At 69.9% G+C, this 87,721-nt stretch carries 92 protein-coding genes, 2 tRNA genes, 1 pseudogene and 1 riboswitch (1 of these 96 cut by a window edge); of the genes and pseudogenes, 58 read left to right on the forward strand and 37 right to left on the reverse strand.

Going from position 1 to position 87,721, the window contains the following annotated elements:
- The 3 genes from ACWGDB_RS12080 to ACWGDB_RS12090 form a co-directional block, all read left to right on the forward strand.
- Positions 1-187, forward strand: the final stretch of a protein-coding gene (locus ACWGDB_RS12080; RefSeq protein WP_453822330.1) for a HelD family protein. 2,210 nt of this gene lie to the left of the window's left edge; the window shows 187 of its 2,397 coding nt (coding positions 2,211-2,397); its start codon lies beyond the left edge, outside the window; it ends in the stop codon at positions 185-187.
- Between the two features lie 339 nt (positions 188-526).
- On the forward strand, positions 527-1,951 hold the full coding sequence (locus ACWGDB_RS12085) for a malic enzyme-like NAD(P)-binding protein (RefSeq protein ID WP_451173850.1): 1,425 nt from the start codon (positions 527-529) through the stop codon (positions 1,949-1,951).
- A 374-nt stretch (positions 1,952-2,325) separates the two neighbouring features.
- On the forward strand, positions 2,326-2,607 hold the full coding sequence (locus ACWGDB_RS12090; RefSeq protein WP_007498188.1) for an HU family DNA-binding protein: 282 nt from the start codon (positions 2,326-2,328) through the stop codon (positions 2,605-2,607).
- A gap of 328 nt (positions 2,608-2,935) precedes the next feature.
- Here the strand turns inward: ACWGDB_RS12090 and murA are convergent, their stop codons facing one another.
- The gene (gene murA, locus ACWGDB_RS12095) at positions 2,936-4,276 is read right to left on the reverse strand and encodes a UDP-N-acetylglucosamine 1-carboxyvinyltransferase (RefSeq protein WP_453822331.1); all 1,341 of its coding nucleotides are present in this window, start codon (positions 4,274-4,276) and stop codon (positions 2,936-2,938) included.
- Between the two features lie 253 nt (positions 4,277-4,529).
- Between murA and ACWGDB_RS12100 the strand changes: the two genes are divergently transcribed.
- The 11 genes from ACWGDB_RS12100 (at position 4,530) to ACWGDB_RS12150 (ending at position 17,511) form a co-directional block, all read left to right on the forward strand.
- Positions 4,530-5,102 carry a YqgE/AlgH family protein gene (locus ACWGDB_RS12100; RefSeq protein WP_030054423.1) on the forward strand — a complete coding sequence of 191 codons (573 nt, stop codon included), beginning with the start codon at positions 4,530-4,532 and terminating at the stop codon, positions 5,100-5,102.
- 29 nt (positions 5,103-5,131) lie between these two features.
- On the forward strand, positions 5,132-5,416 hold the full coding sequence (locus tag ACWGDB_RS12105) for a DUF3039 domain-containing protein (protein ID WP_328427332.1): 285 nt from the start codon (positions 5,132-5,134) through the stop codon (positions 5,414-5,416).
- Between the two features lie 215 nt (positions 5,417-5,631).
- On the forward strand, positions 5,632-6,945 hold the full coding sequence (locus tag ACWGDB_RS12110) for an extracellular solute-binding protein (protein WP_453822332.1): 1,314 nt from the start codon (positions 5,632-5,634) through the stop codon (positions 6,943-6,945).
- A 41-nt stretch (positions 6,946-6,986) separates the two neighbouring features.
- Positions 6,987-7,952 carry a carbohydrate ABC transporter permease gene (locus ACWGDB_RS12115; protein ID WP_453822402.1) on the forward strand — a complete coding sequence of 322 codons (966 nt, stop codon included), beginning with the start codon at positions 6,987-6,989 and terminating at the stop codon, positions 7,950-7,952.
- Between the two features lie 14 nt (positions 7,953-7,966).
- The gene (locus ACWGDB_RS12120; protein ID WP_453822403.1) at positions 7,967-8,809 is read left to right on the forward strand and encodes a carbohydrate ABC transporter permease; all 843 of its coding nucleotides are present in this window, start codon (positions 7,967-7,969) and stop codon (positions 8,807-8,809) included.
- A gap of 1 nt (position 8,810) precedes the next feature.
- The gene (locus ACWGDB_RS12125; RefSeq protein WP_453822333.1) at positions 8,811-10,439 is read left to right on the forward strand and encodes a beta-N-acetylhexosaminidase; all 1,629 of its coding nucleotides are present in this window, start codon (positions 8,811-8,813) and stop codon (positions 10,437-10,439) included.
- A gap of 226 nt (positions 10,440-10,665) precedes the next feature.
- Complete coding sequence (locus ACWGDB_RS12130; protein ID WP_453822334.1) at positions 10,666-11,559, forward strand: FAD binding domain-containing protein; 894 nt, start codon at positions 10,666-10,668, stop codon at positions 11,557-11,559.
- The gene (locus ACWGDB_RS12135) at positions 11,556-13,145 is read left to right on the forward strand and encodes a 2Fe-2S iron-sulfur cluster-binding protein (protein ID WP_453822335.1); all 1,590 of its coding nucleotides are present in this window, start codon (positions 11,556-11,558) and stop codon (positions 13,143-13,145) included. Before ACWGDB_RS12130 ends, ACWGDB_RS12135 begins: the two co-directional genes overlap by 4 nt.
- Positions 13,142-15,451, forward strand: coding sequence for a xanthine dehydrogenase family protein molybdopterin-binding subunit (locus ACWGDB_RS12140; protein WP_453822336.1), 2,310 nt, complete (start codon positions 13,142-13,144; stop codon positions 15,449-15,451). Before ACWGDB_RS12135 ends, ACWGDB_RS12140 begins: the two co-directional genes overlap by 4 nt.
- 339 nt (positions 15,452-15,790) lie before the next feature.
- A complete protein-coding gene (locus ACWGDB_RS12145) occupies positions 15,791-16,990 on the forward strand; it encodes an SUKH-4 family immunity protein (RefSeq protein WP_453822337.1) in 1,200 nt (399 codons plus the stop codon).
- Entirely contained in the window at positions 16,987-17,511 is a 525-nt protein-coding gene (locus tag ACWGDB_RS12150; RefSeq protein ID WP_453822338.1) for a GNAT family N-acetyltransferase, read from the forward strand. Before ACWGDB_RS12145 ends, ACWGDB_RS12150 begins: the two co-directional genes overlap by 4 nt.
- A gap of 7 nt (positions 17,512-17,518) precedes the next feature.
- Here the strand turns inward: ACWGDB_RS12150 and ACWGDB_RS12155 are convergent, their stop codons facing one another.
- Complete coding sequence (locus ACWGDB_RS12155; protein WP_453822339.1) at positions 17,519-18,760, reverse strand: hypothetical protein; 1,242 nt, start codon at positions 18,758-18,760, stop codon at positions 17,519-17,521.
- A 236-nt stretch (positions 18,761-18,996) separates the two neighbouring features.
- Between ACWGDB_RS12155 and ACWGDB_RS12160 the strand changes: the two genes are divergently transcribed.
- Together ACWGDB_RS12160 and ACWGDB_RS12165 are read left to right on the forward strand one after the other, a co-directional pair.
- On the forward strand, positions 18,997-19,401 hold the full coding sequence (locus ACWGDB_RS12160; protein WP_453822340.1) for a hypothetical protein: 405 nt from the start codon (positions 18,997-18,999) through the stop codon (positions 19,399-19,401).
- A gap of 301 nt (positions 19,402-19,702) precedes the next feature.
- Positions 19,703-20,302 (forward strand): GNAT family N-acetyltransferase, encoded by a 600-nt coding sequence (locus ACWGDB_RS12165; protein ID WP_453822341.1) that lies wholly within the window; start codon positions 19,703-19,705, stop codon positions 20,300-20,302.
- 191 nt (positions 20,303-20,493) lie between these two features.
- Here the strand turns inward: ACWGDB_RS12165 and ACWGDB_RS12170 are convergent.
- Positions 20,494-20,565: transfer RNA gene (locus ACWGDB_RS12170), tRNA-Cys, on the reverse strand.
- A 203-nt stretch (positions 20,566-20,768) separates the two neighbouring features.
- Here ACWGDB_RS12170 and ACWGDB_RS12175 point away from each other — a divergent pair.
- The 8 genes from ACWGDB_RS12175 to ACWGDB_RS12210 all read left to right on the forward strand — a co-directional run bounded on the left by ACWGDB_RS12175 (position 20,769) and on the right by ACWGDB_RS12210 (position 28,680).
- Entirely contained in the window at positions 20,769-22,223 is a 1,455-nt protein-coding gene (locus ACWGDB_RS12175) for an MFS transporter (RefSeq protein ID WP_453822342.1), read from the forward strand.
- A gap of 84 nt (positions 22,224-22,307) precedes the next feature.
- Positions 22,308-22,508, forward strand: a complete 201-nt coding sequence (locus ACWGDB_RS12180) for a CopG family ribbon-helix-helix protein (RefSeq protein ID WP_453822343.1) — start codon at positions 22,308-22,310, stop codon at positions 22,506-22,508.
- A complete protein-coding gene (locus ACWGDB_RS12185; RefSeq protein WP_453822344.1) occupies positions 22,505-22,879 on the forward strand; it encodes a type II toxin-antitoxin system death-on-curing family toxin in 375 nt (124 codons plus the stop codon). Before ACWGDB_RS12180 ends, ACWGDB_RS12185 begins: the two co-directional genes overlap by 4 nt.
- A gap of 116 nt (positions 22,880-22,995) precedes the next feature.
- Positions 22,996-24,789, forward strand: coding sequence for a DEAD/DEAH box helicase (locus ACWGDB_RS12190; protein ID WP_453822345.1), 1,794 nt, complete (start codon positions 22,996-22,998; stop codon positions 24,787-24,789).
- Positions 24,790-25,178: 389 nt separating this feature from the next.
- Positions 25,179-25,820: an IclR family transcriptional regulator gene (locus ACWGDB_RS12195; protein ID WP_383608708.1), complete on the forward strand. Its 642-nt coding sequence runs from the start codon at positions 25,179-25,181 to the stop codon at positions 25,818-25,820.
- 113 nt (positions 25,821-25,933) lie between these two features.
- Entirely contained in the window at positions 25,934-26,716 is a 783-nt protein-coding gene (locus tag ACWGDB_RS12200) for a chorismate synthase (protein ID WP_453822346.1), read from the forward strand.
- Positions 26,713-27,822: an o-succinylbenzoate synthase gene (menC, locus tag ACWGDB_RS12205; protein WP_383608714.1), complete on the forward strand. Its 1,110-nt coding sequence runs from the start codon at positions 26,713-26,715 to the stop codon at positions 27,820-27,822. Before ACWGDB_RS12200 ends, menC begins: the two co-directional genes overlap by 4 nt.
- Positions 27,823-27,888: 66 nt before the next feature.
- On the forward strand, positions 27,889-28,680 hold the full coding sequence (locus ACWGDB_RS12210; protein WP_453822347.1) for a S16 family serine protease: 792 nt from the start codon (positions 27,889-27,891) through the stop codon (positions 28,678-28,680).
- Here ACWGDB_RS12210 and ACWGDB_RS12215 read toward each other — a convergent pair.
- The 7 genes from ACWGDB_RS12215 to ACWGDB_RS12245 all read right to left on the reverse strand — a co-directional run bounded on the left by ACWGDB_RS12215 (position 28,677) and on the right by ACWGDB_RS12245 (position 33,749).
- Complete coding sequence (locus ACWGDB_RS12215) at positions 28,677-28,868, reverse strand: hypothetical protein (RefSeq protein WP_453822348.1); 192 nt, start codon at positions 28,866-28,868, stop codon at positions 28,677-28,679. The genes ACWGDB_RS12210 and ACWGDB_RS12215 overlap by 4 nt on opposite strands.
- Positions 28,865-29,461, reverse strand: coding sequence for an ArsR/SmtB family transcription factor (locus ACWGDB_RS12220; protein ID WP_453822349.1), 597 nt, complete (start codon positions 29,459-29,461; stop codon positions 28,865-28,867). Before ACWGDB_RS12220 ends, ACWGDB_RS12215 begins: the two co-directional genes overlap by 4 nt.
- 78 nt (positions 29,462-29,539) lie before the next feature.
- Positions 29,540-30,499 carry a glycine betaine ABC transporter substrate-binding protein gene (locus ACWGDB_RS12225; protein ID WP_453822350.1) on the reverse strand — a complete coding sequence of 320 codons (960 nt, stop codon included), beginning with the start codon at positions 30,497-30,499 and terminating at the stop codon, positions 29,540-29,542.
- A complete protein-coding gene (locus tag ACWGDB_RS12230) occupies positions 30,496-31,356 on the reverse strand; it encodes an ABC transporter permease (RefSeq protein WP_453822351.1) in 861 nt (286 codons plus the stop codon). Before ACWGDB_RS12230 ends, ACWGDB_RS12225 begins: the two co-directional genes overlap by 4 nt.
- The gene (locus ACWGDB_RS12235) at positions 31,353-32,603 is read right to left on the reverse strand and encodes a betaine/proline/choline family ABC transporter ATP-binding protein (protein ID WP_383632837.1); all 1,251 of its coding nucleotides are present in this window, start codon (positions 32,601-32,603) and stop codon (positions 31,353-31,355) included. Before ACWGDB_RS12235 ends, ACWGDB_RS12230 begins: the two co-directional genes overlap by 4 nt.
- Entirely contained in the window at positions 32,596-33,243 is a 648-nt protein-coding gene (locus ACWGDB_RS12240; protein WP_328427358.1) for an ABC transporter permease, read from the reverse strand. The genes ACWGDB_RS12235 and ACWGDB_RS12240 overlap by 8 nt, the downstream gene beginning before the upstream one ends.
- A gap of 26 nt (positions 33,244-33,269) precedes the next feature.
- Entirely contained in the window at positions 33,270-33,749 is a 480-nt protein-coding gene (locus ACWGDB_RS12245) for an Lrp/AsnC family transcriptional regulator (RefSeq protein ID WP_328427359.1), read from the reverse strand.
- A gap of 137 nt (positions 33,750-33,886) precedes the next feature.
- Between ACWGDB_RS12245 and hppD the strand changes: the two genes are divergently transcribed.
- The 4 genes from hppD to nthA all read left to right on the forward strand — a co-directional run bounded on the left by hppD (position 33,887) and on the right by nthA (position 36,295).
- Entirely contained in the window at positions 33,887-35,032 is a 1,146-nt protein-coding gene (gene hppD / locus ACWGDB_RS12250) for a 4-hydroxyphenylpyruvate dioxygenase (RefSeq protein ID WP_453822352.1), read from the forward strand.
- A 115-nt stretch (positions 35,033-35,147) separates the two neighbouring features.
- Positions 35,148-35,444 carry a hypothetical protein gene (locus ACWGDB_RS12255; RefSeq protein ID WP_383608736.1) on the forward strand — a complete coding sequence of 99 codons (297 nt, stop codon included), beginning with the start codon at positions 35,148-35,150 and terminating at the stop codon, positions 35,442-35,444.
- On the forward strand, positions 35,437-35,724 hold the full coding sequence (locus tag ACWGDB_RS12260) for an SH3-like domain-containing protein (RefSeq protein WP_369271339.1): 288 nt from the start codon (positions 35,437-35,439) through the stop codon (positions 35,722-35,724). The genes ACWGDB_RS12255 and ACWGDB_RS12260 overlap by 8 nt, the downstream gene beginning before the upstream one ends.
- On the forward strand, positions 35,714-36,295 hold the full coding sequence (gene nthA / locus ACWGDB_RS12265) for a nitrile hydratase subunit alpha (RefSeq protein ID WP_453822353.1): 582 nt from the start codon (positions 35,714-35,716) through the stop codon (positions 36,293-36,295). Before ACWGDB_RS12260 ends, nthA begins: the two co-directional genes overlap by 11 nt.
- Positions 36,296-36,301: 6 nt before the next feature.
- On the opposite strand, the gene ACWGDB_RS12270 is transcribed toward nthA, so the two are convergent.
- A complete protein-coding gene (locus ACWGDB_RS12270; protein ID WP_453822354.1) occupies positions 36,302-37,807 on the reverse strand; it encodes a tetratricopeptide repeat protein in 1,506 nt (501 codons plus the stop codon).
- A 103-nt stretch (positions 37,808-37,910) separates the two neighbouring features.
- On the opposite strand from ACWGDB_RS12270, the gene ACWGDB_RS12275 reads away from it, so the two are divergent.
- On the forward strand, positions 37,911-39,317 hold the full coding sequence (locus ACWGDB_RS12275) for an FAD-binding oxidoreductase (protein ID WP_453822404.1): 1,407 nt from the start codon (positions 37,911-37,913) through the stop codon (positions 39,315-39,317).
- A gap of 19 nt (positions 39,318-39,336) precedes the next feature.
- Here the strand turns inward: ACWGDB_RS12275 and ACWGDB_RS12280 are convergent, their stop codons facing one another.
- Positions 39,337-39,750: an SsgA family sporulation/cell division regulator gene (locus tag ACWGDB_RS12280; protein ID WP_453822355.1), complete on the reverse strand. Its 414-nt coding sequence runs from the start codon at positions 39,748-39,750 to the stop codon at positions 39,337-39,339.
- 308 nt (positions 39,751-40,058) lie between these two features.
- Here ACWGDB_RS12280 and ACWGDB_RS12285 point away from each other — a divergent pair, with 308 nt between their 5' ends.
- On the forward strand, positions 40,059-41,579 hold the full coding sequence (locus ACWGDB_RS12285) for an RDD family protein (RefSeq protein ID WP_453822356.1): 1,521 nt from the start codon (positions 40,059-40,061) through the stop codon (positions 41,577-41,579).
- Positions 41,580-41,668: 89 nt separating this feature from the next.
- Positions 41,669-42,349 carry an RDD family protein gene (locus ACWGDB_RS12290; RefSeq protein WP_453822357.1) on the forward strand — a complete coding sequence of 227 codons (681 nt, stop codon included), beginning with the start codon at positions 41,669-41,671 and terminating at the stop codon, positions 42,347-42,349.
- 44 nt (positions 42,350-42,393) lie between these two features.
- Here ACWGDB_RS12290 and ACWGDB_RS12295 read toward each other — a convergent pair whose 3' ends face one another.
- Positions 42,394-42,645: a hypothetical protein gene (locus ACWGDB_RS12295; protein WP_453822358.1), complete on the reverse strand. Its 252-nt coding sequence runs from the start codon at positions 42,643-42,645 to the stop codon at positions 42,394-42,396.
- A gap of 398 nt (positions 42,646-43,043) precedes the next feature.
- Between ACWGDB_RS12295 and ACWGDB_RS12300 the strand changes: the two genes are divergently transcribed.
- Both ACWGDB_RS12300 and ACWGDB_RS12305 read left to right on the forward strand, forming a co-directional pair.
- Positions 43,044-45,392 (forward strand): immune inhibitor A domain-containing protein, encoded by a 2,349-nt coding sequence (locus ACWGDB_RS12300; protein WP_453822359.1) that lies wholly within the window; start codon positions 43,044-43,046, stop codon positions 45,390-45,392.
- A 145-nt stretch (positions 45,393-45,537) separates the two neighbouring features.
- Positions 45,538-45,882: a hypothetical protein gene (locus tag ACWGDB_RS12305; protein ID WP_383608758.1), complete on the forward strand. Its 345-nt coding sequence runs from the start codon at positions 45,538-45,540 to the stop codon at positions 45,880-45,882.
- A gap of 228 nt (positions 45,883-46,110) precedes the next feature.
- Here the strand turns inward: ACWGDB_RS12305 and ACWGDB_RS12310 are convergent, their stop codons facing one another.
- A complete protein-coding gene (locus ACWGDB_RS12310) occupies positions 46,111-46,701 on the reverse strand; it encodes an isochorismatase family protein (RefSeq protein WP_328881359.1) in 591 nt (196 codons plus the stop codon).
- A 137-nt stretch (positions 46,702-46,838) separates the two neighbouring features.
- Entirely contained in the window at positions 46,839-48,197 is a 1,359-nt protein-coding gene (locus ACWGDB_RS12315; protein WP_453822360.1) for a nicotinate phosphoribosyltransferase, read from the reverse strand.
- A gap of 110 nt (positions 48,198-48,307) precedes the next feature.
- On the opposite strand from ACWGDB_RS12315, the gene clpS reads away from it, so the two are divergent.
- From clpS to ACWGDB_RS12350, 7 genes are all read left to right on the forward strand, one after another.
- On the forward strand, positions 48,308-48,625 hold the full coding sequence (gene clpS, locus ACWGDB_RS12320) for an ATP-dependent Clp protease adapter ClpS (RefSeq protein ID WP_328427371.1): 318 nt from the start codon (positions 48,308-48,310) through the stop codon (positions 48,623-48,625).
- Positions 48,626-48,681: 56 nt separating this feature from the next.
- A complete protein-coding gene (locus tag ACWGDB_RS12325) occupies positions 48,682-49,290 on the forward strand; it encodes a DUF2017 domain-containing protein (RefSeq protein ID WP_453822361.1) in 609 nt (202 codons plus the stop codon).
- A 339-nt stretch (positions 49,291-49,629) separates the two neighbouring features.
- Positions 49,630-51,069, forward strand: a complete 1,440-nt coding sequence (locus tag ACWGDB_RS12330; protein ID WP_453822362.1) for an amino acid permease — start codon at positions 49,630-49,632, stop codon at positions 51,067-51,069.
- Positions 51,070-51,314: 245 nt separating this feature from the next.
- Positions 51,315-51,737 carry a Mov34/MPN/PAD-1 family protein gene (locus ACWGDB_RS12335; RefSeq protein ID WP_453822363.1) on the forward strand — a complete coding sequence of 141 codons (423 nt, stop codon included), beginning with the start codon at positions 51,315-51,317 and terminating at the stop codon, positions 51,735-51,737.
- Positions 51,738-51,860: 123 nt separating this feature from the next.
- Positions 51,861-51,956, forward strand: a complete 96-nt coding sequence (locus ACWGDB_RS12340) for a putative leader peptide (RefSeq protein ID WP_316959376.1) — start codon at positions 51,861-51,863, stop codon at positions 51,954-51,956.
- A gap of 114 nt (positions 51,957-52,070) precedes the next feature.
- On the forward strand, positions 52,071-52,349 hold the full coding sequence (locus tag ACWGDB_RS12345) for a MoaD/ThiS family protein (RefSeq protein WP_383608780.1): 279 nt from the start codon (positions 52,071-52,073) through the stop codon (positions 52,347-52,349).
- Positions 52,350-52,354: 5 nt separating this feature from the next.
- On the forward strand, positions 52,355-53,305 hold the full coding sequence (locus ACWGDB_RS12350) for a PLP-dependent cysteine synthase family protein (protein ID WP_383632846.1): 951 nt from the start codon (positions 52,355-52,357) through the stop codon (positions 53,303-53,305).
- Between the two features lie 63 nt (positions 53,306-53,368).
- On the opposite strand, the gene ACWGDB_RS12355 is transcribed toward ACWGDB_RS12350, so the two are convergent.
- Positions 53,369-53,830: a type II toxin-antitoxin system PemK/MazF family toxin gene (locus ACWGDB_RS12355; protein ID WP_453822364.1), complete on the reverse strand. Its 462-nt coding sequence runs from the start codon at positions 53,828-53,830 to the stop codon at positions 53,369-53,371.
- A gap of 222 nt (positions 53,831-54,052) precedes the next feature.
- On the opposite strand from ACWGDB_RS12355, the gene ACWGDB_RS12360 reads away from it, so the two are divergent.
- Entirely contained in the window at positions 54,053-54,805 is a 753-nt protein-coding gene (locus tag ACWGDB_RS12360) for an MBL fold metallo-hydrolase (protein WP_453822365.1), read from the forward strand.
- Between the two features lie 117 nt (positions 54,806-54,922).
- On the opposite strand, the gene ACWGDB_RS12365 is transcribed toward ACWGDB_RS12360, so the two are convergent.
- Positions 54,923-56,188 (reverse strand): PTS transporter subunit EIIC, encoded by a 1,266-nt coding sequence (locus tag ACWGDB_RS12365; protein WP_453822366.1) that lies wholly within the window; start codon positions 56,186-56,188, stop codon positions 54,923-54,925.
- A gap of 164 nt (positions 56,189-56,352) precedes the next feature.
- Positions 56,353-57,645 (reverse strand): PTS transporter subunit EIIC, encoded by a 1,293-nt coding sequence (locus tag ACWGDB_RS12370; RefSeq protein WP_453822367.1) that lies wholly within the window; start codon positions 57,643-57,645, stop codon positions 56,353-56,355.
- A gap of 150 nt (positions 57,646-57,795) precedes the next feature.
- Between ACWGDB_RS12370 and ACWGDB_RS12375 the strand changes: the two genes are divergently transcribed.
- From ACWGDB_RS12375 to rdgB, 4 genes are all read left to right on the forward strand, one after another.
- The gene (locus ACWGDB_RS12375; protein ID WP_328427381.1) at positions 57,796-58,029 is read left to right on the forward strand and encodes a PTS glucose/sucrose transporter subunit IIB; all 234 of its coding nucleotides are present in this window, start codon (positions 57,796-57,798) and stop codon (positions 58,027-58,029) included.
- A 112-nt stretch (positions 58,030-58,141) separates the two neighbouring features.
- The gene (gene rph / locus ACWGDB_RS12380; RefSeq protein ID WP_453822368.1) at positions 58,142-58,897 is read left to right on the forward strand and encodes a ribonuclease PH; all 756 of its coding nucleotides are present in this window, start codon (positions 58,142-58,144) and stop codon (positions 58,895-58,897) included.
- Positions 58,898-59,044: 147 nt separating this feature from the next.
- Positions 59,045-59,449: a hypothetical protein gene (locus ACWGDB_RS12385; protein WP_453822369.1), complete on the forward strand. Its 405-nt coding sequence runs from the start codon at positions 59,045-59,047 to the stop codon at positions 59,447-59,449.
- 105 nt (positions 59,450-59,554) lie between these two features.
- Positions 59,555-60,157, forward strand: a complete 603-nt coding sequence (rdgB, locus tag ACWGDB_RS12390; protein ID WP_453822370.1) for an RdgB/HAM1 family non-canonical purine NTP pyrophosphatase — start codon at positions 59,555-59,557, stop codon at positions 60,155-60,157.
- 39 nt (positions 60,158-60,196) lie between these two features.
- Here rdgB and ACWGDB_RS12395 read toward each other — a convergent pair.
- The 3 genes and pseudogenes from ACWGDB_RS12395 to ACWGDB_RS12405 form a co-directional block, all read right to left on the reverse strand.
- Positions 60,197-60,279: transfer RNA gene (locus ACWGDB_RS12395), tRNA-Leu, on the reverse strand.
- A 15-nt stretch (positions 60,280-60,294) separates the two neighbouring features.
- A pseudogene (locus ACWGDB_RS12400) lies at positions 60,295-60,956 on the reverse strand (HNH endonuclease).
- Positions 60,953-61,603, reverse strand: coding sequence for an HNH endonuclease signature motif containing protein (locus tag ACWGDB_RS12405; protein WP_453822371.1), 651 nt, complete (start codon positions 61,601-61,603; stop codon positions 60,953-60,955). The pseudogene ACWGDB_RS12400 and the gene ACWGDB_RS12405 overlap by 4 nt, the downstream one beginning before the upstream one ends.
- A gap of 147 nt (positions 61,604-61,750) precedes the next feature.
- Here ACWGDB_RS12405 and ACWGDB_RS12410 point away from each other — a divergent pair, with 147 nt between their 5' ends.
- Positions 61,751-62,293 (forward strand): GNAT family N-acetyltransferase, encoded by a 543-nt coding sequence (locus ACWGDB_RS12410; RefSeq protein ID WP_453822372.1) that lies wholly within the window; start codon positions 61,751-61,753, stop codon positions 62,291-62,293.
- On the opposite strand, the gene bcp is transcribed toward ACWGDB_RS12410, so the two are convergent.
- A complete protein-coding gene (gene bcp, locus ACWGDB_RS12415) occupies positions 62,274-62,741 on the reverse strand; it encodes a thioredoxin-dependent thiol peroxidase (protein WP_453822373.1) in 468 nt (155 codons plus the stop codon). The genes ACWGDB_RS12410 and bcp overlap by 20 nt on opposite strands.
- A 95-nt stretch (positions 62,742-62,836) precedes the next feature.
- Between bcp and ACWGDB_RS12420 the strand changes: the two genes are divergently transcribed.
- The 3 genes from ACWGDB_RS12420 (at position 62,837) to ACWGDB_RS12430 (ending at position 64,070) form a co-directional block, all read left to right on the forward strand.
- Complete coding sequence (locus ACWGDB_RS12420) at positions 62,837-63,166, forward strand: DUF3618 domain-containing protein (protein WP_328427386.1); 330 nt, start codon at positions 62,837-62,839, stop codon at positions 63,164-63,166.
- A 55-nt stretch (positions 63,167-63,221) separates the two neighbouring features.
- The gene (locus tag ACWGDB_RS12425) at positions 63,222-63,578 is read left to right on the forward strand and encodes a GroES family chaperonin (RefSeq protein ID WP_383630918.1); all 357 of its coding nucleotides are present in this window, start codon (positions 63,222-63,224) and stop codon (positions 63,576-63,578) included.
- Between the two features lie 73 nt (positions 63,579-63,651).
- A riboswitch (guanidine-III (ykkC-III) riboswitch) is annotated at positions 63,652-63,713 on the forward strand.
- 36 nt (positions 63,714-63,749) lie between these two features.
- Positions 63,750-64,070 carry a DMT family transporter gene (locus ACWGDB_RS12430; RefSeq protein ID WP_453822374.1) on the forward strand — a complete coding sequence of 107 codons (321 nt, stop codon included), beginning with the start codon at positions 63,750-63,752 and terminating at the stop codon, positions 64,068-64,070.
- Here the strand turns inward: ACWGDB_RS12430 and ACWGDB_RS12435 are convergent.
- Positions 64,064-66,454 carry a transglycosylase domain-containing protein gene (locus ACWGDB_RS12435; protein WP_453822375.1) on the reverse strand — a complete coding sequence of 797 codons (2,391 nt, stop codon included), beginning with the start codon at positions 66,452-66,454 and terminating at the stop codon, positions 64,064-64,066. The genes ACWGDB_RS12430 and ACWGDB_RS12435 overlap by 7 nt on opposite strands.
- 238 nt (positions 66,455-66,692) lie before the next feature.
- On the opposite strand from ACWGDB_RS12435, the gene ACWGDB_RS12440 reads away from it, so the two are divergent.
- The 4 genes from ACWGDB_RS12440 (at position 66,693) to ACWGDB_RS12455 (ending at position 70,229) form a co-directional block, all read left to right on the forward strand.
- Positions 66,693-67,493 (forward strand): ABC transporter permease, encoded by an 801-nt coding sequence (locus ACWGDB_RS12440; RefSeq protein WP_453822405.1) that lies wholly within the window; start codon positions 66,693-66,695, stop codon positions 67,491-67,493.
- A gap of 67 nt (positions 67,494-67,560) precedes the next feature.
- Complete coding sequence (locus tag ACWGDB_RS12445) at positions 67,561-68,325, forward strand: ABC transporter permease (protein WP_453822406.1); 765 nt, start codon at positions 67,561-67,563, stop codon at positions 68,323-68,325.
- A gap of 17 nt (positions 68,326-68,342) precedes the next feature.
- Positions 68,343-69,374 (forward strand): ABC transporter ATP-binding protein, encoded by a 1,032-nt coding sequence (locus ACWGDB_RS12450; RefSeq protein WP_453822376.1) that lies wholly within the window; start codon positions 68,343-68,345, stop codon positions 69,372-69,374.
- A 33-nt stretch (positions 69,375-69,407) separates the two neighbouring features.
- Positions 69,408-70,229 carry a DUF1707 SHOCT-like domain-containing protein gene (locus ACWGDB_RS12455; RefSeq protein ID WP_453822377.1) on the forward strand — a complete coding sequence of 274 codons (822 nt, stop codon included), beginning with the start codon at positions 69,408-69,410 and terminating at the stop codon, positions 70,227-70,229.
- A 348-nt stretch (positions 70,230-70,577) separates the two neighbouring features.
- Here ACWGDB_RS12455 and ACWGDB_RS12460 read toward each other — a convergent pair whose 3' ends face one another.
- On the reverse strand, positions 70,578-71,915 hold the full coding sequence (locus tag ACWGDB_RS12460) for an SGNH/GDSL hydrolase family protein (protein ID WP_453822378.1): 1,338 nt from the start codon (positions 71,913-71,915) through the stop codon (positions 70,578-70,580).
- 231 nt (positions 71,916-72,146) lie between these two features.
- Here ACWGDB_RS12460 and ACWGDB_RS12465 point away from each other — a divergent pair, with 231 nt between their 5' ends.
- Entirely contained in the window at positions 72,147-73,514 is a 1,368-nt protein-coding gene (locus tag ACWGDB_RS12465; protein WP_453822379.1) for a DUF445 domain-containing protein, read from the forward strand.
- A gap of 54 nt (positions 73,515-73,568) precedes the next feature.
- Positions 73,569-75,062 carry an MFS transporter gene (locus ACWGDB_RS12470; RefSeq protein WP_453822380.1) on the forward strand — a complete coding sequence of 498 codons (1,494 nt, stop codon included), beginning with the start codon at positions 73,569-73,571 and terminating at the stop codon, positions 75,060-75,062.
- A gap of 2 nt (positions 75,063-75,064) precedes the next feature.
- Here ACWGDB_RS12470 and ACWGDB_RS12475 read toward each other — a convergent pair whose 3' ends face one another.
- On the reverse strand, positions 75,065-76,576 hold the full coding sequence (locus ACWGDB_RS12475) for an alginate lyase family protein (protein ID WP_453822381.1): 1,512 nt from the start codon (positions 76,574-76,576) through the stop codon (positions 75,065-75,067).
- Positions 76,577-76,670: 94 nt separating this feature from the next.
- On the opposite strand from ACWGDB_RS12475, the gene ACWGDB_RS12480 reads away from it, so the two are divergent.
- Positions 76,671-77,030: a VOC family protein gene (locus tag ACWGDB_RS12480; protein WP_453822382.1), complete on the forward strand. Its 360-nt coding sequence runs from the start codon at positions 76,671-76,673 to the stop codon at positions 77,028-77,030.
- Between the two features lie 42 nt (positions 77,031-77,072).
- On the opposite strand, the gene ACWGDB_RS12485 is transcribed toward ACWGDB_RS12480, so the two are convergent.
- From ACWGDB_RS12485 to ACWGDB_RS12495, 3 genes are all read right to left on the reverse strand, one after another.
- The gene (locus ACWGDB_RS12485) at positions 77,073-77,375 is read right to left on the reverse strand and encodes a hypothetical protein (RefSeq protein WP_362382965.1); all 303 of its coding nucleotides are present in this window, start codon (positions 77,373-77,375) and stop codon (positions 77,073-77,075) included.
- A gap of 54 nt (positions 77,376-77,429) precedes the next feature.
- The gene (locus ACWGDB_RS12490) at positions 77,430-77,927 is read right to left on the reverse strand and encodes a hypothetical protein (protein ID WP_453822383.1); all 498 of its coding nucleotides are present in this window, start codon (positions 77,925-77,927) and stop codon (positions 77,430-77,432) included.
- A gap of 66 nt (positions 77,928-77,993) precedes the next feature.
- Positions 77,994-78,851, reverse strand: coding sequence for an LLM class flavin-dependent oxidoreductase (locus ACWGDB_RS12495; RefSeq protein WP_453822384.1), 858 nt, complete (start codon positions 78,849-78,851; stop codon positions 77,994-77,996).
- Between the two features lie 563 nt (positions 78,852-79,414).
- Between ACWGDB_RS12495 and ACWGDB_RS12500 the strand changes: the two genes are divergently transcribed.
- The gene (locus tag ACWGDB_RS12500) at positions 79,415-80,932 is read left to right on the forward strand and encodes a hypothetical protein (RefSeq protein ID WP_453822385.1); all 1,518 of its coding nucleotides are present in this window, start codon (positions 79,415-79,417) and stop codon (positions 80,930-80,932) included.
- Positions 80,933-81,007: 75 nt separating this feature from the next.
- Here the strand turns inward: ACWGDB_RS12500 and ACWGDB_RS12505 are convergent, their stop codons facing one another.
- From ACWGDB_RS12505 to ACWGDB_RS12525, 5 genes are all read right to left on the reverse strand, one after another.
- Positions 81,008-81,205 (reverse strand): hypothetical protein, encoded by a 198-nt coding sequence (locus tag ACWGDB_RS12505; RefSeq protein WP_406415866.1) that lies wholly within the window; start codon positions 81,203-81,205, stop codon positions 81,008-81,010.
- A gap of 86 nt (positions 81,206-81,291) precedes the next feature.
- Positions 81,292-82,056, reverse strand: a complete 765-nt coding sequence (locus ACWGDB_RS12510; protein ID WP_453822386.1) for a YqeB family protein — start codon at positions 82,054-82,056, stop codon at positions 81,292-81,294.
- A 244-nt stretch (positions 82,057-82,300) separates the two neighbouring features.
- Complete coding sequence (locus ACWGDB_RS12515) at positions 82,301-82,543, reverse strand: hypothetical protein (RefSeq protein ID WP_453822387.1); 243 nt, start codon at positions 82,541-82,543, stop codon at positions 82,301-82,303.
- Between the two features lie 435 nt (positions 82,544-82,978).
- A complete protein-coding gene (locus ACWGDB_RS12520; RefSeq protein WP_453822388.1) occupies positions 82,979-83,395 on the reverse strand; it encodes a hypothetical protein in 417 nt (138 codons plus the stop codon).
- A gap of 99 nt (positions 83,396-83,494) precedes the next feature.
- Complete coding sequence (locus tag ACWGDB_RS12525; protein WP_453822389.1) at positions 83,495-83,932, reverse strand: hypothetical protein; 438 nt, start codon at positions 83,930-83,932, stop codon at positions 83,495-83,497.
- A 32-nt stretch (positions 83,933-83,964) separates the two neighbouring features.
- Between ACWGDB_RS12525 and ACWGDB_RS12530 the strand changes: the two genes are divergently transcribed.
- Positions 83,965-84,615 carry a hypothetical protein gene (locus ACWGDB_RS12530; protein WP_453822390.1) on the forward strand — a complete coding sequence of 217 codons (651 nt, stop codon included), beginning with the start codon at positions 83,965-83,967 and terminating at the stop codon, positions 84,613-84,615.
- 35 nt (positions 84,616-84,650) lie between these two features.
- Here the strand turns inward: ACWGDB_RS12530 and ACWGDB_RS12535 are convergent, their stop codons facing one another.
- The 4 genes from ACWGDB_RS12535 to ACWGDB_RS12550 form a co-directional block, all read right to left on the reverse strand.
- A complete protein-coding gene (locus ACWGDB_RS12535; RefSeq protein ID WP_453822391.1) occupies positions 84,651-85,499 on the reverse strand; it encodes a helix-turn-helix domain-containing protein in 849 nt (282 codons plus the stop codon).
- Entirely contained in the window at positions 85,496-86,236 is a 741-nt protein-coding gene (locus ACWGDB_RS12540) for a DUF6879 family protein (RefSeq protein WP_453822407.1), read from the reverse strand. Before ACWGDB_RS12540 ends, ACWGDB_RS12535 begins: the two co-directional genes overlap by 4 nt.
- A gap of 172 nt (positions 86,237-86,408) precedes the next feature.
- The gene (locus tag ACWGDB_RS12545; RefSeq protein WP_453822392.1) at positions 86,409-86,597 is read right to left on the reverse strand and encodes a DUF397 domain-containing protein; all 189 of its coding nucleotides are present in this window, start codon (positions 86,595-86,597) and stop codon (positions 86,409-86,411) included.
- Positions 86,597-87,442: a helix-turn-helix domain-containing protein gene (locus tag ACWGDB_RS12550; protein WP_453822393.1), complete on the reverse strand. Its 846-nt coding sequence runs from the start codon at positions 87,440-87,442 to the stop codon at positions 86,597-86,599. The genes ACWGDB_RS12545 and ACWGDB_RS12550 overlap by 1 nt, the downstream gene beginning before the upstream one ends.
- Positions 87,443-87,721 lie beyond the last annotated feature (279 nt).

Below are 87,721 nucleotides of genomic sequence, written 5' to 3' on the forward strand. Positions count from 1 at the left end.
GGAGGCGAAGGGGCTGGAGTACGACGCGACGGTCGTCGTCTCCCCGGCGGAGATCGCCGACGAGTCCCCGGCCGGCCTGCGGGTGCTGTACGTCGCGCTGACCCGGGCCACCCAGCAGCTGACGGTGGTGTCGGGCGAGCGCGACGAGCCGGACGCCGGCGGGGTACCGGACCTGCTCAGAGATTGATCCGGATGAACCACCGGTACGAACCACCGGTACGAACCACCGGTACGGGAATGGCCTTACGGGATCGGTTTGTTAGCCTGGGTGTGGCACCGGCTCGATCCAAGCCCCCGGGCCCAACCTTCGTCGCTACGAGCGACCACTTGCCGCGAGGCGAGCATGGCGGGTCGGTGTCATGAACGTTGAAGAGACCCACGTCACGAATGTGACGTGGGTCTCTTTTCATGGGAAGGCGTGGCGAACAATACGTTCGCAATTCAAGCCCGGCTAACTCCTACTCGGCGGTAGGTGCGACGATCGGACGGCATCCAGCGTCACAGGTGAAAGCAGAGGAAGTCGGCCATGGCAACGGCGCCCAGCGTCTCCTACTCGATGACGGTCCGGCTGGAGGTGCCCGCGAGCGGAACCGCGGTCTCCCAGCTCACCGGGGCCGTCGAGTCCCACGGAGGCTCGGTCACCGGCCTCGACGTCACCGCCTCCGGGCACGAGAAGCTCCGGATCGACGTCACCATCGCCGCCACCTCCACCGCGCACGCCGACGAGATCGTCGAGCAGCTGCGCGGCATCGAGGGCGTCACCCTGGGCAAGGTCTCCGACCGTACGTTCCTGATGCACCTCGGCGGCAAGATCGAGATGCAGTCCAAGCACCCCATCCGCAACCGTGACGACCTGTCGATGGTCTACACGCCGGGTGTGGCCCGGGTCTGCATGGCGATCGCCGAGAACCCCGAGGACGCGCGGCGCCTGACGATCAAGCGCAACTCCGTTGCGGTTGTGACGGACGGCTCGGCGGTGCTGGGCCTGGGCAACATCGGCCCGAAGGCCGCACTGCCCGTCATGGAGGGCAAGGCGGCCCTCTTCAAGCGGTTCGCCGGCATCGACGCCTGGCCGCTGTGCCTCGACACCCAGGACACCGACGCGATCGTCGAGATCGTCAAGGCGATCGCCCCCGGGTTCGCCGGCATCAACCTGGAGGACATCTCCGCGCCCCGCTGCTTCGAGATCGAGGCGCGGCTGCGTGAGGCCCTCGACATCCCCGTCTTCCACGACGACCAGCACGGCACGGCGATCGTCGTCCTGGCCGCCCTCACCAACGCACTTCGGGTCGCGGGCAAGGCGATTGAGAACATTCGCGTCGTCATGTCCGGTGCCGGCGCGGCCGGTACGGCCATCCTGAAGCTGCTGCTCGCGGCGGGCGTGAAGAACGCCGTCGTCGCCGACATCCACGGCGTCGTGCACGCCGGGCGCGAGGACCTGCGTCAGGCCCCCGCCGACTCCCCGCTGCGCTGGATCGCCGACAACACCAACCCCGAGGGCCTGACGGGCACGCTGAAGGAGGCCGTGCGCGGCGCGGACGTCTTCATCGGCGTCTCGGCCCCGAACGTGCTCGACGGCGACGACGTGGCCGCCATGGCCGACGACGCCATCGTGTTCGCGCTCGCGAACCCGGACCCCGAGGTGGACCCGGCAATCGCCCGCCAGACGGCCGCAGTTGTGGCCACGGGCCGCTCCGACTTCCCGAACCAGATCAACAACGTGCTGGTCTTCCCGGGTGTCTTCCGCGGTCTGCTGGACGCCCAGTCCCGCACGGTCAACACGGACATGATGCTCGCGGCCGCGAAGGCGCTGGCGGACGTGGTGACCGAGGACGAGCTGAACCCGAACTACATCATCCCGAGCGTGTTCAACGACAAGGTCGCGGGCGCGGTCGCGGGAGCGGTGCGGGAGGCGGCGAAGTCCGCCACCGCGGCGGGTTCGGTCGAGTAATCGTCGAGAAAACACCGGGTGTCGCTGCCTCACAGCCCCGAAATTTGTGTGTGGGCTGTGAGGATCGCCACGGCAAGCCCTTGTAACGGCGCGTCGTGGAACCTGGGGCCTATTGCTGCCGTTTATCGTGACGCGAAAAGCTCAGGCCCTCTCTTCGTGTGACTCCCAAGGGTGTTCTCACGACTCCTCCGGGTGCCGGATTGGCTTTCCCGCCGCAGGTAGGGGCAGGATGCGTCTCTGGGCGCGAGGGTCCGAGGACGGACCCGGGTCCGGGGACTGTCCGAGGACCCTGGCAGCATCGGCTTCGCTGTGCCCAATATGCGGCTCCGCCGCGTGGCACGCCTCAACAGCAAGAAGAACACGGGAGTAACAACATGAACCGCAGTGAGCTGGTGGCCGCGCTGGCCGACCGCGCCGAGGTGACCCGCAAGGACGCCGACGCCGTGCTGGCCGCGTTCGCCGAGACCGTCGGCGAGGTTGTCGCCAAGGGCGACGAGAAGGTCACCATCCCTGGCTTCCTGACCTTCGAGCGCACCCACCGTGCCGCTCGCACCGCGCGCAACCCGCAGACCGGTGACCCGATCCAGATCCCGGCCGGCTACAGCGTGAAGGTCTCCGCGGGCTCGAAGCTCAAGGAAGCCGCGAAGGGCAAGTGACCTTGCCGTCTGTACGCCACGGGACGGCGTGCGGCTTGTAGAAACGCCGATGGGGCGGCACCCGGTTCCGGGTGCCGCCCCATCGTGGTTCGCGCCTACAGACAGCCCCCAGGGCCGCCAGAGCCGTGAGGCGTCGTCAGCCGAGGGCCTTCCCGGCGATTCCACCCTCGCGCCGAGCTCGGCCAACTTCGCCATGCTGTGCCTGCCCGGGGTGCGCCCCCGGACTTCCGGCCGGGGGCGGCACTGCGTGGGCCGTAGCGGACAAGTGTGAGCGGCCGGGGCCCTCACCCGGGTGCGGCGCCGGGCCGCCCCGAGCTGTGAGGCGTCGTCAGCCGAGGGCCTTGCCCGGCAGTTCCACCTTCGCGCCGAGCTCGACCAACTTCTCCATGAAGTTCTCGTAGCCGCGGTTGATGAGGTCGATGCCGTGGACCCGGGACGTGCCCTGGGCCGCCAGGGCCGCGATGAGGTAGGAGAAGCCACCGCGCAGGTCGGGGATGACCAGGTCGGCGCCCTGGAGCTTGGTGGGGCCGGAGACGACCGCGGAGTGCAGGAAGTTGCGCTGGCCGAAGCGGCAGTCGGAGCTGCCGAGGCACTCGCGGTAGAGCTGGATGTGGGCGCCCATCTGGTTCAGCGCGGAGGTGAAGCCGAGCCGGGACTCGTAGACCGTCTCGTGGATGATGGACAGGCCGGTCGCCTGCGTCAGGGCCACCACCAGCGGCTGCTGCCAGTCCGTCTGGAAGCCGGGGTGCACGTCCGTCTCGAGGGCGATGGACTTCAACTGGCCGCCGGGGTGCCAGAACCGGATGCCCTCGTCGTCGATCTCGAAGGCACCGCCCACCTTCCGGTAGGTGTTGAGGAACGTCATCATCGAGCGCTGCAGGGCGCCACGGACGTAGATGTTGCCCTCGGTCGCGAGCGCCGCGGACGCCCAGGAGGCCGCCTCCAGGCGGTCCGGGAGGGCGCGGTGGGTGTAGCCGCCGAGCGTGTCCACACCGGTGATGCGGATCGTGCGGTCGGTGTCCATCGCGATGATGGCGCCCATCTTCTGCAGAACGCAGATGAGGTCCTCGATCTCGGGCTCCACGGCCGCGTTGGACAGCTCCGTGACGCCCTCCGCGAGCACCGCCGTCAGCAGCACCTGCTCGGTCGCACCCACGGACGGGTACGGCAGCCGGATCTTCGTGCCGCGCAGCCGCTGCGGAGCCTCCAGGTACTGCCCGTCCGCCCGCTTCTCGATGGTCGCGCCGAACTGCCGCAGCACCTCGAAGTGGAAGTCGATGGGCCGGCCGCCGATGTCGCAGCCGCCGAGGCCGGGGATGAACGCGTGCCCGATGCGGTGCAGCAGGGGGCCGCAGAGGAGGATCGGGATGCGGCTCGAACCCGCGTGGGCATCGATGTCAGCGACGTTCGCGCTCTCCACGTGGGAGGGGTCCATCACCAACTCGCCGGGTTCCTCACCCGGACGGACCGTGACCCCGTGCAGTTGGAGCAGACCGCGTACGACCCGGACGTCACGGATGTCGGGTACGTTGCGCAGTCGGCTTGGTGCGCTGCCCAGCAGGGCGGCGACCATGGCCTTCGGTACGAGGTTCTTCGCACCGCGGACACGGATCTCGCCCTCCAGCGGGGTTCCGCCGTGGACAAGCAGGACATCGTCGTTGACGGTCATGTATCTCGCGTTCCGATGAGTTGGGCAGGGGCCAGGAGGGAAAGGGTAATCGCCGCAGACCCCCCTTCTGTAAGCCCAAGTACGGCTCAGGAACGTCATAGCTCTGTCACAACACGAACCGTTCCGCCCCGGGTACGAGCGGTCACCGTCCCGGCCGTGCGCCGGGGGACGCTCCTTTCCGCCCTGAGCTGCATTCACTGACGAACCGGCATTGCCTCCCCACGCGAAGGGAAGATGCGGGATCATGTCTGGCATGACCGAGGTGTCCTCGCTCACAGGGCGGCTGCTCGTGGCCACGCCCGCCCTGGCGGACCCGAACTTCGACCGCGCGGTGGTGCTCCTTCTCGACCACGACGAGGAGGGCTCCCTCGGTGTCGTGCTCAACCGTCCGACGCCGGTGGACGTGGGCGACATCCTGGAGGGCTGGGCGGACCTCGCCGGCGAACCCGGTGTCGTCTTCCAGGGCGGCCCGGTGTCCCTGGACTCCGCGCTCGGCGTCGCCGTCATCCCCGGCGACGCGAACGGCGAGAGCGCCCCGCTGGGCTGGCGCCGGGTGCACGGCGCCATCGGGCTCGTGGACCTGGAGGCGCCGCCGGAGCTGCTCGCCTCGGCCGTGGGCAGCCTGAGGATCTTCGCCGGGTACGCCGGCTGGGGGCCCGGCCAGCTGGAGGACGAGCTGGTGGAGGGCGCCTGGTACGTCGTCGAGTCCGAGCCCGGGGACGTCTCCTCGCCGTCGCCGGAAAGACTCTGGCGCGAGGTCCTGCGCAGGCAGCGCAACGAGCTCGCGATGGTGGCCACGTATCCGGACGACCCGTCGCTCAACTGATGCCTGTGAGCTTCAGTACCCTTGGCGATATGAGCACTCTCGAGCCCGAGCGCGGGACTGGTACGGGAACCCTCGTAGAGCCGACGCCGCAGACGTCCCACGGCGACGGCGACCACGAGCGCTTCGCCCATTACGTCCAGAAGGACAAGATCATGGCGAGCGCCCTCGACGGGACCCCCGTCGTGGCGCTCTGCGGCAAGGTCTGGGTCCCCGGCCGCGACCCGAAGAAGTACCCGGTATGTCCCATGTGCAAGGAGATCTACGAGTCCATGGGCGCCGGCGGCGACAAGGGCAAGGACGGCGACAAGAAGTAGCGGTCCCTTCCGTCCGGCAGACGTAAGGCCCTCAGGTGCGTTTTGCGCGCCCTGAGGGCCTTTGTGCTGTCCGGGCGTTGCATGGAGTGCGTTCGCCGGTCACAGAGTGGTTGAGACCTCTTGTGATCGTGTTCATGAAGTCCCTAGCCTCCGAGTGTTGTGCACAGCGAAACCGTCATTGCGCATGTTGCAACACTCCATCGGAGGAGCACTCCATGAACGCCAGGAAGCCGTCCGTCCGTTTCCTTGGGGCCACCGCTCTCGCGGCCGCCACCCTGATCGTCTCCGCCTGCGCCCCGCAGACGTCCACCAACTCCTCCTCCGACAAGGACGAGAAGACCGGCACCCTGCGGGTCTGGCTCTTCCAGGAAGTCGGCAACAAGCCGAAGGAGAAGGTCGTCGACTCCGTCGTCACCGCCTTCGAGAAGGCCCACGAGGGCACGAAGGTCGACGTCGAGTACATCCCGATCGAGACCCGCGCCCAGCGCGTCAAGGCCGCCTTCAACGACCCGAAGTCCGCGCCCGACGTCATGGAGTACGGCAACACCGACACCGCCGGCTATGTGAAGGACGGCGGACTCCTCGACGTCACCGAGGAGTTCGGCGACTGGACCGAGGCGAAGGACACCGACCCCACGGCCAAGCAGTCCGTCACCGTGGACGGCAAGATCTACGGCGCGCCCTTCTACGTCGGTGTCCGCGCCCTGTACTACCGCACGGACGTCTTCGAGGAGCTCGGCCTCGAAGCGCCGAAGACCATGGACGAGTTGGCCGAGACGGCCCGCAAGATCCGCGCCGCGAAGCCCGAGCTGTACGGGCTCGTGGTGGGCGGGGCGTACACGTACGGCGCGATGCCGTTCGTGTGGGCCAACGGCGGCGAACTCGCCACCGGCAAGGGTGGCTCGTACGCCTCCGCCATCGACGGCGCGGCCGCCCAGAAGGGCATCAAGGCGTACACATCCCTGTTCGGCGACGACAACTGTCCCGCCGCCAAGTGCGCCGGCATGGGCGGCAACGACACGATCACCGCGTTCGCGGCGGGCAAGGCGGGCATGGCGATCGGCGGCGACTTCAGCCACACGGCCGTGGAGGCCGGGAAGGCGAAGGGCAAGTACGCGGTCGTGCCGCTGCCCGGCGTGAAGGCCGGTTCCATCGCGCCGGCGTTCGCGGGCGGCAACAACATCGGCGTCCTGAAGAGCACCTCGCACCGCACCCTGGCCGTCGACCTCATGGAGCAGCTGGCCTCGAAGAAGACGCAGACCTCGATGTTCGAGGCGATGGGCTTCCTGCCCACCTTCTCGGACGTACGGCAGCAGGTCGCCGCCGAGGAGCCGTACGTCAAGCCCTTCGCGCAGACCCTCTCCGCCGGCACCAAGTTCGTCCCCGCGTCGCCCGCGTGGGCGCAGATCGACTCCTCGCTGGTGCTGCCGACCATGCTCCAGGAGGTCATCAGCGGCAAGAAGGACGTGGCGGAGGCTGCGGGGGAGGCGGCCACGAAGATGGACGCCGCGTTCGGCTCCGCCGGGTGACGCCGGTGCCCAGTAAGTCGCGGGTTGTGGAGCGCCGGCGGGTGCGGGTGGATCGTGGATACTCGCGCCCACGCGGCGGCAGCCGCACATTCAACACCGCCCCGCGCCCCTCGGGGGGTTCGGGCGCACGGCGTCGAAAGAGCCGGACCCCGTGGTTGTACCTCGCTCCCGCCCTCGTCGTCCTCGGCGGGCTGCTCGTCTATCCCATCTACCAGCTCGGGCTGATCTCGTTCTTCGAGTACACGCAGGCGCAGGTCAGCGGCGGGGAGCCCACCACCTTCCAGGGGTTCGGCAACTACTCGGAGCTGTTCTCGGACTCCCAGTTCTGGCAGGTGCTGCTGGCCACGGTCGTGTTCGCCGCGGCGTGTGTCGTGTCGACCCTCGCCGTCGGGTGTGCGCTCGCCGTGCTGCTCACGCGCGTGCGTGCCGTGCCGCGGCTCGCGTTGATGCTGGCGGCGCTGGGTGCGTGGGCGACGCCGGCGATCACGGGGTCGACGGTGTGGCTGCTCCTGTTCGACGCGGACTTCGGGCCGATGAACCGCATCCTGGGGCTCGGCGACCACTCGTGGACGTACGGGCGTTTCAGCGCCTTCTTCCTCGTCCTGCTCGAAGTGGTCTGGTGCTCCTTCCCGTTCGTGATGGTGACGGTGTACGCCGGTATCCGCTCCGTACCCGCCGAGGTGCTGGAGGCCGCCGCGCTGGACGGTGCCTCGCAGTGGCGGATCTGGCGGTCGGTGCTGGCGCCGATGCTGCGGCCGATCCTCGTGGTGGTGACCATCCAGTCGGTCATCTGGGACTTCAAGGTCTTCACCCAGATCTACGTCATGACGAACGGCGGCGGCATCGCGGGCCAGAACCTCGTGCTGAACGTGTACGCCTACCAGAAGGCCTTCGCGTCCTCGCAGTACAGCCTCGGCTCGGCGATCGGCATCGTGATGCTGCTGATCCTGCTGGCGGTGACGCTGGTGTATCTGCGGCTGCTGCGCAGGCAGGGGGAGGAACTGTGAGGTCCGTGAAGTCCGTGGGTTCCCGGCCCTTCGTACGGCGGCCCTGGCGGCTGCTCGCGGAGGTGTCCGCGCTGCTGGTCGCCGTCGTGGTGGCCTTCCCGCTGTACTGGATGGTGCTCAGCGCCTTCAAACCGGCCGGGGAGATCGAGTCCAGCGAGCCGCGGCCCTGGACGCTGGCCCCTTCCCTGGATTCCTTCCGGCGGGTGTTCGAGCAGAACGAATTCGGCCGCTACTTCCTCAACAGCCTTGTCGTGGCGTGCACGGTCGTGATCGTCTCGGCGCTGATCGCGTTTCTCGCCGCGACCGCGGTGACACGATTCCGGTTCCGCTTCCGGACCACCCTGCTGATCATGTTTCTGGTGGCCCAGATGGTGCCGGTGGAGGCCCTGACGATCCCCTTGTTCTTCCTCATGCGGGACTTCGGCCAGCTGAACACACTCGGCTCGCTGATCCTGCCGCACATCGCCTTCTCGCTGCCGTTCGCGATCTGGATGCTGCGGGGGTTTGTGAAGGCGGTTCCCGAGGCGCTGGAGGAGGCCGCGTACATCGACGGGGCGAGCCGGTCGCGATTCCTGTGGCAGATCCTTTTCCCGCTGGTCTTCCCGGGGCTCGTGGCCACGAGCGTGTTTTCCTTCATCTCGGCCTGGAACGACTTCCTGTTCGCCAAGTCCTTCATCATCAGCGACACTTCGCAGTCGACCCTCCCGATGGCCCTGCTCGTCTTCTACAAGCCGGACGAGCCGGACTGGGGCGGCGTCATGGCGGCGTCGACGGTGATGACGATTCCGGTGCTGATCTTCTTCGTGCTCGTGCAGCGACGGCTGGTGTCGGGGCTGGGCGGAGCGGTAAAGGACTGACGTGACTGAACTGATTCCAGCGCCGGGCCATGTGACGGGCCGCGGTGCGCGCTTCTTCGAACTGGGTCCGGCGACAAGGGTGGCCGCGGGAGAAGGCACCGAGCGGACGGAACGCTGGCTGCGCGCCACGCTGGGCGCGGCCACCGGCCTGCCGCTGGCGCCCGCGCAGCCGAACGAGGGCGACGTCATCCGCCTGTCCATCGACCCGGTGGTCACCAAGGACCTGGGCGAAGAGGGCTACCGCCTCGCCGTCACGCCCGAAGCCGTCCAGCTCGCGGGCGGCGGCCCCGCCGGCGTCTTCTGGGGCGCCCAGACGCTACGGCAACTGCTCGGCCCCGACGCCCACCGCCGGGCCCCGCTGCCCGGCCGGCAGTGGCAGCTGCCGGAGATCCGTGTGCAGGACGCCCCCCGATTCCGCTGGCGCGGCCTCATGCTCGACGTCGCCCGGCACTTCATGCCCAAGGACGGCGTCCTGCGTTACCTCGACCTGATGGCCGCCCACAAACTCAACGTCTTCCACTTCCATCTGACGGACGACCAGGGCTGGCGCGTCGAGATCAGGAAGTACCCCCGGCTCACCGAGGTCGGCTCCTGGCGGGCGCGTACCAAATTCGGCCATCGGGCCTCCCCGCTGTGGGACGACAAGCCGCACGGTGGTCACTACACCCAGGACGACATCCGCGAGATCGTCGCGTACGCCGCCGAGCGGCATATCACCGTCGTCCCCGAAATCGACGTGCCCGGCCACTCGCAGGCCGCGATCGCTGCGTACCCGGAACTCGGCAACACCGACGTCATCGACACCTCCGCACTCACCGTCTGGGACACCTGGGGGATCAATCCGAACGTACTCGCCCCCACTGACAACACCCTGCGCTTCTACGAGGGAGTGTTCGAGGAACTCCTGGAGCTGTTCCCCTCGGAGTTCATTCATGTCGGGGGTGACGAATGCCTCAAGGACCAGTGGCGGCAGTCGCCGACCGCGCAGGAGCGCATCAGGGAACTCGGGCTGAAGGACGAGGACGAGCTCCAGGCGTGGTTCATCGGCCACTTCGACAAGTGGCTGGCCGCGCGCGGGCGCAGGCTGATCGGCTGGGACGAGATCCTGGAGGGCGGGCTCGCGGAGGGCGCGGCCGTGTCGTCCTGGCGCGGCTACGCGGGCGGCATCGCGGCGGCCCGCGCGGGCCACGACGTCGTCATGTGCCCCGAGCAGCAGGTGTATCTGGACCACCGTCAGCACGGCGGCGACGCCGAGCCGGTGCCCATCGGGTACGTGCGCACCCTGGAGGACGTCTATCGGTTCGAGCCCGTTCCCGCGGAGTTGACGCCGGACGAGGCCCGGCACGTGCTCGGCACGCAGGCCAACGTGTGGACCGAGGTGATGGAGGACCACGCGCGCGTGGACTACCAGACGTTCCCGCGCCTCGCCGCCTTCGCCGAGGTCGCCTGGAGCAGCCTTCCGGCCCCGGCGGAACGGGACTTCGCCGACTTCGAGCGGCGGATGGCCGCCCACTACGGGCGACTTGACGCCCTGGGAGTCGCCTACCGGCCGCCGACCGGACCGCGGCCGTGGCAGCGGCGCCCGGGGGTCCTCGGCCGCCCGATCGACGGCCCGCCCCCGAACAGGTAATTGAAAAAAACCGGCAAGGTGTCACCGAAGAGTGTCAATCGGTACTCACTGGTGATGCCGTACGAAAACGGACCATCTCCCCGATGAGGTGGGCGAATGCCTCCTAGCGGACCCGTGTCCTCGGGTCCTGCGAAGATGTGCCAGAGTTGCCACGTCCGCCCTGTCAGCACGTACCGTACGGCAGCACAGGTGGGACCAGGTGGGGCAGCGGGAAGGGGCAGCCGGTTTGACCACGCACGCACCGCAGGCGGCGCAGTCCGTCACGCTGCCCACGACGCTGGACGAGGCCGTGGCGGCACTGGCCGCCATGCCCGCCGCCGTGCCCGTCGCGGGCGGCACCGACCTCATGGCCGCCGTCAACTCCGGGCAGCTCAGGCCCGCCGCGCTGGTCGGCCTCGGCAAGATCAGCGAGATCCGCGGCTGGCAGTACCAGGACGGCCACGCCCTGCTGGGAGCAGGCCTCACGCACGCGCGTATGGGCCGCCCCGACTTCGCCGCGCTGATCCCGGCGCTCGCCGCCGCCGCTCGCGCCGCGGGCCCCCCGCAGATCCGCAACGCGGGCACCCTGGGCGGCAACATCGCCTCGGCTTCCCCGACCGGTGACGCCCTGCCGGTCCTCGCCGCCCTCGAGGCGACCTTGATCGTCGCGGGCCAGGGCGGAGCGCGCCGGGAGATCCCGGTGTCGCACCTGCTGGCCGGCATGGAGATGCTGCGCGCCGGCGAGCTCATCGGCTACGTCCGCGTGCCCCTGCTGCACGCCCCGCAGGTCTTCCTCAAGGCCACCGGCCGCACCGGCCCCGGGCGCGCCATGGCTTCCGTCGCCGTCGTCCTCGACCCCGCCCGGCGCGGCATCAGGTGCGCAGTGGGCGCCATAGCGCCGATGCCGCTCAGGCCGCTGGATGCCGAGCACTGGGTCGCCCAGCTGATCGACTGGGACAACAACCGCGCGATCGTCCCCGAGGCGCTGGCCGCGTTCGGGGAGTACGTCTCCGCGGCCTGCATCCCGGACCCGACGCCGGTCGAGGACGGCTCCGTACCGCAGCATCCGCCCGCCGTACTGCACCTGCGGCGCACCGTCGCCGCGCTGGCCCGACGAGCACTGGGGAGGGCGCTGTCGTGACCGACGACCAGCACGGAGAGGGCACGCCCCAGGGCGCGGGCCGCTGGGACCCGCTGCCCCAGGGCGACTACGACGACGGCGCCACCGCCTTCGTCAAACTCCCCGAAGGGGGCATCGACGCCCTCCTGGCCTCCGCCGACAGCCCGCTCGCCGCGCGCGGCCACGGCTATGTGCCTCCGCAGATAACGGCCGCGCCGGGATCGGGCACGGACCCGGCCGCCCCGGGCGGCTGGCCGGTCGCGGGTGCGCCCGACGGCAACGCCCGGTGGCCCGACCCCAACGCCGTGCCGCAGGACGGGGGCACCGGCCAGTTCCAGTACAACCCCGGGGCCACCCAGCAGTGGAACATCTCGGAGACCGCCGCAGGCCAGGACGCCGCTGCCGCGCCCCGGCACGACGTCACCGGGCAGTGGTCGATCCCCGTCGCCAACGGTGACCTTCCGGACGAATCGGGCGAGTTCACCACATCGTCGCTCGTCGAGCAGTGGGGCGGAACGCCTCCGGCCACGCTGCCGGGCGGCGCGCCCGCGCCGTGGGCGACACAGCCGACCGGGCAGCCGTCGGCACCGCACGCGGACGCCGCGGCGACGACCGGGGAAGCGGTGGAAGCCGGGCCCGCGGCCGGGCACCCGCCGGGCGCCGGGCACGTGCCCGGACGACCGGGGCGCCCCGGGGCGCACTCCGGGGACCAGCACGCCGGTGGCGCACCCGACTTCGCCGCCGAGCCGGCCGCCCAGGACTCCGCCGAAAGCGCTTCAGAGGCCCCGCAGGCCGCTTCCGGGGCCGCCGGCCCCGCCACGGACACCCGGGGCGCCGAAGAGGCCGCAGACGGCCCGGCAGTGGCTTCCGCCGCGTCCGGGCCGGGCGAGGAAGGCCCCTCCGACGCCGAGGCCGCGCAGGAGCCCGAGCGGGCCGCCGCCTCCGAGGACGCATCGGCGCCCTCCGGCGAGGAACACCCGCTCGCCTCCTACGTGCTGCGCGTCAACGGCGCCGACCGGCCCGTCTCGGACGCCTGGATCGGCGAGTCGCTGCTCTACGTGCTGCGCGAGCGGCTCGGCCTCGCGGGCGCCAAGGACGGCTGCTCGCAGGGCGAGTGCGGGGCGTGCAACGTGCAGGTCGACGGCCGGCTCGTGGCGTCCTGCCTGGTGCCCGCCGTCACCGCCGCCGGCAGCGAGGTCCGTACCGTCGAGGGCCTGGCCGCCGACGGGCAGCCCTCCGACGTGCAGCGCGCCCTCGCGCGGTGCGGCGCGGTGCAGTGCGGCTTCTGCGTGCCCGGCATGGCGATGACCTTGCACGACCTCCTGGAGGGCAACCCGGCCCCGACCGAGCTGGAGACCCGCCAGGCGCTGTGCGGCAACCTGTGCCGCTGCTCCGGCTACCGGGGCGTGGTGGAGGCCGTCAAGGAGGTCGTCGCCGAACGCGAGGCGCACTCTGCGGCCGACGGCGGCGAACAGGACGGCGACGAGCCGCGTATCCCTCACCAGGCGGGCCCGGGAGCCGGCGGCGTCCACCGCTCGGCGTTCGAGACCCCCGGTGCCAGGGGACCGCATGACCAGGCGTACGGCCAGGACGGAGGCCAGGCGTGAGCAACGAAGCCGCCACCGCGACCACAGCCGCGGAGGCAGCCCCCGCCCCCGATCAGATCCCGCACGGCCTCGGTGCGTCCCTGCCGGCCGCCGACGCCCGCGCCAAGACCGAGGGCACGTTCCCGTACGCGGCCGACCTGTGGGCCGAGGGCCTGCTGTGGGCGGCCGTGCTGCGCTCGCCGCACCCGCACGCGCGCATCACGTCCATCGACACCACCCACGCGCGGGAGATGCCCGGCGTCCGGGCCGTCGTCACGCACGAGGACGTGCCGGGCAGCCCGCTGCTGGGCCGTGGCAGGGCCGACCGCCCGGTCTTCGCCTCCGAGGTCGTACGCCACCACGGCGAGCCCATCGCCGCAGTGGCCGCCGACCACCCCGACACCGCGCGCCTGGCCGCCGCCGCCGTCATCGTCGAGTACGAGGTGCTCGACCCGGTGACCGACCCCGAGCAGGCCTTCGAGGCCGAGCCGCTGCACCCCGACGGCAATCTGATCCGCCACATCCCGCTGCGCCACGGCGACCCCGACGCGGCCGGCGACATCGTCGTCGAGGGCCTGTACCGCATCGGCCGCCAGGACCCGGCCCCCATCGGCGCCGAGGCGGGTCTCGCGGTACCGCGCCCCGACGGCGGCGTGGAGCTCTACCTCGCCTCGACCGACCCGCACACCGACCGCGACCGCGCCGCCGCCTGCTACGGCCTGGAGCCCGAGCGCGTCAAGGTCGTCGTCACCGGCGTCCCCGGCGCCACCGCCGACCGCGAGGACCAGGGCTTCCAGCTCCCGCTCGGCCTGCTCGCGCTCAAGACCGGCTGCCCGGTGAAGCTGACGGCCACGCGCGAGGAGTCCTTCCTCGGGCACACGCACCGGCATCCCACCCTGCTGCGGTACCGCCACCATGCCGACGCCGAGGGCCGGTTGGTGAAGGTCGAGGCGCAGATCCTGCTGGACGCGGGCGCGTACGCCGACACGTCCTCCGAGGCCCTGGCCGCCGCCGTCGCCTTCGCCTGCGGCCCGTACGTCGTTCCGAACGCCTTCATCGAGGGCTGGGCCGTACGCACCAACAACCCGCCCTCCGGCCACGTACGCGGCGAGGGCGCCATGCAGGTGTGCGCCGCCTACGAGGCGCAGATGGACAAACTGGCCAAGAAGCTCGGCGCCGACCCGGCCGAACTGCGCCTGCGCAACGCGCTGGCGACGGGCGACGTACTCCCGACGGGCCAGACCGTGACGTGCCCGGCCCCCGTCGCGGAACTGCTCCAGGCCGTACAGGACCACCCCCTGCCGGCGCTCCCCAAGGACACGCCCGAGGACGAGTGGCTGCTGCCCGGCGGCCCCGAGGGCGCGGGCGAACCCGGCGCCGTGCGACGGGGTGTGGGCTACGGGTTGGGCATGGTGCACATGCTCGGCGCCGAGGGCGCGGACGAGGTCTCCACGGCGACCGTGAAGGTCCACGACGGCGTGGCGACCGTGCTGTGCGCGGCCGTCGAGACCGGCCAGGGCTTCGCGACGCTGGCCCGGCAGATCGTCCAGGACACCCTGGGCATCGACGAGGTGCACGTGGCGCCCGTGGACACCGACCAGCCCCCGGCGGGTGCGGGCTGCCGCGGCCGTCACACCTGGGTGTCGGGCGGCGCGGTGGAACGGGCCGCCAAGATGGTCCGTACGCAGCTGCTGCAGCCTTTGGCGCACAAGTTCGGCATGTCCACGGAGCTGCTCCAGATCACGGACGGCAAGATCACGTCGTACGACGGGGTCCTGTCGACCACCGTCACCGAGGCGCTGGACGGCAAGGAACTGTGGGCGACGGCCCAGTGCCGTCCGCACCCGACCGAACCGCTCAACGACGCCGGCCAGGGCGACGCCTTCGTGGGCATGGCCTTCTGCGCGATCCGCGCGGTCGTCGACGTCGACATCGAACTGGGCTCGGTCCGCGTGGTCGAGCTGGCGCTCGCCCAGGACGTCGGCCGGGTGCTCAACCCGGCCCAGCTGGAGGCGCGCATCGAGGCGGGCGTGACGCAGGGCGTGGGCATAGCGCTCACGGAGAACCTGCGTTCCGCGCGCGGCCTGATCCGCCACCCCGACCTCACGGGCTACTCCCTGCCGACGGCCCTGGACGCCCCCGACATCCGGATCGTGAAGCTGGTCGAGGAGCGGGACGTGGTCGCGCCCTTCGGCGCCAAGGCGGTGAGCGCGGTACCGGTGGTGACGTCACCGGCGGCCATCGCGTCGGCCGTACGCGCCGCGACGGGCCGCCCGGTCAACCGCCTCCCGATCCGGCCGCAGGCGGCGGTGGTGACCGGCCAGTGAGCCGGCTCCCGCTGTCGCACCGACCGTCCTGCCGACTGCTCTGACGGACGGGGCCCGCCCTCGCCGCGAGTCGCTGCCATGGGCGGCCCCTCGGAGTTGAGCGCGCCGAGGACCCGGCGGCGATTCTCGCCGTGACGGAAACGCGGGTGAAGGGAACGCTCAAGGGTGGGCCGAGCGTCTACTGATGTGAAGCGCTGTCATGGGTCGGGCTGATTCGGCGGGCGTTGTCAGTGGTGGCGCGTAGTGTTCTGGGCAGTGGGGACGGCGGCCGGGGCCGGCGGGCCGGTCGGTCGGCCGTGTCGTGCCCCGGGGTGGTGGGAAAGCGCATGCGGGGGAGCCATGAGCACGACGATCACGACGCACGCCGGTGATACGGCGATCATTCTGAGCGAGGCCGCGCTGGATCCGTACGTCACGCACGCGTCGACGCGGCGCTGGCTGACGGGACCCGGACTGCCGGGCGACAGCGGGGTGTTGAGCTTCGCCGAGCTGTGCCGGGACGGCCTGCGGACGGTGGCGGACTCCACGGGCGATCCGGCGGGCCGGCTGGCGGCGGAACTGCGGGACCAGCTGGTGATAGGCGGACTGCTGGGCCCCGGCGGCCTGGAGACGGAGTCGGTCCTGCTGGACGGCGCGACGGGCGAGGTCACGACGACGTCCTTCCTGCACGACCGCCCCGACCTGATGGACCGCCGCGCGCTGGCACCGTCACTGCGGACGCTGGTCCGCTTCGCCGAGGCGACGGACGAACTGGCGGGCCTGCGCGGCCAGTTCGCTTCCTACGTCGGCCGCTACGGCCCGCAGGCGGTGGCGGACGCGTCCCGGCACCTGCTGGCGGTGTTCGAGGAGGGCGCGGACGGAGAGCCGGCGCCGTTCTGGAGGATGGCCGCCCTGATCCGCCCCCTGGCACTCGTCGCGGGCCGCGCCGGGCACTCGGGCCTTGCCCTGGACCTGCCCCGGCGCCTCCTGGACCAGGAGTTCGGCCAGGGCAAGATGGTGCGCTTCGAGGAGGTCGACTTCCCCGCCATGCTCACGCACGAGCCGACGCGCCGCTTCCTGCGCGAGGTGGGCCTGCCGGAGGACGGCTTCCTGTTCTCCCTCGACACCGATGTGCCACTGCAGACGCTGGCCGAGTACTACGCCGACGACGAGTGGTCGGCGGAACTGCCGCTCGGGGCCGGCCACTTGATTCGCCTCGGTCATCTCGTCGAGGACAACAACCTGGTCATCGACGGCGCGACGGGCGCCGTCCTGAACTGGAGCGAGCCCGAGGCGAGACTGTTCCCCCTGAACACGGACGTCTCCACCCTCGCCTTCACGCTCTGGCTGCTGCACCGCGAGCAGGCGATCGACGCGCAGTCGGGCCACGCGCTGACGACCGACACCTACGACCAGCTGGCCATGACCATGCTCCAGGTCCTGTCGACGGTCGACCCGACCGGCATCAGAGCGGCGGGTGGGGACGGCCGGCACTACTGGACCGAGGTGTTCCAGGACGAGTCGAGCGGGGTGCTGGAGTCGGTGGGCGGGGCCTGGTGAGCCCGATCGGGAAGGCCCGTTCGGACAACATCACCGTCCGCCCGGCCGAACCGGGGGAGTTGGAGGCCGTCGCGAGACTGCGCTGGCAGTGGATCCTCGAGAACGACGACGCGGCACCGGCAGCCGCGGACCGTGACGGCTTCGTACGCCACTTCGTCGACTGGGCGGGTCGGAACGCGGCGTCGCACCGCTGCATGGTCCTGGTCGACAACGACGCCGGCGGTGACCTCGGGATCATCGGCATGGCGTGGCTGGCGGTGGTCCGGCGCGTGCCGACGCCGCACGCGCCGGACCGGGCGTCCGGTGACCTTCAGTGCGTGTACGTCGTCCCCGAGGCACGCGACTCGGGGCTGGGCGGCCGGCTGATCGCCGAGACCCTGGCCAGGGCGAGGGACCTCGGGCTGGAGCGGGTCACCGTCCACTCCTCGCCCCGGGCGATCCGTGCGTACGCCCGCCAGGGTTTCGAGAACTCGCCGCGCTTGCTCCAGACCCACGTCGCGCGGACGACGCCGTATCCCTGAGGCGTCGTCAGGAGGACTTGCCGACGGTGCGACGACGGCGTACGGCCAGGACCAGGACACTGCCGAGGGCCGCCGCGGCGGCTGCGGCGCCGGCGATGAGCGGGGTGCCGTCGGAGCCAGTGCTCGCCAGGTTGCCGTTCACGGATCCGGTGGAGCCGCCCGTCGAGGTGCCGGCCGACGTGCTGCCCGAGCCGCCCGTGCCGCCGTTGCCGCCCGTGGACTGACCCTCGGGGTCGTTGCCGCCCGTGGTGGAGCCGCCGTCCGTGGAGCCGCCGCCGGTGGAGGAGCCGCCGGACGTGGTCGGGCCGGGCTCGTAGTCGGTCGGGATGGCGACGCGGATCTTGGCCTTGTCGTTGGCGGGGTTCTTGTCGAAGGCCGGGTGGATGTCGTAGACGGAGGTCGCCTTCACCTCGCCGGTGGTGGTGCGGGCGTCCTTGTCGATCTTCAGCATGAAGGTGAAGGAGAGGGACTCGCCGACCTCGATGGTGTGGTCGGCGGGCCAGCAGACGTACGTGGACTTGCCGGGCGTCCCGGCGGGCCCGGACGGACCGTCGATCCCGAACGGTGCGCAGTCCTTGGGCACTTCGGTGGCGACCGTATCCTTCGGGATCCGCACCATGAGTGCCGGCTGGTCGTCGCTCTCCTGGTTCTGGATCCAGCCGGGGCCGTCGTTGCGGAGCTGCACCGAGATGGACTGCTCGCCGCCCGCGAGGGCCTCCGTGTCCTCACCGACGGCGACGAGGTCGGCGGTGCTGTCCGCGGTCAGGGTCAGGCGCCGGTTGCTGTCGTCGAACCCTTCGCCCGGGGCCTCACCGGTGGCAGAGGTGCCGTACTCGACGGCCTCCATCAGGGCGTTGGGCAGCGCCTTGAACCGTACGGGCGTCTCGACGGAGGCGCCGGGTTCGATGACGGTGTCGAGCTCGCAGAGCGCCTGGCGGACCTTGTCCCCGACGGTCGAGTAGGTGCAGCCCTCGACGGCCCCCGGGAAGTCGAGCCCCCGGGTCAGCCGGATCCGGAAGGTGACGCCGTCCGCGGCCGCGGTGCCCTTGTTGGTGATGACGACCTTCTCGTCGTACACGTCGCCGGGCTTGGGAGACGTACTCGGCAGGGTCGAGATCACCAGGGAGGGGTCACCCTCCTCCGCGTACGCCGCGGGAGCGACGACTGCGGGAAGCGCCGCGACGGCGGCGGCAGCGGCCACGAGGGCCGCCGAGTGACGGATGTGTGAGGGGCGGATGCGCTGGCGCACGGATGGGTCTCCTCGTGGGGCGGGAAGTACGGCGACCGGAGGTTTTGCCTCCAGTCATGTACTGGACACCTTGAGGCCGCCCGGGGTTGTGCTGTTCGTACGAGGAACTGCCACTGGACCGCGAGGAATTGTCTGTATCGGGCAGACCGGGCAGGCTTTCTCCGGTCTCATGTACTCGGGTGCGGCTGAGTACATGAGCCCTGTTCGCGCGACGGGCGGGCCGCGACGCTTGGCCCATGAGCCAAGGACCACGGAGACCCGCCCCCTCGCTGCTGCCGACCCTCGTGACGGCCGGCATGTCCCTCGCGGTGTGGGCCGCCTGGCTGGGCTGGGACCAGCACCGCGACATACAGCCGGACGGCACGACGACCGGCCCGTACGAGGCATGGCAGGTGACCGGCCTGGCACTGACCCTGCTGATCCCGGTGTACTGGGCGGCTTCCCGGCGCCACCGCACGGCCGCCGTGCTCGGCCCCACGATCGGCCTGACCGTCGCCGCCTTCCACGACTGGTCGGACGACGCCTCCGGCCTCTACATGGTCGGAGTGGTGATGGTCATGCTGGGGAGCCTCGCCGCGACCGCCGCGGTCTCCGCGGCGATCGGAGCCATGTACCGGGACGGACGGCAAGCAGCGCACTGAGCCGACGAGGACGACGGCGAGGGGGTGGAGGCTGTGGCGGGATTCGAACCCACGTAACTCGCCATGCGGCAAGTGAGGGCGGGAAGGAGGCGGTGATCCGGGTGGAGCCGGAGAACGCCGCTTCGGCCGCAGTCGCCCGCCGGGCGGGGTTCACCCCTGGCGAGCACACGCACAGCGAGGACGGGACGTGGTCAAAGGTGTTGGATCACGGTGCCGTCCCAGCAAGGATCAATCGTTCTTACGGAATCTCGGGAGCCGGTACGTTGTCGCCTCGAAGCCGGTTCGGAGAGAGGCTGCTGGGGTGCTTACGCTGACGGAGATTGCTGAGGATCCCCTTCGCCTGACGCGCCGTCTGCAACCCTATGGCGGTTCGGATGTCATCCTCCGCCCCCTGACGCACGCCGACACGGGGCAATTGGCCGAGTTCCTCGGTGCCCTGTCGTCCGAATCGAGGCGCTTCAGTACATTCGATGGGTACGACCTCGCGACCGCCCGGGAGCTGTGCGACGCGATCGCGCGCTACGACAAGCTCAGGCTGGTGCTCGAGGACGTGCCGTCCGGCAGGATCGTCGGCCTTCTCGAATTCAGCCTCGCGCTGGCCCCTGCGGACATCGCGCGCTATCAGGACGCGGGCATCCGCCTCACCGAGACGACTGACTGCCGCTTCGGCCCCACCCTGGCTGACGACTACCAGGGCCGAGGCGTCGGGACGCTCGCCTTCCCGGTTGTCACGGAGGTCGCACGACTGCTCGGCAGGACGAGGATCATCCTGTGGGGCGGCGTCCGCGCCGACAACCCTCGCGCCATCCGCTACTACGAGAAGAACGGCTTCCAACCGGTCGGCTACTTCACCGAGGCGGACGGCTCCCTGTCGCTCAACATGATGCTGGACCTGCACTAGGCACCGGATCCGGCAGGGCCCTCGACCCGACGCAGTCACCCGTAGCAGCGCCGGAGCGCTCGACGAGCTTGAACGCCATCGCCAGGGTGGCGGCGCGGGAGTCGGCGCCCTTGGTGACCTTGGTACGGAGACGGACGGTGGCGAAGGTCGACTCCGAGAAGAGAACGGCCATGTCTCGGTCAGGCAAGTAGAGGCCGTGGCGGGATTCGAACCCACGTAACTCGCTTTGCAGGCGAGCCCCTGAACCACTCGGGCACACGGCCGTTGCACCGGCTTCGGGCGGTCCGCCCTGGTCGGTGAGTCGACCGTAGGCGGGCGTGTCCGGGCCGATCAAGGGAGTGGGGGGCCCTGCAATGGGACTGCCACACCGCGTTCATGAACGCCGTCGGTCTTACGACCAAGGTCCCAGCCCGGGGCCGTCTTCCGACAGGGGTCAATGTCAGTTGTGGCCCTTACGCTGGCGGACATGACTGCCCTCGAGCCGCGCGACGCCGGTGTCGCGAAGAGATCCGATGTCCCCTTGGTCCCGGAGTCCGAGGAGACCGTGCTGAGCCGGGACTATCGGGCCCTGAGCATCGGGATCGTCTCCGTCGTGCTGCTCATCGCCTTCGAGGCGACCGCCGTCGGGACGGCCATGCCGGTGGCGGCGCGGGAGCTGCACGGGGTGTCGTTGTACGCCTTCGCGTTCTCCGGGTACTTCACCACCAGCCTGTTCGGGATGGTGCTCGCGGGGCAGTGGTCGGACCGGCGCGGGCCGCTCGGCGCGCTCACCGCCGGAATCGCCTCCTTCGGGGCCGGGCTGCTGCTGGCCGGGACCGCGGGAGCGATGTGGCTGTTCATCCTCGGGCGGGCCGTGCAGGGGCTCGGCGGCGGTCTGGTGATCGTCGCCCTGTACGTCGTCGTCGGGCGGGCCTACCCCGAGCGGTTGCGGCCGGCGATCATGGCGGCGTTCGCGGCGAGCTGGGTCGTGCCGTCGATCGTGGGACCGCTGGCCGCCGGAGCGGTGACCGAGCAGCTGGGCTGGCGCTGGGTGTTCGTCGGGATTCCGGTGCTCGTCGTGTTTCCGCTCGCGCTCGCGCTGCCGCAGATACGGCGGCGGGCGGGAGGACCGGTCGAAGCCTCCGCCCGCGGCACCTCGTTCGACCGGCGCCGGATCCGGCTCGCCCTCGGCATCTCACTCGGCGCGGGACTGCTTCAGTACGCCGCCCAGGACCTGCGGTGGCTCTCCCTCGTCCCCGGCGTCGCGGGCGCCGCGCTCCTCGTGCCGGCCGTGCTCGGCCTGCTCCCGCGCGGCACGTACCGGGCGGCGCGCGGGCTGCCGTCCGTGGTGCTGCTGCGCGGGGTCGCGGCGGGGTCGTTCATCGCGGCCGAGTCCTTCGTGCCGTTGATGCTGGTCACCCAGCGGGGGCTGTCGCCGACGCTCGCCGGGTTCTCGCTCGCCGCCGGTGGCGGGACGTGGGCGCTGGGTTCGTGGATGCAGTCGCGGCCGCGGGTGGAGCCGTACCGGGAACGGCTGATGACGCTGGGGATGGTGCTGGTGGCTGCCTCCATCGCTGCCGCGCCGAGCGTCCTGATCGACTCCGTGCCCGCCTGGACCGTCGCCGTGGCGTGGGCGTTCGGCTGCTTCGGGATGGGGCTGGTGATCTCCTCCACCAGCGTGCTGCTGCTTCATCTCTCCGCCCCCGAGCAGGCCGGCACGAACTCCGCCGCCCTCCAGATCTCCGACGGCCTGTCCAACGTCGTGCTCCTGGCGGCCGGCGGCGCCGCCTTCGCCGCCCTGGGCGGCGGCACGGTGAGCCACGCGGCCACGGGGGCCTCCGGCGCCGGGTCGCATCCGGCGGCGTTCGCGGCGGTGTTCCTGCCGATGGCGGGGGTGGCGTTGGTGGGGGCCTGGGTCACTACGCGGGTGCGGGAGCGGTGAGTTGGGGCGGGGGAGGGGCCGGGGAGAGGCAGAGGGGGCGTAAATCGATCGTGGGGCTGTGATCGCGGGCCGTACGCTCGCGCCATGCACGAGCTCACCGTCCGCCTCGACCCCGCCACCCGGCAGTCCCTCGACGACCTCGCCGACGCCACCGGCCGCCGGCCGGAGGACATCGCTCAGGAAGCCGTACGGAAGTACCTGGACGACGAGGCCCGGCGCGTGCGTTCCGTCGCCGAGCGCCTCGGCGCCGCGCACGCCGACCTGCTGAGGAGGCTCGGCGAATGACCCGCCACCTCACCGTCGCCGACGTCACCGCCCTCGCCGAGGTCGCCTTCGGCGGGCGGGCGCCCGAGGCGCGGGAGCCCGGGCTGCTCGCGTCGGCGGTGCACCGGCCGCGTGCCCGCATGTTCGGTACGTCGGCCTACGACGACCTCCACGAGCAGGCCGCGGCACTCCTGCACGCCATCGCCACCAACCACCCCCTCGTCGACGGCAACAAGCGCACCGCCTGGCTCGCCACCGCGACTTTCCTCGCCCTCAACGGCGTCGACCTCACCGGTGTCGACCAGGGCGTGGCGTACGCGCTGGTCATCGACGTGGCCTCCGGGGCGGAGGGGGACGTCGGGGTGATTGCGGGGCGGCTGCGGCGGCTGTGACGTCGGTCCCACCCACGTGTGACCCGGCCCCGCTCGCCCATGGGCACGGCCGGGCCGCCGGTAGGGTGGCCCGGTTGTCATACGTAGCCGAGCCGCCCGACCCCTTTACGGAGACCGTGACTACCACCGCCGCCTCCTCCTCGCACCACCTGTCACCCGCCTTCCCCGGCCGCGCCCCCTGGGGCACCGCCAGCAAGCTGCGTGCCTGGCAGCAGGGGGCGATGGACAAGTACATCCAGGAGCAGCCGCGTGACTTCCTCGCGGTCGCCACACCCGGCGCCGGAAAGACGACGTTCGCGCTGACGCTGGCCTCCTGGCTGCTGCATCACCATGTCGTGCAGCAGGTCACCGTGGTCGCGCCGACCGAGCATCTGAAGAAGCAGTGGGCGGAGGCGGCCGCGCGCATAGGCATCAAGCTCGATCCCGAGTACAGCGCCGGGCCGCTCGGCAAGGACTACCAGGGCGTCGCCGTGACCTACGCGGGTGTCGGCGTGCGGCCCATGCTCCACCGCAACCGGGTCGAGCAGCGCAAGACCCTCGTCATCCTCGACGAGATCCACCACGCCGGTGACTCCAAGTCCTGGGGCGAGGCCTGTCTGGAGGCCTTCGAGCCCGCCACGCGACGACTCGCCCTCACCGGTACGCCGTTCCGGTCCGACACCAACCCCATCCCCTTCGTGACGTACGAGGAGGGGAACGACGGAATCCGGCGGTCGGCCGCCGACTACACGTACGGCTACGGCAACGCGCTGGCCGACCACGTCGTCCGGCCGGTCATCTTCCTGAGCTACAGCGGCAACATGCGCTGGCGCACCAAGGCGGGCGACGAGATCGCCGCGCGGCTCGGCGAACCCATGACCAAGGACGCCATCAGCCAGGCCTGGCGTACGGCGCTGGATCCGCGCGGCGAGTGGATGCCGAGCGTGCTGCGCGCCGCCGACCAGCGGCTGACCGAGGTCAGGAAGGCCATCCCGGACGCCGGTGCGCTCGTCATCGCCTCCGACCAGGACTCCGCGCGCGCGTACGCCAAGCTGATCCGTGAGATCACCGGCAGCAAGGCGACCCTCGTCCTGTCCGACGACGCCGGTGCGTCCAAGCGGATCGACGACTTCAGCGGCAACAACGACCGGTGGATGGTCGCCGTACGCATGGTGTCCGAGGGCGTCGACGTGCCGCGCCTCGCCGTCGGCGTGTACGCCACCACCATCTCGACCCCGCTCTTCTTCGCGCAGGCCGTCGGCCGTTTCGTGCGATCCAGGCGGCGCGGCGAGACCGCCTCCGTCTTCCTGCCGACCGTCCCGGACCTCCTCACCTTCGCCAACGAGATGGAGGTCGAGCGCGACCACGCCCTCGACAAGCCGAAGAAGGAGGGCGAGGAGGACCCGTACGCCGAATCCGAGAAGGAGATGGAGGAGGCGAACAAGGAGCAGGACGAGGACACCGGCGAGCAGGAGCAGTTCTCCTTCGAGGCGCTGGAGTCCGAGGCCGTCTTCGACCGGGTGCTCTACGACGGCGCCGAGTTCGGTATGCAGGCCCACCCCGGAAGCGAGGAGGAGCAGGACTACCTCGGGATTCCGGGGCTCCTCGAACCCGACCAGGTGCAGATGCTCCTCCAGAAGAGGCAGGCCCGGCAGATCGCGCACAGCCGCAAGAAGCCGGCCGCCGAGGCCGACCTGCTGGAGCTGCCCGCCGAGCGACGGCCCGTCGTCTCGCACAAGGAGATGATGGAGCTCCGCAAGCAGCTCAACACGATGGTGAGCGCGTACGTCCATCAGAGCGGCAAGCCGCACGGCGTCATCCACACCGAGCTGCGCCGGGTCTGCGGCGGACCCCCGAGCGCCGAGGCCACGGCCGGGCAGCTGCGGCAGCGCATCGCCAAGGTTCAGGAGTGGGCCACCCGGATGCGGTGACGCTGAGCGCCGTGCCTTGGCCGCGGTCACTGGTGCGGTTCCTGTCGTGGTCGGCCGCGGGCCCGTTGTGGCTGGGCGCGCAGTTCCCCGCACCCCTGAACGGGCGCTGCACGCGCCGTACGTATCCGGGCAAACGGGAGTGGTCCGTACCGGCCGTTGCCCGGATTCTGGACGGAGCCTTCCGCTCAGCGAACCGGCTTCGCTAATGTCCCGCTACGCACACGCCCCGTGGCAGCGCCGCCGCGGAGCGCAGCCGTGAAGCGACGCGGTCCGGACAGTCAGTCCGGGCCGCCGGCCGATCGGCGGCCTCTGAAGCGCGTCACTGACGGGACTCCGTGACGCACCCGCCGCGAGGGGGCTGCCGACCTCACCACTAAGGAGTGGGCGTCGTGACCGCGGAGACCTCTCAGACGCTCGACCGGGGACTGCGCGTCCTCAAGCTGCTGGCCGACACCGACCACGGGCTGACCGTCACCGAGCTTTCCAACAAACTGGGCGTGAACCGGACCGTTGTGTACCGGCTGCTCGCCACGCTTGAACAGCACGCCCTGGTACGCCGTGACCTGGGCGGTCGCGCCCGCGTCGGACTCGGTGTGCTGCGACTGGGCCGACAGGTGCATCCGCTGGTACGGGAGGCCGCGCTGCCGGCGCTGCGTTCGCTGGCCGAGGACATCGGGGCGACGGCCCATCTGACACTGGTGGACGGCACGGAGGCGCTGGCCGTTGCCGTGGTCGAGCCGACGTGGACGGACTATCACGTGGCCTACCGGGCCGGTTTCCGGCACCCGCTGGACCGCGGTGCCGCGGGCCGGGCCATACTCTCCGCCCGGCAGCAGCCGCTGGAGGAGCCCGGATACACCCTGACCCACGGGGAGTTGGAGGCGGGAGCGAGCGGGGCCGCCGCGCCGCTGATAGGCGTGACCGGCGTCGAGGGCAGCGTGGGCGTGGTGATGCTGGCCGACGCGGTGCCGGAGCGAGTGGGGCCGCGGGTCGTGGACGCGGCTCGGGAGGTGGCGGAGGCGTTGCGCTGACGCGGGGCGAGACGGCGGGAGCCTTGCGCCGAGTGGCGCGGGAGTGGCGGAGGCGTTGCGTTGACGCGCGGGTGCACTAGGCAGGGCCCCGCACCACCTCCGACACTCGTGTCATGACCTCACTGAGCATCCGCACCGTCCACGAGCCCGCCGGGTTCACCGCTGTTGCCGACTACTTCAGTGACGTATGGCAGACGCCTCGTGCCGCGCCGCCCTTGCTGCCCGAGACGCTGAACAGCCTCGCTCACGCGGGCGGGGCGGTGCACGCCGCGTACGACGGTGACCGGCTCGTCGGTGGCTGTGTCGCCGTGTTCGGGCCGCCGGCGTCGCGGGAGACGTACTCGCTGCTGGCCGCCGCCGAGCGGGGGCTCGGGCCGCAGCTCAAGCGGGCGCAGCGGGCCTGGGCGGTGGAGCTCGGGGCGCTGACCATGCGCTGGACCTTCGATCCGCTGGTCGGCCGGAACGCCCGGTTCAACTTCGTCAAACTGGGCGCCACCGGCACCGGCTACCTCATCGACTTCTACGGCCCGATGGCGGACGGCGTGAACGACGGCGACGAGAGTGATCGGCTGGAGGTGACCTGGGACCTGATCGGGCCACCGCAGGGGCAGTCCGGCCACGCCGGGCCCGGCATCCCGGATCGCGAGGCCGCACCCGCCACCCACACGGCCCCCGACGGCGGGCCGCTCGCTCGCCGGGACCCGCAGGACCGGTATGTCTGGTGCCGCGTACCGGACGACATAGTGGCGCTGCGGGCCGCGGACCCGGAGCTCGCGCTGGGCTGGCGGCGGGCCGTGCGCGAGGTGTTCACGAAGGCCTTCGCCGACGGGTTCACGGCGACGGACATGTCCCGGGACGGCTGGTACACGCTCACCCGCCGGGAGGCCACCTCGTGAAACTCGAACGCGTCGAGATCGTCCACGTGGCGATTCCGCTGGTCAGCCCCTTCCGTACGTCCTTCGGCACGATGACGACGAAGGACACCTTCCTGCTGCACGTCGTCACGGACGCGGCCGAGGGCTGGTCGGAGTTCGCGGCCGACCCCGAGCCGCTGTACTGCTCGGAGTTCGTGGCCGGCGCGGAGATCGTCCTGCGTGACTTCCTGCTGCCGCGCGTCGCCGCCCTGCCCCTGCTCGGTACGGCCCACCTCGCTCCGGCGATGGCGGGCATCAAGGGACACGAGCTGGCGAAGGCGGCGCTGGAGACGGCCGTACTCGACGCGGAGCTGCGGTCGTACGGGATGCCGCTGGCCACGTATCTCGGGTCGGTGCGCGAGCGGGTGCCGGCCGGGGTGTCGGTCGGGATCAGGGGGACCGTCGCCGAGCTGCTGGACGACGTCGAGGGGTATCTCGCCGAGGGGTACGTCCGGATCAAGCTGAAGATCGAGCCGGGCTGGGATCTGGAGCCGGTACGGGCCGTGCGCGACCGCTTCGGAGCGGACCTGCCGCTCCAGGTCGACGCCAACACGGCGTACACGCTCGCGGACGCCGAGCATCTGCGGCGGCTGGACGAGTTCGGGCTGCTGCTGATCGAGGAGCCGCTCGCGGAGAACAACCTGTACGCCCACGCCCGCCTCCAGCAGCGCATCGCGACCCCCGTCTGCCTGGACGAGTCCCTGCACAACGCCGCCGACACCGCGTCCGCGATCGCGATGGACGCCTGCCGGGTGGTGAACGTGAAGCCAGCGCGGGTCGGGGGATACCTGGAGGCGCGGCGTGTGCATGACGTGGCGTACGCGCACGGGGTGCCGGTGTGGTGCGGCGGCATGCTGGAGACGGGCATCGGCCGCGCCCCGAACCTGGCGCTGGCGGCCCTGCCCGGCTGCACGCTCCCCGGGGACACGTCGGCGTCCAGCCGCTACTTCGCCGAGGACATCACGGAGCCGTTCGTGCTGGTCGACGGCCATCTTCCGGTGCCCCGGTCGCCGGGCATCGGGGTGGCGCCGGTGCCGGAGACACTGCGGCGCTTCACGAAGGAACGGCGCGACCTGTACGTGACCTGAATGGGGCAACCCGGGCAGCTCCGACCTGCGCCTGGCCGGAACCCGCCGCCACGTTAGATTGATCCCGTGCTCTCTCGTCTCACGCGCCCCCGGGCCATCGCCGTCTGCGCCCTGCCGGTCGTGGCCCTGCTCGCCACGGCCGCCTTCGCGCCGCTGCCGTTCTCGCTGACGCAGCCCGGTCTGACGGCGAACGTGCTGGGCGACAACAAGGGCGAACCGGTGATCACGATCTCCGGGGCGCCGACCCGGGACACGAGCGGCCAGCTGCGCATGACGACCATCGAGGCGACGTCCCCCGACACGGACGTGCGGTTCGGTGACGTGATCGACGCCTGGTTCAGCACGGAGAAGGCGGTCATGCCGCGCGACTCGGTCTATCCGAGTGGGCAGAGCACGCGGGAGATCGAGCAGTACAACACCGAGCAGATGAAGGAGTCCCAGGACGCCGCGACCGAGGCCGCGCTGAACTACCTGGACCTCGACGACAAGAACATCAAGGTCACCCTCACCCTCGCGGACGTGGGCGGCCCCAGCGCCGGCCTCCTCTTCTCCCTCGGCATCATCGACAAGCTGAACGGCAACGGCGAGGGCGGCGGCCTCACGGGCGGCCGCAGCATCGCGGGCACGGGCACGATCGACGCGGCGGGCAAGGTCGGCGCGGTCGGCGGCGTCTCCCTCAAGACCCAGGCCGCCAAGCGGGACGGGGCGACGGTCTTCCTGGTCCCGAAGGCCGAGTGCGGCGACGCGAAGGCGGAACTGCCGGAGGGGTTGCGGTTGGTGCCGGTGACGACGCTGAAGGGGGCGGTGGGCGCGCTGGAGGCGCTGGAGTCGGGGAAGGGCTCTGTGCCGAGCTGCTAGCCGGTGGCGACGGTCGGCCGCGGAGGGGTGGCGAGGCGCAGGCCGATCTCCACCAACGTCCAGCCGAGGCGGGCCCGTAGGTGGCGGGGCTGCCTGGCTTCGGTGGCCAGACGGTGGGCGTGGGCTTGGGCGTGGAGGTCGGCCGCGTGCAGGTGGTGCAGGGAGAGACGCGTCTCGGGGTCGGTCATCGGGGCCCCTCCGGGTCCGTGGTGACGGGGAAGACGTGCGTGTGGAGGCGGACCTGCGCCGCGTCCGGGTCGTCCTCCGCGGCCTCATGCGCCTGGTAGCTGTTGAGCAACTCGTGCATCCTGCCGATGAGTTCGCGGGAACGCTCGGGTGTCAGCCGTAGCGTGAAGTCGCTCAGGTCCATCGAGTGGTCCGTCCATCGCGGGAACCATCTGTCACGCGTGGACAGCCAGGAGGACAGCTCGCGGGTGTGCCGGTTCACGAGCTCGTGCAGCAGCAGGTCGGCCGCGCCGCGGACTGCCGGGTCCGGGCTCTGGAACAGGTTCTCGTCCATCGCGATCCCCGAGTCCACGGCCCGCCACCAGCGCTCCCGTCCCTTGCCGTGCTCAGGGGCGTCTTCGACGAACCCGTGCGCGGCGAGCTGGCGCAGGTGGTAGCTGGTGGCACCGCTCGACTCGCCCAGCCGCTCGGCGAGCATCGAGGCCGTGGCGGGTCCGGTGCGGCGTAGCGCGTTGAGCAGCTCCATCCGCAGGGGATGAGCGAGCCCACGCAGTGAACGCGCGTCGAGTTTCCGTACGTTGTGCTCTTCCGGCATGCGTACAAAGGTAGCTATGCAAAGGTTACTTTGCAACGAGTTCTTTGGAAGTTGGCTCCGGATCCGACCGCGGGCCCCCTACTTCACGAACCCCTCCTCCTTCATCCAGTCCAACGCCACCTGATGCGGATCCTCCCCGTCCACGTCCACCTTCGCGTTCAGGTCCTGCGCCACCGTGTTGTTCAGCTTCTTGGTGATCGGGTCGAGGACGTCGGGGATGGCCGGCCATTTCTTCAGGGTCTTGGTGTTGATCACCGGGGCGGCGTTGTAGTTGGGGAAGAAGTGCTTGTCGTCGTCCATCACCACGAGGTTCATGGACTTGATGCGGCCGTCCGTCGTGTAGACCTCGCCGTAGGTGCAGTTCCCCTTCGCGGCCTGCGTGTAGATGATCCCGGTGTCCATCTGGGTGATGTTCTTCGACGGCACGTTCATGCCGTACGCCTTCTGCATCCCCGGCAGCCCGTCCGCCCGGTTGGCGAACTCGACCTCCACGCACAGCGTCACCGCGGACGGGTCGGACTTGGACAGCGCCGCGACCTCGGAGAGGTCGTTCGTGCGGTACTTCTTGTGGTTCGCCTGGTTCATCGCCAGGGCGTACGTGTTGTCCAGCGCGGACGGCGGCAGCCAGGTCAGCCCGTTCTTCACGTCCTCCTTGCGCACCGCCTCCCACTGCTCGTGCGGGTCGGTGATGGGCTCGCTGTGCCCCAGGTAGGTGATCCAGGCCGTGCCCGTGTACTCGTACCCGGCGTCGGCATCGCCCTTGCGCACCGCCTCGCGGCTGCCGATGGAGCCCTGGATGCCGGTGCGGTCGAGTACCTCCGCGCCCGCCGCCTCGAAGGCGATGCCCATGATCGCGCCGAGGATGAGCTGCTCGGTGAACGACTTCGACGTCACCGTCAGTTCGGCCCCCTCCAGCGGCTCGCCCCGTCCGATGCTCCCGGGCCGTACGTCGTCGACCATGGGGGAGCCGCTGGTCAGACCGCACCCTGCGGCCGCCACCAGCAGTCCCCCCGCGAGCAGGACCGTCCGCCGCCTCACAGGTCCAGCCCCCGTGGCCGCAACAGCACTTCCACCAGCGATGCCAGCCAGTCGACCAGCAGGGCGAGGGCGACCGTGAGGATCGAGCCGAGGACCAGGACCGGCATCCGCTGGTTGGTGATGCCGGCCGTGATCAGCACGCCCAGCCCGCCGCCTCCGCCGAAGACCGCCAGGGTCGCCGTACCGACGTTGAGGACCAGGGCCGTGCGCACGCCCGCCAGGATCAGCGGAACCGCCAGCGGCAGCTCCACCCGCGTCAGCACCCCCGTCGCGGACATGCCGATACCGCGCGCCGCCTCCAGCACGGTCGGGTCGTTCGCCTTGAGGCCGGCGATGGTGTTGGACAGCACGGGCAGGACGGCGTAGGCGATCATGCCGATCAGGGCCGCCTTCCTGCCGATGCCCAGCCAGATCACCAGCAGGGCGAGAAGACCGATCGCGGGGGTCGCCTGGCCCATGTTGGCGAGGGCCATGGCCACCGGTGTCGCCTTCCTGAACGCCCGCCGGGTGAGCAGGATCCCCAGCGGGATCGCGATGATCAGCACGAAGAACGTGGAGATCACCGTGAGTTCGATCTGCTCCCACAGGGCCTGCGAGACCTGACCGTTCGACAGCGCGTTCTCGGAGACCGGGTCGAGGTCGGCCTGCTGGAACCACAGCCAGGTCGCGAGCAGCAGCACCACCAGCATCGCCGGCACGATGGTGAGCTGCTGCCAACTCAGCTTGCTGGCCGGGCGCTTCGCGGCGAAGCGCGAGGGGGCCCCGTCGCTCCCGTCCGGCTCGGGGTTCTCGGGTGCCTCGCCACGTTCGGACGTCTCCTGAACCCGGGACGTCCTCGGGGTCTCGGGAGTGCTCACGCCTTGTGCTCCCCTCCGTCGCCCTCCTGCTCGGCGTGCGTGCGCCCGGCCCGGGAACCCTCCAGCTCGTGCTGGGCCTCGAGCGCCTCCAGCCGGTCCGCCTCCAGCAGCTCGTGCACGGAGTTCATCAGCGTCTCCATGTCGACGACGCCCGTGTACTCACCGCGCCGCCCGGTCACCACCACCCGCCCCGCGTTGTCGGTGAGGACCGCCTCCAGGGCGTCCCGCAGCGTGGCGTCCCGCGTCACGGTGTCGTTCACCAGCGTCCCGGCCCGCGCGAGCGAACCCCTGGCCCGCATCAGATCGCCGCGCCGCAGCCACTTGTAGGGCCGGCCCCGCTTGTCGAGCAGCAGGATCTCGTTGGTGCCGCTGGAGCGCAGCCGGTTGAAGATCTCCTGGAGCGGATCGTCGAAGGTCACCGTCGGATAGTCGGTGATCTCCACGTCCCGTACCCGGGTCAGGTTCAGCCGCTTCAGCGCCGCACCGGCTCCGACGAACCCGGACACGAAGTCGTCGGTGGGGTTGGTGAGGATCGCCTCCGGGGTGTCGAACTGAGCGATGTGCGACTGTTCGCGCAGCACGGCGATACGGTCACCGATCTTGATCGCCTCGTCGAAGTCGTGCGTGACGAAGACGATCGTCTTGTGCAGCTCGTGCTGCAGCCTGATCAGCTCGTCCTGGAGGTGATCACGAGTGATCGGGTCGACCGCGCCGAACGGCTCGTCCATCAGCAGCACCGGCGGATCGGCGGCCAGCGCCCGCGCCACGCCCACGCGCTGCTGCTGCCCGCCGGAGAGCTGGCGCGGATAACGGCCGTGGAACTCGCCGGGGTCCAGCCCGACGAGGTCGAGCAGCTCCTCGACCCGCGAGCCGATCCGCGTCTTCGACCAGCCGATCATCTTCGGTACGAGACCGATGTTCTGCGCGACCGTCATGTGCGGGAACAGTCCGGCGGACTGGATGGCGTAACCGACCTTGCGGCGCAGCTTCACGGGGTCGATGTCGGTGACGTCCTCGCCGCCGATGCGGATACGGCCGCCGGTCGGCTCGATCAGCCGGTTGATCATCTTGAGCGTCGTGGACTTCCCGCACCCGGAGGGGCCGACGAGGATGACCACCTCGCCCGCCTTGATCTCCATGTTCACGCTGTCCACGGCGGGCTGTGGGCTGCCGGGATAGCGCTTGGTCAGGTTCTCCAGCTCGATGGAGGCTCCGTGCCGGCCGCTGCCGGACTCGTGCTCAGACACGGATCCCCCTGGGGATGGTCAGCCGTCCGATCAGGACGTACGCGGCGTCGAACAGCAGCGCCAGGATGATGATCCCGACCGTGCCCGCGAGGACCTGGTTGAGCGCGTTCGCGCTGCCCAGCGAGGCGAGCCCGCGGAAGATCACATTGCCGAGGCCGGGCCCGGAGGCGTACGCCGCGATCGCCGCGATGCCCATCAGCATCTGCGTCGCGACCCGGATCCCGGTCAGGATCGGCGGCCAGGCGAGCGGCAGCTCCACCTTGAGCAGCTGGGTGAGCCGGGACATGCCGATGCCCCGGGCCGCCTCCACCAGGGACGGGTCGACGCCGCGCAGCCCGACGATCGAGTTGCGCACGATCGGCAGCAGGCCGTACAGCGTCAGCGTGATCACCGTGGGCGGCACGCCCAGCCCCACGATCGGAATGAGCAGACCGATCATGGCGAGCGAGGGAATGGTCAGGATGCCCGCGGTGGTCAGCGTGGCGAAATTGCCGGCCCACTCGCTGCGGTACGTGGCCACGCCGATCAGCACCCCGAGCAGGGTCGCCACGACCATGCACTGGAAGACGGCGCTGGCGTGCTGGTAGGCGTCGGTGAGCAGCTGCTGGTGGCGGTTGCCCAGGTACTCCCAGAAATTCACACGGACTCACCCCACCAGGTCGCGGGCTAGCTGTGTGCCCGGTCCTCCGCCGCCTGCTCCACCAGCGGGATGATCCGCAGCGGAACGGGGTTCTCCATCACGATCGCCGTGGAGGCCCGGACGATCCCATCGAAACCGACAACCCGGTCGATCACACGCTGAAGATCGGCGTTGGAGCGCGCCACGAGACGGCACAGCATGTCCCCGGTCCCGGTGGTCGTGTGCAGCTCCAGCACCTCCGGCACGGTCGCCAAGTGCGCCCGTACGTCGGCCCCTTGCCCCTGCCGGATCTGCAGCGTCGCGAAGGCGGTGACCGGATACCCGAGTGCCGCCGGATCGACCTCGGGACCGAAGCCGCGGATGACTCCGTTCGACTGAAGCCGGTCCAGCCGCGCCTGCACGGTCCCGCGGGCCACCCCCAGCCGCCGGGACATCTCCAGCACCCCGATCCGCGGCTCCCGCGCCAGCAGCACGATGATCCGTCCGTCCAGATGATCGATCGCCACGACAGCCCGCCTCTTCTCGCCACTGGGGGTGGTCATCCTGTACAGAAAGCCCGCAGGAACGGGCCCACCACTGAGCAGATTGCCCAGCCGAAAACCAAACTATTGCGCACCTTGCCGCATGGCATGAGGCTGCGCTTATGACGCAGACCACACACCACACTCCCGACACCGCCCGGCAGGCCGACCCCTTCCCGGTCAAGGGAATGGACGCGGTCGTCTTCGCCGTGGGCAACGCCAAGCAGGCGGCGCACTACTATTCGACCGCTTTCGGCATGCGCCTCGTGGCCTACTCCGGACCGGAGAACGGCAGCCGCGAGACCGCGAGCTACGTGCTGGAGAACGGCTCCGCCCGTTTCGTCCTCACGTCCGTCATCAAGCCCGCCACCACCTGGGGCCACTTCCTCGCCCAGCACGTGGCCGAGCACGGCGACGGTGTCGTCGACCTCGCCATCGAGGTGCCGGACGCGCGACAGGCGTACGCGTACGCGCTCGAGCACGGCGCCACGTCCGTCACCGAGCCCTACGAGCTGAAGGACGAGCACGGCACCGTCGTCCTGGCCGCCATCGCGACGTACGGCGAGACCCGCCACACCCTCGTCGAGCGCACCGGCTACGACGGCCCGTACCTCCCCGGCTATGTGGCGGCGAGCCCCATGGTCGAGCCGCCCGCCCAGCGCACCTTCCAGGCGATCGACCACTGCGTCGGCAACGTCGAGCTCGGCCGTATGAACGAGTGGGTCGGCTTCTACAACAAGGTCATGGGCTTCACGAACATGAAGGAGTTCGTGGGCGACGACATCGCGACCGAGTACAGCGCGCTGATGTCGAAGGTCGTGGCCGACGGCACGCTCAAGGTCAAGTTCCCGATCAACGAGCCCGCCATCGCCAAGAAGAAGTCCCAGATCGACGAGTACCTGGAGTTCTACGGCGGCGCGGGCGTCCAGCACATCGCGCTCAACACGAACGACATCGTCGAGACGGTACGCACCATGCGCGCGGCCGGGGTTCGGTTCCTCGACACCCCGGACTCGTACTACGACACCCTCGGCGAGTGGGTCGGCGACACCCGCGTCCCCGTCGAGACCCTGCGTGAGCTGAAGATCCTCGCGGACCGCGACGAGGACGGCTATCTGCTGCAGATCTTCACCAAGCCGGTCCAGGACCGCCCGACGGTCTTCTTCGAGATCATCGAACGCCACGGCTCCATGGGCTTCGGCAAGGGCAACTTCAAGGCCCTGTTCGAGGCGATCGAGCGGGAGCAGGAAAAGCGCGGAAACCTCTGACGGCCGGCTGAGCCTCTCCCGGAGTGCGGGTTCCACGGGGGGACCCGCACTCCGGGGCGCCCGGCCACAGCCGCGCACGCCCGCGCGATGCCCGAACGCGCCGTACGCTGACCCCATGGCCAGGATCAACGACGTCGGCGGCGTCGAGGGGTTCGGTCCCGTCGACACCGCGGACGACTCCGAGCCCTTCCACGCCGACTGGGAGGCGCGCGTCTTCGGGATCTGGAACGCCCTGCGCGCGCAGGAGATCTTCAATCTGAACGAGTTCCGGGACGCGATCGAGTCGATCCCGCCGCGCGAGTACCTGGCGGCGTCGTACTACGAACGCTGGTTCATCGCGATCAGCGACCTCCTCGAACGCAAGGGCGTGCTGGAGCCCGGCGAGCTGGATCGGGACGGGCTCGATGGCTGACCGTTTCGCCCCGGGGTCGCGTGTGGTGACGTACCTCCACGACCCGGCCCACCACACCCGCCTGCCCCGCTACGCACGCGGCAAGCGGGGCGTCGTGATCGAGCCGGAGGGGCCCGCCGAACTGGCCGACATCAGCGCGCAGGGGCGTGCGGACGTGCCGGTGGAGCAGGTGTACGCGGTGCGGTTCCAGGCGCGTGACCTGTGGGGCGAGGGCGACCATCACGTCGTACTGGATCTGTGGGAAAGCTACTTGGAAGAGGACCGTGGCGATGAGCGGTGACCACTCCGACGCGACGATCGCCCGCCGGGTGCGGCGCCTGGAGACCCTCCTGGAGGACAAGGGTGTGCTCACCGGCGGGGAACTGGACGAGGCGATCGACGCGTTCCTCGCGGGCGCCTCACCGGCGAGCGGGGCGCGGGTCGTCGCGCGGGCCTGGACCGACGAGGACTTCAAGTCCCGTCTGCTGACGGACGGTACGGCGGCCGTGCGCGAGCTGGGCTTCATGGAGGGCGGCTACCAGCGCCTGCGCGTCGTCGAGAACACGGCGTCGACGCACAACGTCATCGTCTGCACCCTCTGCTCCTGCTACCCCATCCGCCTCCTCGGGCCGTCCCCGAGCTGGTACAAGTCCGAGCCGTACCGCTCCCGCGTGGTCCGCGAACCCCGGGCGGTCCTCGCCGAGTTCGGCCTGGACCTGCCGATCGACACGCGGATCACGGTGTGGGACTCCAGCGCCGAGACCCGCTACATGGTGCTGCCGCGCCGACCGCAGGGCACGGAGGGGACGCCGGAGGCGGAACTGGCGGGACTGGTCAGCCGCAACGCGCTGATCGGCACGGCGGTCCTGTAGGGGCGGTCACCGCCGCTTCGGCTCGGCGTCCATGTCCGGTACGTCCTCCACCGACGGCTCGCCCAGCTCCTTCAACGCCGCCTCGGCCGGCGGCACCCGCGTCGGTGAGAAGTGCGGATTGATCCGCAACGCCTCCTGCAGATGACGCCGCGCGGCCCCCGGCATCTCCAGTTCCCGCTCGATCATCCCCTGGTGATAGACGTACAGCGCGCTGCGCACCCCGCCCCCGCGCTTCTTGTCGTTCGCCAGCCTCGCGAACTCAAGTGCCTCCTTGTGCTCCCCGGACCGGTGCAGCGCCCACCCCAGCGCGTCGGCCACCGCGACCCCCGGCTGCCGCCGCCACTCGGTCCGCAGCCGCTGCACGGCGGACTCCGGGTCGCCGTGGTCCGCCTCGAAGTGGCCCAGCACGAGTTCGTCGTCCACTCCGCCGGCCGCGGCCCGTGCCGTCCGCTCCCGCAGCAGGTCGTACTGCACGTGCGCCGCCTGCTCCATGCCCAGCGACTCGTACAACTCGCCCAGTTCCAGGGCGTATTCGGGGAGCGGCTGCTTGGCGAGGGCGGCCCGGTACGCGTTCAGCGCCTCCGTCGTGCGGCCCAGTGCCGCCAGCGTCCGCCCCTGCCCGGCGAGCGCGGCCCGCTGGTCGGGGTCGAGGCGCACGGCCTTCTTGAAGTGGCGCAGGGCCACGTCCAGGTCGCCGCGTTCCCAGGCGAGCTGCCCGGCACGTTCGAGATACGCAGCGCGCTCGGCCGGGGCCCGCGCGCCCGCGGCCGCGTCGGACAGCGCCACCGCCGCGTCCTCCCGCCAGCCCCGGTCCCGGTAGACGGCCGCCGCCCGGGCCTGCACCGCCGGGCCGGAGCGCAGCTCCAGCAGCCGGTCCAGCGTCCGCTTGGCCGCCTTGTGGTCACCCAGCCCCGTGTAGGCGTCGATCAGCGGCGGATACGTCGTCCACCGCTTGCGGTCCGTCTTCAGCGCCGCCTCGCCCCAGGTCCGGGCCGCGCCGAAGTCCCGCCGCGCGTTCGCCAGCGCCGCCATGCCGGCCATCGCCTCGGCGTTCGGGTCCCGCACCTTCAGCGACGTACGCAGCGCCTTCTCGGCCTTCGGGTAGTACTCCGGCTCGGCGGTGCGCCGCCCCTGCTCCACATACGCCGCGCCCAGCACCGCCCACGAACGGGCGTCCTCGGGGTGGGCCCGCAGATGGCTCTCCCGCTCGTCGATCAGCACCGCCAGATCGGGCAGCGCGGCCGGCACGCCCGCGGTGACCGCGGCGAGCGCCTGCGCCCCGGGCGCCGGTCCGGGCGCCCGTGACCCGCCCTGACCCCACGGCAGCAGCACCAGCACCCCACCGAGCACGGCACACCCCGCCACCGCGGCGATCAGCACCCGCCGCCGGATACGCCGCCGGCGGCCCGGCGTGCCCGGTCCGTTCCGCGCTGTGTTCTTCGAGGCGTCATTCGAGGCGTCATTCGAGGCGCCGGTCTGCGCGGCGCTGTTCCCCGTGGCGCTGTTCTCCATGGCGCTCACTGTGCGTCAAGCCATGCGTCAATACGACGACCACACCCGTTCGACCCCGACGGCCGTACGCGGGGTTCACACCGATGGCCCCGAGTGCGACGCTGTGATCATGAGCCGTACCGAAGCCGCACCCGACCAGGCCCGGGGTGACCTCACCGAGCGGCTGCTCGCGGGTCTGCCTGCCGAGGCCGTCCTCACCGATCCCGACGTCACGGCCGCCTACGCCAACGACATGGCCAGCTTCTGCCCGGCCGGCGCCCCCGCCGTCGTCGTCCTGCCGCGGACCGTCGAAGAGGTCCAGCACGTCATGCGTACCGCCACCGCCCTGCGCGTCCCGGTCGTCCCGCAGGGCGCCCGCACGGGCCTGTCGGGCGGGGCCAACGCCTCCGACGGCTGCATCGTGCTGTCCCTGACCAAGATGGACCGCATCCTGGAGATCAACCCCGTCGACCGCATCGCCGTCGTCGAGCCCGGCGTCATCAACGCCGCCCTCTCGCGCGCGGTGGGCGAACACGGCCTGTACTACCCGCCGGACCCCTCCAGCTGGGAGATGTGCACGATCGGCGGCAACATCGGCACGGCCTCCGGCGGCCTGTGCTGCGTGAAGTACGGGGTGACCGCCGAGTACGTGCTCGGCCTGGAGGTCGTCCTCGCCGACGGGCGGCTGATGTCCACGGGCCGCCGTACGGCCAAGGGCGTCGCGGGATACGACCTGACCCGGCTCTTCGTCGGCTCCGAGGGCTCGCTCGGCATCGTCGTACGGGCCGTCCTGGCGCTGCGGCCGCAGCCGCCGCAGCAACTGGTCCTGGCCGCCGAGTTCGCGTCGGCGGCGGGCGCCTGTGACGCGGTGTGCCGGATCATGGCCGGCGGGCATGTGCCGTCGCTGCTGGAGATCATGGACCGTACGACGGTCAAGGCGGTCAACGACCTCGCGCACATGGGGCTGCCGGAGACGACCGAGGCCCTGCTCCTGGCCGCCTTCGACACCCCGGACCCGGCCTCCGACCTCGCCGCCGTGGGCGCCCTGTGCGAGGCCGCCGGCGCCACCCAGGTGGTCCCGGCCGACGACGCGGCCGAGTCCGAACTCCTCCTCCAGGCGCGGCGGTTGTCCCTCACCGCGCTGGAGGCGGTGCGCGGTGTGACGATGATCGACGACGTGTGCGTGCCCCGCTCGCGGCTCGGCGACCTGATCGAGGGCGTCGAGCGGATCGCCGAGAAGCACCAGCTCACCATCGGGGTCGTCGCCCACGCCGGTGACGGCAACACCCACCCGACCGTGTGCTTCGACGCGACCGACCCCGACGAGTCCCGGCGCGCCCGTGAGTCCTTCGACGAGATCATGGCCCTCGGCCTGGAACTCGGCGGCACGATCACCGGCGAGCACGGCGTGGGTGTCCTGAAGAAGGAGTGGCTGGCACGCGAGATCGGCCCCGTCGGGATCGAGATGCAGCGGGGCATCAAGCAGGTCTTCGACCCACTGGACATCCTGAACCCGGGGAAGCTGTTCTGATACGTCCGTCGGACACTGCTCACTGGGCGAGCAGCTGGTCGAGCGCGTCGTCGATCCCCAGCTGCCCGCCCTCGGCACCCGGGGGCACCAGCCGCAGCGTGCGCTCCAGCCAGGCCGACACCTGCGCGGCCGGCGCCTCCAGGAGGGCGTCCCCGTCCGGTGAGCTCAGCGCCATCAGTACGACACTGCGGCCCTCGACCTTCGTCGGCCATACCCGCACGTCCCCGTGCCCGCACGGCCGAAACACCCCCTCCACGAGCAGTTCGCGGGCGAAGGTCCAGTGCACCGGGTGCTCGGAGTTGATGTGGAAGGCGATGCGGACGGCGAACGGATCGTCGCTGTGATAGCTCAACAGCGCCGGCACGCAGACGCTGCGCTCGGGCGACAGGACGAGCCTGAGCTCCAGCTCACGCTCGACGACGGTGTGCTCCATGGCGTGCGTTCCTCTCTCATGACGCGTACGGCCCTCTGTGACCGGGCCCGTACGAGTGGAGAGGCAGCGCAGGGGTGGACCATTACGCGGGTTCACGAAACTTTTCCCGACCCAGCGCCCAGGGCCGTACCGCACATGTGAAGCACGTGCTGGGCCGGTGGGTCGCGTTCTGCTTCCGCTCGTGTGAAGTACGTGTACGAGGTTGCCCGGAAAGGGGTGGGTCCTACGGGACTGGCAGTGGTTGTTGCGCCGGTCTGATAGATGTGGAGGCCTCTATTTGACCCACGAGCAGATACCGGACGACGGACATGAGCGCCCCAACCCCGGCCCCGGGTGACGACAGGCCCCGCGATGGGTACTACCCGGACCCGTCCATTCCTGGATATGTCCGGTACTGGAACGGCGCCTCCTGGGTGCCGGGCACCAGCCGTCCGGCACCGACGGACGGCGAATCGCTCGCGCCGCCGCCCGGCGCGAACCCCGACGTGCCCTCGGCCGGTTCGGTCGAGGAGACCGGCCCGCACTTCTTCGACGAGGAGCCGGTGCAGGGGTCCTCGCCGGCCGACGCCCAGCACGGCAGCCGGCCCGAGCCGGCGTCCGCCTGGGGCGCCGACCCCGCCCACCAGGCCGGCTTCGGCGGGGAGCAGGACCACCGCGTCTCCTGGGGCAACCCGCAGGAGCCCGACCCGAGGGACCCGCGCGCGGCGGCGGCCACGGGCGGCACCGCCCGCACGGACGGCACCGCCTCGAACCCGCCCGCCGAGCCGGACGCGCCCGCCGGGGGCGTCGCCTCCAATGACACGTTCATGATGCGCAGGCCCGTGGCGGAGTCCGGCGGCCCCGCCCCCGTCGACGGCACCATGGCCATCCGCGCGGTGTCCCCGCGCACGGGGCAGCAGGGCAGGGCGGCCGGGGCGCAGTCCGGAAGCACGGGCGCGTCCGCCGGTTCGGGCGCCGCACGTCCGGACGCGGACCGCCCCTCCGCGGCCGGCGCCCCGCAGGGCCCCGGCTTCGGCGCCGGGAAGGCCGCCTCCGAGCGGGCCGCGGTGGCCCAGGGACAGGCGCAGACGGCCGCCGGGGCCGCGGCTGCTGCCCAGGCCGCCACCGGCGCCCCCGCGGCCTTCTCCGGCCCACAGCAGGCCTCCCCGAGCATCCCCCAGCAGTCCGGCGGACCGCAGCCGGCGGCGGCCGCGTCGGGCACGCCCTTGACGTCGGGCTCCGGTGGCGGCCAGTCCTCCTGGGCGCAGCAGGTGCACCGGCTCGCGGGCCCCGGCGACGACCAGCCGGTCGCGCCGTGGAAGCCGCCGACCCTGGACCCGTTCCAGGCGGCCGCCATGCGTCAGGCCGCCGCCCGCCCCGCGGGCCTCGGCAAGCGGCTGGCCGCCCGGTTGCTGGACACCGTCGTGCTGGCCGCCGTCACCGCCGTGGCCGCCGTACCGCTCGGCACCAAGGCCCTCGACCACGTGAACGGCAAGATCGACGCCGCCAAGCTCTCCGGCGAGACGGTCACCGTCTGGCTGCTGGACGGCACGACCTCGGCGTATCTCGGCGTCATCCTGGCCGTGCTGCTCCTGTTCGGCGTGGTCTACGAGGTCCTGCCCACCGCCAAGTGGGGCCGCACGCTGGGCAAGAAGCTGCTCGGCCTGGAGGTGCGGGACATCGAGGCCCACGAACCCCCGGTGTTCGGCGCGGCCCTGCGCCGCTGGCTCGTCTACAGCATCCCCGGCCTGCTCGCCGTCGGCGTCGTCGGCGTGCTGTGGTGCCTGTTCGACCGGCCCTGGCACCAGTGCTGGCACGACAAGGCGGCGGGTACGTTCGTCGCGGGCTGACCGCATACAGCAAACGGCCCGGAAGATTCCGTACCCCGGACGGCCCCGCGCCGGATGCGGAGCCGCCCGGTTCGCGGTCGACTCGGGCCATGAGCAGCGAACCGCCTCCCGGCCCCGGTCAGCAGCCCCCGGAAGACGATCCGTTCAAGAAGCAGCCCCCGCCGGACGGGGGCTCGGGTTCGCCGTACGGTGATCAGCCACCGTACGGCGGCCAGCCTCCGCCTCCCCCCGGCGGCCAGCCCCCGCCCCCCTACGGTGGCGGCGGCCCGTACGGAGGTGACCCGTACGGCGGCGGCGGTCAGCCCACCGACCCGCTCGCCGGGATGCCGCCGCTCGCCGGCAGCGGCAAGCGCACGCTGGCCCGCATCATCGACATGATCCTGGTGGGCGTCGTCGTCTGGCTGCTCACATGGGGGTTCGGCGTCACCGAGTACGACGTGGACACCGACAAGGTGGAGTACGGCAAGTCGTTCCTGCAGTCACTGGTCGCCGCCGTGCTCTTCATCGCCTACGACACCTACCTGACCGCCAAGACGGGGCAGACGCTCGGCAAGAAGCTGCTCGACATGCGGGTGGCCAACCTCGACAACGGGGCCACGCCGTCCGTGCAGACCTCGCTGATCCGGGCGGCGGTGCTGTGGATCCCGTTCGCGTTCTGCTGCGCCTGCATCTGGACCGTGATCTGCGGTGGCTGGAGCTACTTCGACCGGCCCTACAAGCAGGGCCTGCACGACAAGTCGGCGAAGACGGTGGTGGTCAGCACCAGCTGACGCCGGCGCCGGCAACCGCTGTCGGTGCCGGCGGACGGTGTGCGTCAGGACTGGGTCAGGACAGGCTCCTCGGCCTGCTCCCGTTCAGCGCGGGCGGGCTTGCGCACAACCACCACGCGGGGCTTCTTGGGCATGGGCACCGTCATGGCGACCAGCAGCCCGAGCAGAAGCGCCGATACGGCGATGACCGCGATCCCCACGCCCGAACTGGTCTGTGACAGCAGCAGCATGGCGAGCGTCGAGAAGATCACGGTGCACGAGCCGTAGGCGAGCTGTGCGGCAGTCGGACGAGGCATGATCATCGTGTCCTCGGAATCAGGGGTGCACGGGGGTCTCGGCCTGGCTTTCCGCCGACGTCCGGGCGTTCCGCCATCCGACTCTAACGGCCTGCATGCCCGAGTGGAACAAACAGTAAGCGTGACCTGACCAACAGTGCCGGTGCACGGGGGGCGCACGGAGTCATCTCGTCCACCAAGTGGACGGCGGCACGCGCCCATTGCCGGAAAGGTCGTTGTCCGCTAAACGAACATCAACTCCGCATAATGCAATTGACCTGTCCAAGTCAAGGTCTGTTTTTTCTGCTTAACCTCTAGTCAAATGTCGTCACTTGACTACACGCGTTGATCAGGCGCACGCGGAGACTCCACGACCAGGACCCTTCCTTCCGCGTGCCCGGACGCGGGGGAGGAAGCAAGTGACCAGTAGACCCTGGACGTTCCGAACGGCGGCAACCGCCGTCGCGCTCGCGACCGCAGCGGCCACGTTCTCGACCTTCGCGGTGGCTCAGGCCGACGAAGGCGCGCCGGCGGCGTCCGTCGAGCGGCACGACCCGGCGGAGCACACTCACGCCGACCACAACCTCGACGGCCCGATGAGCAAGACTCAGGAGGCGCAGCGCGAGGAGGCCCTGAACCAGCTCATATCCGGGCGGACCAAGGCCAAGAAGCGTGGCGGCTCGCAGGTCGTCGAGCTCAAGAGCAAGAAGGGCGACAGCAAGTACGTCGAGCTGGGCCGCGAGAAGACCGACAAGATCTTCACGATTCTGGTCGAGTTCGGCGACAAGGTCAGCGAGTTCGGGGGCACGCCCGGCCCGCTGCACAACCAGATAGCCAAGCCTGACCCCAAGAAGGACAACTCCACGGCCTGGAAGGCCGACTACAACCAGAAGCACTTCGAGGACCTGTACTTCGGCACCGGCAAGAAGACCGAGTCGGTCAAGAAGTACTACGAGAAGCAGTCCTCCGGCCGCTACTCGGTCGAGGGCGAGGTCTCCGACTGGGTCAAGGTCCCCTACAACGAGGCCCGTTACGGCAACAACGCCTGCGGCCAGACCAACTGCTCCAGCGTCTGGAACGTCGTCAGCGACGGTCTGAACTCGTGGGTCGCCCAGCAGAAGGCGGCTGGGAAGACCGACGCCGAGATCAAGGCGGACGTCAAGCAGTTCGACCAGTGGGACCGCTACGACTTCGACGGCGACGGCGACTTCAACGAGGCCGACGGCTACATCGACCACTTCCAGGTCGTGCACGCCGGTGAGGACGAGTCCGCGGGCGGCGGCGCGCAGGGCACCGACGCGATCTGGGCCCACCGCTGGTACGCGTTCGGCACCGACGCGGGTGCCACCGGCCCCGACGGCAACAAGCTGGGCGGCGCGAAGATCGGCGACACCGGCGTCTGGGTCGGCGACTACACGGTCCAGCCCGAGAACGGCGGCCTCGGCGTCTACGCCCACGAGTACGGCCACGACCTCGGTCTGCCGGACCACTACGACACCCAGGGCGGCGAGAACTCCACCGGCTTCTGGACCCTGATGTCCTCCGGTTCCTGGCTCGGCACCGGCAAGAAGGAGATCGGTGACCTGCCCGGCGACATGACCGGCTGGGACAAGCTGCAGTTGGGCTGGCTGAAGTACGACACGGCCAAGGCCGCGACGACGTCCGAGCACAAGCTGGGCCTCGCCGAGTACAACACCCGGCACAAGCAGGCCCTCGTGGTCGAGCTTCCCAAGAAGAAGGTCACCACCGAGATCGTCGCCCCGGCGCAGGGCGCGAACCAGTGGTGGAGCGGCAGCGGCGACAACCTCGCCAACACGCTGACCCGTTCGGTGGACCTCACCGGCAAGTCGGCGGCCTCCCTGACGCTCGACGGCTGGTACGACATCGAGGCCGAGTACGACTACCTCTACACCGAGGTCTCGACCGACGGCGGCGCCAACTGGACCGCGATCGACGGCACCGTCGACGGCGCGGCCATCCCGAAGGACGCCAGCGGCAAGCCGGCGATCACGGGCACGGTGGACGCGTACAAGAAGCTGGTCTTCCCGCTCGACGCCTACGCGGGCAAGAAGTTCGACCTGCGCTTCCGCTACCAGACGGACGGCGGAGTGGCCCAGAAGGGCTTTGCGGCCGACCAGATCACCGTGACCGCCGACGGCACCGCCGTGTTCTCCGACAACGCCGAGGCCGCGGACGCCGCTTGGAAGACCAAGGGCTTCTCGCGCATCGGCGCGTCCATCACGGACGACTACGCGCAGTACTACATCGCCGAGAACCGCCAGTACGTGTCGTACGACAAGACCCTGAAGACGGGCCCGTACAACTTCGGCTTCTCGACGACCCGTCCGGACTGGGTCGAGCACTACGCGTACCAGAACGGCCTGTTGATCTGGAAGTGGGACACCTCCCAGGCGGACAACAACACCAGCAAGCACCCCGGTGTCGGCCTCGTCCTCCCGGTCGACTCCCACCCGGCTCCGCTGAAGTGGTCCGACGGCACGCTGATGCGCAACCGCATCCAGTCCTACGACGCGCCGTTCAGCACGTACCGCACGGACGGCATGACGCTGCACAACGCGGACGTCGCGACCCGGATCCCGTCGCGTGCCGGGGTGCCGGTCTTCAACGACCACACCAGCACGTACTACAGCACGGAGACCCCGACCGCGGGTGTCAAGATCACTGACACCAACACCAAGATCAAGATCATCAAGGAGCCCAAGGACGGCTCGACGATCACGGTCGAGGTCGGCCCCGCGGTGAAGTAAACCGCATATATGCAGGTCAAGGCGCGATCGGCGGCAACCCTCTGGCGGGTTGCCGCCGATCGTGTTTAGGTGCACCCTGTGCTTCCGTTATTGACACCGGAACTGACATCGACCCTGACACCGACTCGCACGGGGGTGTGACCGCATGGCCGCAGGAGGTTTCTGCAAGCTGCCGACCGGCAGCGTCGTGGTGGCGCTGAACCTGCCCAGACCCACCGCCGACGGCACGGGCTGCGTCCGTGTCCTCGTCCACGCCCAGAACCGCGCCCGAGCCCTGACCAGGCTCCGCAACCTGGGCATGCGCGCCGTCTACCTGCGGGGCAACGCCGCCCCGCCGACCCCCGACGAGATCACGGCCGTCCTGCACCACCCCGACGGCCTGATATGGCGAACGGCACCTGACAACGGTGTCGTCCTGGGCCCTGACCTGGCGCAGGAGCTGTGGCACCCGATCCGGGCACTGCTGAGGCGCCCGGCGGCGCCGGCGTGAGCGCGCTCAGGAACTGAAGCGGCACTGACCGGATCGGCGACGGTTCGGCAACGCCGCCCCGGGGCGCTGAGCTGCATCGATGTGCGACTCCGCGCGCGGTCGCGACCAGCCACAGCGGCGCCGCAGCCGCCCGATGGCCGAGCGCGGCACCCCCGCGGAGCGCCCGGCGGCACTCCGGCGGCACCCGCGTGAGCCGCTGAGGGCCTGTGTGAGCCGCTGGGCGAGGGCCTAGGCGACGACCGGCTTGCCCGTCAGTTCGACGCCCGCCTCGCGCATCTCCTCGAGTGCCCGGTCCGTGGTCTCCGAGGCCACCCCGGCGGTCAGATCCAGCAGCACCTGCGTACGGAAGCCCTCCCGCGCCGCGTCCAGCGCGGTCGCGCGCACACAGTGGTCCGTGGCGATGCCCACCACGTCCACCTCCACGACCTCCCTGGCCCGCAGCCAGTCCGCCAGCCGCACCCCGTTCTCGTCGGCCCCCTCGAACCCGCTGTACGCCGCCGCGTACGCCCCCTTGTCGAACACGGCGTCGATCGCGCCGGACGCGACGGCGGGGGCGAAGTTCGGGTGGAAGCCGACACCCTCCGTGCCGGCGACGCAGTGCGCCGGCCAGGAGTGGGCGAAGTCGGGGTTGGTGGAGAAGTGGCCGCCCGGGGCGATGTGGTGATCGCGGGTCGCCACGACGTGCTGGTAGCCCGACCCGGCCGCCTGCCCGATCAGCTCCGTGACGGCGGCGGCCACGTCGGCACCGCCGGCCACCGCGAGGCTGCCTCCCTCGCAGAAGTCGTTCTGCACATCTACGACGATCAAGGCGCGGCGCATGGTCGGTGTCCTTCGGTTTGGACGCTGAGGTCGGGACGGTGAAAGCGTGCGGGCCCGGCCGTGAACCTCCGAGCCTAGAGACTTCGGGTGCACTGCGGGAGGGGGGCATTTAAGCGAGCGCGCCGGGCGCGCTCACTTCACGACCCCGTCAGGCTCCCCGAGCGCCCGTTGACATATTCCGTCGGGATGACAGGTTCCCCGCGCGACAGCTGGGTCGCGGACAGCGGCAGGTTCGCGCGAGCGGCGGTGTGCCGGTCCCGTACGACATCCAGCGACTCGCGGGCCACCACGTCACCGCCCTTGACCAGCTCGACCAGCAGCTGCCGGTCGGCGAGAGCGTCCGGCACCGGCCCGGTGCCGACGACCTCGGCCTCGGCGACGCCGTACTCGTCGAGGCGCCGGGCCGCCCACTTGCGGCCGCCGATGGAGGTCTTGCCGCCGGTCGACTTCTTCGCGACCGGCACCAGCGGTGCCGTGGGCTCGGCGGACTCGGCGCGGGCGACCAGCTTGTAGACCATCGAGCAGGTCGGATGCCCGGACCCGGTCACCAGCTGGGTGCCGACGCCGTACGCGTCCACCGGTGCCGCGGCCAGCGAGGCGATGGCGTACTCGTCCAGGTCGGAGGTCACGATGATCCTGGTGGCCGTCGCGCCCAGCTCGTCCAGCTGCTGCCGGACCCGGTGCGCGACCAGCAGCAGGTCGCCCGAGTCGATCCGGACGGCGCCCAGCTCGGGCCCGGCGACCTCCACGGCCGTACGGACGGCCTCGGCGACGTCGTAGGTGTCCACGAGCAGCGTGGTGCCCCGGCCCATGGACTTCACCTGGGCCTGGAAGGCGTCCCGCTCCCGGTCGTGCAGCAGCGTGAAGGCGTGGGCGCTGGTGCCGACGGTGGGGATGCCGTAGCGAAAGCCCGCGGCGAGGTCGGAGGTGGAGGTGAAGCCGCCGAGGTACGCGGCACGTGACGCGGCCACCGCGGCAAGCTCGTGGGTGCGCCGGGCGCCCATCTCGATGATCGGGCGCTCACCGGCGGCCGACGACATCCTGGAGGCGGCCGCGGCGATCGCGGAGTCGTGGTTGAGGATGGAGAGGATCACCGTCTCCAGCAGCACGCACTCGGCGAAGGTGCCCTCCACCCGCATGATCGGCGAGCCGGGGAAGTAGACCTCGCCCTCGGGGTAGCCCCAGATGTCGCCGGAGAAGCGGTAGTCCGCGAGCCAGTGCAGGGTCTCCTCGTCGACGATCTTCCGCTCGCGCAGGAAGGCGAGGACGTCCGGGTCGAAGCGGAAGTTCTCGACGGCGTCCAGCACCCGGCCGGTGCCGGCCACGACGCCGTAGCGCCGCCCCTCGGGCAGCCGCCGCGTGAAGACCTCGAACACGCTCCGCCGCTCGGCGGTGCCCGCCTTCATGGCGGCCTGCAGCATCGTGAATTCGTACTGATCCGTGAAGAGCGCCGTCGAGGGAACATCCACCGGCAGCCCAAGGTCCGCTGTGTTCATGGAGAGGGATGCTACCCCCATCTCGTCAGTTTGACGATTTGTGGGGTGGGGCGTCACAACGGGCGCGCCTGCGCAGCCCGTTTGTGCGACCACCCCCCTGCGGTGGCAGCATGGGCACTGTGACGTCACCCGCTCCCCTAGAGATCGAACGCACCGAGTCGGCGGAGGAGGTTTTCGCCGTCCCCGAGCCGGACGTCCCCTGGGTCACCATCGTCCACAACGACCCGGTCAACCTGATGAGCTATGTGACCTACGTCTTCCAGTCGTACTTCGGCTACACCAAGGACAAGGCCACCAAACTCATGCTCGACGTCCACCACAAGGGCCGGGCGGTCGTCTCCAGCGGCAGTCGCGAGGAGATGGAGCGCGATGTGCAGGCCATGCACGGCTACGGTCTGTGGGCCACCCTCCAGCAGGACCGCAAATGACCGCCCGCCCGCAGCCCCGGCACCACCGACAGGACCGGAAGTAGCGAATCCCCTCCATGCCAGGAACCTTCGAACCGCTCCCCGGCGGCGGTGCGGCCGTCGCCCTCGACGACGTCGAGATCTCCATCATCCGGTCGCTGGCCGTCCAGCTCCTGGAGCTCATCGGCCCCGGTCCCGCCGAGGACGCCCCCGACGACCCGCTCGCCGAGCTGTTCAGTGACGGGCCGAGCGAACCGCCCGCCGACCCGGTCCTCAAGCGCCTCTTCCCGGACGCCTACGGCGACCCCGAGGGCACCCCGCAGGCCAAGGAGGCCGAGGAGCAGCGGGCGTACTCCGCGGAGTTCCGCCGCTACACCGAGAACGACCTGCGCGCCGGCAAGCGCGACAACGCGCTCATGGTGGTCCGCTCCCTGGACGGGCTCAGCACCGCCTCCGCCGGTGAGGGGGGTGCGGTGCTCAAGCTCTCCCTCGCGGAGTCCCAGCAGTGGCTCGGCGCCCTCAACGACCTGCGCCTGGCCATCGGCTCCCGTCTGGACATCGCCGACGAGGACGACACCGACCTGCTCTACCGGCTCCCGGACGAGGACCCGCGCAAGCCGATGGTGATGGCGTATCTGTGGCTGGGCGGTCTCCAGGAGACGCTGGTCGCCACGTTGATGCCGTAGGTTGCAACGCTTTCGTGGCGACATGTGACCATTCTGTGTTCGCTCAGCGGACGCTCAAATCCGGATAACGATCAAGTCAATGCCGTCACCCACATTGGGGGACGGCTTTCCTTTTGTCCGGTTCTTCTTGTGTGGTGCGCCACACTTCCCTGAGTCGATCAATGTGACGGCCGTGATAAATCTTCACGACGCCCGGCGAGCACCACCCGAATGTTCGGCCGGGTGCGCCACATGGTCGACGGATCGTCGGCCGGGCACAGCTCCAGCAATCCGGGGGGATCGAGACCCGATCCGGGGCCGACGAAGGTCCGGGTCGGCATGGAGAAAGGCGCACCACACATGACCTCTGCGAAGGTCACTGACGAGAAGGCCACGGGTACCCCGGAAGAGGGGTACGAGCGGGGTCTCGGCAGCCGTCAGGTCCAGATGATCGCGATCGGCGGCGCCATCGGCGTCGGCCTCTTCATGGGCGCCGGGGCGAACATCGCCAAGGCCGGCCCCAGCATCATCCTCATGTACGCCCTCGCGGGCGTCGTCATCTTCTTCATCATGCGGGCCCTGGGCGAGCTGCTCCTGTACCGCCCCGTCTCCGGCTCCTTCGCCGAGTACGCCCGCGAATTCCTCGGCCCCTTCTTCGGGTTCGTCACGGGCTGGACGTACTGGCTCATGTGGGTGGTCACCGGCATGGCCGAGCTCACGGCCGCCGCGATCTACATCCACTTCTGGTTCCCCGAGATCCCGCAATGGGTCAGCGCCCTGGTGTTCCTGGTGGTGCTCTTCGGCGTCAACCTGATCTCCGTCAAGATCTTCGGCGAGGTCGAGTTCTGGTTCTCGATGATCAAGGTCACGGCCATCATCGGCATGATCGTCATCGGCCTCGGCGTGCTCACCCTCGGCTTCTCTGACGCCGGTGACACCGCCACCGTCTCCAACCTCTGGTCGCACGGCGGCTTCTTCCCGAACGGCATCGGCTCCAGCCTGATGACGCTCCAGGGCGTCATGTTCGCCTACCTCGCCGTCGAGCTCGTCGGCGTCACCGCGGGCGAGTCCGAGAACCCCGAGAAGACCCTGCCCAAGGCCATCAACACGCTGCCCTGGCGCATCATCGTCTTCTACGTCGGCGCGCTGCTGGTGATCCTCTCCGTCGTCAAGTGGACCGAGTTCTCCGCGGGTGAGAGCCCGTTCGTCCACGCGTTCGGCAAGATCGGCATCCCGCTCGCCGCGGGCATCGTCAACTTCGTGGTGCTCACCGCGGCCCTGTCGTCCTGCAACTCCGGCATGTACTCGACCGGCCGGATGCTGCGCGACCTCGCGTCCAACAGCGAGGCCCCGCAGGCCTTCGGCAAGCTCAACGCCCGCAAGACGCCCGCCGTCGGCATCGCGGTCTCCGTGGCGCTCATGGGCATCGGCGTGGTCCTGAACTACGTCGTCCCGGAGAAGGCGTTCCTCTACGTCACCTCCGTGGCCACCGCGGCAGGCATCTGGACCTGGATGATGATCCTCGTCAGCCACATCCGCTACCGCGCCGCGGTCGACGCGGGCCGGCTGCGCGCCTCGTCCTTCCCCGCTCCCGGCGGGGCGCTGTTCAGCTGGGTCGCGCTCCTCTTCCTCATCGGCGTGACCTTCATGATCGCGTACGACAAGGACGCGCGGATCTGCCTGTACGTCGCGGCAGGCTGGGCCGTCGCCCTGGGTGTCGGCTGGTCGATCCTCAAGAAGCGCAACCCGCAGCTCACCGCTCGCCGCGGTGACGAGCCCGAGCTCGAGAAGGTCGGCTAGGCGCCTCGCCGACGGGGCCGCGAGGGGATGGCCGCATCAGGCCGTCCGGTGTCTGCGGCGCCGTTGTGGCTGGTCGCGCAGTTCCCCGCGCCCCTTCAGGAGCGTTGCCGAGCTGCTTGTCCAGGACGTCCCGCCGTCGGGAGCACTCGTGGCGCTCCCGACGGCTGCCGCTCAGGGCGTCCGGTATATGGGCCGCCCCGTACCACTCTTCGGTACGGGGCGGCCCTCTGCTTATCCTGACGAGCATGCTGACCATCACCCAGGCCCTCGTCGACCAGATCGTCGCCCACGCGCGCAAGGACCACCCCGACGAGGCGTGCGGCGTCGTCGCGGGCCCGGCCGGCTCGGACCGCCCCGAGCGCTTCATCCCGATGCTGAACGCGGCGATGTCGCCCACCTTCTACGAGTTCGACTCGGGCGACCTGCTCAAGCTCTACCGCGAGATGGACGACCGCGACGAGGAGCCGGTGGTCATCTACCACTCCCACACCGCCACCGAGGCCTACCCCTCGCGCACCGACATCTCCTACGCCAACGAGCCCGGCGCGCACTACGTCCTGGTCTCCACGGCGGACACCGACGGCCTCGGCGACTTCCAGTTCCGCTCCTACCGGATCGTCGACGGCGAGGTGGCGGAGGAGGAGGTCAAGGTCGTCGAGGCGTACTGACCGGCGGCCCGGGTCGGTGGACCGGGCCGGTCTGAACAGCCCCGTCTCACTCCGCGGCCGTAAAGCGTCCGCGATGTGGGATCACATTCCAAAAGCCGGACCGGGAATCGATACGATGACCCCATGGTTTTCCACGACGTGAGCGAGAAGACGCCGGGCATGCTGCTCGTGGCGCGGCTGCACGTCGACCTGTGCAGGCTCGCCAGCGCCATCTGTTGACGCTGCCCCTGCCGCCGTACGGCCGTGAGCCGCGGCGCCTCACACGCACCACCCCCGCTGTACTTGCGCTGCCGCGCGCCCCCGACTGACTACTCCCGACAGGAGCCCTGAGCCATGGCCATCGAGGTCCGCATCCCGACCATCCTCCGCCAGTACACCGACGGTCAGAAGGCGGTGGAGGGCAGCGGTGGCACCCTCGCCGACCTGTTCACCGACCTCGAGAGCCGGCACGCGGGGATCCACGCCCGCATCGTGGACGACGGCCAGCTGCGCCGCTTCGTCAACGTCTACCTGAACGACGAGGACGTCCGCTTCCTCGACGGCATCAACACCAAGCTCGCCGACGGCGACAACGTCACGATCCTGCCGGCCGTGGCCGGCGGTATGGCCTGATCCACATGCGCTACGACTCCCCGCTCGCCGCGGTGGGCAACACCCCTCTGGTGCGCCTGCCGCGGTTGTCGCCGTCCGAGGACGTCCGCATCTGGGCCAAGCTGGAGGACCGCAACCCCACCGGCTCGGTCAAGGACCGCCCGGCCCTGCACATGATCGAGCAGGCGGAGAAGGACGGCCGCCTCACCCCGGGCTGCACGATCCTGGAGCCGACCAGCGGCAACACCGGCATCTCCCTGGCGATGGCGGCGAAGCTCAAGGGCTACCGGATCGTGTGCGTGATGCCGGAGAACACCTCGCAGGAGCGCCGGGACCTGCTCGCCATGTGGGGCGCGGAGATCATCTCCAGCCCCGCCGCGGGCGGCTCCAACACCGCCGTACGGGTCGCCAAGGAACTGTCCGCCGAGCACCCCGACTGGGTGATGCTCTACCAGTACGGCAACCCGGACAACGCGGGCGCCCACTACGCCACGACCGGCCCGGAGATCCTCGCCGACCTCCCCTCGGTCACCCACTTCGTCGCCGGCCTCGGCACCACGGGCACCCTGATGGGCGTCGGCCGCTATCTGCGCGAGCACAAGCCGGGCGTGAAGATCGTCGCCGCGGAACCCCGCTACGACGACCTGGTCTACGGCCTGCGCAACCTCGACGAGGGCTTCGTACCCGAGCTGTACGACGCCTCCGTCCTGACCACCCGCTTCTCGGTCGGCTCGGCCGACGCGGTCACCCGCACCCGCGAGCTGCTCCAGCAGGAGGGCATCTTCGCCGGCGTCTCCACCGGTGCCGCCCTGCACGCGGCGATCGGCGTGGGCAACAAGGCGCTGAAGGCGGGCGAGAGCGCGGACATCGTGTTCGTCGTCGCCGACGGCGGCTGGAAGTACCTCTCGACCGGCGTCTACACCGCGACGACGACCGAAGAGGCCATCGAGACGCTCCAGGGTCAGCTCTGGGCGTGAGCCGGTCGGCACGACCGGCCGGCTCGGGGTCCGCGAGGCCCTGACGGGGCGAGTGACGGCGCCCTAGGCGAGGTGACGGACCTGGTCCCAGACGACCGGGTCCATCACCCCCACCCGCCGCCGGAAGTCCGACACCGGAACGTCCCGCAGCTCACCCGTCTCCAGGAAGCTCGTCCGCCCACGTGCGTCCCCGACCGAGCCCGGCGGCAGCGGAATGACGCCGTACCGCTCGTCGCGGTACTTGCTGGTGATCTTCGCGACCGTGACCCGCTTCCCGCGCACCGCGAGCACCAGACAGGGCCGGTCCTTGGCGCCCGGCCCGTCCTCGTAGGGCACGTTCGCCCACCAGATCTCCGCGGGCTCGGGACGAGCGGTGGTGCGCCCGCGCGTACGTCCTCCGGGCCGTCCCGGCGGCCGGGTACGCCGCCCCTCGGGCCGCCGTCTGCGCCCCCACCCGTCCACGAGCGTGGCGACGAGCGCGAGCAGTACCACCGCCGCGAGGGCGAGCCACCAGGACGTGTCCATACGCACGAAGGTACCGGCGCGCGCCCACCCCGCGCGCCGTCACTCCCGCCTCATACGCCCCGCATCCAGCCGAACGCGTGACACCACAGGTGAGTTCGCCCACAACAGCCCTTGGCGGAGGAGCGACCAAAGGTTTTGCGCCTTACGCTCGACAAACCGCACGACCCCCGACGCCCAAACTTCTCGATCTTCTCATTTTCCGCCAGCGGAGGTTTCTGTTTCATGAAGCTCACCGTCGTCGGCTGCTCGGGGTCGTTCCCGTCCGCGGAATCGGCCTGCTCGAGCTACCTCGTCGAGGCCGACGGCTTCCGGCTGCTTCTCGACATGGGCAACGGCGCCCTGGGCGAGCTGCAGCGCCACTGCGGTCTCTACGACCTCGACGCGATCTTCCTCAGCCATCTGCACGCCGACCACTGCATCGACATGTGCGCGTACTTCGTGGCGCGCTACTACCGGCACGACGGCGGCCGCTGCGCCCCGCTCCCGGTCTACGGACCCGAGGGCACGGAGCATCGCCTGACCACCGCCTACGCCGACACCCCCACCGCCTCGTCCATGAGCGAGGTCTTCGACTTCCACACGGTCAAGCCGTCCACCTTCGAGATCGGCCCGTTCACGGTGCACACGGAACGCGTGGCCCATCCCGTCGAGGCGTACGGCATCCGGATCGAACACGGTGGAAGGACCCTGACCTACTCCGGCGACACCGGCGTCAGCGCGGCCCTGGACGAACTGGCCCGCGACGCCGACCTGTTCCTGTGCGAGGCCGCCTTCACGCACGGCAAGGAGAACATCCCCGACCTGCACCTCAACGGCCGCGAGGCCGGTGAGTCGGCGGCCCGCGCAGGCGCCCGCCGCCTGGTCCTCACCCACATCCCGCCGTGGACCGACCCCCAGGTCAACCTGGCCGACGCGCGTGAGGTCTACGACGGTCCGGTGGAACTCGCGGCGCCGAGGCAGGCGTACGAGATCTAGGGCGCGACAGCCCTGGCCCGGTCGAGCACCGGCCCGTACGGGGTTCAGGCCCGTATGTGCCCGAAGGCCCCGGAACCTTCTCGGTTCCGGGGCCTTCGTCGTTTGGGAGCCGTACGGCTACTTCGCCTCGGCCTTCTGGAGTTCGGCGAGCTCCTCGTCGGACTCGCGGCCCGGCGTCGGCAGGTTGAACCTGATGATCGCGAAGCGGAAGACCACGTAGTAGACCGCGGCGAAGCACAGGCCCACCAGGGCCAGGCCCCACGGGTTGGTGGCGATGCCGAGGTTCAGGAAGAAGTCGACCGCGCCGGCCGAGAAGCCGAAGCCGTCCTTCATGCCGAGTGCCCAGGTCAGCGCCAGGGAGACACCGGTCAGCACCGCGTGGATGGCGTACAGGACCGGCGCGATGAACATGAAGGTGAACTCGATGGGCTCGGTCACGCCGGTGACGAACGAGGTCAGCGCGAGGGAGAACATCATGCCGCCGACGACCTTGCGGCGCTCGGGGCGGGCGCAGTGCACGATCGCCAGGCAGGCGGCCGGGAGGGCGAACATCATGATCGGGAAGAAGCCGGTCATGAACTGTCCGGCCGTCGGGTCACCGGCCAGGAAGCGGGCGATGTCGCCGCTCTTGCCCTCGTACTCGCCCGCCTGGAACCAGGGGAAGGAGTTCAGCAGGTGGTGCATGCCGATCGGGATCAGCGCACGGTTGGCGACACCGAAGATGCCGGCGCCGACCGCGCCCGAACCGACCAGCCACTCACCGAAGTTGTGCAGACCGGTGCCGAGGACGGGCCAGATGTAGCCGAAGACGATGCCGATGATCAGGCCCGCGAAGGCCGACAGGATCGGGACCAGCCGGCGGCCGCCGAAGAAGCCCGCCCAGTCGGGCAGCTTGGTGCGGTAGAAGCGCTGGTAGAGGAGGGCGACGACGATGCCCATGACCACGCCGCCGAGGACCTTGGCGTCCACCGCCTGCTCGACCATGACGATCTTGCCGTCGACTATGGCTTCCTTCTTGGGCAGGCTGCCGTCGGTGAACGTGCCCAGCACGTTCTTGAAGACCAGGTAGCCGACGACCGCCGCGAGCGCGGTCGAGCCGTCCGACTTCTTCGCGAAGCCGATCGCGATGCCCACCGCGAAGAGCAGCGCCATGTTGTCGAGGATGGCGTTGCCGCCGGCGGTCATGAAGCCCGCGATCTTCGTCAGGAAGGCGGGGTACTCCGGGTCGCCGAGCATGTCGGCGTTGCCGAAGCGGACCAACAGCGCGGCGGCGGGCAGCACAGCCACCGGCAGCATCAGGCTGCGGCCGATGCGCTGCAGGACAGCCATCGCGCCGGCGCCCTTCTTCTTGTCGGCCGCGGGAGCGGCGCTGGCCGTGGTCACAGGTTCCTCCAGAGGGCATGGCGCCGCCCGGGGAACAAGGCTGGGGACGGCGGCGTCTCATCGCCATGCGGAAACGCCGCATGGTCTACACCACTTAGTGGTGTAGACCTGTTGTAGCACGGTGAAGGCCGGATAAGGAACCCGCGATATCTGTGACGAAACGGCTACGCCTTCGTCGCGTCCTCGACCTCCTCGTCCGGCTCCCTACCCGGCGTCTTGAGATCGAACTTCGTGATCGCGAACCGGAAGATCGCGTAATAGACGACGGCGAAACACAGACCGATGGGAATGATCGCCCAGGGTCTCGTGGCCAGGTTCCAGTTGATGATGTAGTCGATCAGCCCGGCCGAGAAGCTGAACCCGTCATGGACCCCCAGCGCCCAGGTCACCGCCATCGACACACCCGTCAGCAGCGCGTGCACCGCGTACAGCAGGGGCGCGATGAAGAGGAACGAGTACTCGATCGGTTCCGTGATACCGGTGACGAAGGACGTCAGGGCCACGGAGGTCATCAGGCCGCCGACCTCCTTGCGGCGGCTCGGTTTGGCGCAGTGGGTCATGGCCAGGGCGGCGGCCGGCAGGGCGAACATCATGATCGGGAAGAAGCCCGAGGTGAACTGGCCGGCGTCCGGGTCGCCCGCGAGGAACATGTTGATGTCGCCGTGCACGACCTCGCCGTCGGGTGTGGTGTAGGTGCCGAACTGGAACCAGATGGGCACGTTCAGGAACTGGTGCAGGCCCACCACCAGCAGTGCGCGGTTCGCGATGCCGAACACTCCCGCGCCCCATGCGTCCAGGTCGCTCATCCAGTCGCTGAAGCTCTCCAGCGCGTCACCGATCGGCGGCCAGACCCACAGGCACAGCACCGCGAACACGATCGCCACGAACGCCATGATGATCGGGACGAGACGCCGCCCGTTGAAGAAGCCGAGCCAGTCCACCAGCTTCGTACGGTGATAGCGGGCCCAGAAGAACGCGGCCAGCAGGCCGATGACGATGCCGCCGAAGACGCCGGGATTCTGGTACTCGAAGACGGTCACCGTCCCGTCCTGCACCTGGCAGCCGACGTTCGGGACCGCCGTCGAGCCGCCCGGGCAGTCCTCCGGGAACTCGCGCAGCACGGTGTAGTAGACGAGGAACCCCACGACCGCCGCCAGCGCCGTCGAGCCGTCGGCCTTCTTCGCCATGCCGATGGCCACGCCCACGCAGAACAGCAGCGGCAGACCGAGCGAACCGTCGAGCAGCGCGCTGCCCGCACCGTCCATCACCTTCGAGACGTTGTCCCAGCCCAGCCCCTCGTCACCGAACACGTCCGGCTGTCCGAGCCGGTTGAGGATGCCTGCGGCGGGCAGGACGGCGATCGGGAGCTGAAGACTGCGGCCCATCTTCTGCAGACCTTGGAAGGCTTTGTGCCAGCGGGCGCGCGCGGGGCTGATGGCGGAGCTGTCGGCACTCATGGACGCCCCTCGGTAAGGTGGTGTAGACCAGTTGTCGGACGGTTCCGCTGTCGTGAACGCCATCCTTCGGCACGTACGGCACGACCGCTCGCAAAGATGGGCCAACTGTGGGTTACTGCGACAAAGCGGTTCGGATCAGGGAGAAGGAACATGGCCAGCAAGGCTGAGAAGATCGTCGCCGGGCTCGGCGGCATCGACAACATCGAGGAGATCGAGGGCTGCATCACCCGGCTCCGCACCGAGGTCAGCGACCCCTCGCTGGTGAACGAGACCGCCCTGAAAGCCGCCGGCGCCCACGGTGTCGTGAAGATGGGAACCGCCATCCAGGTCGTCATCGGCACCGACGCCGACCCGATCGCGGCGGAGATCGAAGACATGATGTGAAGCGCGGGCATCGTCCCGGGCTTCAGCCCCTGACGGACCCTCCGCTTCACCCCTGAGGGCCCCTTCCCACCACGGGAGGGGCCCTTCCGTATGTGGGGCTAGGCTCAACGCCATGGCAGCAACCTCTTCACTTCCTCGAATCGACGGCCGCACCCCCGGACAGCTCCGCCCCGTCACCATCGAACGCGCCTGGAGCAAGCACGCGGAAGGCTCCGTCCTCGTCTCCTTCGGCGACACGAAGGTCCTGTGCACCGCCTCCTTCACCGAAGGCGTCCCGCGCTGGCGCAAGGGCAGCGGCGAGGGCTGGGTCACCGCGGAGTACGCCATGCTGCCCCGCGCCACCAACACCCGCGGCGACCGCGAATCCGTCCGGGGCAAGATCGGCGGCCGTACGCACGAGATCAGCCGCCTCATCGGCCGCTCCCTGCGCGCGGTCATCGACTACAAGGCGCTCGGCGAGAACACCATCGTCCTCGACTGCGACGTCCTCCAGGCCGACGGCGGCACCCGCACCGCCGCCATCACCGGCGCCTACGTCGCCCTCGCGGACGCCATCTCCTGGGCCCAGGGCAAGAAGCTGATCAAGCCCGGCCGCAAGCCGCTCACCGGCACCGTCAGCGCCGTCTCGGTCGGCATCGTCGGCGGCGTGCCGCTGCTCGACCTTCGCTACGAGGAGGACGTGAAGGCCGACACCGACATGAACGTCGTCTGCACCGGCGACGGCCGCTTCGTCGAGGTCCAGGGCACCGCCGAGGCCGAGCCCTTCGCCCGGGAGGAGCTCAACTCCCTGCTGGACCTTGCGGTTTCGGGCTGCGGCGAGCTGGCGGACCTGCAGCGCAAGGCTCTTGATACGGTCCTCGAAAAGTAAAGGGCGCACCAAGAGCAGTTGCGGCTTCGGGCAACCGTGCCGCCATTCCTGGCGTCACTAGGGGTACGGGCGTACGGCACACCGCTGTGCGCCCGGCCAATGCACAACGGGGGCCTGCGAGGCCTGAGCAGGGAGGGAACGTCAAGCATGGCCACGAGCCGACGCCGCCGGAGCCGAATCGCCATAGCCGCCGCAGCCATTGCGGCAGTCGGGCTGACGACCGGGCTGACCACCGGCTGCGATGCCGTCAACAAGGCGCTGGACTGCGTCAGCACCGCCGACGCCATCGCCGACAGCGTGACGGAACTCCAGCAGGCCGTGGAGAGCGCCGCGAACGACCCGACGCAGCTCGAGGAGTCGCTGACCTCCATCGACAAGAACCTCGACAAGATCGGCGACAAGACGGACAACGCCGACGTCAACAAGGCCGTGGACGACCTCCAGGAGGCCGTCACCAACGTCCGCGACTCCGTGAAGAACGGCGACGAGACCCCGGACATCAGCCCGGTCACCGACGCGGCGGGTGAGCTGACCAAGGTCTGCACGCCGTAACGCCGCGCCGGCTGGGCGGTGCATCTCGTCCGCCGGGTTCTGCCGGTGGGCGGCTGCGGCCGACGGGGCGTCACCAAGCATGGCGCTCCCGGGATACTGGTCCCCATGACCCGCCTCATCCTCGCCACCCGTAACCCCGGAAAGATCACCGAACTCAGGGCGATCCTCGCCGACGCAGATCTGCCTCATGACCTCGTCGGCGCGGACACCTACCCGGAGATCCCCGACGTCAAGGAAACCGGCGTCACCTTCGTCGAGAACGCCCTGCTGAAGGCCCACGCCCTGGCACAGGCCACCGGGCTGCCGGCGGTCGCCGACGACTCGGGGCTGTGCGTCGACGTCCTGAACGGCGCCCCCGGCATCTTCTCGGCCCGCTGGGCCGGCCGGCACGGTGACGACAGGGCCAACCTGGAGCTGCTCCTCGCCCAGCTGGGCGACATCGACGACGTCCACCGCGGCGCCCACTTCGCCTGCGCGGCGGCGCTCGCCCTGCCGGACGGCACGGAGCGGGTCGTCGAGGGGCAGTTGCGGGGCGTCCTGCGGCAGACACCGGTCGGCACGCACGGCTTCGGCTACGACCCGATCCTCCAGCCGGACGGCGAGACCCGGACCTGCGCCGAGCTGAGCGCCGAGGAGAAGAACGCGATCAGCCACCGGGGGAAGGCGTTCCGGGCGCTGGTGCCGGTGGTTCGGGAGTTGTTGGGCTGAGACGTGGAGGGGCCGTCCTGACGGACGGCCCTCTGCTCGTGCGGCCGATGGGAGTCGAACCCACATGGGCAAATGCCCCGAGGCACCTAAAACCTCTGCTTATACCATTCAGCAACGGCCGCGTGTGCCTGCCCATGTTACCGGGAATGCGCGCGGCTTCGGTTCCCGCCTCTGCACCACGTGCTCGTGATCGCGTGGCAATTGGGGCACAGCAACCTCAGGTTCTCCCGCCGGTCGTCGCTCCATTCGCCGTTGATGTGATCGACCTCCAGCGTCATGGGCTTGCTGAGCCACTCGGGCCCGATACCGCACTCGGCGCACTCCTCGGGCACGCCTGCCTCAACGAGGGCGCGACGTAGCAGGTGGGTTCTGGTCCGGCGCTTGCCATCGTGTCGGACTAAAATGTCCTCCGCGCGCCTGACCGGATTCGTGGGTGGTTTCCCTCGCTGATGGGCCTGCCCCAGGAAGTGGTTCGTGTCGACGCCGGTTTCAGCGACCCATGTGCGGAACAGTGCGCGATGGCGATGCCCAGAGCGCGGAGCGCGTCAGCGACGGAGACCGTACCTTCGACTGTGCGGCGCAGCTCATCATCGGCTGGTTGGGGAGGCGTCTCATTGGCGCGGCTCCGGCGCGGCATGTGGGAGACATCGATTGCGAAGTGGTCGAAGCGGCGGAAGAGATGGCCGCGGAGGTTGCTGTACGGGCGGGTGCCGAAGAACGCGATTACCTCGTCGATGTCGGAACACTGGGCGGCGGCTTCGGCCAGCCGTTCGCGGGAGTACTGCACACCGTTGCTCACAGGGCGCCGTCCCGGATGCTCCGCTTGCCCCGGCCCCGGTAATTGTCTGTTGTCGAGTGGCAGTTGGGGCACAGGAACCGCAGATTCCCGATCCGGTTGTCCCGCCAGTTGCCGTCGATGTGGTCGACCTCCAGAGGAAGCGGATGACCTCGCCAGACCGCGTCCGCACCGCACAGGGCACAGCGCTCCGGGACGCCCACCATGGTCATCGCCCATTTGAGTCGATCGCTCGGGATGCGCCGGGCATCAACCGTCTGCTCGACGAGCAAGCCCTCCGGCGTTCGAGGGCGCCAGGGCTTGCCGCGCCGCGTCGGCACCTGGAAGTGAGAGGTGTCGATGGCGAATTCCTTGATGCGGCGGCTGATGTGAGTGTGATGTCCCCCCACCACCTCCAGCCCGAGATGCCGCAGTGCCTCGCACATGTTCGTCGAGGTCGACACCGCCGCCTGGAGAATCTCCCTGGTCCACCGCACTCCCTCCTGTTCGAAGTGCGAGATGTCCACCCCAAGCTTCTTGATCCGCTCCCGGAGGTATCGGCGTGTCGAACTCTGTGGATCCACCCCCAGCCTCTCGCAGGCCTCCGACAACGTCCGAGCCCCCCGAGCCGCCTCCTCCAACCGCTCCTTCGTGTACGCACTGGCCCCCATGGCGCGCCTCCGTCCTCGGCCACATGTTCATGGCTCGCACGGATCAACGAACCGTTTATCGGACGGTCACGGCAGGGCTGATATGGTGTGGATCACCAGGCAAGCCTTCCGGGCTCGGGCAACCGAGCGCCCCGGGAGGCTTTTTTCATGACCATTCACTCAGCGCAGCCCAGCAGGCGTAGGCCACCCTGCGACATCACGGTCCGTCGAGCCGCTCCCGCCGACCGCCCCGCCGTCGAACGGCTCTGGCTGATGTTCAGGCACGACATGTCGGAGTTCGGCGGGCATCTGCCCAATCCGGACGGGACGTTCCGCAGCGAGCGGCTGGAGGCTGCCTTCAGTGGCTCTGCCGACTGGGCGCCGTACCTGGTCAGCAGTGGCGAGAGTGCTGCCGGGTTTGCGTTCGTGCGGGGTCTCACCGGGCCCGCACGAGTGCTGAACAGCTTTTTCGTCGTGCGCGGAGTCCGGCGTACGGGAATCAGGCTGCAAGCCGTTCGGGAAGTCGTCGCCCTGCACCCGGGGCGTTGGGAGATCGCCTTTCAGGACGCCAACAGGGGCGCGGCCCTTTTCTGGAGGCGTGTTGCGGAGGAGATGGCGCCGGGAGTATGGAATGAGGAGCGCAGGCCAGTGTCCGGGCGGCCTGACCTGGCTCCTGACCTCTGGGTTTCGTTCAGATACCCAAGTCCTTGATGATCTTCGCCACGTGTCCCGTCGCCCGCACGTTGTACAGGGCCCGCTCGACCTTGCCCTCCTCGTCCACGACGATCGTGGAGCGGATGACGCCCATGTAGGTCTTGCCGTAGTTCTTCTTCTCGCCGTAGGCGCCGTAGGACTCGGTGACCGTCTTGTCGGGGTCGGCCAGCAGCGTCACCTTCAGGGACTCCTGCTCGCGGAACTTGGCGAGCTTCTCCGGCTTGTCGGGGGAGACCCCGATGACGTCGTAGCCGGCGCCGGCCAGCAGCTCCAGGTTGTCCGTGAAGTCACAGGCCTGCTTGGTGCAGCCGGGGGTCAGGGCGGCCGGGTAGAAGTAGACGATGACCTTGCGGCCCTTGTGGTCCGACAGGGACACCTCGGTGCCGTCGGCATCGGGCAGGGTGAAGGCGGGGGCCACGTCCCCCGGCTGGAGTCGCTCGCTCATCGAACCAGCGTAACCGGGGAGCCTGACAGTGCGGTCCGGCGTGGAACTGACAGACTGTCCGGAAACAGCATCAGCTTCACTTCGGAGGCCGTACGGTGGCGGACACGTCGGACACCAGAACCCCCGCGCAGATCGAGGCGGACATCAAGGCCCGCCGCGCTGTGCTGGCAGAGACGCTCGACGAGATCGGGGTGCGGGTGCACCCGAAGACGATCGTCGGCGACGCCAAGGCCAAGGTCGTCTCGAACATCGATCACACGCTCGGGCGGGCCTACGTCGAGGTCAACCGGGCCATGAGCGATGTGCGGGCCAAGTTCACCGACGAGGAGGGCGCGCCCCGGCTGGAGCGCATCGTGCCCGTCGCCCTCGTCGCCGTCGGTCTCGTCGGCCTGCTGGCCCTCGGCACCCGGCGTCGCAGGGGCTGAGCGGCGGCGGACCCGGCGGCGTACGCAGGCGGCAAAGGCAGGTAGGTTCAAAGGCGTGAGCGCCAACAGAAACGAGCACAGCACCCACCACGACAAGCTGCCCATCCGGATGCTGCACGACCGGGTACTCGTGCGGCAGGACACCAGCGAGGGCGAGCGGCGTTCCGGTGGCGGCATCCTGATCCCCGCCACCGCGGCCGTCGGCCGTCGGCTGGCCTGGGCCGAGGTCGTCGCGGTGGGGCAGAACGTACGGACCGTGGAGCCCGGCGACCGGGTCCTGTACGACCCGGAGGACCGTGCCGAGGTCGAGGTGCGCGGGGTCGCGTACGTGCTGATGCGCGAGCGTGATCTGCACGCCGTGGCCGCCGACCGGTTCGAGGGGTCGGAGGACTCGACGGGGCTGTACCTGTAACGCGGCTGTGCCTCTGATTCAACGGTGAGAGGGGCTGGTGACCGTCGTCACCAGCCCCTCTCGCTGTCTGTTTGCTAGCTTTGAAGGAGCCCGACGAGACGCGCCGTACCGGGATGTACGCAAAGACGACGCACCCCCGCTCAACGTCGTCACGTCTCGGAGGTGCCTGTCATGGCCTGGGTTCTGCTCGTCGTCGCCGGTCTGCTCGAGGTCGGCTGGTCGATCGGCATGAAGTACACCGACGGATTCACCCGGCTCGTTCCCAGCCTGTTCACCGGCGCCGGCATCGTCGCCAGCATGCTGTTGCTGTCCTACGCCGCGCGCTCCCTGCCCATCGGTACCGCCTACGGCGTGTGGGTGGGCATCGGGGCGGCCGGCGCGGCGGTGGTCGGCATGGTGGTGCTGGGGGAGCCGGTCACCGCCGCGCGGATCTTCTTCGTCTGTCTGCTGCTGGTCGCCGTGGTGGGGCTCAAGGCGACCAGCGGTCACTGACGGGGGCCGCCGGTGTTCCCGGACGTCCCTCCGCCTCCGCCGGTGTCGGTTCCGCCGCCAGTGGTGCCGCCGTCCGTCGTGCCGCCGTCGGTGGTGCCTCCGGTGTCCGTCCCGCCGGTCGTGCCGCCGTCCGTCGTGCCGCCGTCGGTGGTGCCGCCGGTGTCGGTCCCGCCGGTCGTGCCGCCGTCCGTGGTGCCGCCGTCGGTGGTGCCGCCGGTCGTGTCGCCCGTCGTGCCGCCGTCCGTCTCACCCGGCGTCTCACCGCCGGTCTGGCCCTCGGTGTCCTGGCCACCGGGGGTCGGCTCCCCGGTGGTGCCGCCGTCGTCCTGGCCGCCGATGCCCTCGTCGCCCCCGGTCGGGTCGGTCGTCGGGTACTGGGGCACGTCCGAGCCCTCCTGGAGCTCCAGGTCGAAGTCGCTGACCGGCTTCCCCTTCAGCGCGTCCTCGGTGTACTGGGCCCAGATCTCGGTGGGCGCCCCACCGCCGTTGATGCGGGCCAGGCCCATCGCGCCGTACAGCGACTTGTGCTTGGCCGTGACCGGGTCCTGACCCATGACGGCGACGACGGTGGCGAGGTCGGGGGTGTACCCGGCGAACCAGGCCGCGGTGTCCTCCTCCGCGGTACCGGTCTTGCCCGCCGCCGGTCGGCCGGCGGCCTGCGCGGCGGTGGCGGTGCCGTTGTCGACGACGCTCTGCAGGACGGACGTCGTGGTGTCGGCGGCCTCGCGGCTGACGACCTGGGAGGTCTCGCGCTCCGGCAGCTCGATGACGTCGGCGCCGTCCTTGGTGACCTTCTCGATCATGGTGTACGTGCCGTGCTTGCCGTGGTTGGCGAGCGTCGCGTAGGCCTCCGCCATGTCCAGCACGCTGGCGGTGGCCGTGCCGAGCGCGATCGACGGGTACGGCTGGAGGTCGGGGGTGCCCGCGGGCAGGCCCAGCTCGACCGCGGTGTCCTTCACCTTGTCGGGGCCCACGTCGACGGCCATCTGCGCGTACACCGAGTTGACGGACTTGTCGGTGGCCTCGCGGACGCTGATGTCGCCGTAGGACACGTCGTCCTCGTTCGCGGGGTCGTAGCTGCCCGTCCAGCCCTGCACCGGGCGCTTGTTGGTGCCGTCGTAGATCGTGTTGGGGGTGATCGGGCGGCCGTCCTGCGTCGTCGAGCCGTTCTCCACGGCCGAGGTGAACACGAACGGCTTGAAGGTGGAGCCGACCTGGAAGTCCCGGCGGGTGGCGTTCGGGGTGTACTGCTTGACGTAGTCGATGCCGTTGTACATCGCGACGACCTTGCCGGTCTTCGGGTCGACGGAGGCGCCGCCCGCGCGGACGTAGTTGTCGACCTTGTTGTTCTTCTTGTCGAGCTTCGACATCAGCTTGTCGTTGACGGCGTCGACGAAGGCGTCCTGCCGGTTCTTCTGGAGGGTGGTCGTGACGCGGTAGCCGCCCGCCTCCAGCTCCTCCGCGCTGACGATCTTGTTCTGGGTCAGATAGTCCTTGACGATCTGCACGATGTAGCCGCGCTGCCCGGACAGGCTCGTGGAGGCCGTCGCCTCCTTGGGCATCGGGAACTTGATGCCCGCCCGCTTCGACTCGCTGAGCCAGCCCTTGGTGACCATGCCGTCCAGGACGTAGTTCCAGCGGGCCAGGGCCGCGGACTTGTTCTCCGGGTGGGCGACGACGTCGTATTCGCTGGGCGCGTTGACCAGCGCGGCCAGATAGGCGGCGCGGCCCGGGTCGAGGTCCTTGGCGTCCATGCCGTAGTAGGCCTGGGCGGCGGCCTGGATGCCGTAGGCGTTGCGGCCGAAGAAGCTGGTGTTGAGGTAGCCCTCGAGGATCTCGTTCTTGGTCTTCTCGCGGTCCAGCTTGATCGAGATGAAGAACTCCTTCACCTTGCGGGTGACGGTCTGCTCCTGACGCAGGTAGTAGTTCTTCACGTACTGCTGGGTGATCGTGGAGCCGGACTGCTTGCCCTTGCCGGTCGCCGTGTTCCAGCCGGCGCGCAGCATCGCCTTGGGGTCGATCGCGGACTCGGTGTAGAAGTCGCGGTCCTCGGCGGCCAGGATCGCGTGCTGGGCGTCCTTCGACATCTGCGCCAGGGTGACGTTCTCCCGGTTGACCTGGCCGTCGCGGGCGATCACCGATCCGTCCGCGTACATGTACACGTTGGCCTGCTTGGTCGCGAGCGCGTTGGCCGGCGGGATCTTGACCAGGGAGTAGCCCAGGAAGAACAGCCCGAACAGCAGCATGGTGCCGATGACGAAGGTGCCGAGGACCGTCCGCCAGGTCGGGATGATCCGCCGCCAGCCCGTCCTCTTCGGCCGCTCGGGCTTCTCGTTCGGCTGCTGGGCCTGCCCCTGCGGCTGTGGCTGCGGCTCGTCGCTCATCTCGTGCACGGACTCCTGTTTCGCGTCGTACGTTCCCGTACGCCTCGTACGCCTAATGCGCCCCCATTGCTGAAGACTCTCGCACCGGGCGTTCCGTTCCCGGAAACCGGCGCGTGTCTGCGCAAAGTGAGCAGACTCTCCCGCCAGGTGGAGCCCGGAAATTGGCTGGCAGCCCCCGCCGCGGGCGCACTAGGCTCCTGCGCTTCGGTGCCGGGCGCGGGCGAGGAGGGCTGTGGATGTGGGATCGGGGCGGTTGTACTTAGCCGTCGCGGTGGGCGGGTTCAGAAGGTACGCGACCTATCGGGCGGCAACCGCGGCCGGGGTGTTCACCAACACGGTCTTCGGCGTGATCCTCGTCTACACCTATCTGGCGCTGTGGGACGAGAAGCCGCATCTCGGCGGCTACGACCAGACCCAGGCCGTCACCTATGTGTGGCTGGGCCAGTGCCTGTACGCGACGCTGGCCATCCAGGGCGGCGGCGCCGAGAAGGACCTGATGCAGCGCATCCGCACCGGTGAGATCGCCGTCGACCTGTATCGGCCGGCCGATCTCCAGCTGTGGTGGCTGGCGGGCGACGTGGGGCGGGCGCTGTTCCAGATGCTGGGGCGCGGCGTGGTCCCGTTCGTGTTCGGCGCGCTCTTCTTCCCGATGGCGCTGCCGACGGACGTCACCCGTTGGGCGGCCTTCACGGTCACACTCCTGCTCGCGACGCTCGTCAGCTTCGCGATCCGCTATCTGGCGGCCCTGAGCGTGTTCTGGCTGATGGACGGCATGGGCGTCAACCAGGCCCTGATGATCACGGGGATCTTCTTCTCGGGCATGGTGCTGCCGCTGAACGCCTTCCCTGGCGTCCTCGGCGAGATCGTGCGCGTGCTGCCCTGGGCGGCGCAGCTCCAGATGCCGGCGGACGTGCTGATGGGGGAGACCGATCCGCTGCGGGCGTACGCCTTCCAGGCGGCGTGGGCGGTGGTGCTGCTGGCGGCCGGGCGGCTGGTCCAGTCGGCGGCCACGCGGCGGGTGGTGGTGCAGGGTGGGTGAGATCTCCGGTGCCGTCAGGGTGTCCCGGGCCGGTGAGGGGCTGCGGGCCTACCGGCTGATCGCCGGGATGTGGATCCGGTCCGCCATGACCTACCGCGCCTCCTTCGTCGTCACGGTCGTCGGCAACCTGCTGGTGACCGGCCTGGACTTCGTGGCGATCCTGCTGATGTTCTCGCAGGTCGACTCGCTGGGCGGCTGGTCGCTGCCCGAGGTCGCCTTCCTGTACGGGCTGTCCGCGACGGCGTTCGGGATCGCCGACCTGACCTTCGGCTCGATGGACGTCCTCGGCGGCCGGATGCGCGACGGCTCGTTCGACACGCTGCTCGTGCGGCCAGTCCCGGTGCTGGCCCAGGTGGCCGCGGACCACTTCGCGCTGCGCCGCCTCGGCCGGATCACCCAGGGCGCGCTGGTGCTGGGCTGGGGGCTGCTGGCCGTCGACGTCGACTGGACCGCGGCGAAGGTGCTGCTGGTGCCGGTGATGGTGGTCTGCGGCGGGGTGATCTTCTGCGCCCTGTTCGTGGCGGGCGCGTCCTTCCAGTTCCTGGCGCAGGACGCCGCCGAGGTGCAGAACGCGTTCACGTACGGCGGCACCACGCTGTTGCAGTATCCGCCGACGGTGTTCGGGACGGACTTCGTGCGCGGGGTGACGTTCGTGCTGCCGCTCGCCTTCGTCAACTGGGTGCCGGCCTCCTATGTGCTGGAGCGCCCGTATCCGCTCGGCCTGCCCCAGTGGGCGGCCTTCGCATCGCCCTTGGTGGCGGCGGTGTGCTGTGCACTGGCCGGTCTGGCGTGGCGGGCCGGGCTGCGGTCGTATCGGAGTACGGGGAGTTAGGGGCAGCGGTGGATGACATGGACGGCATGAGTGCCATGGACGGCATGGCGGACGCGTTCATCGAACTCGAAGGCGTCGAGAAGGTCTTCGACGTGCGCAAGAAGACCGGTTTCCTGAAGCGGGAGCGGCGCCAGGTACGGGCCGTCGACTCGATCTCCTTCCGTGTGGCACGCGGCGAGATGGTGGGCTACATCGGGCCGAACGGCGCCGGCAAGTCGACGACGATCAAGATGCTGACCGGCATCCTGACCCCGAGCGGCGGCCGGCTCCGGGTCGCCGGCATCGACCCGTCCCGCGAGCGGATGCGGCTCGCGCACCGGATCGGGGTGGTGTTCGGGCAGCGTACGACGCTGTGGTGGGACCTGCCGCTGATCGACTCGTACAAGCTGATGCACCGTATGTACCGCATCCCGGACGGCCGTTACCGGGAGAACCTCGACCGGCTCGTCGAACTCCTCGGCCTGGGTGCGCTGTTGGACGTCCCGGTGCGCCAGCTCTCCCTCGGGCAGCGGATGCGGGGCGACATCGCGGCGGCGCTGCTGCACGATCCCGAGGTGGTGTACCTGGACGAGCCGACGATCGGACTCGACGTGATCTCGAAGGCGAAGGTCAGGGAGTTCCTGCGGGAGTTGAACGGGGAGCGCGGCACGACGGTGCTGCTGACCACGCACGATCTCCAGGACATCGAGCAGTTGTGCTCGCGGGTGATGGTCATCGACCACGGGCGGCTGATGTACGACGGTCCGCTCGCCGGGCTGCACGAGGTGGGGGAGAGCGAGCGCACGCTGGTCGTCGACCTGGAGCGGGAGCTGCCGCCGATCGAGGCGCCGCCCGCGCGGGTGGTGAAGGTGGAGGGGCCGCGGCAGTGGCTGGCGTTCCCGGCGGCCGAGTCGGCGGCGGTGCTGGTGGCGCGGATCGCGGCGGAGTATCCGCTGGTGGATCTGTCGGTGCGGGAGCCGGACATCGAGGCCGTGATCGCCAAGATGCTGCACTCGTTGGGTGACACCCCCAAGCCCCCGCCGGGACAGGCCGAGCGAGCGATCTCGTAGCCCACGGGCGGGGTTACTCGTAGGCTGCTGTACATGACCGACGACGTCCCGGAGCTCCGTGCCTCCGACGCAGACCGTGAACGAGTCGCCGAGGTCCTGCGGGACGCCGTTGCGGAGGGGCGTCTCGACATGGAGGAGTTCGGGGAGCGCCTGGACGCCGTGTACAAGGCTCGTACGTACGGAGAGCTGGCGCCGCTGACCCGGGACCTGCCCGTCGGCACGGTGGCCGCTCCCAAGGTCGACATGGTCAAGAAGCCCGAAGCGGGGCACGTGACTTGGGCGGACCGGATCGTCGGCGGCGAGGGGTCTTCCACGGCGGGTGTCGCCGTGATGTCGGGGTTCCAGCGCAAGGGGCGGTGGACCGTGCCCCGGCGGTTCAACGCGTTCGCGTTCTGGGGCGGCGGGGAGATCGATCTGCGCGACGCCAACTTCGCGGACCGGGAGGTCGTGATCAACTGCGTCGCGATCATGGGCGGGATGCAGGTGACCGTGCCGCCCGGGGTCGAGGTCGTGGTGCGCGGGATCGGGATCATGGGCGGGTTCGACCAACGGGAGGAGGGCGTACCGGGCGATCCGGGTGCCCCTCGCGTGATCGTGACCGGGTTCGCCTTCTGGGGCGGCGTCGGGGTGGAGCGGAAGCATACGCGGGCCCAGCGGCAGGCCCTTCGGGAGGAACGGCGGCGCGAGAAGCTGGAGCGGCGGGCCGAGCGACGGGAGCTGCGGGCTTCGGCCCGGGACGAGCGGCACGAGCAGTACGAGGCGCACCACGAGATGCTCGAGGAGCATCGGGAGATGTGGCGCAACGCCCATGACCGGCACGGGAAGCGGCGGACGCGGGAGCGGGACGACGACTGAGCGCCCGTCGGCTGCGTGACGCCCGGTGCCGGGGCGGCGGTGGGGATGCCCGCCCACGGCTCGTGCGGTGCCGCCCTTCTACGGGACGGGCGCTGCCTCCAGCGGCACGACTGCCCCCAGGGTGGGTTGGCCGGCGGCTGCGGCCCGCAGGCCCCGCCGAGCGGTGTGGCCTGCGACCGGCGTCGGGGCTGAGGCGGCGGTGGGATGCCCGCCCGCGACTTGCGGGTCCCGCCCTTCTGGGGGACGGGAGTTGCCTCCAGCGGCACGACCGCACGCAGGCTCCGGGGACATGTGGCCTCCAGGCTGGGGTCGCTGCTGCCGGGGCGGACGCTGCCGCCCTCGGCCGGCCTACAGCTTCGCCGGGGCCGCGCCCCTCAAGTCCTGCAGGTCGAAGGCCTCGCCCATCCGGTCGTAGCCCTTGTCGCTGGGGTGGAGGTGGTCGCCGGAGTCGTAGTCGGGGCGGAACTTGCGGGGGTTGTACGGGTCCCGCAGGGCCTCGTCGAAGTCGGCGACCGCGTCGAAGACCCGGCCGCTGCGGATCTCGGCGTTGATCTGCTGGCGCACGTTCTCGCGGGCGTCGGTGTAGCCGCGGTGGCCCTGGAAGGGCATCAGGGTGGCGCCGACGACCTTGATGCCGCGGGCGTGCGCCTGGCGGACCAGGGCGCGCAGGCCGTCGAGGATGCGGTCGGGGTCGGCGAGCCGGGGATTGCGCAGGATGTCGTTGACGCCGAGGTCGATGACGACGACCTTGACGTTCGTACGGGCGAGGACGTCGCGGCCGAAGCGGGTGAGGCCGGCCTCGTTGTTCGCGGGGCGCCCGGTGCCGCTGACGAGGATCTGGTTGCCGCTGATGCCCTGGTTGACGACGCTGTAGCGCGGCACGTCCTGACGGGCCGTGATCGCCGCGCGCAGCCGGCGCGAGAGGGCGTCCGTCCAGCGCCGGTTGGCGTTCTCGGTGGACGTGATGCCGTCGGTCAGCGAGTCGCCGAAGACCACGACGGTGCCGTGCGACTCGTTGCTGAGGACGTCCAGCGCGGTCAGGTAGCGCCAGGAACCGACCTGCCCGGTGTACGCCACGCCGGTCGCGTCCTCGGTGACGTCGCCCTCGGCGACGTAGCTGATCTGGCGTGCGTGCGGGTGGTAGGTGACCGGGCCGGACGGGGTGGGGGAGTAGGTGGTGACAAGGATGTCGGTGTCCGCGGGGACGGCGAGGCGCACGGCGTCGCTCAGCACCTGCTGCCCCGGCGGGATGACGACCGTGGTGTTGCCGCCGAAGGTCAGCCGGCGCATGGTGTCCACGATCGCCGCCGCGGTCCCGGTGCCGGCGGACACGGCGACCGACGCGTGCGTGATGGTCAGCGCGGACTGGCCGTAGAGGTTGGACAGCGTGATCCGGGCACTCGTACCGCCGACGCTGGTGTGCACGACGTTGCGCACCGAGCGGCCTGCCAGGCCCTCGACCTCGGTGCCGGGCTCGGAGCCGACCGGGGAGGTCGACCAGGCGCCGACCCAGATGCCGGTGGAGGCCGGGGCGGCGGGGCCCCGGGGGGCGCCTTCGTTGGTGGGGGTGCTCTTGCTGGTGGCGCTGCCGTCGTCGGAGGCGACTCCGACATATATGGCCGCGGAAAGCGTGACGATCAGGGTGACGATCGCGGCGAGCAAGGCATAACCGTTACGCCTGGTCATGCGGTGCGTGTCTCCTCGGGCGGATGGGAGCCCGAGGCTCCGATGTGATCACCTCATGATGCGTCATAAGGCGGAGGGGAGTTGCACGGACCCCCCATTGGGCCGCCGGCGTTCATCCGGAGTTCGTCATCGACCTCCCCCCACGAACAGACGCCGGGAACTCTTGTTTCGTTCCAGGAGTCGGTCAGGTAGGGACAATGAGTACGGGGGATCCTGGACGGGTGGAGCGGAATGGAACGTACGAATCCGGAAGAAACGGGAACGCGTGACGTAGGGCAGCATGCCCGGCCGGGCGCTGCCGGTAACCGGCGCGTCCCCGCATCGGCCGTACGTGCGATGACGACGTTCACCGCCGCCGACGAGGAGAAACAGCGCGGCGTACGGCGGATGAAGCTCACCGCGACCGGGCTGCTGCTGTTCGTGGCACTGGTGTACGTCCTCGCCAAGGTGGCGTCGCACCAGGGCGCCGGCGAGTGGGCGAACTATGTCGCGGCGGCAGCCGAGGCCGGCATGGTCGGCGCGCTCGCCGACTGGTTCGCGGTCACGGCCCTGTTCCGGTACCCGCTGGGCATCCCCATCCCGCACACCGCGATCATCCCCAACAAGAAGGACCAGCTCGGGGTCTCACTGGGCGAGTTCGTCGGGGAGAACTTCCTCTCCGAGGACGTCGTACGACAGCGCCTGCGCGCCGTCGGCATCGGCAGCCGGCTGGGGGCGTGGCTGGCGGACCCGGAGCACGCGGACCGCGTGACGGCCGAGCTGTCCGCGGCGCTCAGAGGCGCCCTGGCGGTCATGCGCGACGCGGACGTCCAGGCGGTCGTGGGGGAGGCCATCACCCGGCGGGCGGACGCCCAGGAGATCGCGCCCGGCATAGGGAAGATGCTGGACAAGATCGTCGCGGACGGCGGCCACAAGCGGGCCGTCGACCTGATCGTCGCGCGGGCCCAGCACTGGTTGATCCTGCACGACGAGGAGATCATGCACGCGGTCCAGGGCGGCGCCCCCGGCTGGACCCCGAAGTTCGTCGACAAGCGGGTCGGCGAGCGCGTCTACAAGGAGCTGCTCCGCTTCGTCACCGAGATGCGCGACATGCCCTCCCACCCGGCCCGCGGCGCCCTCGACCGCTTCCTCACCGACTTCGCCTCCGACCTCCAGTCCGACACGGACACCCGCGCGCGTGTCGAGCGGCTCAAGGGCGAGGTGCTGGGACGCGGCGAGGTCCAGGACCTGATCGCCTCGGCGTGGACCGCCGTCCGGTCGATGATCGTCTCGGCGGCCGAGGACGAACGCAGCGAGCTGCGCCTGCGCGTGCGTGCCTCGCTGCTGTCGCTGGGCGCGCGGATGGCGGTCGAGCCGCGGCTGCAGGCCAAGGTCGACGGCTGGGTGGAGGGCGCGGCGGTGTACGTCGTCACCACCTACCGCAAGGAGATCACCTCCCTGATCACGGACACCGTGGCGAGCTGGGACGCCGAGCACACGACGAAGAAGATCGAGGCGCACATCGGACGCGATCTGCAGTTCATCCGGATCAACGGCACGGTGGTCGGGTCGCTCGCCGGCTTGGTGATCTACACGGTGTCGCGGGCGCTGGGGGCGTAGGACCGCCCCCTCCAGGGCACTCGGCACGGGTTCCGCTCGATGAGGAGGGGGCCCATGACCACCGCAGAGGCCGAGACCGGCCGTACCGTCACGACCGACATCCCCGCCCGCCTGGACCGCCTCCCGTGGTCGCGCTGGCACTGGACGATCGTGATCGGTCTCGGCACCGTGTGGATCCTGGACGGGCTGGAGGTCACGGTCGTCGGCAACATCGCGCCACGCCTCTCCGAGCCCGGCAGCGGACTGCCGATCACCTCCGGCCAGGTCACCGGCCTGGCCGCCGCGCTGTATGTGGCCGGTGCCTGCCTGGGCGCCCTGTTCTGGGGCCGCCTGACCGACCGGTGGGGCCGCAAGAAGCTGTTCATGATCACGCTGGCGGTGTACCTGGCGGCGACGGCCCTGACCGCGATCTCCTTCCACACCTGGTGGTTCTTCCTGTTCCGCTTCCTGACGGGCTTCGGCATCGGCGGCGAGTACGCGGCGATCAACTCCGCGATCGACGAGCTGATCCCGGCGCAGTACCGCGGCCGCGTCGACCTGATGATCAACGGCAGCTTCTGGCTGGGCGCGGTCGGCGGCTCGCTGCTGTCGATCGTCGCGCTGGACACGGCGATCTTCCCTGCGGACGTCGGCTGGCGGCTGACGTTCGCGCTCGGCGCCGTCCTCGCCCTGGTGATCCTCCTGGTCCGGCGGCACGTCCCGGAGAGCCCACGCTGGCTGCTGATCCACGGCCGCGACGACGAGGCGGAACGGATCGTGTCCACCATCGAGGAACGGGTGGAGGCCGAGCGGGGCGAGCCGCTGCCGCGCGCCGAGGGCGAGCTCACCATCCGCCAGCGCCGCAGCGTGACGTTCATGGAGATCGGCCGCACGGTCTTCTCGAAGTACCGCAGGCGGGCGATCCTCGGGTTCTCCCTGTTCATCGGCCAGGCGTTCCTCTACAACGCCATCACCTTCGGCTTCGGCGCGATCCTGACCACGTTCTACGACGTCCCGAGCGGCAGCACCGGCTACTACTTCGCGGTCATCGCGCTCGGCAACTTCATGGGCCCGCTGCTGCTGGGCAGGCTGTTCGACACGGTCGGCCGCCGCATCATGATCTCGTCGACGTACCTGCTCTCGGGCATCCTGCTGTTCGGCACGGCCTGGCTGTTCGACCAGGGCACGCTCAGCGCGAGCACGCTGACGGCCTGCTGGTGCGCGGTCCTGTTCTTCGCGTCGGCCGGCGCGTCGAGCGCCTACCTCACGGTCTCCGAGGTCTTCCCGATGGAGACCCGCGCGATGTCCATCGCCTTCTTCTACGCCCTCGGCACCGCCGCCGGCGGTATCAGCGGCCCCCTGCTCTTCGCCGACCTCACCGCGACGGGCAAGGTCGGCGACACGGTCCTCGCCTTCCAGATCGGCGCGGCCCTGATGTGCCTGGCGGGCCTGGTGGCGGCCTTCCTCGCGGTCCGCGCGGAACGCCGGTCGCTGGAGGACATCGCCCGGCCGCTCACGGCGGTGACGAAGCCGGCCCGGGCGGAGGGTGAGGTGGGAACAGGGGCGTAGCCCTACCGGGATGCGCGCCGGACCCGCTCCCTGCGCCGCAGGAGCAACAGGCCGCCGGCGAGGGCGGTGACGCCGGTGGCGGCGGTCCAGCCGATGACGTCGTGGGAGCCGGTGGCGGCGAGATCGCCGGTGGCGGAGGAAGAGGCGGACGCGGAGGGCGATGCCGTGGCCGCCGTCCTCGGCCGGGCGTCCGACCCCGCTGTCGCCCCCGCCCCGGCTGCCGGGGTCGCCTCTCCTGTAGCAGCCGGACCGGCCGAACCGCCCGTGCCCGCCCCTGTCCCGGTGGCCTTGTCGCGCGTGAACGTCAGCGTGCCGAAGCCCAGTTGGTCGTACCCGCCGCTGTTGGGCCCGTAGTCCCCGCCGCCGCCCTCCGGCGAGGCCTTCGCGGCGATGCGGGTGAGGTACGACGCCGGCAGGCCCCGGCGCTTGGTGTAGTGGTTGGCGATCATCGCCCAGATGGGGCGGGTCATCGCCGGGTCCACGGGCGCGGCCTCGGTCACGGTCTCCGACCCCGACCAGCCGTTGATCGCACCCTTCCTGCGGGTGTTCGCGGTGAAGGGCACCTCCCCGCCCATCGCCCACTTGGCCACGTACTGGGCGCCCTTGAGGAAGCGGCTGTCGTCGTAGCCGTACAGGTCGATGCCCTGGTTCCAGGCCATCTCGCAGAAAGTGCCCATCAGCCCGACGCCGAGCAGGGCGTGCCCCTGGTCGCGGCCGGCCTCCAGCCACTCGGCGAGGCCGTCGTCGCGTACGACGGGAATGGCGTTGCGGATCGAGCCGAGCCCCTCGCCGTGCTTGAAGTACTCGACGGCGCGGGCGACTTGCGCCTTGTCGTCGCAGAGGATGCCGGTCGCCAGGACGCAGCACATGGCGGTGAGGTCCCAGTTGGTCCAGTAGTTGGAGACGACGGCGTCGTTGTGCTTGACCAGGAAGCTGTCGCTGAGCGGTGCGAAGACGGTGGTCAGCATCTCCTGGAACCGGCCGAGCTCGAAGTCGGGGTGGTCGCGGACGAGTTCGGCGGCGTTGGCGATCTGGTAGCCGTAGATCCCGGCCGCCAGGAAGCGGTCGGCGTTGCCGGCCAGCGTGGTCAGCTCGGCCGACCAGGCGTTGAGGATCGCCACGGCGGTGTCGAGATGGGCGCTGTCGCCGCTGACGTGGCCGCGCAGGGCGTTCTGGTAGGCGGCGTGGACGTCGTTGTAGAGGATCGCGTAGTTCTGGCCGGCGCCTCCCCGGACCACGGTCTCCTGCGGGTTGGCCGTCCAGCCGCGCTGCGCGTGCCGGTTGGCGGTCAGCTTGGCGAACCCGGCCGTGTGGGCGCCGGCGCCGGCCTTCACCTCGGCGGCCATCCGGTCCAGGTCGGCGCGGGTGTGCAGGAGGCCGGGGTGCGCGAACGAGGCGTCGGCCGCGGCTGCCGGGGGCGCGAGGGCGGTCGTACCGATACCGACGGCTCCCGCGGTCGCACCCGTGGCCTTGAGCATGCTCCGGCGGCTGATCTGTCGTGTCACGTGGCTCATTCCTCGCGTGCCTGGGGCTGGGGACGGTGAGGAGACGGGGAGACACTGCCGGGGATAACAGAAAACTCCGGCCACCGAACAGGAGCCGCATGCGATGACGATCCGCAGGATCATGCCCGACTTCCAGGTCGGGTCCGAGGAACAGATGGCGACCAGCCGGGACTTCTACGGCCTGCTCGGCTTCGAGGAGGTGATGCACATGGGCTGGGTGATGACCCTGGCGTCGCCCGCCAACCCCACCGCCCAGATCAGCTTCTTCACCGCGGAACGCACCGCTCCGGTCGTCCCCGACCTGAGCGTGGAGGTCGAGGACGTCGACGCCGTGTACGCCCAGGTGCTCGCGTCGGGCGCGGAGATCGTACGAGAACTGCGGGACGAGGAGTGGGGCGTACGGCGGTTCTTCGTACGGGACCCGAACGGGCGGGTGGTGAATGTGCTGAGCCATGGGGCCTAGCGGCGTGCGGCGCCCGGTGGCGGTGCGTCGGGGCGGCTCGGGTCAGCCCCGCCGGTCCGCCACCGCCCACGACGCCAGGGCCACCGCCCCCGCCACCCCGAACACGGCGGGCCAGGCGCCCACCTTCTTGGCCAGCGGGTGCGAACCGGCGAAGGCGGCGACGTACGCGGCGGTCAGTGCGCCCGCGGCCTTCCCGCCCGCCTGCTGCCGCCACTGCTGCGCGGCCGCGGCCCCGGCGACCGCCAGTACGGCCCCGCCGAGCTGCCGCTTCCTGGTCCAGCGGGCCACGCCGTAGCCGCCGACGAGTCCGCCTGCGGCAACCGCCGCGCTGGGGATCTTCGCCATGTCTGCCTCCCACCACTTCGGCCGGCAACTCCTGCCGGCCTCGATGGGCCGAGGCTAACCGGCCTTCCCCTTCCGCAGCCCGGCCCGGGCACGCAGCTCCGACACGTACCCCGCGCCGATGGCGCACCCCGCGGCGGTGAGGGCGAGGACCAGGACGCCCGGGTTGACGTAGCCGGGCACGTCGCCGTTGTCGTAACTCCCGCCGTCGCTGGTCTCGCAGACGAAGCCGAGAGGGACGTACGTGACCCTGTAGTCGACGATCTCGGCGCCCTGCTGATGCCGTTCCTCCCAGCCCGCCGTGCGGCAGGACCGAGGTGGCGACGAGTCGGTTCCGCCGTCCTCCGCCGTCATCACCGCGCCTGTGACGGCGAGCAGCCCCCAGGCGTACAGGACGCACGCACCGGCGCCCGCGAGGGCCGCGAGCCCGCGCAGCAAGCCGGGTGTGCCCGTGCGTTGTGCGCGCCGGTCGGCCAGGGTGCGGGCGCCGTGGCCGCAGAGCCCGACTGCGGTGATCACCGCTATGACGACGAACAGCAGGTACACCAGGAACACATGTCCTCCAGACACGGGTCTCGCGGGTCTCACGGGCTAGGTCGCGCCGGCGTCACAGATCCGGGATCACAGCACATCCGCCAGTCGGTCGACCTGGTCCGGGTCCAGGCCGTAGCAGTAGAGCATGACCTCGTCGGCGCCCAGGTCGGCGAAGGCGGTGAGCGCGGTGCGGATCTCGGCGGGCGTGGTGAGGAGGCCGGCGACCATACGGTCGGCCATGCCGGTGAAGGCGTAGTACGCGTGCATGCGGGCGCGGGCGTCGTCGAGCACGTCCGGTGGGCCGAGTGCGACGTTGACCTGAGCGACGAGGCGGGGCTCGCCGTCGCGGCCGTACTCCTTCCAGAACTCGCGGACGGTGTCGAAGAGGCCGCCCGCCCAGGAGGGCGGCGCGGCCGCGAGGAAGCCGTCGCCCCAGCGTGCGACGCGTTCCAGCGCGGCCGGTTGGAAGCCGCCGAACAGCATCTCCGGGCCGCCGGGGCGAGCGGGCGCCGGACCGATGGGGCCGACGCCGTCGCCGTACGGATCGCCCCACCACAGGCGGCGCATCGTGGCCATCTGCGCGTCCATGCGCCGGCCCCGCGTGCGCAGGTCGGTGCCCGCGGCCCGGTGGTCGTCGTCCCGGCCGCCGACGCCCAGGCCGAGGACGAGACGGCCCCCGGTCATCCGGTCCAGGGTGGCGGCCTGCTTGGCCAGCAGGGCGGTGTCGCGCAGCGGGGCGAGCAGGACCTCGGTCTGCACGCGGATGCGGGTGGTGGCACCGGCCAGGACGGCGAGGGCGACCAGCGGTTCGGGGTTGTCGTGGACGAGCCGGTCCAGCAGGCCGACCGTGCTGAAGGGACCGGCGTCCGCGCGCCGGGCCCAGGTGAGCAGGGCGGCCGGGTCGCCGATGGGCAGGCCGATGCCCACGTTCGTACCGACGTTCATGAAGGGCCTCCGAAAGAGGGGTCGACAAAGACGACTGCCGCCCCTTCTGCACCTCGGTGTGGCTCGCCGGCTCGGTGAGGTGGGCCGTTCCCGCTCTGCGGCTTGCTTCCCGGGGAACGTCTCTTCGAAGTGAACTCACTGTAGGACGGGCCGATTTCACGGGACAACCAATTACCGGCGCACAGCCGGGGGAGTGGGAGGGGCGCAGCCGGAGATGCCCGGGCCATGAGGCGCCGTATTCGGATGAGCCGAAGCCGAAGCCGAAGCCGGACCCGGACCCCCGGGCGGAGCCTGAGCCTGAGGCGGAGGCGCCTGGTACCCCGGCGGCGACTGCGGCACCTGACCAGCAGTCGGCTGTGACCCACGTCACCGCCACCCCCCGAAAAGAAAGCGGGTGCTGCCCCCGCGGTGCTGGCATGCTCATGCGTGACTACTGGGGGGTAACCACCGTCCGCGCACCGCGCGGCAACGGCCGTACGGGCACGCCTGGATGACCGGCGTGCCCGCTCCCCATGTGTCACCTCCTGAAGCGCACCCCCATACCCCGCTCCCGAGGAACACGCGTGCACAGACCCAAGCTCAAGAGGCATGCCTTACTGACGGCTGCCACCATCGCGGCCGTACTCGTCACGGGCTGCTCGTCCACCTCCCCGACCACCACCGACCCGGCGAACAGGGCGGCGGCCGAGACCCCCGACCCGGCCGCGGTCGAGGAACAACTCGCCGTCGTGTCGGCCCCGTCCGGTACGGCCACTCCCACCGCCGTCGCCGACGGAGGTGAAGGAGGCACGGCGAAGAAGTCGTCCCTCAAGGTCGCCTCGTACGACAGGAAGTCCGGACGGGCCGTCATCTCGTCGCCGTCCGTGGCGAAGCCGCCCGGCGCCCCGTCGGCCGGTACCGGCCCTTCACCCACCTCGTCCACGTCGCCCGCGAAGCCTTCGACCAGCCCCTCCGCCTCCGCCTCGGCCTCCACCTCCGCCCAACCCCCGGTGTCCGTCGGCGACTTCATCGCCAGCGCCCCCGCCCCCGGCGCCCCCGACGGCGTGCTGGCCGAGGTCACGCAGGTCGTGGGCGCCACGGAGGACGGCGACACTACGGTCGACACGGAACCGGCGAAGCTCAACTCCGTGCTCGGCGAGAGCAAGGCCAAGGGCACGGTCCCGGTGGACCCGTCGGCCATGGAGGTCGAGCCCCTCCTGAAGGGCGTGAAGGTCTCCTGGGCGAAGACCGGCGACCTCCACTTCGGCCCCGAGGGCGCGAAACTCCCGCTGGGCAGCCTCCGTATCGACGTGGGTGCCGCGGTGGCCACGGCCGAGGGCGCCCCGGCGTCGGCGGCCGCGTCCGTGGAGGGCTTCGTCCAGCTCGCGCCCGAGGTCGCGTTCTCGTACGACGGTTCCGGCGACGGCACGGGCGCCTCGCCCGGCGGTGCCTTCCTGGGCCTGTCCGGCGACTGGGCCTCGAAGTGGTCCCTGAAGGGCCGCGCGGCCGGCTCGACGAACGGGCAGCCGATCCGCATCCCCTTCGCCGAGCTCCACTCCGACCCGGTGATCCAGGTCGGCCCGATCCCCGTGGTCGTCAACCTGGACCTCACCTGCTACATCCAGGTGAACGCGGACGGCCGCGTCACGGTCGACGTCGAACAGGACATCAAGGGCGACTTCCGCGTCGGCGGCACCTTCTCCTGGACCAAGGGCTGGACCCCGGTCAGCGAGTCCGAGATGACCGGCGAGCCCCTCAAGGCCAAGGTCACCGCGGCCGGCGACGTCAAGGCCGCGCTCGGCGCCGAGGCCACCGTGGGCCTCTACGGCACCGTAGGCGTCACCGCGGACCTGGCCCCGTACGTCCGCGCCCACGCCGAGGCATCGGCCGAGGGCTCCTCCGACGGCACGGGTTCGGTAGCCGGCTCCTACGCCCTCTACGGCGGCGTGGACCTCACCGGCTCCCTCCAGCTGCAACTGACCATCTTCGGCACGCCCGTCTTCCAGAAGAAGATCCCGCTGGGCGCCCTGAACCGTGAGTGGCTCCTGACGGAGGGCAAGGGCGAGGCGACAACCGGCCCGCCGTCGGGGGCGACCGGCTGACGTCACCTCACGCGGGGCCGCGCCGACCGTCACCCATGTCGGCGCGGCCCACGCTCGCCTCGCGGCCGTACGGCGTCAGTCGTCCGAGCCGGAGTTCGAGCCGGACCTCGACCCACGTCCGGAACGGCCCAACACCCGCACCACCTCGCCCAGTCCCAGGGTCACGGCGGCCACCCCACGCACCCAGCGCGGGCCGCCCCGAGACGCCCACACGACACACACGCACCCCGCGACGGCGAGCAGGAGAACGCCGACCAAGACGAGCACGATCATGCTCATCCCCCTTCTTCCTCTGTGGTCCGCGCAATCCTCCCAGCCGACGCCCAGCCCAGGCCCGGCGGCCCAGGTGCGCCGGTGCTTCAGGACTGTTGAGGCGTACGAGGTGTCTGAGGCATCTGGGGTGTCTGGGGCATACGCCAGTACTGCCGCCGCTTCTCGTCCCGTACGACCACGCCGAGCCGCAGCAGCTCCCCGCGCAGCTCCCGGGCGTCGTCGGCGCCCTCGTCCTTCTCCCGCGCGTCCGCCCGAGCCCTGAACAGCGCGTCCGCCCCTTCGGGCAGCCCGGGCATCCCCGGAACCCAGCGCCGGAACTCCTCCCGGTGCGGATCCTCATCGGCCCACCGGTAACCGTGCTCGGCGAAGGCGTCGGCGACCCGTTGCCAGGACAGCCCGCACTCCTCCCGAGCGATCTCCATTCCGTCCGCCCCGAGCAGCACGAGCTGCTTACCGTCCCGCGCCGCCAGGGCGATCTCATCCCGCCCGAACTCCTGCGAAGAGTCCCTGACCCTGAGGACGACACGACCGGCGGAGACACTCACCGCCAACGACTCATGCACGGCGATGAACCCCACCACCAGCCCCACCAGCGCCCCCACCCCGACGCCACCCACGGTCAGCCACGGCTCGGGAACCGAGGTCACCAGCTCGGCCGGCCCCTGCAACGGCGCCCAGTCCCACGTCACGAGCCACTTCGCCAGCAGGGTGACCAACCACCCGATACCGGCCCCGCACCCCACGCAGAAGAGCGTGAGAAGCCAGGCCGACTCGGCGATCTCGACGGCATCTGGCTCAGCTCCGCCAACCGACGGACGGCCCTTCTTCGAAAGATCCCCCGTACCCCTCATATCCCCCACACCTACGCTTCTGCTCGCTCCGACGAGGCCCAGCCCGACCGCGGCGCTGCCCGGTGCCGTGCTGTGCTGTGCTGTGCTGTGCTGTGCCGAGTCTGAAGGCAGCCGCAGGCTGTGTCATCGGCCGTTGGTCGACGGACCTGCAACTTTGGTAGCGAGACAGGCCTCAGCGCCCGGACGGAGGCCGCCCGGGCGCCGAGACTCGCATCAGCGAGCTACGTAACACGATCCCTGTCGATCAGTGGTGTCCGCAGCTGGAGCCGACGTGGTTGTGCTGCGCGCCCGGAGAGCCCTCGCCATTGAGCAAGTTGCCCAATGCGCCGTTGGCGAGTCCGATGTTGTTGAGCAGGTTGATGTTCTGGTCGTGAGACTTACAACCATGACCGTCGTAGGCAGGCTGAGCGGAGGCGGTGCCGGTGGCTATGAGGCTGAGGGTCCCGACCATCGCGGCCGCAACGGCGGCCTTCTGAAGCTTGCGCATTTTTCCTCCTTGGGTCGAGAGCGCACACCTAAAGATCCACATTGCGCTCATTTGGGAGGCTAATCCGATATGCGCCTGGGCGCTCATCGGGGATGCCAAACGGACCACGCGGCCTGAGTGTCAATCAGCCGGGTGCGGTCGCCTGGACGCTGACGCTCGTTCAGGCGCCGCCTGCCTCCTTCGACGGCCTTCCGGGTCGGCCCGGGCCCCTCTGGGCCTCACGAAGCCCAGCGAGAGACGTCCTGAGCGTCGCCGCCGCCTCCTGGGCCGTTCTGGGAGGCAAGGCCGGCCTTGCCGATTACGCACTGGGCGCAGTCCCGGTTTCGAGCAGGGCGTTGTGCAGTCAGGGCAGAGAACGGCGCGCGGGAAGGGTGAGTTGGCCGAAATCATGGAGGCCCACCCTGGTGGGGGTCAGCTCATACGGGCCAGGCCCGGTCATGGCTCTCCCCTCCAGGCCCTCTTCTCGACGGCCGACACCGCCCCCGGTCCAGACAGGGCAATCCTGCCGGTCAGCAGGATGTCGTGGTTGGCGAACAGGGCGTCGAGTTCGAAGCGGCGGCGGACATACGCCGTCCATGTCTCGTCGGGCAGGTTGGCGTACGTATTGACCATGCGGGCACGGCCGGCCTGCGTGAGAATCCACCGTGCCTGGTCTTCGCTGAGGGTACGCCCACCCAGGTCACGGGCCAGCCGCCACAACTCCTCCCCTTCGCTCTGCGCGTCGATGACCGCGACAAGTCCGATGTCCCCCAGACCTCGCCGATCGCTGGACTGGGTGGTGTAGGCGACGGTGAGGTTTTCGAGGGGGAAGACGGTCACGCGGCTGGTTGCGGTCAGTTCGGTGAGGGGCACGGTGTGAGTCCGTTCCTACACGGGACGGGCGGGTTGGAGCGGTTGGAGCCGAAGAACACCAACCCGCCCTGCCGACAACGTGGTTGGAGAAAACGCTGCTCAGCAGCAGGGTCCATCACCGCAGCAAGCGGGCGGATTGCAGTCGGCGGCTGTGCCCCAGAGTCGCTCGTCCACCTCGAAGCCGGCCGCCCTGACCTTTCCCACGACATCGACCATCAGGCCGCGCGTACGGACCTTGGAGTTCGGCTGGTGGTGCAGGAAGTAGCCGAACTGTTTCTCGCACCAAGTCGCGTACCAGCCCGTGTGCAGGATCAGTGTGTGCCAGCCCGGGTCGACCAGCTCGGACGGCGCCATGGCTGCGCCCTCGCCTGTGGAGCCCATGACGTAGACCAGTGCGAGGGCCTGGTCGACGACGCGATCGGCCACGCAGCGTTCGAGGCCGTATTCGTCAGCGCAGAAGGCGGCGAGCATGTCGAACTCGGTGTCGGTGACCAGGGAGCGTCCGTTGCGAGGTTCGGTGGCGACGGTCATGCTCATCGGGTGGTGCCCCTTTCGGGCTTGAACCGCTGATGGTGGAGTCGGAGCGGAGGCTTGGCGGCCTTGATCTGGCGTGGAGCACAGATGCCCCTCAAAACCGGGTGACCTTCGTGGGTGAGCTTTGGCGTGTCAGTTCAGAGACGCGCACCGATTGCGATTCGATCGCTGCGGGCGAGTCGCACGACTGCCTGAAGGACGATCTTCAGGCGACGCTCGTCGAGATGCTCTACTGCGGCCAGGTGACTTTGGCGCACCCCGGCCATCGAGAGCACCAAGCCAAGGAACGCACGATCTCCTTCATCGAGGCCGAGCGTGTAGAAGCGTGCCGCCAAGCTCTGCCATCGGCACGTCATGACGTCGTCGCTTTTCGTTACGAGCGCCGCACGGACGTTGTCGAGGGAAAGGAGTCTCTCTTCCTCTACGAGGGCCTGTACTGCGGTGCGTCGACAAAGGCCGGTCGCAGAGGCTACGAGGAGTTCGCCGAGCGACGGGGCATTGCGTTCGTCGGCTGTTGCAGCGGTACTCATCTGAATGTCTCCGCAGGGAACAGGAGAGCCGCGGCGCTGAGGTTCCGAGTGCTGGGACTGGAGCTGGCTTGCAGGGTGGACCGGGCGGTGGACTTTGTGGCCATGACCAGGACGTTAGGCGTCACCATTGCGGGCTTGCGCTGCGATTGCGTCTGATTGCGCCCGATGCCGCTGTGCTTGCGGCTGGTTGCCTATTCGAGGTCCAAAGACACCCTCGCCCGACCGATCAGACGGCGCGCTGGCGCCCCGTACTCTGCGGATTCGCCGAGCCAGTTCCACGCTCGCTCGTACAGCTGGATGTCGTCTTCGCCGGTGAGCCACAGCTCTTCGCTGATCGTCTCGACGATGACCAACCTACGGTCGTAGATCCAGAAGGCGTGCGGGGCCGTACGGCGTAGCTGAGAGCCGAACGGAAGAATGCCGATCTCAATCCGGCGCTGGCCTACCAGGTTGTACAGCCGGTCCAGTTGCTCAGCCATCACGTCCACGGGGCATGAACGGTGATACAGGGCTGCCTCGCACAGCAGGAAACGAAACGTCTTCTCGGGGTCGTACAGCGACTCCTGGCGGCGCATCCGGGCCTCGACAGCGGCATCGGTCGCGGCCGGGATCCCCCGGAACTCTGCGTTGGATTCGAAGATGACGCGGGCGTACTCCGGTGTCTGAAACAGCCCGGGAACGCGGGACACCTCAAGCCCGCGGATTGTCTTCGTGGCTTCGGACTGGCGCACGGCGATCTCTTGCCGCCCGCGATGCCCGCCAGCGAGCTGACGCCGCCAGGACCGGTGCCGCTGCTTCATCTCCAGCCCGGCCCGGAGGCCTTGGAGCTCTGCCTCGGCCTCCGGGCGACCGCATGCCTGAGCCCAAGCGGTCAGGTCCGCCGTGGACGGAGTCTGCTTGCCGTTCTGGAGCCTCGATACTTTCGACGGCTGGCAAACGAGCTTGGCGGCAAGGTCCTTGCCGTCCAGACCAGCTTCGGCGCGCAGCTCACGGAGCCGCGCGCCGAGGGCTTCTCTCGCCGTCTGGTAGTCCGTACTCACACGGTGGAACGTACCCGCTTAGCGAACTCTTCGGTATGTTCCGCATGGTGCCAGGCCGCGTCCCGGACTTGGCAGGCGGCGAGGACCTCAGCTGGATCCCGGATCACGTACACCCCCAGCGTGGTGTCTTCGTCGTCGAACGCGAAGCGGGCGAGAATCCTGGCGTCGAAGAGCCAGAAGTCGTAGTCCGGCAAACGCAATTCCCGAGCCCGGGTGCGGGTCAAGCAGCGGATGTCCTCGCCTGCTGCGATGTTGCTGGCTGCACTGGCCAGGAGGAACTCCTGCCCCCGCGTAGGCGGTTCATCGACCAGCCGAACGCGCTCGACGCGCTTGCCCTGCGCGGACTGCGCGCGGACATTCTCGCGCCAGGCGTTGTCGGGATCGCGGGCGATGTCCTCTCCTACGAGGAACCGCTGCCATTTTGGGCCGTTGCGATCGGAGGCGTACCCACGGCGGGTCTCCAGGCGCCAAGCCGTGTGCCTGAAGTCACGGAAGAGGCGGGAGACCGAGGCGAACGGCTGGAGTTCAGGGGCGTCGCTCCTGGGCGCGTAGCGGCTCAGCAGACTGCGGGGCACCCGGACGAATGTCTCGGACTCCTTTACGTCCCGTAACTGCGAGAGGTGTTCCGGGTTGGTCTCCCGTTCGCCTTGGACGAGGATCTCGTCCGTGCCCTCGATGTCATAGAGGGTGGGGCAGTCGCCGTCGTCGCTGGTGGTGCCGAGGAACCTGAGCGTCATGTCGCCCTCCGCTGAGACTGGTTGGAGTTCCAGGGTGCGAGGCGCGGAGACCCGCGCACTCAAGAATTGCAGCAGATTGCGCATTCTGTGGCGCGGGTGAGGATTGCGTGCACGCGGAACTGGTGACAAGTCCACTGTCGGCCAATGCCCAACTGGGCCACAGATGCCCTCTTCAGTACTTCCCCAACATCCCTATGAACGCCCGCCAAGCCTGTCCCTGGACCAACAAGAGGGGCCCGCAGCCGTGCTTGGAGTCGCGCACGAGAATGGTTTCGTCGACGCGGGCACACTCCACGCATTCAGTCCCGCTGCCACCGCTGTAAGAGGACTTGAACCATTGGTAGGGCGAGGGCGCCGTCATCACAGCTCCTTGCTTATACGGTGGATGATCTCTGCCGAGGACTCAAGGTCGAGTGCCTGTGCGCTGAGGTACTCGAACGCCAACCTATAACGCTCCAGTTCTCCTTGCTTCTCCATGAAGAGGCCACCTCCAAGCAAGTCGACGTACACGACGTCCAGCTCAGAAGCAGGACCGCGTAGGACAACAAAGCTGCCAACGGCAGCTGCGTGTGCTCCAGCTGAGAAGGGCAGCACTTGCACGGTGATGTGAGGTAGCTGCGACATGGTGAGCAGATGGCGCAGTTGATCCTGCATGACTTCGCGGCCGCCCACCCTGCGTCGGAGCGCTGCTTCATCGATCACGCACCAGATGTGCGGTGGCTCATCGCGATCGAGGAGCTCTTGCCGTTTCATGCGGATGTCCACCATGTGCTGGACTTCTCGTTCTGGGCACTGCACTTCCGAGGCTCGATGAACCGCCTCGGCGTAGGCGCGAGTCTGAAGCAGTCCGGGTACGTACATGCAGGCGTAGTGATCTTCGCGTACAACCTCGTCCTCAAGGGTGAGCATGAGGTTCATGGACTCGGGGATGGGGTCGGCGAGTGATCGCCACCAACCTTGGATCTTGGCGTCCTTCGCGAGATCTACCAGCGCGAGACGTTCCTCGTCGGAGGCGCCGTATTCGCGGCAAAGGGCATCGACAGCCGGCCACTTGACCGTGCCCTCCTTCGTCTCGTAGCGGCTGAGTGTCGCCTTTGAGATGCCGACTCGCGCCCCGGCATCCTCAAGGGTCAAACCCTTGAGTTCGCGGAGGCGTCGAAGGTCGGCGCCGAGCTGACGCCTACGGGTGGTCGGTCCGACTGCCATGTTCAGGATCCTTCGTGTCGATTCGTCAGATCCTGAAGCCTTCTCGCGAGCGACTGCAAGGTAGTGCGCGCCGGGGGCGCGCGTCGTATGTCTACGCTCCTGCCGGGTTCATCTGAGAGTTCCATTTTGAGAGTTCCAATGCAACCCTTTGCGTGCGCCCGATTACACATGGCAACTCGGGGCACTAGGGTCCGTCTTCAAAGATCATCGGAGGGTGGATCATGGTGGGGTGATACGACGCCATGAACTCACCGACCAGGAGTGGGAGTTACTCGCTCT

Source organism: Streptomyces sp. NPDC055013 (assembly GCF_053608645.1).

What these genes read in the sequence shown, in the direction of transcription:
- rph (WP_453822368.1), top strand. Translation starts at nt 58,142, where the DNA reads ATGGCAGCAACCTCTTCACTTCCTCGAATCGACGGCCGCACCCCCGGA.
- ACWGDB_RS12470 (WP_453822380.1), top strand. Translation starts at nt 73,569, where the DNA reads ATGACCACCGCAGAGGCCGAGACCGGCCGTACCGTCACGACCGACATC.
- ACWGDB_RS12185 (WP_453822344.1), top strand. Translation starts at nt 22,505, where the DNA reads ATGACCCGCCACCTCACCGTCGCCGACGTCACCGCCCTCGCCGAGGTC.
- murA (WP_453822331.1), bottom strand. Translation starts at nt 4,276, where the DNA reads ATGACCGTCAACGACGATGTCCTGCTTGTCCACGGCGGAACCCCGCTG.
- ACWGDB_RS12305 (WP_383608758.1), top strand. Translation starts at nt 45,538, where the DNA reads ATGGCCGCAGGAGGTTTCTGCAAGCTGCCGACCGGCAGCGTCGTGGTG.
- ACWGDB_RS12450 (WP_453822376.1), top strand. Translation starts at nt 68,343, where the DNA reads ATGGACGGCATGAGTGCCATGGACGGCATGGCGGACGCGTTCATCGAA.
- ACWGDB_RS12255 (WP_383608736.1), top strand. Translation starts at nt 35,148, where the DNA reads ATGGCCAGGATCAACGACGTCGGCGGCGTCGAGGGGTTCGGTCCCGTC.
- ACWGDB_RS12335 (WP_453822363.1), top strand. Translation starts at nt 51,315, where the DNA reads ATGCTGACCATCACCCAGGCCCTCGTCGACCAGATCGTCGCCCACGCG.
- ACWGDB_RS12220 (WP_453822349.1), bottom strand. Translation starts at nt 29,461, where the DNA reads ATGCCGGAAGAGCACAACGTACGGAAACTCGACGCGCGTTCACTGCGT.
- ACWGDB_RS12085 (WP_451173850.1), top strand. Translation starts at nt 527, where the DNA reads ATGGCAACGGCGCCCAGCGTCTCCTACTCGATGACGGTCCGGCTGGAG.
- ACWGDB_RS12285 (WP_453822356.1), top strand. Translation starts at nt 40,059, where the DNA reads ATGAGCGCCCCAACCCCGGCCCCGGGTGACGACAGGCCCCGCGATGGG.
- ACWGDB_RS12110 (WP_453822332.1), top strand. Translation starts at nt 5,632, where the DNA reads ATGAACGCCAGGAAGCCGTCCGTCCGTTTCCTTGGGGCCACCGCTCTC.
- ACWGDB_RS12295 (WP_453822358.1), bottom strand. Translation starts at nt 42,645, where the DNA reads ATGCCTCGTCCGACTGCCGCACAGCTCGCCTACGGCTCGTGCACCGTG.
- ACWGDB_RS12445 (WP_453822406.1), top strand. Translation starts at nt 67,561, where the DNA reads ATGTGGATCCGGTCCGCCATGACCTACCGCGCCTCCTTCGTCGTCACG.
- ACWGDB_RS12290 (WP_453822357.1), top strand. Translation starts at nt 41,669, where the DNA reads ATGAGCAGCGAACCGCCTCCCGGCCCCGGTCAGCAGCCCCCGGAAGAC.
- ACWGDB_RS12180 (WP_453822343.1), top strand. Translation starts at nt 22,308, where the DNA reads ATGCACGAGCTCACCGTCCGCCTCGACCCCGCCACCCGGCAGTCCCTC.
- ACWGDB_RS12540 (WP_453822407.1), bottom strand. Translation starts at nt 86,236, where the DNA reads ATGACGCTCAGGTTCCTCGGCACCACCAGCGACGACGGCGACTGCCCC.
- nthA (WP_453822353.1), top strand. Translation starts at nt 35,714, where the DNA reads ATGAGCGGTGACCACTCCGACGCGACGATCGCCCGCCGGGTGCGGCGC.
- ACWGDB_RS12405 (WP_453822371.1), bottom strand. Translation starts at nt 61,603, where the DNA reads ATGGGGGCCAGTGCGTACACGAAGGAGCGGTTGGAGGAGGCGGCTCGG.
- ACWGDB_RS12485 (WP_362382965.1), bottom strand. Translation starts at nt 77,375, where the DNA reads ATGGCGAAGATCCCCAGCGCGGCGGTTGCCGCAGGCGGACTCGTCGGC.
- ACWGDB_RS12215 (WP_453822348.1), bottom strand. Translation starts at nt 28,868, where the DNA reads ATGACCGACCCCGAGACGCGTCTCTCCCTGCACCACCTGCACGCGGCC.
- ACWGDB_RS12505 (WP_406415866.1), bottom strand. Translation starts at nt 81,205, where the DNA reads ATGATCGTGCTCGTCTTGGTCGGCGTTCTCCTGCTCGCCGTCGCGGGG.
- ACWGDB_RS12350 (WP_383632846.1), top strand. Translation starts at nt 52,355, where the DNA reads ATGCGCTACGACTCCCCGCTCGCCGCGGTGGGCAACACCCCTCTGGTG.
- hppD (WP_453822352.1), top strand. Translation starts at nt 33,887, where the DNA reads ATGACGCAGACCACACACCACACTCCCGACACCGCCCGGCAGGCCGAC.
- ACWGDB_RS12090 (WP_007498188.1), top strand. Translation starts at nt 2,326, where the DNA reads ATGAACCGCAGTGAGCTGGTGGCCGCGCTGGCCGACCGCGCCGAGGTG.
- ACWGDB_RS12330 (WP_453822362.1), top strand. Translation starts at nt 49,630, where the DNA reads ATGACCTCTGCGAAGGTCACTGACGAGAAGGCCACGGGTACCCCGGAA.
- ACWGDB_RS12280 (WP_453822355.1), bottom strand. Translation starts at nt 39,750, where the DNA reads ATGGAGCACACCGTCGTCGAGCGTGAGCTGGAGCTCAGGCTCGTCCTG.
- ACWGDB_RS12550 (WP_453822393.1), bottom strand. Translation starts at nt 87,442, where the DNA reads ATGGCAGTCGGACCGACCACCCGTAGGCGTCAGCTCGGCGCCGACCTT.
- ACWGDB_RS12410 (WP_453822372.1), top strand. Translation starts at nt 61,751, where the DNA reads ATGACCATTCACTCAGCGCAGCCCAGCAGGCGTAGGCCACCCTGCGAC.
- ACWGDB_RS12145 (WP_453822337.1), top strand. Translation starts at nt 15,791, where the DNA reads ATGAGCACGACGATCACGACGCACGCCGGTGATACGGCGATCATTCTG.
- ACWGDB_RS12355 (WP_453822364.1), bottom strand. Translation starts at nt 53,830, where the DNA reads ATGGACACGTCCTGGTGGCTCGCCCTCGCGGCGGTGGTACTGCTCGCG.
- ACWGDB_RS12340 (WP_316959376.1), top strand. Translation starts at nt 51,861, where the DNA reads ATGGTTTTCCACGACGTGAGCGAGAAGACGCCGGGCATGCTGCTCGTG.
- rdgB (WP_453822370.1), top strand. Translation starts at nt 59,555, where the DNA reads ATGACCCGCCTCATCCTCGCCACCCGTAACCCCGGAAAGATCACCGAA.
- bcp (WP_453822373.1), bottom strand. Translation starts at nt 62,741, where the DNA reads ATGAGCGAGCGACTCCAGCCGGGGGACGTGGCCCCCGCCTTCACCCTG.
- ACWGDB_RS12530 (WP_453822390.1), top strand. Translation starts at nt 83,965, where the DNA reads ATGGTGGAGTCGGAGCGGAGGCTTGGCGGCCTTGATCTGGCGTGGAGC.
- clpS (WP_328427371.1), top strand. Translation starts at nt 48,308, where the DNA reads ATGGGCACTGTGACGTCACCCGCTCCCCTAGAGATCGAACGCACCGAG.
- ACWGDB_RS12375 (WP_328427381.1), top strand. Translation starts at nt 57,796, where the DNA reads ATGGCCAGCAAGGCTGAGAAGATCGTCGCCGGGCTCGGCGGCATCGAC.
- ACWGDB_RS12175 (WP_453822342.1), top strand. Translation starts at nt 20,769, where the DNA reads ATGACTGCCCTCGAGCCGCGCGACGCCGGTGTCGCGAAGAGATCCGAT.
- ACWGDB_RS12515 (WP_453822387.1), bottom strand. Translation starts at nt 82,543, where the DNA reads ATGCGCAAGCTTCAGAAGGCCGCCGTTGCGGCCGCGATGGTCGGGACC.
- ACWGDB_RS12435 (WP_453822375.1), bottom strand. Translation starts at nt 66,454, where the DNA reads ATGAGCGACGAGCCGCAGCCACAGCCGCAGGGGCAGGCCCAGCAGCCG.
- ACWGDB_RS12100 (WP_030054423.1), top strand. Translation starts at nt 4,530, where the DNA reads ATGACCGAGGTGTCCTCGCTCACAGGGCGGCTGCTCGTGGCCACGCCC.
- ACWGDB_RS12105 (WP_328427332.1), top strand. Translation starts at nt 5,132, where the DNA reads ATGAGCACTCTCGAGCCCGAGCGCGGGACTGGTACGGGAACCCTCGTA.
- ACWGDB_RS12310 (WP_328881359.1), bottom strand. Translation starts at nt 46,701, where the DNA reads ATGCGCCGCGCCTTGATCGTCGTAGATGTGCAGAACGACTTCTGCGAG.
- ACWGDB_RS12480 (WP_453822382.1), top strand. Translation starts at nt 76,671, where the DNA reads ATGACGATCCGCAGGATCATGCCCGACTTCCAGGTCGGGTCCGAGGAA.
- ACWGDB_RS12455 (WP_453822377.1), top strand. Translation starts at nt 69,408, where the DNA reads ATGACCGACGACGTCCCGGAGCTCCGTGCCTCCGACGCAGACCGTGAA.
- ACWGDB_RS12465 (WP_453822379.1), top strand. Translation starts at nt 72,147, where the DNA reads ATGGAACGTACGAATCCGGAAGAAACGGGAACGCGTGACGTAGGGCAG.
- ACWGDB_RS12315 (WP_453822360.1), bottom strand. Translation starts at nt 48,197, where the DNA reads ATGAACACAGCGGACCTTGGGCTGCCGGTGGATGTTCCCTCGACGGCG.
- ACWGDB_RS12430 (WP_453822374.1), top strand. Translation starts at nt 63,750, where the DNA reads ATGGCCTGGGTTCTGCTCGTCGTCGCCGGTCTGCTCGAGGTCGGCTGG.
- ACWGDB_RS12345 (WP_383608780.1), top strand. Translation starts at nt 52,071, where the DNA reads ATGGCCATCGAGGTCCGCATCCCGACCATCCTCCGCCAGTACACCGAC.
- ACWGDB_RS12160 (WP_453822340.1), top strand. Translation starts at nt 18,997, where the DNA reads ATGAGCCAAGGACCACGGAGACCCGCCCCCTCGCTGCTGCCGACCCTC.
- ACWGDB_RS12260 (WP_369271339.1), top strand. Translation starts at nt 35,437, where the DNA reads ATGGCTGACCGTTTCGCCCCGGGGTCGCGTGTGGTGACGTACCTCCAC.
- ACWGDB_RS12370 (WP_453822367.1), bottom strand. Translation starts at nt 57,645, where the DNA reads ATGAGTGCCGACAGCTCCGCCATCAGCCCCGCGCGCGCCCGCTGGCAC.
- ACWGDB_RS12325 (WP_453822361.1), top strand. Translation starts at nt 48,682, where the DNA reads ATGCCAGGAACCTTCGAACCGCTCCCCGGCGGCGGTGCGGCCGTCGCC.
- ACWGDB_RS12460 (WP_453822378.1), bottom strand. Translation starts at nt 71,915, where the DNA reads ATGACCAGGCGTAACGGTTATGCCTTGCTCGCCGCGATCGTCACCCTG.
- ACWGDB_RS12495 (WP_453822384.1), bottom strand. Translation starts at nt 78,851, where the DNA reads ATGAACGTCGGTACGAACGTGGGCATCGGCCTGCCCATCGGCGACCCG.
- ACWGDB_RS12545 (WP_453822392.1), bottom strand. Translation starts at nt 86,597, where the DNA reads ATGACGGCGCCCTCGCCCTACCAATGGTTCAAGTCCTCTTACAGCGGT.
- ACWGDB_RS12475 (WP_453822381.1), bottom strand. Translation starts at nt 76,576, where the DNA reads ATGAGCCACGTGACACGACAGATCAGCCGCCGGAGCATGCTCAAGGCC.
- ACWGDB_RS12510 (WP_453822386.1), bottom strand. Translation starts at nt 82,056, where the DNA reads ATGAGGGGTACGGGGGATCTTTCGAAGAAGGGCCGTCCGTCGGTTGGC.
- ACWGDB_RS12270 (WP_453822354.1), bottom strand. Translation starts at nt 37,807, where the DNA reads ATGGAGAACAGCGCCACGGGGAACAGCGCCGCGCAGACCGGCGCCTCG.
- ACWGDB_RS12385 (WP_453822369.1), top strand. Translation starts at nt 59,045, where the DNA reads ATGGCCACGAGCCGACGCCGCCGGAGCCGAATCGCCATAGCCGCCGCA.
- ACWGDB_RS12200 (WP_453822346.1), top strand. Translation starts at nt 25,934, where the DNA reads ATGACCTCACTGAGCATCCGCACCGTCCACGAGCCCGCCGGGTTCACC.
- ACWGDB_RS12360 (WP_453822365.1), top strand. Translation starts at nt 54,053, where the DNA reads ATGAAGCTCACCGTCGTCGGCTGCTCGGGGTCGTTCCCGTCCGCGGAA.
- ACWGDB_RS12525 (WP_453822389.1), bottom strand. Translation starts at nt 83,932, where the DNA reads ATGAGCATGACCGTCGCCACCGAACCTCGCAACGGACGCTCCCTGGTC.